102 protein-coding genes, 3 tRNA genes and 1 pseudogene (2 of these 106 cut by a window edge) are annotated in these 113,102 nt (G+C 70.3%); 54 read left to right on the plus strand and 52 right to left on the minus strand.

The features are described from left to right. On the minus strand, window positions 1-150 hold the 5' portion of the coding sequence (locus MTP10_RS04260) for a DUF4291 domain-containing protein (protein WP_310707665.1). It extends 528 nt beyond the left edge of the window; 150 of the gene's 678 nt are visible here — the first part of the coding sequence; the start codon lies at window positions 148-150; its stop codon lies off the left edge, out of view. Window positions 151-271: 121 nt separating this feature from the next. Between MTP10_RS04260 and MTP10_RS04265 the strand changes: the two genes are divergently transcribed. Then, window positions 272-1,006, plus strand: coding sequence for a TetR/AcrR family transcriptional regulator C-terminal domain-containing protein (locus tag MTP10_RS04265; RefSeq protein ID WP_310707666.1), 735 nt, complete (start codon window positions 272-274; stop codon window positions 1,004-1,006). A gap of 63 nt (window positions 1,007-1,069) precedes the next feature. On the opposite strand, the gene MTP10_RS04270 is transcribed toward MTP10_RS04265, so the two are convergent. Then, entirely contained in the window at window positions 1,070-4,684 is a 3,615-nt protein-coding gene (locus tag MTP10_RS04270; protein WP_310707667.1) for a S8 family serine peptidase, read from the minus strand. 310 nt (window positions 4,685-4,994) lie between these two features. Here MTP10_RS04270 and MTP10_RS04275 point away from each other — a divergent pair, with 310 nt between their 5' ends. Then, window positions 4,995-7,865 (plus strand): AAA family ATPase, encoded by a 2,871-nt coding sequence (locus MTP10_RS04275; protein WP_310707668.1) that lies wholly within the window; start codon window positions 4,995-4,997, stop codon window positions 7,863-7,865. A gap of 11 nt (window positions 7,866-7,876) precedes the next feature. Here MTP10_RS04275 and MTP10_RS04280 read toward each other — a convergent pair whose 3' ends face one another. Next, on the minus strand, window positions 7,877-8,443 hold the full coding sequence (locus MTP10_RS04280) for a TetR/AcrR family transcriptional regulator (RefSeq protein WP_310707669.1): 567 nt from the start codon (window positions 8,441-8,443) through the stop codon (window positions 7,877-7,879). Between the two features lie 266 nt (window positions 8,444-8,709). Between MTP10_RS04280 and MTP10_RS04285 the strand changes: the two genes are divergently transcribed. The 5 genes from MTP10_RS04285 to MTP10_RS04305 all read left to right on the plus strand — a co-directional run bounded on the left by MTP10_RS04285 (window position 8,710) and on the right by MTP10_RS04305 (window position 13,530). Then, window positions 8,710-9,339: an XRE family transcriptional regulator gene (locus MTP10_RS04285; protein ID WP_310707670.1), complete on the plus strand. Its 630-nt coding sequence runs from the start codon at window positions 8,710-8,712 to the stop codon at window positions 9,337-9,339. Next, window positions 9,332-10,750, plus strand: coding sequence for a pyridoxal-dependent decarboxylase (locus tag MTP10_RS04290; RefSeq protein WP_310707671.1), 1,419 nt, complete (start codon window positions 9,332-9,334; stop codon window positions 10,748-10,750). Before MTP10_RS04285 ends, MTP10_RS04290 begins: the two co-directional genes overlap by 8 nt. Further along, on the plus strand, window positions 10,747-11,352 hold the full coding sequence (locus tag MTP10_RS04295; RefSeq protein ID WP_310707672.1) for an HAD-IA family hydrolase: 606 nt from the start codon (window positions 10,747-10,749) through the stop codon (window positions 11,350-11,352). The genes MTP10_RS04290 and MTP10_RS04295 overlap by 4 nt, the downstream gene beginning before the upstream one ends. Before the next feature lie 349 nt (window positions 11,353-11,701). Next, window positions 11,702-12,352 carry an anthrone oxygenase family protein gene (locus MTP10_RS04300; RefSeq protein ID WP_310707673.1) on the plus strand — a complete coding sequence of 217 codons (651 nt, stop codon included), beginning with the start codon at window positions 11,702-11,704 and terminating at the stop codon, window positions 12,350-12,352. 512 nt (window positions 12,353-12,864) lie between these two features. Next, entirely contained in the window at window positions 12,865-13,530 is a 666-nt protein-coding gene (locus tag MTP10_RS04305) for a maleylpyruvate isomerase family mycothiol-dependent enzyme (RefSeq protein WP_310708154.1), read from the plus strand. Window positions 13,531-13,553: 23 nt separating this feature from the next. On the opposite strand, the gene MTP10_RS04310 is transcribed toward MTP10_RS04305, so the two are convergent. From MTP10_RS04310 to MTP10_RS04320, 3 genes are all read right to left on the minus strand, one after another. After that, window positions 13,554-14,228, minus strand: coding sequence for a hypothetical protein (locus MTP10_RS04310; protein ID WP_310707674.1), 675 nt, complete (start codon window positions 14,226-14,228; stop codon window positions 13,554-13,556). Between the two features lie 251 nt (window positions 14,229-14,479). Next, a tRNA-Met gene (locus MTP10_RS04315) sits at window positions 14,480-14,553 on the minus strand. A 128-nt stretch (window positions 14,554-14,681) separates the two neighbouring features. Next, window positions 14,682-15,338 (minus strand): HNH endonuclease family protein, encoded by a 657-nt coding sequence (locus tag MTP10_RS04320; protein ID WP_310707675.1) that lies wholly within the window; start codon window positions 15,336-15,338, stop codon window positions 14,682-14,684. 113 nt (window positions 15,339-15,451) lie between these two features. Here MTP10_RS04320 and MTP10_RS04325 point away from each other — a divergent pair, with 113 nt between their 5' ends. From MTP10_RS04325 to MTP10_RS04345, 5 genes are all read left to right on the plus strand, one after another. After that, window positions 15,452-15,943 (plus strand): hypothetical protein, encoded by a 492-nt coding sequence (locus MTP10_RS04325; protein ID WP_310707676.1) that lies wholly within the window; start codon window positions 15,452-15,454, stop codon window positions 15,941-15,943. A gap of 312 nt (window positions 15,944-16,255) precedes the next feature. Then, window positions 16,256-17,167 carry a M23 family metallopeptidase gene (locus MTP10_RS04330; RefSeq protein ID WP_310707677.1) on the plus strand — a complete coding sequence of 304 codons (912 nt, stop codon included), beginning with the start codon at window positions 16,256-16,258 and terminating at the stop codon, window positions 17,165-17,167. A gap of 145 nt (window positions 17,168-17,312) precedes the next feature. Then, window positions 17,313-17,837, plus strand: a complete 525-nt coding sequence (locus tag MTP10_RS04335) for a PadR family transcriptional regulator (protein WP_310707678.1) — start codon at window positions 17,313-17,315, stop codon at window positions 17,835-17,837. After that, window positions 17,837-18,529: an ABC transporter ATP-binding protein gene (locus tag MTP10_RS04340; RefSeq protein ID WP_310707679.1), complete on the plus strand. Its 693-nt coding sequence runs from the start codon at window positions 17,837-17,839 to the stop codon at window positions 18,527-18,529. The genes MTP10_RS04335 and MTP10_RS04340 overlap by 1 nt, the downstream gene beginning before the upstream one ends. Next, a complete protein-coding gene (locus MTP10_RS04345; protein WP_310707680.1) occupies window positions 18,526-20,739 on the plus strand; it encodes an FtsX-like permease family protein in 2,214 nt (737 codons plus the stop codon). Before MTP10_RS04340 ends, MTP10_RS04345 begins: the two co-directional genes overlap by 4 nt. Before the next feature lie 86 nt (window positions 20,740-20,825). On the opposite strand, the gene rpoB is transcribed toward MTP10_RS04345, so the two are convergent. Beyond that, window positions 20,826-24,293: a DNA-directed RNA polymerase subunit beta gene (rpoB, locus tag MTP10_RS04350; RefSeq protein ID WP_310707681.1), complete on the minus strand. Its 3,468-nt coding sequence runs from the start codon at window positions 24,291-24,293 to the stop codon at window positions 20,826-20,828. 422 nt (window positions 24,294-24,715) lie between these two features. Here rpoB and MTP10_RS04355 point away from each other — a divergent pair, with 422 nt between their 5' ends. Beyond that, window positions 24,716-25,927, plus strand: a complete 1,212-nt coding sequence (locus tag MTP10_RS04355) for a glycosyltransferase (protein ID WP_310707682.1) — start codon at window positions 24,716-24,718, stop codon at window positions 25,925-25,927. Between the two features lie 5 nt (window positions 25,928-25,932). After that, window positions 25,933-28,086: an RNA polymerase recycling motor ATPase HelR gene (gene helR, locus MTP10_RS04360; protein WP_310707683.1), complete on the plus strand. Its 2,154-nt coding sequence runs from the start codon at window positions 25,933-25,935 to the stop codon at window positions 28,084-28,086. Window positions 28,087-28,207: 121 nt separating this feature from the next. Here helR and MTP10_RS04365 read toward each other — a convergent pair whose 3' ends face one another. Then, window positions 28,208-29,422, minus strand: a complete 1,215-nt coding sequence (locus MTP10_RS04365; protein ID WP_310707684.1) for a cytochrome P450 — start codon at window positions 29,420-29,422, stop codon at window positions 28,208-28,210. 271 nt (window positions 29,423-29,693) lie between these two features. Between MTP10_RS04365 and MTP10_RS04370 the strand changes: the two genes are divergently transcribed. Continuing rightward, the gene (locus MTP10_RS04370; RefSeq protein WP_310707685.1) at window positions 29,694-30,965 is read left to right on the plus strand and encodes a histidine kinase; all 1,272 of its coding nucleotides are present in this window, start codon (window positions 29,694-29,696) and stop codon (window positions 30,963-30,965) included. Next, window positions 30,950-31,597, plus strand: coding sequence for a response regulator transcription factor (locus MTP10_RS04375; protein ID WP_310707686.1), 648 nt, complete (start codon window positions 30,950-30,952; stop codon window positions 31,595-31,597). The genes MTP10_RS04370 and MTP10_RS04375 overlap by 16 nt, the downstream gene beginning before the upstream one ends. On the opposite strand, the gene MTP10_RS04380 is transcribed toward MTP10_RS04375, so the two are convergent. Genes MTP10_RS04380 through MTP10_RS04400 form a run of 5 tightly spaced genes read right to left on the minus strand, consistent with a single transcriptional unit; the run spans window position 31,579 to window position 36,413 of the window. After that, a complete protein-coding gene (locus tag MTP10_RS04380; protein WP_310707687.1) occupies window positions 31,579-32,559 on the minus strand; it encodes an NAD-dependent epimerase/dehydratase family protein in 981 nt (326 codons plus the stop codon). The genes MTP10_RS04375 and MTP10_RS04380 overlap by 19 nt on opposite strands. A gap of 45 nt (window positions 32,560-32,604) precedes the next feature. Continuing rightward, on the minus strand, window positions 32,605-33,204 hold the full coding sequence (locus MTP10_RS04385; protein WP_310707688.1) for an ATP/GTP-binding protein: 600 nt from the start codon (window positions 33,202-33,204) through the stop codon (window positions 32,605-32,607). Continuing rightward, window positions 33,185-33,583 (minus strand): DUF742 domain-containing protein, encoded by a 399-nt coding sequence (locus MTP10_RS04390; RefSeq protein WP_310707689.1) that lies wholly within the window; start codon window positions 33,581-33,583, stop codon window positions 33,185-33,187. Before MTP10_RS04390 ends, MTP10_RS04385 begins: the two co-directional genes overlap by 20 nt. After that, on the minus strand, window positions 33,580-34,014 hold the full coding sequence (locus tag MTP10_RS04395) for a roadblock/LC7 domain-containing protein (protein ID WP_397201703.1): 435 nt from the start codon (window positions 34,012-34,014) through the stop codon (window positions 33,580-33,582). Before MTP10_RS04395 ends, MTP10_RS04390 begins: the two co-directional genes overlap by 4 nt. Beyond that, the gene (locus MTP10_RS04400; RefSeq protein WP_310707690.1) at window positions 34,011-36,413 is read right to left on the minus strand and encodes a nitrate- and nitrite sensing domain-containing protein; all 2,403 of its coding nucleotides are present in this window, start codon (window positions 36,411-36,413) and stop codon (window positions 34,011-34,013) included. The genes MTP10_RS04395 and MTP10_RS04400 overlap by 4 nt, the downstream gene beginning before the upstream one ends. Before the next feature lie 914 nt (window positions 36,414-37,327). Here MTP10_RS04400 and MTP10_RS04405 point away from each other — a divergent pair. Beyond that, window positions 37,328-37,795: a DUF6463 family protein gene (locus MTP10_RS04405; protein WP_310707691.1), complete on the plus strand. Its 468-nt coding sequence runs from the start codon at window positions 37,328-37,330 to the stop codon at window positions 37,793-37,795. 107 nt (window positions 37,796-37,902) lie between these two features. Here MTP10_RS04405 and lanL read toward each other — a convergent pair whose 3' ends face one another. The 3 genes from lanL to MTP10_RS04420 all read right to left on the minus strand — a co-directional run bounded on the left by lanL (window position 37,903) and on the right by MTP10_RS04420 (window position 43,099). Beyond that, window positions 37,903-40,434: a class IV lanthionine synthetase LanL gene (lanL, locus tag MTP10_RS04410; RefSeq protein ID WP_310707692.1), complete on the minus strand. Its 2,532-nt coding sequence runs from the start codon at window positions 40,432-40,434 to the stop codon at window positions 37,903-37,905. 557 nt (window positions 40,435-40,991) lie between these two features. Continuing rightward, on the minus strand, window positions 40,992-42,029 hold the full coding sequence (locus MTP10_RS04415; RefSeq protein ID WP_310707693.1) for a cellulose-binding domain-containing protein: 1,038 nt from the start codon (window positions 42,027-42,029) through the stop codon (window positions 40,992-40,994). 308 nt (window positions 42,030-42,337) lie between these two features. Then, a complete protein-coding gene (locus MTP10_RS04420) occupies window positions 42,338-43,099 on the minus strand; it encodes an antibiotic biosynthesis monooxygenase (protein ID WP_310707694.1) in 762 nt (253 codons plus the stop codon). 355 nt (window positions 43,100-43,454) lie between these two features. On the opposite strand from MTP10_RS04420, the gene MTP10_RS04425 reads away from it, so the two are divergent. Beyond that, on the plus strand, window positions 43,455-44,921 hold the full coding sequence (locus MTP10_RS04425) for a sialidase family protein (RefSeq protein WP_310707695.1): 1,467 nt from the start codon (window positions 43,455-43,457) through the stop codon (window positions 44,919-44,921). Window positions 44,922-44,968: 47 nt separating this feature from the next. On the opposite strand, the gene MTP10_RS04430 is transcribed toward MTP10_RS04425, so the two are convergent. Further along, complete coding sequence (locus tag MTP10_RS04430; protein ID WP_310707696.1) at window positions 44,969-45,418, minus strand: hypothetical protein; 450 nt, start codon at window positions 45,416-45,418, stop codon at window positions 44,969-44,971. Between the two features lie 133 nt (window positions 45,419-45,551). Further along, the gene (locus MTP10_RS04435) at window positions 45,552-46,202 is read right to left on the minus strand and encodes a class I SAM-dependent methyltransferase (RefSeq protein ID WP_310707697.1); all 651 of its coding nucleotides are present in this window, start codon (window positions 46,200-46,202) and stop codon (window positions 45,552-45,554) included. A gap of 117 nt (window positions 46,203-46,319) precedes the next feature. Between MTP10_RS04435 and MTP10_RS04440 the strand changes: the two genes are divergently transcribed. Together MTP10_RS04440 and MTP10_RS04445 are read left to right on the plus strand one after the other, a co-directional pair. Beyond that, a complete protein-coding gene (locus tag MTP10_RS04440) occupies window positions 46,320-48,470 on the plus strand; it encodes a glycoside hydrolase family 6 protein (RefSeq protein ID WP_310707698.1) in 2,151 nt (716 codons plus the stop codon). A 25-nt stretch (window positions 48,471-48,495) separates the two neighbouring features. Next, window positions 48,496-51,066 (plus strand): BTAD domain-containing putative transcriptional regulator, encoded by a 2,571-nt coding sequence (locus MTP10_RS04445; RefSeq protein WP_310707699.1) that lies wholly within the window; start codon window positions 48,496-48,498, stop codon window positions 51,064-51,066. A gap of 5 nt (window positions 51,067-51,071) precedes the next feature. Here the strand turns inward: MTP10_RS04445 and MTP10_RS04450 are convergent, their stop codons facing one another. Beyond that, window positions 51,072-52,604 carry an FAD-dependent monooxygenase gene (locus MTP10_RS04450; protein ID WP_310707700.1) on the minus strand — a complete coding sequence of 511 codons (1,533 nt, stop codon included), beginning with the start codon at window positions 52,602-52,604 and terminating at the stop codon, window positions 51,072-51,074. A gap of 46 nt (window positions 52,605-52,650) precedes the next feature. Between MTP10_RS04450 and MTP10_RS04455 the strand changes: the two genes are divergently transcribed. The 8 genes and pseudogenes from MTP10_RS04455 (at window position 52,651) to MTP10_RS41910 (ending at window position 56,950) form a co-directional block, all read left to right on the plus strand. Then, complete coding sequence (locus tag MTP10_RS04455; RefSeq protein WP_310707701.1) at window positions 52,651-53,292, plus strand: TetR/AcrR family transcriptional regulator; 642 nt, start codon at window positions 52,651-52,653, stop codon at window positions 53,290-53,292. A 146-nt stretch (window positions 53,293-53,438) separates the two neighbouring features. Further along, complete coding sequence (locus tag MTP10_RS41900; protein ID WP_397334414.1) at window positions 53,439-53,753, plus strand: barstar family protein; 315 nt, start codon at window positions 53,439-53,441, stop codon at window positions 53,751-53,753. A 120-nt stretch (window positions 53,754-53,873) separates the two neighbouring features. Next, window positions 53,874-54,269, plus strand: coding sequence for a hypothetical protein (locus MTP10_RS04460; protein ID WP_310707702.1), 396 nt, complete (start codon window positions 53,874-53,876; stop codon window positions 54,267-54,269). Window positions 54,270-54,278: 9 nt separating this feature from the next. Continuing rightward, a pseudogene (locus MTP10_RS04465) lies at window positions 54,279-54,489 on the plus strand (IS1380 family transposase); the annotation flags it as partial. A 223-nt stretch (window positions 54,490-54,712) separates the two neighbouring features. Then, window positions 54,713-55,123, plus strand: coding sequence for a Rid family hydrolase (locus MTP10_RS04470; RefSeq protein WP_310707703.1), 411 nt, complete (start codon window positions 54,713-54,715; stop codon window positions 55,121-55,123). Window positions 55,124-55,723: 600 nt separating this feature from the next. Then, entirely contained in the window at window positions 55,724-56,182 is a 459-nt protein-coding gene (locus tag MTP10_RS04475; protein WP_310707704.1) for a hypothetical protein, read from the plus strand. 127 nt (window positions 56,183-56,309) lie between these two features. After that, window positions 56,310-56,573: a helix-turn-helix domain-containing protein gene (locus MTP10_RS41905; RefSeq protein ID WP_397334415.1), complete on the plus strand. Its 264-nt coding sequence runs from the start codon at window positions 56,310-56,312 to the stop codon at window positions 56,571-56,573. Window positions 56,574-56,722: 149 nt separating this feature from the next. Next, a complete protein-coding gene (locus MTP10_RS41910; RefSeq protein ID WP_397334416.1) occupies window positions 56,723-56,950 on the plus strand; it encodes a hypothetical protein in 228 nt (75 codons plus the stop codon). Window positions 56,951-57,401: 451 nt separating this feature from the next. Here MTP10_RS41910 and MTP10_RS04485 read toward each other — a convergent pair whose 3' ends face one another. Beyond that, entirely contained in the window at window positions 57,402-57,908 is a 507-nt protein-coding gene (locus MTP10_RS04485) for a hypothetical protein (protein WP_310707705.1), read from the minus strand. Window positions 57,909-58,941: 1,033 nt separating this feature from the next. Here MTP10_RS04485 and MTP10_RS04490 point away from each other — a divergent pair. Both MTP10_RS04490 and MTP10_RS04495 read left to right on the plus strand, forming a co-directional pair. After that, complete coding sequence (locus tag MTP10_RS04490) at window positions 58,942-59,907, plus strand: TIR domain-containing protein (RefSeq protein ID WP_310707706.1); 966 nt, start codon at window positions 58,942-58,944, stop codon at window positions 59,905-59,907. Between the two features lie 35 nt (window positions 59,908-59,942). Beyond that, window positions 59,943-60,350, plus strand: a complete 408-nt coding sequence (locus tag MTP10_RS04495; protein ID WP_310707707.1) for a DUF4231 domain-containing protein — start codon at window positions 59,943-59,945, stop codon at window positions 60,348-60,350. Window positions 60,351-60,455: 105 nt separating this feature from the next. Here MTP10_RS04495 and MTP10_RS04500 read toward each other — a convergent pair whose 3' ends face one another. Continuing rightward, the gene (locus MTP10_RS04500) at window positions 60,456-61,385 is read right to left on the minus strand and encodes a toll/interleukin-1 receptor domain-containing protein (protein ID WP_310707708.1); all 930 of its coding nucleotides are present in this window, start codon (window positions 61,383-61,385) and stop codon (window positions 60,456-60,458) included. Between the two features lie 331 nt (window positions 61,386-61,716). On the opposite strand from MTP10_RS04500, the gene MTP10_RS04505 reads away from it, so the two are divergent. Next, window positions 61,717-62,589 (plus strand): site-specific integrase, encoded by an 873-nt coding sequence (locus tag MTP10_RS04505; RefSeq protein WP_310707709.1) that lies wholly within the window; start codon window positions 61,717-61,719, stop codon window positions 62,587-62,589. 59 nt (window positions 62,590-62,648) lie between these two features. On the opposite strand, the gene MTP10_RS04510 is transcribed toward MTP10_RS04505, so the two are convergent. The 5 genes from MTP10_RS04510 to MTP10_RS04530 all read right to left on the minus strand — a co-directional run bounded on the left by MTP10_RS04510 (window position 62,649) and on the right by MTP10_RS04530 (window position 65,483). After that, window positions 62,649-62,721: transfer RNA gene (locus MTP10_RS04510), tRNA-Ala, on the minus strand. A gap of 16 nt (window positions 62,722-62,737) precedes the next feature. Further along, window positions 62,738-63,466, minus strand: a complete 729-nt coding sequence (locus tag MTP10_RS04515; protein WP_310707710.1) for an HAD-IA family hydrolase — start codon at window positions 63,464-63,466, stop codon at window positions 62,738-62,740. Window positions 63,467-63,482: 16 nt separating this feature from the next. After that, complete coding sequence (locus tag MTP10_RS04520) at window positions 63,483-63,602, minus strand: DLW-39 family protein (protein ID WP_013130296.1); 120 nt, start codon at window positions 63,600-63,602, stop codon at window positions 63,483-63,485. Between the two features lie 216 nt (window positions 63,603-63,818). Next, window positions 63,819-65,030, minus strand: coding sequence for an MFS transporter (locus tag MTP10_RS04525; RefSeq protein ID WP_310707711.1), 1,212 nt, complete (start codon window positions 65,028-65,030; stop codon window positions 63,819-63,821). A 3-nt stretch (window positions 65,031-65,033) separates the two neighbouring features. Further along, entirely contained in the window at window positions 65,034-65,483 is a 450-nt protein-coding gene (locus MTP10_RS04530; protein WP_310707712.1) for a carboxymuconolactone decarboxylase family protein, read from the minus strand. A gap of 69 nt (window positions 65,484-65,552) precedes the next feature. On the opposite strand from MTP10_RS04530, the gene MTP10_RS04535 reads away from it, so the two are divergent. Beyond that, window positions 65,553-66,929: a PLP-dependent aminotransferase family protein gene (locus MTP10_RS04535; RefSeq protein ID WP_310707713.1), complete on the plus strand. Its 1,377-nt coding sequence runs from the start codon at window positions 65,553-65,555 to the stop codon at window positions 66,927-66,929. A 9-nt stretch (window positions 66,930-66,938) separates the two neighbouring features. On the opposite strand, the gene MTP10_RS04540 is transcribed toward MTP10_RS04535, so the two are convergent. Both MTP10_RS04540 and MTP10_RS04545 read right to left on the minus strand, forming a co-directional pair. Further along, entirely contained in the window at window positions 66,939-67,487 is a 549-nt protein-coding gene (locus tag MTP10_RS04540; protein WP_310707714.1) for a universal stress protein, read from the minus strand. A 114-nt stretch (window positions 67,488-67,601) separates the two neighbouring features. After that, on the minus strand, window positions 67,602-68,303 hold the full coding sequence (locus MTP10_RS04545; protein ID WP_310707715.1) for a hypothetical protein: 702 nt from the start codon (window positions 68,301-68,303) through the stop codon (window positions 67,602-67,604). A gap of 206 nt (window positions 68,304-68,509) precedes the next feature. On the opposite strand from MTP10_RS04545, the gene MTP10_RS04550 reads away from it, so the two are divergent. The 3 genes from MTP10_RS04550 (at window position 68,510) to MTP10_RS04560 (ending at window position 70,822) form a co-directional block, all read left to right on the plus strand. Next, on the plus strand, window positions 68,510-69,055 hold the full coding sequence (locus MTP10_RS04550) for an MFS transporter (RefSeq protein ID WP_310707716.1): 546 nt from the start codon (window positions 68,510-68,512) through the stop codon (window positions 69,053-69,055). Between the two features lie 82 nt (window positions 69,056-69,137). Then, a complete protein-coding gene (locus MTP10_RS04555) occupies window positions 69,138-69,656 on the plus strand; it encodes a copper chaperone PCu(A)C (RefSeq protein ID WP_310707717.1) in 519 nt (172 codons plus the stop codon). Continuing rightward, the gene (locus tag MTP10_RS04560) at window positions 69,656-70,822 is read left to right on the plus strand and encodes a Dyp-type peroxidase (RefSeq protein WP_310707718.1); all 1,167 of its coding nucleotides are present in this window, start codon (window positions 69,656-69,658) and stop codon (window positions 70,820-70,822) included. Before MTP10_RS04555 ends, MTP10_RS04560 begins: the two co-directional genes overlap by 1 nt. 48 nt (window positions 70,823-70,870) lie before the next feature. Here MTP10_RS04560 and MTP10_RS04565 read toward each other — a convergent pair whose 3' ends face one another. From MTP10_RS04565 to MTP10_RS04595, 7 genes are all read right to left on the minus strand, one after another. Next, window positions 70,871-71,365: an MSMEG_6728 family protein gene (locus MTP10_RS04565; RefSeq protein ID WP_310707719.1), complete on the minus strand. Its 495-nt coding sequence runs from the start codon at window positions 71,363-71,365 to the stop codon at window positions 70,871-70,873. Window positions 71,366-71,409: 44 nt separating this feature from the next. Further along, window positions 71,410-74,217, minus strand: a complete 2,808-nt coding sequence (locus MTP10_RS04570; RefSeq protein ID WP_310707720.1) for a DUF5682 family protein — start codon at window positions 74,215-74,217, stop codon at window positions 71,410-71,412. Then, complete coding sequence (locus tag MTP10_RS04575; protein ID WP_310707721.1) at window positions 74,214-75,329, minus strand: AAA family ATPase; 1,116 nt, start codon at window positions 75,327-75,329, stop codon at window positions 74,214-74,216. The genes MTP10_RS04570 and MTP10_RS04575 overlap by 4 nt, the downstream gene beginning before the upstream one ends. Window positions 75,330-75,342: 13 nt before the next feature. Then, the gene (locus MTP10_RS04580; protein WP_310707722.1) at window positions 75,343-76,710 is read right to left on the minus strand and encodes a VWA domain-containing protein; all 1,368 of its coding nucleotides are present in this window, start codon (window positions 76,708-76,710) and stop codon (window positions 75,343-75,345) included. Next, window positions 76,707-78,110 (minus strand): hypothetical protein, encoded by a 1,404-nt coding sequence (locus MTP10_RS04585; RefSeq protein WP_310707723.1) that lies wholly within the window; start codon window positions 78,108-78,110, stop codon window positions 76,707-76,709. The genes MTP10_RS04580 and MTP10_RS04585 overlap by 4 nt, the downstream gene beginning before the upstream one ends. Further along, window positions 78,110-78,601, minus strand: a complete 492-nt coding sequence (locus tag MTP10_RS04590) for a hypothetical protein (RefSeq protein WP_310707724.1) — start codon at window positions 78,599-78,601, stop codon at window positions 78,110-78,112. The genes MTP10_RS04585 and MTP10_RS04590 overlap by 1 nt, the downstream gene beginning before the upstream one ends. 141 nt (window positions 78,602-78,742) lie before the next feature. Further along, window positions 78,743-80,866 carry a prolyl oligopeptidase family serine peptidase gene (locus MTP10_RS04595; protein ID WP_310707725.1) on the minus strand — a complete coding sequence of 708 codons (2,124 nt, stop codon included), beginning with the start codon at window positions 80,864-80,866 and terminating at the stop codon, window positions 78,743-78,745. Window positions 80,867-81,066: 200 nt separating this feature from the next. Here MTP10_RS04595 and MTP10_RS04600 point away from each other — a divergent pair, with 200 nt between their 5' ends. Next, window positions 81,067-82,743, plus strand: a complete 1,677-nt coding sequence (locus MTP10_RS04600) for a RecQ family ATP-dependent DNA helicase (protein WP_310707726.1) — start codon at window positions 81,067-81,069, stop codon at window positions 82,741-82,743. A gap of 27 nt (window positions 82,744-82,770) precedes the next feature. Here the strand turns inward: MTP10_RS04600 and MTP10_RS04605 are convergent, their stop codons facing one another. The 5 genes from MTP10_RS04605 to MTP10_RS04625 all read right to left on the minus strand — a co-directional run bounded on the left by MTP10_RS04605 (window position 82,771) and on the right by MTP10_RS04625 (window position 88,881). After that, entirely contained in the window at window positions 82,771-84,714 is a 1,944-nt protein-coding gene (locus tag MTP10_RS04605; RefSeq protein WP_310707727.1) for a prolyl oligopeptidase family serine peptidase, read from the minus strand. Then, window positions 84,714-86,501, minus strand: a complete 1,788-nt coding sequence (locus MTP10_RS04610; protein ID WP_310707728.1) for an N-acetylglutaminylglutamine amidotransferase — start codon at window positions 86,499-86,501, stop codon at window positions 84,714-84,716. The genes MTP10_RS04605 and MTP10_RS04610 overlap by 1 nt, the downstream gene beginning before the upstream one ends. A 96-nt stretch (window positions 86,502-86,597) precedes the next feature. Continuing rightward, window positions 86,598-87,740 (minus strand): glutamate--cysteine ligase, encoded by a 1,143-nt coding sequence (locus MTP10_RS04615; protein WP_310707729.1) that lies wholly within the window; start codon window positions 87,738-87,740, stop codon window positions 86,598-86,600. Window positions 87,741-87,898: 158 nt separating this feature from the next. Beyond that, entirely contained in the window at window positions 87,899-88,654 is a 756-nt protein-coding gene (locus tag MTP10_RS04620; RefSeq protein ID WP_310707730.1) for a ZIP family zinc transporter, read from the minus strand. A 74-nt stretch (window positions 88,655-88,728) separates the two neighbouring features. Further along, window positions 88,729-88,881 (minus strand): hypothetical protein, encoded by a 153-nt coding sequence (locus MTP10_RS04625; RefSeq protein WP_310707731.1) that lies wholly within the window; start codon window positions 88,879-88,881, stop codon window positions 88,729-88,731. A gap of 276 nt (window positions 88,882-89,157) precedes the next feature. On the opposite strand from MTP10_RS04625, the gene MTP10_RS04630 reads away from it, so the two are divergent. Then, on the plus strand, window positions 89,158-89,646 hold the full coding sequence (locus tag MTP10_RS04630) for a MarR family transcriptional regulator (protein WP_310707732.1): 489 nt from the start codon (window positions 89,158-89,160) through the stop codon (window positions 89,644-89,646). Between the two features lie 73 nt (window positions 89,647-89,719). Next, on the plus strand, window positions 89,720-91,171 hold the full coding sequence (locus MTP10_RS04635) for an MFS transporter (protein ID WP_310707733.1): 1,452 nt from the start codon (window positions 89,720-89,722) through the stop codon (window positions 91,169-91,171). A gap of 130 nt (window positions 91,172-91,301) precedes the next feature. Here MTP10_RS04635 and MTP10_RS04640 read toward each other — a convergent pair whose 3' ends face one another. Beyond that, complete coding sequence (locus tag MTP10_RS04640; protein ID WP_310707734.1) at window positions 91,302-91,604, minus strand: helix-turn-helix transcriptional regulator; 303 nt, start codon at window positions 91,602-91,604, stop codon at window positions 91,302-91,304. A gap of 66 nt (window positions 91,605-91,670) precedes the next feature. On the opposite strand from MTP10_RS04640, the gene map reads away from it, so the two are divergent. Next, window positions 91,671-92,453, plus strand: coding sequence for a type I methionyl aminopeptidase (gene map, locus MTP10_RS04645; protein WP_310707735.1), 783 nt, complete (start codon window positions 91,671-91,673; stop codon window positions 92,451-92,453). A gap of 29 nt (window positions 92,454-92,482) precedes the next feature. On the opposite strand, the gene MTP10_RS04650 is transcribed toward map, so the two are convergent. Then, on the minus strand, window positions 92,483-93,448 hold the full coding sequence (locus MTP10_RS04650; RefSeq protein WP_310707736.1) for a TetR/AcrR family transcriptional regulator C-terminal domain-containing protein: 966 nt from the start codon (window positions 93,446-93,448) through the stop codon (window positions 92,483-92,485). 120 nt (window positions 93,449-93,568) lie between these two features. Here MTP10_RS04650 and MTP10_RS04655 point away from each other — a divergent pair, with 120 nt between their 5' ends. Both MTP10_RS04655 and MTP10_RS04660 read left to right on the plus strand, forming a co-directional pair. After that, window positions 93,569-94,171 (plus strand): GNAT family N-acetyltransferase, encoded by a 603-nt coding sequence (locus MTP10_RS04655; RefSeq protein WP_310707737.1) that lies wholly within the window; start codon window positions 93,569-93,571, stop codon window positions 94,169-94,171. A gap of 58 nt (window positions 94,172-94,229) precedes the next feature. Further along, on the plus strand, window positions 94,230-95,120 hold the full coding sequence (locus tag MTP10_RS04660; RefSeq protein ID WP_310707738.1) for an alpha/beta hydrolase: 891 nt from the start codon (window positions 94,230-94,232) through the stop codon (window positions 95,118-95,120). Window positions 95,121-95,241: 121 nt separating this feature from the next. Here the strand turns inward: MTP10_RS04660 and MTP10_RS04665 are convergent, their stop codons facing one another. Beyond that, the gene (locus MTP10_RS04665; protein ID WP_310707739.1) at window positions 95,242-95,649 is read right to left on the minus strand and encodes a hypothetical protein; all 408 of its coding nucleotides are present in this window, start codon (window positions 95,647-95,649) and stop codon (window positions 95,242-95,244) included. 260 nt (window positions 95,650-95,909) lie between these two features. On the opposite strand from MTP10_RS04665, the gene fgd reads away from it, so the two are divergent. From fgd to MTP10_RS04680, 3 genes are all read left to right on the plus strand, one after another. Continuing rightward, window positions 95,910-96,911, plus strand: coding sequence for a glucose-6-phosphate dehydrogenase (coenzyme-F420) (fgd, locus tag MTP10_RS04670; protein WP_310707740.1), 1,002 nt, complete (start codon window positions 95,910-95,912; stop codon window positions 96,909-96,911). Between the two features lie 76 nt (window positions 96,912-96,987). Further along, window positions 96,988-97,425 (plus strand): SgcJ/EcaC family oxidoreductase, encoded by a 438-nt coding sequence (locus MTP10_RS04675; RefSeq protein WP_310707741.1) that lies wholly within the window; start codon window positions 96,988-96,990, stop codon window positions 97,423-97,425. A gap of 110 nt (window positions 97,426-97,535) precedes the next feature. After that, window positions 97,536-97,937 carry a VOC family protein gene (locus MTP10_RS04680; protein ID WP_310707742.1) on the plus strand — a complete coding sequence of 134 codons (402 nt, stop codon included), beginning with the start codon at window positions 97,536-97,538 and terminating at the stop codon, window positions 97,935-97,937. Window positions 97,938-98,012: 75 nt separating this feature from the next. Here the strand turns inward: MTP10_RS04680 and MTP10_RS04685 are convergent, their stop codons facing one another. The 3 genes from MTP10_RS04685 to MTP10_RS04695 all read right to left on the minus strand — a co-directional run bounded on the left by MTP10_RS04685 (window position 98,013) and on the right by MTP10_RS04695 (window position 100,435). Further along, window positions 98,013-98,708: a winged helix-turn-helix transcriptional regulator gene (locus MTP10_RS04685; protein ID WP_310707743.1), complete on the minus strand. Its 696-nt coding sequence runs from the start codon at window positions 98,706-98,708 to the stop codon at window positions 98,013-98,015. A 114-nt stretch (window positions 98,709-98,822) separates the two neighbouring features. Beyond that, window positions 98,823-99,521 carry an alpha/beta fold hydrolase gene (locus MTP10_RS04690; protein ID WP_310707744.1) on the minus strand — a complete coding sequence of 233 codons (699 nt, stop codon included), beginning with the start codon at window positions 99,519-99,521 and terminating at the stop codon, window positions 98,823-98,825. A 17-nt stretch (window positions 99,522-99,538) separates the two neighbouring features. Then, the gene (locus MTP10_RS04695; RefSeq protein ID WP_310707745.1) at window positions 99,539-100,435 is read right to left on the minus strand and encodes an SDR family oxidoreductase; all 897 of its coding nucleotides are present in this window, start codon (window positions 100,433-100,435) and stop codon (window positions 99,539-99,541) included. Between the two features lie 113 nt (window positions 100,436-100,548). On the opposite strand from MTP10_RS04695, the gene MTP10_RS04700 reads away from it, so the two are divergent. From MTP10_RS04700 to MTP10_RS04710, 3 genes are all read left to right on the plus strand, one after another. Then, a complete protein-coding gene (locus MTP10_RS04700; RefSeq protein WP_310707746.1) occupies window positions 100,549-101,220 on the plus strand; it encodes a winged helix-turn-helix transcriptional regulator in 672 nt (223 codons plus the stop codon). Between the two features lie 391 nt (window positions 101,221-101,611). Then, on the plus strand, window positions 101,612-102,484 hold the full coding sequence (locus MTP10_RS04705; protein WP_310707747.1) for an SDR family NAD(P)-dependent oxidoreductase: 873 nt from the start codon (window positions 101,612-101,614) through the stop codon (window positions 102,482-102,484). A 19-nt stretch (window positions 102,485-102,503) separates the two neighbouring features. Further along, window positions 102,504-102,977, plus strand: a complete 474-nt coding sequence (locus tag MTP10_RS04710) for a MerR family transcriptional regulator (RefSeq protein ID WP_310707748.1) — start codon at window positions 102,504-102,506, stop codon at window positions 102,975-102,977. Between the two features lie 100 nt (window positions 102,978-103,077). On the opposite strand, the gene MTP10_RS04715 is transcribed toward MTP10_RS04710, so the two are convergent. Next, the gene (locus MTP10_RS04715; protein ID WP_310707749.1) at window positions 103,078-104,079 is read right to left on the minus strand and encodes a zinc-binding alcohol dehydrogenase family protein; all 1,002 of its coding nucleotides are present in this window, start codon (window positions 104,077-104,079) and stop codon (window positions 103,078-103,080) included. Then, a complete protein-coding gene (locus MTP10_RS04720) occupies window positions 104,076-104,927 on the minus strand; it encodes an MBL fold metallo-hydrolase (RefSeq protein ID WP_310707750.1) in 852 nt (283 codons plus the stop codon). Before MTP10_RS04720 ends, MTP10_RS04715 begins: the two co-directional genes overlap by 4 nt. A 75-nt stretch (window positions 104,928-105,002) precedes the next feature. Here MTP10_RS04720 and MTP10_RS04725 point away from each other — a divergent pair, with 75 nt between their 5' ends. Continuing rightward, on the plus strand, window positions 105,003-105,365 hold the full coding sequence (locus MTP10_RS04725; protein ID WP_310707751.1) for a helix-turn-helix domain-containing protein: 363 nt from the start codon (window positions 105,003-105,005) through the stop codon (window positions 105,363-105,365). Between the two features lie 177 nt (window positions 105,366-105,542). Continuing rightward, on the plus strand, window positions 105,543-105,980 hold the full coding sequence (locus tag MTP10_RS04730) for a dienelactone hydrolase family protein (RefSeq protein WP_310707752.1): 438 nt from the start codon (window positions 105,543-105,545) through the stop codon (window positions 105,978-105,980). A gap of 81 nt (window positions 105,981-106,061) precedes the next feature. Here the strand turns inward: MTP10_RS04730 and MTP10_RS04735 are convergent, their stop codons facing one another. Then, window positions 106,062-107,012, minus strand: a complete 951-nt coding sequence (locus MTP10_RS04735; RefSeq protein ID WP_310707753.1) for a helix-turn-helix domain-containing protein — start codon at window positions 107,010-107,012, stop codon at window positions 106,062-106,064. A gap of 71 nt (window positions 107,013-107,083) precedes the next feature. Between MTP10_RS04735 and MTP10_RS04740 the strand changes: the two genes are divergently transcribed. The 5 genes from MTP10_RS04740 (at window position 107,084) to MTP10_RS04760 (ending at window position 110,801) form a co-directional block, all read left to right on the plus strand. After that, entirely contained in the window at window positions 107,084-107,416 is a 333-nt protein-coding gene (locus MTP10_RS04740; protein WP_310707754.1) for a cupin domain-containing protein, read from the plus strand. A 119-nt stretch (window positions 107,417-107,535) separates the two neighbouring features. After that, on the plus strand, window positions 107,536-108,027 hold the full coding sequence (locus MTP10_RS04745) for a GNAT family N-acetyltransferase (RefSeq protein ID WP_310707755.1): 492 nt from the start codon (window positions 107,536-107,538) through the stop codon (window positions 108,025-108,027). A 259-nt stretch (window positions 108,028-108,286) separates the two neighbouring features. Beyond that, window positions 108,287-109,402: an aminotransferase class I/II-fold pyridoxal phosphate-dependent enzyme gene (locus MTP10_RS04750; RefSeq protein WP_310707756.1), complete on the plus strand. Its 1,116-nt coding sequence runs from the start codon at window positions 108,287-108,289 to the stop codon at window positions 109,400-109,402. Between the two features lie 236 nt (window positions 109,403-109,638). Then, on the plus strand, window positions 109,639-110,238 hold the full coding sequence (locus MTP10_RS04755) for a helix-turn-helix domain-containing protein (RefSeq protein WP_310707757.1): 600 nt from the start codon (window positions 109,639-109,641) through the stop codon (window positions 110,236-110,238). Further along, complete coding sequence (locus MTP10_RS04760; protein ID WP_310707758.1) at window positions 110,235-110,801, plus strand: carboxymuconolactone decarboxylase family protein; 567 nt, start codon at window positions 110,235-110,237, stop codon at window positions 110,799-110,801. The genes MTP10_RS04755 and MTP10_RS04760 overlap by 4 nt, the downstream gene beginning before the upstream one ends. A 227-nt stretch (window positions 110,802-111,028) precedes the next feature. On the opposite strand, the gene MTP10_RS04765 is transcribed toward MTP10_RS04760, so the two are convergent. The 3 genes from MTP10_RS04765 to gyrA form a co-directional block, all read right to left on the minus strand. Then, a tRNA-Ile gene (locus MTP10_RS04765) sits at window positions 111,029-111,102 on the minus strand. A gap of 129 nt (window positions 111,103-111,231) precedes the next feature. Continuing rightward, the gene (locus MTP10_RS04770) at window positions 111,232-111,942 is read right to left on the minus strand and encodes a DUF3566 domain-containing protein (RefSeq protein ID WP_310707759.1); all 711 of its coding nucleotides are present in this window, start codon (window positions 111,940-111,942) and stop codon (window positions 111,232-111,234) included. A 3-nt stretch (window positions 111,943-111,945) separates the two neighbouring features. Beyond that, on the minus strand, window positions 111,946-113,102 hold the end of the coding sequence (gene gyrA, locus MTP10_RS04775; protein WP_310707760.1) for a DNA gyrase subunit A. 1,351 nt of this gene lie beyond the right edge of the window; the window shows 1,157 of its 2,508 coding nt (coding positions 1,352-2,508); its start codon lies off the right edge, out of view; its stop codon occupies window positions 111,946-111,948.

Below are 113,102 nucleotides of genomic sequence, written 5' to 3' on the forward strand. Positions count from 1 at the left end.
CTTGATCCAGGTCATCCGCTCACGCTTGAACGGGGGCACGAAGCGCTGCGCGGCGACGGCCGGGTCGGCGATGGCGGGGTCGTATGCCTGGTAGACGGTGATGGACTCGTCGGTGAAGGCGGCACGGATCTGCCGGTACGGAACGTTCATCCAGGCGATGGTGCAGAACCGCCCACCTGCCCGGCAACCGATTTCCGCTCCGCGATACAACGTATGTTGTCGATACAGTGTCCCGTACGGACAGGCCTGCGCAAGGGGAGGAGGCGCGAAGGTGGCGCGACGAGAGGCCGGAGAGGGCGAGCCGACGCTGGTGTGGGAGCGGCCCGAGCCACCGGCCAGGCCCGCCCCGACCCCCCTGAGCAGGGACGGGATCGTGCGGGCCGCGATCGAGCTGGCCGACGCGGACGGGCTGGACGCGGTGTCGCTGCGCAAGGTCGCCGCCGCGCTCGACGCGGGCCCGATGCGGCTGTACGGCTACCTGTCCACCAAGGAAGAACTGCTGGACCTCATGGTGGACGCCGTGTACGGCGAGATGCCCCGGCCGGCCCGCACCGGCGACGACTGGCGAAGCGCCCTGCGCTCCCTCGCCCACGGCACCAGAGAGGCCGCCCTGCGGCACGAGTGGTTCGCCGACCTGCTCGGCGGACGGCCGCACCTCGGCCCCAACGCGCTGGCCCGCCTGGAGGCGTCCCTGGCCGCCCTCGACGGCGCGCCCGGCTTCGACCACATCGACACGGTGCAGCACGCCGTCCAGACAGTGAACGTCTACCTGGTCGGGGCGATCAGGACCCAGGTCGCCGGGCTGCGCGCCGAGCGGGACACCGGCCTGGACGAGCGGCAGTGGCAGATCGCCTCCGGCCCGTACCTCACCCGGATGCTGGCCACCGGCCGCTACCCCACGCTGGCCCGCTGGGTCCACGACGCCACCCACATCGACGCGGACGCGACCTTCGAGGCCGGCCTCGCATGCGTCCTGGACGGCATCGCCGCCCGCCTCCGCCGCTGAGATCCCCCGTGGAACGCGGATGCCCCCGGCTCCGGAGAGCCGGGGGCACCTGGTGTCAGGCCGTCATGGGCGCTTCCACGGTTCGAAGTAGGCGACCGTGGCGAAGTCCATCTCCAGGGCGTCGGGCGGGGTGCCGCCCGTGGCGCTCACCCCGGTGACGAAGAGGCGGACCCCCGTGCCGGCCGCCGTGTCCACCGCCAGCGCGTGCGCGCTGTCGCGGGCCGCGACCTGGCCGTCGTAGCGGCCGGTCCAGACGGGCGCACCGGTCCCGGCGTCGTAGGCGATCGTCACGTAGTCGTCGCCCGCCGACCCGTCGTCGGAGCTCTCACCGGTGACGACGACCTTGCCGCCGTCCGGCGTCACCGCGACGTCCCAGGCGTAGTCGTCGCGGTTGGCCTGGCCGTTGTGGCGCTGCACCCACGACCGCTGTCCCGTGGCCGGGTCGTAGGCGACGGTGGTGTAGTCGGCCTCGGTGCCCTCGCCCGTGGTGTTGCCCGTGACGTACAGCTTGCCGCCGCCGGGGGCGAGGGTGATGTCGTGGGGGTTGTCGCTGAGGTGGGCCGGGCCGTCGAAGCGGTCGGCCCACAGCTCCTTTCCGGTCGTGGTGTCGTAGGCGATGGTGGTCATGTCGGTCTGCGTGTCACGGTTCTCGGCGGAGCCGGTGATGAAGACGGCCTTGCCGTCCGCGGCGACCGTCGCGGCGACGGGGATGTCGATGGCGTTGGCCGAGCCGTTGTGGGCGGCGGTCCAGAGCTGCCGGCCCGTGCCCGCCTCGTACGCCACGGTGCCCCAGTCGGCCAGGCCCGTGCCCGACGGCCCCGAGCTCTGGCCGGTGACGAAGACCGTGGACCCGTCCGGGCTGACCTCGACCACCCGCGCGTCGTCCGTGCCCCCTCCGGGCCCGTCGAAGTACGACGTCCACCTGGGTGTTCCGTTGTCCGCGTCGTACGCGACGGTGACGTAGTCCTCCTTGCCCGCCTCGCCCATCGTGCTCATGCCGGTGAGGTACACGGTCTTCCCGTCGGGGCTGACCGTGAGCGCGTTGGCGAAGTCGGAGCCGTTGCCCGCCCCGTTGTGCCGGGCGACCCACAGCTCCTTGCCCGTGGCGGCGTCGTACGCGATGGCGACCGCGTCGCTGCTGGTGTCCTTCCCGGTGCTGAGCCCGGCGAGGAACACCTTGGAGCCGTCGGGGCTCACCGCGAGCGACTCGACCTCGTCCCAGCCGGCGGGGCCGGTGTAGCCCGCGTTCCAGACCTCGGCGCCGGTGGCCGGGTCGTAGGCGACGGTGGCGATGCGCGGCTTGAGCACGCCCGGGGCCGGGTCGTAGCTGACGTCCGACACGTAGAGCCGCTTGCCGCCGGGGTCGAGGACGGTCTGCTCGGCCGAGTCGACGCCGCCCGCGGCGCCGAAGGTGGCCGCCCACTTCTCGGGCACCGGGCGGACGAGGACGGGGACGTTCACCGTGTGACGGCCGTCCTTCCAGGTGAGCCGGCCACCCCGGTAGACGTTCATCGGGGCGGTGGCCTGCGTGAACGTGACCGTGAACGACTTGGTCTCACCCGCGCGCAGCGTGAGCCGGCGCGGGGAGACCTTGGCCGTGATCCCGGCCAGCCCCGAGGTGGACGCCGTGTAGGTGGCGGTGGAGCGGCCGACGTTGGTGACCCTGCGGGTGACCGTCTGGGTGCCGGCCAGCCGCCCGACCGCGATGGAGGGGACGTTCATGTCGCTCGGGTCGAGCGAGTGGCCGGCCTTGGACAGCGCCTGGCAGACCTTGTCCTCGACGCCCTTGGTGGTCGCGCAGAGGAACGCGGACCAGTCGTCGACGCCGCTGTCGTAGGCGAGGCCCGGGTCGGCGGCGCTGTTCGGGGTGACGTGCCCGGCTCCCTCGCCGAAGATGACCGCCGGCTCCGTGCCGGGTCCGTCGCGGACGTCGGAGCCCGTCGTCATCAGCGCCGACTTGATCGTCATGGGCGACCAGTCCGGGTGCAGGTCCTTCAGCAGCGCGGCCAGCCCGGCGACGTGGGGCGAGGCCATGGAGGTGCCGCTGAGGACGTTGAACTCCTGCCCGTTGTTGCCCGGCGGCGCCACCGCCGCCAGCACGTCCTGCCCGGGGGCGATGAGGTCCGGCTTCAGCAGGTCCCCGCCGCCCGCGCTGAGCGGGCCGCGCGAGGAGAACGAGGCGATGTACGGCGCCGGGACGTCGGTGCTGATCTTCGCCTGGTCGATCGTCGCCGTCGCGCCGGGGGTGGCGGCGTAGTCCTTGACCGCCTGCCTGTCCTTGACGCCGAGGTGCACCGTGGGGATCGTGTGCAGGTCGGCGTTGAGGGAGTTCTCGTCCACGTTGGTCAGAACCATGCCGACGCCGCCCGCCTCGGCGACGGCGGCGCTCTTGTTGAACCGGGGCGTCACCCCGCGGTCACAGATGACGATCTTGCCCTTGACCTTGGCCGGGTCGAGGACCGGCTTGCCGTCGTTGTCCTTGGTGGTGTAGCACTGCGCGGCGCGTGTCGGGTCGGCCCCGGGCAGCGCCGCGGCGGTCGCGTCGACGAGGGGCGCGGGGCCGGCCTTCGCCGCCAGCGAGACGCCGCTGTACGTGGCGCCGTTCCCGAGCGTCACCGAGCCCTGGGCGCCGCGGTTGTGCGTGCCCGCCGCGACCGTGGTGATCCAGGGGGACGGGTGCGCGACGGTCGACGCGGCCGGGCCGCTGTTCCCGCCCGCCGCGGCGACGAAGACGCCCGCCTCCGCGGCCGACAGGAACGCCATCTCCACCGGGTCGAGGAAGTCCGTGCTGGTCCCGGAGACGGAATAGTTGATGACGTCCACGCCGTCGGCCACCGCCTGGTCGATGGCGGCGACCAGGTCGGAGGTGTACCCGTTGGCCGTGGACGCGTCCTGCGTCGACCAGAGCGCCTTGTAGGCGGCGATCCGGGCGCGCGGCGCGATGCCGCTCACCTTGCCGAACGTCGCGGCGGCGCCGGTCGCGGGCACGTCGTGGTTGCCGCCGGCCGTCGAGGCCACGTGCGTGCCGTGGCCGTTGTAGTCACGCGGGGACAGGTACTCCCAGGGGAAGTACTCCTTCACCGCCGCGTCGCCGCCCCACGCGGCGGTGAAGTGCCGCGCCGCGACGAGCTTGCCGTTGCACGCCTTGGGGTCCCAGGAATCGTCGCCGGCCTGCTCGCACTCGCCGTGGAAGCCCTTGACCGGAGGGTACGGCTTGCCCTTGCCGTCGGTGCCGGCGAAGCTCTTGGCGTCCGGCCAGATGCCGCTGTCGATGACGCCGATGACCAGGCCCTCGCCCGCGCCCTTCTTGCCGTCCGGGCCGCCGAGCCGGTCCCAGAGGCCGCCCCGCGCGTCGAGGCCCAGGAACGAAGGCGTCGAGGACGTCGCCACCGACACCTTCCTGTCCTCGGTCACGGCCACGACCTCCGGTAACGCTCTCAGCTGCGCCGCCTGGTCCTTGGTCAGCTTCGCGGCGAAGCCCTCGAACGCGTACACGTACTCGTACAGCTTCTCGCCGCCGCCCGCCTTGCGCAGCGTGGCGTCGTGCCGGCCGCGCAGGTGGTCGACGTACGTGGTGACTTCGGCGGAGCGCGGGTCGATCTTCTCGCCGCGCTGAGGCTTGGTCGTGGCCAGCCCGGCCCTGTCCCCCTCGTACGTCACGACGGGGTCCTCGGCCATGTGAACTATGTAAATTTTCTGCTCTTCCGGGCCGGCTTCGGCGAAGGCCGGGCCACCGGGCCAGGCGGCTCCGGCCAGCATCAGCCCGGTCAACGCCAGCGTCGCCGGCAGCCGTCTACGACCATGGCCAGCGGATTTGGACAGTTCCATCGTTGCCCTCCGTGCATCGCCGCCGATCAAAGCGGACGATCGCTGAGGTTAACGAGATCCGGCCATACGGGTGATCCGTACCGTATACGGATTTTTGCCACCTAACCCGGACGGAGAGATCCGCTAACCTGCTGGTGGTGAGCGAGAGGGGGTTGGCCGGATGCCCTTGGCGCCGCCCCGCCGCCCCTCGGGCTCGCTGTCGGACGTCCTCGTCGGACGGCAGTCCGAGCTGGCGCTCCTGCGTACGGCCGTCGCCTCCCCGCCCTCGCTCGTCCTCGTCGAAGGCGAGGCGGGCATCGGCAAGAGCCGCCTGGTGGGAGAGCTCCTCGCCACCCCGGAGCTGGCCGGCGTCCGCACACTTGTGGGCCAGTGCGAGCAGCTCCAGGAGCCCCTGCCGCTGTCTCCCGTGCTGGACGCCATCCGGCTGACCGGCGCCGAGCTGGCACGGTCCCGGCCGCTGAACCCGGTGACCGGGGCCCTCGCGCCGCTGCTGCCGGAGATCGCCGGGCAGCTCCCGCCGCCCCCGCCCGCGCTGCACGACCAGCGGGCCGAGCGGCACCGGGTGTTCCGGGCGGCCGTCGCGCTGCTCGACCATCTGAGCCCGCTGGTCCTCGTCCTGGAGGACGTGCACTGGGCCGACGGCGGCACCCACGATTTCCTCTCCTTCCTGGCCTCCCACCAGCCGCGCGACCTGTCGGTCATCGTCACGATCCGCCCCGCGGCTGGGCCCCTGCCGCTGCGGGAGGCGTTCGCCCGGGCGCCGTCCGGCCCGGCGCTGACGGTCGGCCTCGCCCCGCTGAGCGGCTCCGAGGTGGAGGAGCTGGCGGCCGGCATCCTCAAGGCGGACCTCCCCCGCACGTTCACCGCGCCGCTGTACGAGAAGACGGGCGGCATCCCGTTCGTGGTGGAGGAGGTGCTCCGCACGCTCCTCGAACGGCTGCCCGCCGGCGAGATCCCCGGCCGGGCCGACGTCCTCGCCGGTCTAGCGGTGCCGACCGTGCTGCGTGACGTGGTGCTCCAGCGCCTGGCCTCGCTCGACGACACGGCACAGGAGATCATCGGCGCCGCGGCGGTCGTCGGCATGACGCCCGACGAGCATGTCCTCGCGGACGTCACCGAGCACGGCCCGGCGGAGGTCGCCCGGGCGCTCGCCAAGGCACAGGCCGTCGGGCTCCTGCACGAGCAGGACGGCGGGTGCCGCTTCCGGCACGCGCTGGCGCGGCAGATCGTCTACGAGGCCCGGCCCGTGTCGGGCCGCCGCTGGCTGCACCTCAGAACGGCCCGCGCCCTGGAGTCCCGCCCGGGCCCCAAGCCGGTGGCCGGGCTGGCCCACCACTACCGGCACGCCGGCCGTACGACGGAGTTCGTGGAGAACGCGGAGGCCGCCGCCGGCACGGCGATGTCCCACGGCGACGACGCCACGGCCGCGCGGTTCCTGCTCCAGGCGCTGGAGACCGGCGAGCTGCCCGGCGACGTGCGGGTACGGCTGGCCGTCAAGCTCGGCCGGGCGGCCGTGGACGGGCTGGCCCACGCCGAGGCCGTGCCCATCCTCGAACGCCTGCTGGCCACCGAGCCCCTGCCCGCCCACCTCCGGGGCGAGCTGCGCTTCGCCCTGGGCCGTCTGCTGCGCCAGCAGGGCGAGGCCCGCGCCGGCCACCTGCGGATCGAGGAGGCGCTGGACGACCTCGCCGACCGGCCCGCCCTGCTCGGCCGCGCCCTCGCCGTCCTGGCCGCGCCCGAGACCGTCGTGGACCGGCACATCAGCGAGCACACCGCCCGGTGCGACGAGGCGGAGGAGGCCGCGCGCCGCAGCGGCGACCCCGACGTCGGCGTCGCGGTGCGCATCACCCGCGCCTCGCTGCTGCTGGAGCAGGGCGACCCGGCGAGCCGGCGGCTGATCGACGAGCTGCGGCACGACGACCGCCTCCGGGCCGCGCCGCGCGAGCACGCCCGCGCCTGCCTCAACTGGGCGCAGGGCGCCCTGCACATCGGTCACCTGGACTGGGCCGAGGCGCTGCTGGCCGAGGGACGCCAGGTGGTGGACCAGGCGGAGTACCTGCGACTGGCGGAGATCGTCGAGCTGGTTACGGCCGCCGCCGACCACGCGGCGGGCCGCTGGGACGGGCTCGCCGGCCGCGTCCGCCATCTCGGGGACAGCGCTCCGGCCACCTTCGCCGCCGCGACCCTGGACGTACGGCTCCTGCACGGCACGCTGCTCGCGGCCACGGGCCCGGCAGAGGAGGCGGTGGCGGCCCTGACCGAGGTCATCGCGATCGCCGAACGCGTCGGGGCGGTGTGGCCGCTCATCCCCGCGCGGACGGCGCTGTCCCGGCTCCTCCTCACGCTGGACGACGCGGCCGGCGCGGCCGAGCAGGCGACGGCCGCGCTGGTACGGGTACGGGCGAAGGGCAACTGGGTGTGGGGCGCGCAGAGCGTGCTGTGCCTGGCGGACTCCCTCGACGCGCTGGGCAGGGCGGGTGAGGCGGTGGAGCTGGTGGACGAGCTGGCCGCGGGGATCGCCGGCGCCGACGCGCCCCTCGCCCAGGCGGCCCTCCTGACCGCCCGCGCCGTCCTCGCGCGTGCTTCGGAGCCCTCTGCGGCCGACCGGCTGCTGGACGGGGCCCGTACCGTGCTGAAGGACGCCGGCCTGCGCTACGAGGAGGCACTGACCGGCGAGCGCCTCGGCCGATGGCGCTGCGAGCAGGGGGCGGCTGATGGCGGGGGGCTGCTGGAGGGCGCGTTGCGCCTGTACGGCGCGATGGGCGCCGACCGCGACATCGCCCGGATCTGCCGCGTCATGCGCCGGAACGGCGTGCCCATCCCGTACCCCTGGCGCGGCGGCCGCCCGTCCCACGGCCAGATCCTTTCGTCGAGGGAGCGTGAGGTGGCGCTGCTGGCGGCGGCGGGGAAGACGAACCAGGAGATCGCCGCCGAGCTGTTCCTGTCCAGGCGCACGGTCGAGAGCCACGTCTCCAGCGCCCTGCGCAAGCTCGGCCTCCCGTCACGCAAGGAGCTCAGGACCCTGCTCTGACGCCCCCGGCTTCAACGGGCGGGCGACTGGGGGCGCAGGCCGTCCATGACGACCGTGATGAAGCCGTCGATCAGCTCGGGCGACGCGGGTTGCGAGCGTGCGAACGCGTAGACGACCTCGCCGAGCATGACCATCGTGACGGCCGGGTCGATGTCGGTCCGGATGCCGCCGTTCGCCCGGACCCCGGCGATCATCTCTTCCATGACCCGCACGAGCTCCGCCCGCCGAGCCGTGGTGGCGGGCAGGTCCATGCCGGTCAGCTGGTCGTTGATGGCGTGGTGGGCGGACTGGAAGGCGATCAGCTCGGCGAGGAACGCCCGCAGTGCCTGCTCCGGACCGTTCTGCTCCAGCAGGTCCCTGGCGCGCCGCACCACCGGTTCGAGCAGCGCGGAAACGGCCGCGTCGATGAGCGCCTCCTTGCCGCCGAAGCTGCGCACCACGGTGGCCGTCCCCACGCCGGCCTCCTTGGCGATGGACTCGACGGTGAGGGTGACGCCGGGCCTGGCCAGCAGCGTCTTGGTCGCCTCCAGTGCGAGCCCCCTGTTGCGTACGGCGTCGGCCCTGCGACCTGTTGACATCTGGAATGTGCCTTCTGTTTATCTGGAATATGTATTTCATTTATCGTAGCGCAGAGAAGACATCAATCTCCATGAACGACCGGATCCTGGTCTCCGGGGCGAGCATCGCGCCGCTTCGACCCGGTCGCCGGCGCCGACGGCATGCCCGCCAGGGGCGTCCCCGACCTCACGGGTCACTACACCTGGCCAGGCCTGCGTTGCACCGCAGCGCGGCCCCGGCCGGGGCGTCTTTCCTATAGTGGAATTCCTTCTCTATAGTGGAGGACATGAGTGACGGCACTACTTTGACCAGTGGACTGTCCATGTCCGAACTGGGGGCCAGGATCCGGGGCGAGCGCCGCGCCCGGGGTGTCAGCCTGGAACGGCTCGCCGAGCTCAGCGGTGTGAGCCGCAGCATGGTGTCCGAGGTGGAACGCGGCGCGAAGACACCGAGCGTGCTGGTTCTCGACCGCCTGGCAACCGCCCTGGGCACCTCGATCGCGCGGCTCCTGGACGAACCGGTGCGCCCTGACGTCGTGGTACTCGCCAGTGACCGGCAGCAGGTGGTACGTGACCCCGCCGGGTGGGAACGGCGGATCCTCTCCCCGGTCCTGCCGGACATCGAATTCGAGTTCATGCGCACCACCCTGGAACCGGGCGTGGACGCCGGAGAATTCTCTCCGCACGCGCCGGGCTCGCACGAGTACGTGGCGGTGGAACAGGGGTGTCTGCGCCTGGTCGTCGACGGTGTGACCCACCGTCTCGAGGCTGGGGACGCGGCCTATTTCCCCGGCACCCGCCGGCACGCCTTCGCCAACGACTCCACGGGCGCGTGCGTGTACTACCTGGCCATGGCACTGGCCCCGGCAGCCGACCCCACGCGCCACCACACATCGGGAGGAAGACACAGTGCATGACCTGCGGAAAGCAGCCCGGTCGGCGGCGGATCTCGCAACCGATCACCTGGCGTGCGTGGCAGAAGGACCGGTGTGGCGGCCGGTACCCGAGGCGGACCGCACATGGCTCACCCGGCAGCCGCTGCCCGCCGGCGGCCGCCCGCTGACGGACCTGCTGGACGAGGTGCGCGACCGCATCCTGCCGTATCCGATGGGCAACGGGCACCCCCGGTTCTTCGGCTGGGTCAACTCCCCGCCCTCGCCTGCCGGTGTCTTGACGGCTCCCCTGGCCGCGGCCATGAATCCCAGTTGCGCGGGCGGAGACCACGCCGGCGTTCTGCTGGAACGCACCGCTGTGCGGTGGCTGGCGGAACTGGTGGGATTCCCCCACCGCACGGGGGGCGGGCTGTTGACCAGCGGAGCTTCCATGGCCACCGTCGTGGCACTGGCCACCGCCCGCCACCAGGCGCTCCGCGACCAGGGCCACGATGTGCGCGAGACCGGACTGTACGGGCAGCGTCCGCTGGCGCTCTACGTGTCCGCCGAGGCCCACAGTTGCCTGCGCAAGGCGGCCGAACTCCTCGGCCTGGGCACCCGACACCTGCGCACCGTCCCGGTCGATGCGGCATTCCGTATGGACACCGGCGAGCTGCGCCGTCTGATCGCGGCCGACCGGCGGGCCGGGGTGCGGCCGTTCTTTGTCGCCGCGAGCGCGGGAACGGTCAATACCGGAGCCGTCGACCCGCTGGACGACATCGCCGTGATCGCCGCCGAGCACGGGCTGTGGTACCACATCGACGGCGCTTACGGCGCGCTCGGCATCCTCGCCCAGGATGCCGCCCTCCGGTACGCCGGGCTGGAACGGGCGAACTCTCTGGCCCTGGACCCGCACAAGTGGCTCGGCGTCCCCGTCGACGCCGGCTGCGTCCTCTTCCGCGAGCCGGCCGGTGCACGCGACGCCTTCAGCCTGGTCCCGCCCTACCTGCGTGACGACGATGCCGGGGAGCTCGGCTGGTTTTCCGAGTACGGCACCGAACAGACCCGCCCGTTCCGCGCGCTGCGCGTGTGGGCCACGATCGCCCACCTCGGACGGGACGGCATCGTTCGCCTCGTGCAGCACACCTCGGCGCTCGCGCGCACCCTCGCCGAACTGGTCGAAGCCTCGTACGACTTCGAACTCCTCGCCCCGACCGTCACGTCCATCGTCGCATTCCGCCACCGGCCGCCGAACCTCGACACAGACCGGGTGGAAGCACTGAACAAGGCGATCCCGGCCGCCGTTCAGCGCCGTGGGCGCACTTTCCTGACCGGCACGCAGCTCTCCGGTGCCGCGGCCCTGCGCGCCTGCATCCTGCACCCGGACACCACCGAGGACGACCTCGCCCTCCTGCTCCGTGAAATCCGGGTCGCCGCGCGCGAGGTCACCGCATGAGCCCCCGGATTCTGGTTCTCGATCTCGGCGGCGTCCTGTTCCACTTCGACCACGCCCATCGCCTGCAACACATGGCCGACATCTTCGCGCTTCCCGCGGACAGCCTGGACGAGCTGCTGTGGCGGTCCGGGTTCAGCGCCGAGTGTGACTCGGGCACGTACCCGCACACGGCGGATATCCGGGTCCGTATCCGTGCCGCCACCGGCTTCACCGGCAGCGACGACGACCTCGACACTGCCTGGTGCAGCGCCTTCCGGCCCGACCATGCCGTCCGGGAGATGCTGGAACGCCACCGCGGCGCACGGCAGTTGGCGCTGTTCACCAATAACGGCCCGCTGGAGCAGGAGACGCTGCTGCGGCTGTACCCCACGATGTTCGACTGCTTCGACCACCTACTGTTCAGCCACCGCCTCGGACACCGGAAGCCCGCCCTGCCCGCCTTCGACGCCGCTGCGAAACAACTGGGCGCGCACCCGGACGACATCCTCTTCGTCGATGACAGCGCCGCCAACACCGACGCAGCCCGCGCCGCGGGCTGGACCGCCCTCCACTTCCACAGCAGAGAGACCCTCGAACAAATCCTGCAGTCCCGAATCCGGTGATGCCACGGCACGCACGCACGCCGTTGGTCGACCGCACCCCTGAACCTGTCCGGCCGCCACCGAGCAGCCCGGCTTGGGCTCCAGCCGGTCGATAGAACCGCGGGGGGTCTCGCCAGGAGCCGCCGTCGTCCGTACACCTGGAGGCCGCCATCGCCAGGAACGTCGCGAACTCCTGGCGCATCGTCGGTGAACAGCACTTACTCGGACACCTGCTCACCTCCGTCCTCGACGGCTGCAACGCCCACCTCGCGGACGGCGTCCGGCGCGCTTTGGGCCGCGCTCCGCGCGACTTCGCCGACTACGCCCGCCGCACCACCGCCACCGGCATCTGGCACGAAAGACAGCACGCATGAAAACCCTGCAGCAGACCACCCTGATACTCACCGCCCTCGCCACCGGCCTGATGGCCGGCCTGTTCGCGGCCTTCGCCTACTCCGTCATGCCGGGCCTGGCGCGCTCCTCCGACCGCACTTTCGTCGAGGCGATGCAGAACATCAACAAGGCCATCCTCAACCCCGTCTTCATGCTGCCCTTCATGGCCACGGTCCCCCTGCTCGGCCTTGCCGTCGTCCTGGCCTGGCGCGGCCACGGACGGCCCGCGCTGCCGTGGCTCATCGCCGCGCTGGCGCTCTACCTGCTCGCCTTCATGGTCACCAGCGGTCTCAACGTCCCCCTCAACGACCAGCTCGCCAAGGCCGGCAGCCCCGACCACGTCAAGAACCTGGCCGCCGCACGCGAAGACTTCGAGAGCAGCTGGGTCGCCTGGAACATCGTCCGCGCCCTGCTCCACACCGCCGCCTTCGGCTGCCTGCTGTGGGCACTGATCGTCTTCGGCGCGCACCGGACCCAGCAGACCGCGGCCACCGCGCCCCCGGCCCAACGACCGCTCGTCGCGCAGCACCACGGCAGCAGCGCGCACGCTGCCACTGGGCGGACGGCGCAGGCAGGACCGATGCCGCAGGGACCACAGGCCCGTTGGACCGGTGGCCCACGCCGATAGCCCACCGGCAACACCGCCTTCGCCGGTCCGTCCTCTTACGCCGTACTTCCGGTCCATTCACCACAGGCAGGTGCATGCACCGCCCGCGCCCACAGCCGACCGCCCCCACAAAGCCGAGGAGTTCGCCATGTTGATTTTGCTGGTGAGTAGCAGCAGCGTTTGTCGGTCAGTTTGGACAGCACTTGGGGGCTGATCGGGCCCGGAATGTCGGTGAGAAGTAGCAGCACCCGGAGGCTCGGCAGCTCATCTAGCGTGTTCGTGTGATTGTCGATCGTGACGTGCGGGCCAGCGTGCCAGGCGCACGAACTCTGGGCGCAAGCACCTGTCGACTCCCGGACGCCCATGCACTGCCTGCCCACCGGGGTGTCGTTTCCGCCAGCGGGTTGCCGACTACGGCTGGCATGCCCTCAGGCCAGCGATGATTTCGCCCCCTGGCGGAAGTCTTCACCTTCGACCGTACTTACCGGCCTGACGCGAGGACCACTGTGACTGACGAGAAAAGGCCGTCTGACATGACCAATCCGGCGCCGAAAGCGAGGAGCGGTCGCGTGGCTGACCTCTGGCCGCTGGTGCATGCCGAGCGAGCGGCTCTGGCGGGCGACCTGGTGGATCTGACCGACGAGCAGTGGGCGACGCCGTCGCTGTGTGCCGGGTTGACCGTGCGCGAGGTGCTGGCGCACCTCACCGCAGGGGCGAGTCTGAACGGTGTGCGGTGGCTGGCGGGGGTGATCCGCTGCCGGTTCGACTTCGACAAGCAGGTCGCCATGCGGCTGGCCGAGCAGTTGGGCACGACCGCGGCCGAGACGCATGACAGGTTCCGCCGCATCATCACGAGCACCACCAAACCGCCTCTCCCGGTCATCGCGATGCTGGGTGAGACGATCGTGCATGCCGAGGACATCCGGCGACCGCTGGGCATCCACTATGACTACCCGATCGAGACCCTCACCCGGGTAGCCGACTACTACCAGAGCTCGGACCTGGTCGTCGCCGCCAAGAGACGGATCGCCGGCCTGCGACTCGTCGCCACCGACGGCCCTTTCACCACGGGCTCCGGCCCGCTGGTGTCCGGCACCACCCTGGCACTGGTGATGGCCACGACCGGACGCTCGGTGTACTGCGATGAACTTGACGGCGACGGCGTCGAAATCCTGCGCGATCGGCGCGACATGACATGACCCGGGGACTCGAAGCCGGTTAGTCAGGCGTTCCTGTCGCCGCAGGCGTCCGGCGCGCGGCGGCACAGGACAGGAAGCCTGCTTGTCGCATCCAGCACCACGCGTTCGCCCAGCGGCTCATCGAACCGGATGACGTTCTGGCCGGACCTGCCGGTGCCCGCGCAAAAGCCGTCGCCCTGATCGGGGACGTCGACCCCCAGGACCACCACGTCCGGCTTCTCACTGATACGCAGGCTGACGTCGAGCGGCCTGCCGGTGCAGGAGCCGTAGTCGTAGTCCACCAGCAGCGTGCGCTCGTCCAGCACCTCGAAGTCGCTGACATGCTGGTCACCGGACATGTGTCTGCCGATGGCCTCTTTGAGGGTGTCGATCGCGTTCCGATCGACCGCGACCTGGTCGATCGGGCCAGGCAGGTCAGAGAAGTACAGTCGCCATGCAGGCACGGTGGCCATCCCCCGGACGGTGTTGAGCCGCATCGTGGTGTAGGCGGCTCCGGTCAGGTGGTACGCCTCGTCGTCGGGGAAAGTGTCTTCCTCGGACCAGGGAGACAGGGCCATCAGCGCCTTCCGCGGCTCGATCACGGGGAACCGCATCGAGGATCCGTCGTCCCAGCGGACCTGTGCCTCGGCCGGCCCGGCGGGAAGCGGGCCGTCCACGACCCAGCCGTACTCCTCATCGTGCTGGATCTTCTTGAGCACGTCCGGAGGTATCGCGCCCAGGTCGTCGACCGGGACGAAACCATTGCGCCAGATCTCCGCCGCACCGCTGATGCGCCAGGTCCAGACGGCTTGCGCGGCGTGATCTTCGAACGCGGGACGTCGATCAGGAACTGCCCTCCGCTGAGGAGCAGCACCACGGCCAGAAGTGTCGTGATCAATCGCAGCATCTGGTGATCTTGGCAGCTCATGGACGACGACGCTGAGCGCGGTTCGCGACGGGGCGACCTGAGTACCTGCACCAGGACTCGAACCTGGGACCTCCGCATTATGAGTGCGGCGCTCTCGCCGACTGAGCTATGCAGGCTTCGGCGAGATCAACTGTCCCAGGAACGGACCACCGGAAGCCACCCGTTTTCGGAGACGGGCTACCACCTCACCGAGCCCGAGCCCGAACCCGATCAGAGCCCGCCTGACCGGGCCCGGCTCCCGGTGTCAGCGGCAGGTGCGGAGCATGTTGAGCAGGGCCACCTTCTCGCTCCGGGTCACGAACAGCCGGTAGTGGTGCTTCACGGTGATCCACGAGGTCGCGTAGCGGCACCAGTAGGCGCGACGCGGCGGCCGCCAGCTCTGCGGCCCCTGCCCGCCCTTGGCGATGTTGGCGGAGTGGCTGACCGTGACGAGCTCCGGCCGGGTGAGGTCGTTCGCGAAGGCCCGCCGCCGCGCCTCGCTCCACCTGCGGGCCCCGGAGCGCCAGGCGTACGCGAGCGGCACGACGTGGTCGACGTCGACCTGCCGCTCGCTCTTCAGCCGCTTCCCGTCGTACGGGCTGTACCAGACGCCCTTGACCGGGTGGCAGGCCGCGTTCTTGCGCACCCGGCGCCCGTCGCGTGCCAGGACCACCTCGCGCACGTCGCACCTGCCCTTGTGGTGGGCCCAGCGCGGCTGGAACCGCCGGTGGCTGTAGCCGCGGATGGATAACGGCCGGGCGACCCTCAGCTGGGCCAGCATGCCGCGGGCCAGCGCACCGGCCTCGGCCTGCGATCGCTTACGCGGGGCGGCCGCCGCCGGCGGGGTGGCGATGACGGCGGCGATCGGCAGGGCCACGAGGGTGAGCACGGCGACTTGGACTGCCCGGCGCGAGTAGATCATGTTCCACCCATACCAGGGATCCGTCGCCTGCGGCAGCGATACTCGACGCACGAAAGGGTGAGGTGAGCGTCTCCCGCCCACGCGCTTGTGATCGTTTCGGATACGCTCCGGACATGAGGGTCCGCCGCTCCCGGTTCGGGAAGATCGCCGCCGGAGCAGCAGGAACGGCCCTTCTCCTGGGCGGCCTCGCGTACGCGACCATGGGGACGTCCACCGGTCCGGAGTGCGGCGCCACGGAGGCAGGCGTCGTCCCGGTGCTGGCGGCGCAGAAGATCCTCGCCGCTCATCCGGACGGCGCCGTCGTCCGGGACCGCCACGCCGGGTGCTTCGCAGACGACCCGTTCCCGTACGCGGGCAGGTTCTACGAGTTCACGGGGACCCGCGAGGAGTACACCTCCTTCTACGAGACCGCCGTCAGGACGGACGGATGGCGGCCCGTCGTGCGTGATGAGCCCTCCCAGGACGTCTGCTACACCAAGAGGATCGGCGAGGTCACGGCTTTCCTCTCGCTGGGAGGGCACAGCGTCGACGGCGTCCGGGGATACGGCATCGACATCTCCGCCTCCTACGGCGAGACCCCGGAGAACGGCGGCCTCCTGTGCTGACGGTCTGCCCGCGTTGAGGTGCTTCCGGGGAGGAGCGGCTCGGGCAGCACTTCGAGGATCTGCCGTACCGGGACGTGCGCCCGAATAAGGCACGACCAGATCCATGATTTTTGGCGTGCCTGACGGCATACTTGTTCATCGGCTCATGATCGCTCGGCGCCGACGGCCGGCCCGGCAACCGGCGGTAAAAGCCGCAAAATTTCATTTCGACAAAGATTGATGAAGAGAACTTTCAACGGTAGCTTCTTGATCGACCTTCTGGGCGCCCAACCGTATCCACGAAATACGAAGCACCTGTTCAGAGAGGTGAGCATGCCCACACCCCCCAGGCCGGCATGGCCCAAGACCCTCATATCCGCCATCCCGGTCCTGCTCGTCGGCCTCACGGCCGTCCTGCTTCCCCACGCCGCGTCAGCGCAGAGCAGCAGCGCCCTGGCCGTCTCCCACAAGAGCCCGTTCAACTGCGGGAAGACCTTCTACGCCAACAACTGGACCGGGACCCCCGCGCACAACCCTTCCGGCTCCATCGACTGGCAGGACTACGGCAGCGACGACATCAACGGCGAGACGGTGCGTGCCACCGCCGCCGGCACCGCCTACTTCTACAACGCCGGAAGCACGAGTTACGGCCAGTGGGTGGAGATCCGTCACAGTGACGGCACCAGGACCCGCTACGCCCACCTCGCGAGCATGGTGAAGTCGGCCGGCGGCTCGATGAGCGTCAGCCAGGGCACCGTGATCGGCACGGTCGGCTCGACCGGCGGCTCCAACGCCCCGCACCTGCACTACGAGCAGCGGACCTCCGGCGGCGCGATGGACACCAGCCCGACCGTCGAGGGCGTGACCGTGTCCCTGGGCCAGAAGAAGGCCATCACCAGCACCAACTCCTGCGGCGGCAGCGGCAACCCGCACACCCCCGAGGAGGTCTGCGGCAGCGGTTACTCGGTCATCGACTCGGCGGCTCTCACCGGTGGCCGCGTGTACCTGCTCTACAACTCGGGCAACGGCTACAACTGCGTCGCGACGCTGAAGACGACGAACCTCAGCTCGTCGACGTCGATGTCGGCGTTCCTGGAGCCGCAGGGGTCGAGCAGGACCACCGACTCCGGCAGCTACCAGTACTACGCGGGTCCCGTGAAGCGCTCCGCGTCGGGGCAGTGCGTCAAGTGGGGCGGCTCGATCGGCAGCAGCACCTACACGAGCGGCTTCGAGCACTGCGGCTGACCGGCCGGCCGGCATGAGGTGATCGGTCGCCGGCGGAGCCTCGCGAGGGCTCCGCCGGCGACCGATCCCGTACGAGAGCTGTCGCCGCCCAGAACGGGAGCAGGGCGTATCACTGGCGGATATACACTCAGAGTATATTCGTTCCATGAGCGTCCCTCTTGCGCTGCTCGGCCTCCTGGAGCGGGAACCGAGCCACGGTTACGACCTGAAGCGCGACTACGACACCTACTTCGGCAGGGGCAAGCCCCTGCCCTTCGGGCAGGTCTACTCCACGCTCGCCCGTCTGGCCAGGGACGGCAAGGTCACCGCCGGGCAGAACGAGCCGGGCGACGGCCCGGACCGCAAGCAGTACGTCATCACCCCGATCGGCAAGGACGAGGTCGAGGCGTGGCTGGCCGAGCCGGTCGCGGCGGAGCCGTACCTGCAGACGGTGCTGTTCACGAAGGTCGTGCTGGCGCTGATGCTGGGCCGCGACGCGGCAGGCTACCTGGACACCCAGCGCGCGACGCATCTGCGGCGGATGCGGGAGCTGACCGAGCTGAAGCGCGACGCCGCGCTGGTCGACATGCTCCTCGCCGACCATGCCCTGTTCCGCCTGGAGGCCGACCTGCGGTGGATCGACGTCACGCAGGCCCGGTTGGGGGCGCTGGCGGAGACGGTGCGCCGCTGATGATCGTCAACGCGCTCCTGCGCGCCGAGGGGATCAGCCGCTCCTACGGCAACACGCCCGCGCTGCGGGAGGCCAGCCTGTCGGTGACCGCGGGCGAGACCCTGGCCATCATGGGTCCCAGCGGCTCCGGCAAGTCGACGCTCCTGCACTGCCTGGCCGGGATCTTCACCCCGGACAGCGGCGAGGTGTGGTTCGACGGGCGGCGGCTCGACACGCTGGACGACGGCCGCCGCAGCGAGCTGCGGCGCACCGCCTTCGGCTTCGTCTTCCAGTTCGGTCAGCTCGTGCCCGAGCTGACCGTGGCCGACAACGTGGCGCTGCCGCTCCTGCTCGGCCGGACCAGGCGCAGGGCCGCCTACGCCCTGGCCGCCTCCTGGCTGGAGCGGCTGGAGCTGGACGGCCTGGGCGGCCGGCGTACCGGGGAGCTGTCGGGCGGGCAGGCACAGCGCGTGGCGATCGCCAGAGCGCTGGTGACCCGCCCGCGGGTGATCTTCGCCGACGAGCCGACCGGCGCGCTCGACTCACTCACCGGCGAGCACGTGATGGAGCTGCTGGTGGGCCTGGCCCGCGAGGAAGGCGCCACCGTGATCGTGGTGACGCACGACGCCCGGGTCGCCGCCTGCGCCGACCGGGAGGTCGTCGTGCGCGACGGCAAGGTGACCGACCCGTACGCGAGCGGGATCGTCCGATGATCCTGCTGGGACTGCGGTTGTCGCTGAGCAGCGGCAGGGAGACGGCGGCCCGGTTGTCGCTGATCGCGGCCGGGGTGGCGGTCGGCGTCGCGGTGCTGCTGGCCACGCTGTCGCTCTTCAACGCCTTCCAGGCCACCAACGAGCGCCCCTGCTGGGAGTGCACGCAGGGCACGGCGCCCAGCGGCCGGGCCCTGGACGCCACCGCCGGCGGCGCGCTGTGGAACCTGCGCGAGGACTACTACGCCGGCCGGCGGATCAGGAGGCTGGACGCGGCGGCGCTCGGCGGCCGGGCACCGGTCATCCCCGGGCTGTCCCGCATGCCCGCCCCCGGCCAGTACTACGCCTCGCCCGCCCTGGCCGGGCTGCTGGACTCCGCGCCACGGGAGGAGCTCGCCGGCCGCTTCCCGGGAACGCGGGCGGGCCTGATCGGCCAGGCCGCGCTGTCGGGGCCCGACGAGCTCGTCGTCGTGGTGGGGCGGACGCCGCAGCAGGTCGCCGCCGTGCTCGGCACCCGGCAGGTGGACACGGTCTCCACCGAGCCCGCGGCGGACGGCAACACGGACGCCTATCAGGTCGGGTTCGGCATCGCCGCCGTCGGGCTGATCGTCCCGCTGCTGGTGCTCGTGGGCACCGCCACCCGCCTGGCCGCCGCCCGCCGCGAAACGCGCTTCGCCGCGATCAGGCTGGCCGGCGCCACCTCCCGGCAGATCAACACGCTCGCCGCGGTGGACGCCGCGCTGGGCGCGCTGCTCGGCGCACTGGCCGGCGTCGTGCTCTTCCAGCTCGTACGGCCGGCGGTGGCCGCGGTGCGGGTCACCGGGTCGCGCTTCTTCCCCGAGCTGGCCGTCCCGGCCCCCTGGCAGTACGCGGCCGTGCTCGCCTGCGTGCCGCTCGTCGCGGCCGGCGCCGCGCTGTGGTCGCTGCGCCGGGTGCGGATCTCACCGCTCGGCGTGGCCAGGAAGGCCGCCCCGCCGTCGCCGAGGGCCTGGCGGATGATCCCGCTCCTGGCCGGGCTGGGGCTGTTCGCGGGCCCCGCGTTCCAGGGAGGCAAGCTCCACGCCCTGCCCACCGACGCCGGGATCGCCCTCGTCATGATCGGCCTCGTGCTGGCCGGGCCATGGCTCACGATGCTGGCCGCGCGCCTGACCGCCCGGCTGACCCGCGGCGCGGCGACGCTGCTGGCCGCCCAGCGCCTGGCCGCCGACCCGAAGGGGGCCTTCAGGTCGGTGAGCGGGCTGGTGCTGGCGGTGTTCATCGGGACGACGATCGCGGCGCTCGTACCCGCGGTGGTCACGGGCCAGCAGGCCGTGGCCGGCGGCACGCTCAACGGCGTGCTGGGCGCCACGTTCTCCCGGCCCGGCATGGACGGCCTGCCACCGCGGGCGGGGGCGGACCTGCTCGCCCGGTTACGCGCCCACCCCGGCGTGGTCGTCCTGCCCATCTACGCCAGGGCGGACCTGGAGAGCCTCGGCCCGCCCCCTCACGACGCGCCGCCCGCGACCTCCGTCGTCGAGTGCTCGTACATGGCCCGCTTCCCCGTGCTCGGCCGCTGCCCCGCGGGCGCGCAGGCCGTGCTGGGCCGTTTCGACCGTCTCGTCGGTGCCGACAACCCTCTCTTCATCGACAAGCTGCTCCCCCTGGCGGGCCCCACCAGCCAGTCCGTTTCCGCCACCGGGCTCGACCTGACGGCTGTCATGGTCCGCACGGACGACACGGCGACGCTGGAGCGGCTGCGCACCCTGCTGGCCGCCCACACCGCCCAGGCACCGATGACCTTCGCCGAGGTCGCCCAGGTCAGGACGGACCTGTACACCCGGGCGGAAAGCGTCGCGCTGGCCATGGTGGCGCTCACCCTGATCGCCGGCGGCTGCAGCCTCGTGGTGGCGGTCGGCGGCGGCCTGGTGGAGCGCAGGCAGCCGTTCACTCTGCTGCGGCTGGCCGGGACGCCCACGCGCACCCTGGCCACGGTCGTGCTGCTGGAATCGGCGCTGCCGCTCGTCCTGGCCGCCGTGCTCGCCGCCGGGGCCGGCTTCGGCGTGGCCGAACCGCTCATCGACCAGCTCGCGATGAGGGGCGCCTCCCTGGCGATGCCGGGACCGGTCTACTTCGCGTCCGTCGGCGGCGGCCTGGCCGCCTCCCTCCTGGTGATCCTCACGGCCCTGCCGCTGCTCAGGCGCATGACCGCGCCCGACAACGCGCGCTTCGAATAGGAGCCCGTCAAGCTCGGGCCGCCCGTCGTCGGGCAGGCCGTCCCGGCCGGTCTCGGGGACCGGCGGGACGGCCTGCCGTGACGTGGTCAGATCTCTTCCACGCTGCTCGGCTCACGCCGGGACAGGTCGATACCGAGCTCCTCCGCGGCGCGGAAGACGTCCTCGTCGGTGTCGCGCATCTCGATCGACATGCCGTCGCTGGACAGCACCTCGACGTTGAGACAGAGCGACTGCATCTCCTTGATGAGCACCTTGAAGGACTCGGGGATGCCCGGTTCCGGGATGTTCTCGCCCTTGACGATGGCCTCGTAGACCTTCACGCGGCCCAGCACGTCGTCCGACTTGATGGTCAGCAGCTCCTGCAGCGCGTACGCCGAGCCGTACGCCTCCAGCGCCCACACCTCCATCTCACCGAAGCGCTGCCCGCCGAACTGGGCCTTACCGCCGAGCGGTTGCTGGGTGATCATGGAGTACGGACCGGTCGAACGGGCGTGGATCTTGTCGTCGACCAGGTGGAGCAGCTTCAGGATGTAGATGTAGCCCACGGCGATGGGATACGGGAACGGCTCGCCACTGCGGCCGTCGAACAGCCGGGCCTTGCCGCTCCCCTGCACCAGCCGATCACCGTCACGGTTCGGGACGGTGGCGCCGAGCAGGCCGACGATCTCCTCCTCGTGGGCGCCGTCGAAGACCGGGGTGGCCATGTTGGTGCCCGGCTCGATCGTCTCCAGGCCCCGGTCACGCAGCCGCTCGGCCCACGCCTCCTGGATGCCCGAGATGTCATACCCTCTGGCGGCGATCCAGCCCAGATGGAACTCCAGCACCTGGCCGACGTTCATCCGGCCGGGCACGCCCAGCGGGTTGAGGATGATGTCGACGGGGGTGCCGTCCTCCAGGAACGGCATGTCCTCGACCGGCAGGATCTTGGAGATGACGCCCTTGTTGCCGTGCCGGCCGGCGAGCTTGTCGCCTACGGTGATCTTGCGCTTGTGCGCCATGTAGACGCGCACCAGCTCGTTGACCCCCGGCGGCAGCTCGTCGCCCTCCTCGCGGGAGAACACCCGCACCCCGATGACCTTGCCCTCCTCGCCGTGGGGCACCTTCAGGGAGGTGTCACGGACCTCGCGGGCCTTCTCACCGAAGATCGCGCGCAGCAGCCGCTCCTCCGGGGTCAGCTCGGTCTCGCCCTTCGGCGTGACCTTGCCGACCAGGATGTCCCCGGGGACGACCTCGGCGCCGATGCGGATGATGCCGCGCTCGTCGAGGTCGGCCAGGACCTCCTCGGAGACGTTCGGGATGTCCCGGGTGATCTCCTCCGGACCCAGCTTGGTGTCACGGGCGTCGACCTCGTGCTCCTCGATGTGGATCGAGGACAGGACGTCGTCCTGCACCAGCCGCTGCGACAGGATGATCGCGTCTTCGTAGTTGTGACCCTCCCACGGCATGAACGCCACGAGCAGGTTCTTGCCCAGCGCCATCTCGCCGTTGTCGGTGCAGGGACCGTCGGCGATGACCTGGTTGACCTCGACCCGGTCACCCTCGGCGACGATGGGCCGCTGGTTGAACGAGGTGCCCTGGTTGGAGCGCCTGAACTTCGCCACGCGGTACGTCGTCCGCGTGCCGTCGTCGTTCATGACGGTGATGTAGTCGGCGGAGATCTCCTCGACCACGCCTGCCTTCTCGGCGCTGACCATGTCGCCCGTGTCGGTGGCCGCCCGGTACTCCATACCGGTGCCCACCAGCGGCGCCTCGCTCCTGAGCAGCGGCACCGACTGGCGCATCATGTTCGCGCCCATGAGCGCCCGGTTGGCGTCGTCGTGCTCCAGGAACGGGATCATCGCCGTCGCCACCGACACCATCTGGCGCGGCGACACGTCGATGTAGTCGACCTCCTCGGCGCGGGCCAGCTCGGTCTCACCGCCCTTGGTGCGGACCAGGACGCGCGTCTCGGCGAAGGACCCGTCGGCGTTGAGCACCGTGTTGGCCTGCGCCTTGACGAAGCGGTCCTCCTCGTCGGCGGTGAGGTAGTCGATCTGCTCGGTCACCTTGCCGTCGACGACCTTGCGGTACGGCGTCTCCACGAAGCCGAAGGCGTTCAGCCGCGCGTAGGAGGCCAGCGAGCCGATCAGCCCGATGTTCGGGCCTTCAGGGGTCTCGATCGGGCACATCCGGCCGTAGTGGGACGGGTGCACGTCACGGACCTCGAAGCCGGCCCGCTCGCGCGACAGACCACCGGGGCCCAGCGCGTTCATACGCCGCTTGTGCGTCAGACCGGCCAGCGGGTTGATCTGGTCCATGAACTGCGACAGCTGCGAGGTGCCGAAGAACTCCCTGATCGACGCCACGACCGGGCGAATGTTGATCAGGGTCTGCGGCGTGATGGCCTCGACGTCCTGCGTGGTCATGCGCTCGCGAACGACGCGCTCCATGCGGGCCAGGCCCAGGCGGACCTGGTTCTGGATCTGCTCGCCGACGCTGCGCAGACGGCGGTTGCCGAAGTGGTCGATGTCGTCCACCTCGACGATGACCTCGCCATTGGCGCCCGGCATCGAGTCCTCGCCCGCGTGCAGGCGGACGATGTACTCGATCGTGGCGACGACGTCGTCCTCGGTCAGGGTGCCCTGGGTGATCTCCGAGTCCACCCCGAGCTTCTTGTTGACCTTGTATCGGCCCACCTTGGCGAGGTCGTAGCGCTTGGGGTTGAAGTAGAGGTTCTCCAGCAGGGTCTGCGCCGACTCCTTGGTCGGCGGCTCGCCCGGACGGAGCTTGCGGTAGATGTCGAGCAGCGCGTCGTCCTGGCCGGCCGTGTGGTCCTTCTCCAGGGTGGCGCGCATCGACTCGAACTGGCCGAAGCGCTCGAGGATCTGGTCGTTGGTCCAGCCGAGCGCCTTGAGCAGCACGGTGACCGGCTGCTTGCGCTTGCGGTCGACGCGCACACCGACGCTGTCTCGCTTGTCGATCTCGAACTCCAGCCAGGCGCCCCGCGACGGGATCACCTTGCACCCGTACAGGTCCTTGTCCGAGCCCTTGTCGACATTGCGCTCGAAGTACACGCCCGGAGAGCGCACGAGCTGGGAGACCACGACACGCTCGGTGCCGTTGACGACGAACGTGCCCTTCGGGGTCATGAGCGGGAAATCGCCCATGAACACCGTCTGGCTCTTGATCTCACCGGTGGTGTTGTTGATGAACTCCGCCGTCACGAACATCGGCGCGGAGAAGGTCATGTCCTTGTCTTTGCACTCATCCACTGAGTACTTGGGCGGTTCGAACCGGTGGTCGCGGAACGACAAGGACATGGTCCCCGAGAAGTCCTCGATGGGACTGATCTCTTCGAAGATCTCTTCGAGGCCCGACTGGGTCGGGACGTCCTTGCGCCCGGCCTGGCGAGCCGCCTCAACCCGGGCCTTCCACTTCTCGTTGCCGAGCAGCCAGTCGAACGACTCGGTCTGCAGGGCGAGAAGGTCAGGAACTTCGAGGGGCTCCTGGATGCGCGAAAAAGAGACGCGACGGGGACCGGCGGGTACGGCGGAGGCGTTGCGCGAGGCTGCCAACAGATGTCCTTCCGAGGGCTCGCGGCGGACTGACTACACGCACGCCAGACAACCTCGCAACGTGAGCAAGCGGAGCGGGTCGCCAAAAAGGGAGCGTGGAGGCATGAGCGTACCCGCCCAAATAGAATTTGTCCACGCTCACGCAGACCCATCATTCCGGTCGCATTTCCAGGATGCCGTACGCCGTCGCCTTTGTCAATCGCCAAGCTCGCTCGTCAGAAGTCCCAGGGAGCACCGCCGGGGCCTGGGCCAGCACGAACGCCCACATCAGCCAGGTGAGGAAAACTCCGGAAGAAGGAAAGGGGAATGCCCGCGCCTTTCCACTCTCAACGTATAGCGCACCGAGGGGCTTGCGGCAAGACCCCGGTCATGCCGCACAATCGCTGACCGAGGCCACAGCCTGCGGAAATGGGGGACGCGGAATGCGGGTGTTGTTGTCGACGTACGGATCGCGCGGAGACGTCGAACCGGTGGTGGGACTCGCGGTGCGGTTGCGCGAACTCGGCGCGGAGGTGCGGGTGTGCGCGCCGCCGGACGAGGAGTTCGCGCAGCGGTTGGCCGGCGTCGACGTTCCCTTGGTGCCGGTCGGCCGGTCGGCGCGCACGCTGACGACCGCGGCGACGCCCCCGTCGGCGGCGAGCCTGCCCGCGCGCGCGGCCGAGTTGATCGCCGACCTGTTCCCGGCGGTCACCGCGGCGGCCGAGGGATGCGACGCGTTGGTGGCGACCGGCCTGATGCCGGCCGCGGCCGGCGCGCTGTCGGTGGCCGAGAAACTAGGCATCCGCTCCGTCTCCGTGACCTTCCAGCAGCTCACCCTGCCGTCACCGCACCACCCGCCGCTGGCGTATCCGGGCCGGCCGTTCCCGCCGGGCGTGACCGACAACCGGGTGCTGTGGGAGCTGGACGCCCAGAGCATCAACACACTGTTCGGGGCGGCGCTCAACACGAACCGGGCCTCGATCGGCCTGCCACCGGTGGACGACGTCCGCGACTACGTGATCGGCGACCGGCCGTGGCTGGCGACGGACCCGGTCCTGGACCCGTGGCTGGAGACGCCGGACCTCGACGTCGTCCAGACCGGCGCGTGGATCCTGCCCGACGCCAACCCGCTCCCGGACGAGCTGCTGGCGTTCCTGGAGGCCGGCGCGCCACCGGTGTACGTGGGCTTCGGCAGCATGCCCATGCGCGCGTCGACGGACGTCGCCCGGGTGGCGATCGAGGCGGTCCGCGCGCAGGGCCGCCGCGCGGTCGTGGCCCGCGGCTGGGCCGACCTGTCCCTGATCGACGACCGGGACGCCTGCTTCGTCGTCGGCGAGGTCAACCAGCAGGCGCTGTTCGGCCGGGTGGCCGCCGTCGTGCATCATGGCGGCGCGGGCACGACGACGACGGCCGCGAGAGCCGGCGCGCCGCAGGTGGTGGTGCCCCAGGCGGCGGACCAGCCGTACTGGGCCGGCCGGGTGGCCGCGCTGGGCATCGGCGCGGCACACGACGGCCCGACGCCGACCACCGAGTCCCTGTCAGCCGCGCTCAGAACGGCCCTGACCCCCGAGACCCACGCACGAGCGAGCGCCGTGGCCGGCACGATCCGCACCGACGGAACGACGATGGCCGCCAAGCTGCTGCATCAGAGCTGAAGAAAGTGAATTCCGTGACCACCAGCGCGTTCGACCTTCCCGACCATCTCTCCCCCAAGGCCGACCCGGCCTTGATCGCCGGCGATGAGCAGCATTTCGCTGCCATCGCCGAGAGCCTCGAACAGTCGATCGCCGACCTGTCCGGCCGCCTCGACGCCGAGCGCAGGGCGCCCGGCGGCCTGGGCCGGCAGGCGTTGGACCGGGACCTGGAGATCCACCGGCTGACCGCTCGCCTGCGCGCCCTGCGTCGCTTCGGTCTGGACCTGTGCCTCGGACACATGGTCGGCGCGGACGACCCCGAGCCGGTCTACATCGGACGGCTCGGCCTCACGGACAGCGCGGGTCGCCGGCTGCTGCTCGACTGGCGCTCCCCCGCGGCTGAGCCGTTCTTCGGAGCCACCCACGCCAACCCGATGGGTCTGACCAGCCGCCGCAGGTATCGCTGGACCCGCGGCCGGATCAGCGACTACTGGGACGAGGTGTTCACCGCGGACGGGTTCGAGGGCCACGCCGCGCTCGACGACCAGTCCGCCTTCATCGCCAGCCTGGGCGGCAACCGGTCCGCCCGGATGCGGGACGTGCTCGGCACCATCCAGGCCGACCAGGACGCCATCATCCGCGCGGGCTCCCGCGGCGCCCTCGTCGTCGACGGCGGCCCGGGTACGGGCAAGACGGTCGTCGCCCTGCACCGCTCCGCCTACCTCCTCTACTCCGACCCTCGCCTCGGTCACCACCGGGGCGGCGTGCTCTTCGTCGGCCCGCACCAGCCCTACCTGAACTACGTCTCCGACGTCCTGCCCAGCCTCGGCGAGGAGGGCGTGCAGACCTGCACCCTGCGGGACCTCGTCGCCGAGGGCGCCGCGGCGGGGATCGAGAGCGACCCGGACGTGGCCCGGCTGAAGTCGTCCGCGGACCTGGTGAAGGCGATCGAGCCGGCCGTCAGGTTCTACGAGAATCCGCCCACCAAGGGGATGACGGTCACGACCCCCTGGTCCGACATCTGGCTGAGCGTCGACGACTGGGCCGAGGCGTTCGAGGCGCCGGACCCTGGTACACCGCACAACGACGCGCGCGACCAGATCTGGGAGGAACTGCTCACGATCCTGATGGACAAGCACGAGAGCGACGAGGAAGTCCCGGCCGCTCTGCTCCGCAAGTCGCTGCTGCGGAACAGGGAGCTGCTCACGATTTTCAACCGCGCGTGGCCGCTGATCGAAGCGGCCGACCTCGTCGGAGACCTCTGGTCGGTGCCCGCCTACCTGCGGATGTGCGCTCCCTGGCTCAGCCCTGACGAGGTCCGGGCGCTGCAGCGCGAGGACGCCCAGGCCTGGACGGTGTCCGACCTGCCGATCCTGGACGCGGCACGGCAGCGGCTCGGCGACCCGGAGGCGTCGCGACGCAAGCGCCGGCATGCCGCCTCCGTCGCCGCCGAGCGCGAGGAGAGAGCCAAGGTCATCGACAACCTGCTCGCGGCCGATGACGACGGTGAGGGCGCGGTGACGATGCTGCGCCAACAAGACATGCAGGACGCCCTGGTCGACGAGGCCGCGCCGCTCCGCACCGAACCGGACCTGCTCGCCGGCCCGTTCGCGCACATCGTCGTGGACGAGGCTCAGGAACTGACGGACGCGGAGTGGCAGATGTTGCTGCTCCGCTGCCCGTCCCGGAGCTTCACCATCGTCGGGGACCGCGCCCAGGCCAGGCACGGGTTCACGGAATCGTGGCAGGAACGGCTCAAGCGGATCGGGCTGGACCGGATCGACCTGGCCTCCCTGACGATCAACTACCGGACCCCGGAAGAGATCATGACGGAGGCGGAGCCGGTCATCCGGGCCGTGCTCCCGGACGCCAACGTGCCGACCTCCATCCGCGTCAGCGGCGTCCCCGTCGTACACGGATCCGCCTCGGAGCTGAGCTCGATCCTCGACACCTGGCTCGCCGCCCATGCCGAAGGCATCGCCTGCGTCATCGGCGATCCCACGTTCCGGTCGACGTCCCGCGTCCGGTCGCTGACCCCGGAGCTGTCGAAGGGGCTGGAGTTCGACCTGGTCGTCCTCGTCGACCCGGAGGCGTTCGGCGAAGGCATCGAAGGGGCGGTCGACCGTTATGTCGCGATGACCAGAGCCACCCAGCGACTCGTCATCCTCACGACCTCCTGACGCCCCGCCGTACAAGGACACTCGTTCGTGAGTGGGCTGTCGCCGTGCTGTCAGCGCTGCCGACGAGGCTGAGGCCCGTCAACGACACCCACTCACCCGAGCAGGCGACCGAGGCCGTGTCTCAGCCGCCCTTGACCGGGAGCCGGCGGGGGCGATGGATCAGTCCGTCGTCGGTCCACCGGAGCGTCGGCAGGTCCTCCTGGGCGCGGAGGGTGGGCAGCCGCGTCACCAGGGCGCGGAAGGCTTCCTGCAGCTCCATCCTGGCCAGGTTCGCCCCCAGGCAGTAATGGGGACCATGGCCGAACGCCAGGTGCGGGTGGGGAGCCGTCCCGGCGAACCTCTGGATGTCGAACCGCAGCGAGTCCTCGAAGGCCGACGGGTCGTGGTTCGCGCCCGTGGGGTTGGGCAGGACGACGGAGCCCTTCGGGATCACGCCGCTGGGCAGCTCGACGTCCTCGGTGAGCACTCGGAGCAGGCCGTTCCCCCCGGGACCCTCGCAGCGCAGGATCTCCTCCACCGCCGGCTCCACGAGCTCGGGCCGGGCCGCCAGGCGCGCGTACTGCTCGGGATGGCACAGCAGCCGGAACGTGCCCCGGATGATGATCGACGCGGTGGTCTCGTGACCGGCCATGATCAGCGTGAAGACCATGTGGGTCAGCTCCGCCTCGCTCAGCCTGTCGCCCGCGTCGCGGGCCTCGATGAGCAGGTCGATGAGATCGTCGCCCGGCCTGGCCCGATGCTCCGCGATCAGCTCGCCGGCGTACGCCATGAACGCGGCGAACCCCTCTCCCCGGGCCTCGGCGCTCGCCTCTGAGGTGGACAGGAACGTCTCCGTCCAGCCGCGGAACTGCTCGAACCGGTCCATCGGGACGCCGAGCATCTCGCAGATCACCCGCGCGGGCAGCGGCAGGGCGAAATCGGTGACCACGTCGAACTCCTGGCCGGCCGCGTCGAGCAGCTCGTCGGCGATCGCCGCCGCGCGAGGCCGCCAGCGCTCGATGTGCCGGGGCGTGAAGGTGCCCTGCAGGATGCGGCGGTAGCGGGTGTGCTCCGGCGGGTCCTGGTTGATCAGCGCCGAGGAGTCGTCCTCCAGGGCGGTGCCGCTGACCATCCGGGGAAGGCCGGGCGCCCGCAGGTTGCGGCTGCCGGCCGGCGAGGCCAGAACGGCACGGACGTCCTCGTACCTGACGATCATGGGCACCCGGTCCCCGCTCGGCATGGTGATGAGCTCCATCGGAGCCTCGGCGAGCCTGCGGGCCAGTTCGGGAGAGGGGGTGCCGAGCGGGCCGGGCGGAAGCTCCGGCCAGGGCGATGTGGTGCTGGACCGTGCAGTCATGACCGCCTCCTGGCGATGCCGGCCGACGAGCCCCCTGAACGTACGTAACGGCGCGTAGCCGGTCAATGTCTCAGCGGCCACATCTCCCCTCGAACGCCGCGACGCTTCACTGTCGCCGGCGTCGCCGGGATCGGGATGTGGATGGAGCGGTGTCGGCCTGGCCACACGGAAGGGTGGGGCCGGACCCACTTCGGAGCCGATCTGGCTGGGGCTAGGCTCCCCGCGGTGCACAGTGGACACATCACGCCATACCGGACGGCAAGGGAAGATCATGAGACAGCTGGTGTCGTGGGTGACGAGTGCCTGCGTGGGGTTCGTGCGCGCATGCGCCGTCGTGGGCGTCGCCATGCTGGTGCCGGCCGTGTGGGCCGTCGCCGTGGCGCTGTGGATGTGGTGGTGGGGCGGAGACCCGTGGTCGTCGATCGTGCCGCTCCTGTGGGCGTGCATCGGCACGCTCGCCCTGTCCCGCCCGGTGTGCCGGATGGTCCGCTCCCTTGTCGGGAAGTGGACGGGCACCGTCATTCCCGCCGGATACCGGCAGGCCGGGCCGGTGACCCGGATGTCCACCGGGTACTGGTGGAACGGGCATTCCTACGAGCGCACCGACCGGGACGCCCGCCAGGATCAGCGGATGCGGCTCTGGTGGAGCGATCCGGCCACCTGGCGCGACCTGAGGTTCACGGCGATCGCACCCCTCACCATGGGCCTGATCGCGGCTGTCCCGCCGGCCGGAGCCGTCGCGGCGGTCCTCGGGTTGTCCCAGCCGACGCTTCCCGCACGTCTTGCCGGGGTGCTCGGCCTGGTCGTGGCCATCGCCGGAGCCCCGTACGCGTGGCGGGCCGCCGAGCCGGTAGCCGTCCGCTTCCTGGGCGCGTCGCCCGCGATGACGCTGGCCGGCCGGGTCGACGAGCTGACGGCCCAGCGCGCGGACACGACGGTCGCCCAGGCCGCCGAGATCCGCCGGATCGAGCGGGACCTGCACGACGGGGCGCAGGCACGCCTGGTCGCGCTCGGGCTGGCTCTGGCGACCGCGGAGAAGCTGATGAGAACCGACCCCGACCAGGCCATGGCGCTGATGCGGGACGCCCGGGTCACCGCCTCCACGTCACTGACCGAGCTGCGCGAGCTGGTCAAGGGAATCAACCCGCCGGTGCTGAACGAGCGAGGACTCGTCGACGCCGTTCGCGCCCTCGCCCTGGACAGCCCGCTGGAGGCCACCGTCAGCGCCGACGTCCGGCTACGCCTGGACGCGCCGATCGAGTCCGCCCTGTACTTCGGCGTCGCCGAGCTGCTGACCAACGCGCTCAAGCACGCCCATGCGTCCCGGGCGCGCGTCTCCATCGCCCAGGACGGCACCGGAGCCGGCACCGGGATCGTCGTCGAGGTCGAGGACGACGGCCGGGGTGGGGCCGGTGTACGGGCCGGCGGCGGACTCGCGGGGCTGCACCGCCGCCTCGCGGTGTTCGACGGCACCCTGGAGATCATCAGTCCGGCGGGCGGCCCGACCCGCGTGAGAATGGTGGTGCCATGCGAATCGTTGTAGCCGAAGACCTCTACCTCCTGCGCGACGGGATGGTCCGCCTCCTCCAGGCGTACGGACACGAGGTGGTGGCGACGGCCACCACCGGGCCCGAGACGCTCGACGCCCTGCGGAGGTGGCGGCCGGACGTGTCCATCATCGACGTCCGCATGCCGCCGACCCAGTCGGACGAGGGCCTGCGGGCGGCTCTCGCCGCCCGCGGCGAGCTGCCCGGGCTGCCGGTCCTGATCCTCTCCCAGCACGTCGAGCAGCTGTATGCCCGCGAACTCCTGGCCGACGGCGCCGGCGGCGTCGGCTATCTCCTCAAGGAGAGCGTGTTCGACGCCGACCAGTTCATCGACGCCCTGGAACGCGTCGCCGACGGCGGGACCGCCATGGACCCGGCCGTCATCGCCAAGCTGCTGTCCAGCGGGTCCTCGACCCGGCGACTCGACCGGCTCACCGAGCGCGAACACTCCGTGCTCGGCCTCATGGCGGAGGGACTGTCCAACCAGGCCATCGGGCGGCGGCTCTTCCTCAGCGAGAGCGCCATCAGCAAGTACACCACCTCCCTGTTCGGCAAACTCGGCATCGTCGACGACGACAGCAGCAACCGCCGCGTTCTCGCCGTGCTCACCTACCTCAACGAGCCGTGACCTTCGGCCTCGAACATGCGGACGAGCTCGGACTCCTCGGCGGCGGTGAGGCCGGAACGGCTCACGGTGTGGCCGGACGCGCGCTGCCACGCGAGCGTGTCGCGGGCCGTGTCGGCGACCGGACGGATCCGCAGGCCGGCGACCAGCGTGGCGGAGGTGTCACGGGTCATGAAGCCCGCGTACTCGGGCAACGGCAGCCACAACGGCAGCGACCGCGGCCCCATCCACGGCTCCACCTTGTGAGCGAGGAGGAAGTCCTGGCCGGCCCAGATCAGCTCAGGCCGCACCTCCAGACCCTCGGCGATCTCCGCCAGCAGGTCGCCCCTGCTGAAGGGCATGGAGATCGCATCGTACGGCCCGGCAAGCCCCTTCTCCGCCGCCTCGATCGTCCAGGCGGCCAGGTCGCGCACGTCGACGAGCTGGACGAGCTCGTCGGGCGACCCAGGGGCCAGCACCGGCCCGCCGCGCGCCAACCGGTCGACCCAGTAGGTGAACCGGTCGGACTGGTCCTCCGGGCCCACGATCAGCCCGGCCCGCACCAGCAGCGCCCCGTCGCCAGCGATCCGCTCGCACGCGACCTTGGCCGGCCCGTAGTTCTCCGGGTCGTTCTCGTCCGCATCGGCGGGCAGCGGCTCGTGCAGAGCCTGGTTGGCCTCTCCGGTGTCGGAGTAGACGCTGCACGACGACACGAACGTCCAATGACCGGCGCGGCCCGCGAGCTCCGCGACGGCCCGCCGTAGCACGCTCGGATGCCGGGCGACGTCTATGACCAGGTCGAACGTTCCCTCCAGCGGCGCCAGCCCACCGTCCTCGCTCCGGTCGACCCGGACGAGCTCGACACCCGGCGGCGGCTCGCCCGAGAGTCCGCGCGCCGCGCAGACCACCTCGTGCCCGCGATCGCGCGCCTGCCGTGCGATCTGCCTCGACAGGAACCTCGTACCGCCCAGAACCAGTGTCCGCATCCCCTCATCCTCGCGGGCCGCGGGCTCGTTCGCGACCGTGCCCGGTCAGGACACCGGGTGCGGCGCGGTGCGGGAGTGAGCGGCCATCAGATGGTCGATGAGCGCCAGCAGCACGTCTCGGCCGGCCATCCGGTCGCGGGCGTCGCAGAGCACCAGCGGCACCTGTGGATCGAGATCGAGCGCCTTGCGGATCTCCTCCTGTGTCCGGTCCCTGACACCGTGGAAGCAGTTGACCCCGACGACGAAGGGGATGCCGCGGCTCTCGAAGAAGTCGATCGACGCGAAGCTCACGTCCAGCCGGCGGGTGTCGACCAGGACGACCGCGCCCATGGCGCCGTTGACGAGGTCGTTCCACATGAACCAGAAGCGTTCCTGCCCGGGGGTGCCGAACAGGTAGAGGACGAGGTCCCGGTTGATCGTGATGCGCCCGAAGTCGAGGGCGACGGTGGTGGTGGTCTTGCCGCTCACCCCTTCGAGGTCGTCCACGCCGACGCTGGCGTGGGTCAGGTACTCCTCGGTACGCAGCGGGGCGACCTCGCTCACCGCGCCGACCAGGGTCGTCTTCCCGACGCCGAAACCACCGGCGATCAGGATCTTCACCGCCAGGGGAGCCGCGTCCCCGTGGTCAGAGGTTGCGTAACCCATCCCTCACCGCCTCAAGGATCGTCATACCGGGAAGGCCGCCTGCCTGCGCGAACGCCAGCGGTGGCCGGGACCGCAGCTGACCGGCCTCGATCAGGTCACCGATGAGGATCTTGGTCACCGACACCGGGAGGTTCAGCGCGGAGGCGACCTCGGCCACCGCCAGGGGCCGCCCGCACAGAGCGAGAATGGTGCGGTGCTCCGGCTGCATCCCCCGCAGCTCCTGCCCGGCCTCCGAGGACACCGCGGAGATCGCCGTCACCAGGGTGATCAGCGTGAGGTCGTCCCGCTCGGGCGTGGTTCGTCCGCCGGTGATCGTATAGGGACGGACAAGGGGCTCGTCGGCGTCTTCGTCGTCGAAGCCCTCAGTCCAGTGCCTCATCCGCGTCTCCTCGCGTCATCGGCCTGCGGGGCGCGCGCGTCGGCTCCCAGCTTCTGGCCGACCTGCTGGATCAGGGTGTGCATCGCGACGGACATCAGCTCGGCGTCGACCTCCTGGGACGCGACCACGGCCAGATGGGTGCCGCGGCCCGCGGCCGTGATGAACAGCCACAGGTCGGCCATCTCGATGATGACCTGGTGCACGGGGCCGCCGTTGAAGAGCTGCCCGACACCGCGAGCCAGGCTCTGCTGCCCGGTGGCGATCGCGGCGAGGCGTTCGGCGTCCGAGCGTTCGATGGTCCGGGACCGGCTGATCACCAGGCCGTCGTCGGACAGCACGATGGCGTGCCGGGTGCCCGCGACCTGATCGACCAGGCCGTCCAGGAGCCAGTCCAGGTCTGCGTCGGTGGCGGTGGTTCGCTGCGTCATCATCGATCTTCCGTCGTAGGGGAACTGGGCTCGGCGGACCCGTCCGGCCGGGGCTGGGAGGCGTCGTCGTCACCTGTCCGGCGCCTGCGGGACTGCCTCTGGAACGCACCGATCATGGCACTGGATCGGCCGGGCTGCTCGCGCGCGGGCCAGGTTCCCTGGTCGGCCTGTTCCTCCCTGTCCACCGGGACTTTCAGCTCGGTGACCAGGCTGGCCTGGCGCACCCGCTGGGGCAGCGGCCGGGGGCCGGGCGGCGGGGGCTCTTCGCCCCGATCCGGTGCTCCGGCGCCGGGCGCCGTCACGTACGCCATCGCGCGTCCCCTGGAGCGGGTCGGCAACTGCGCGCCCTCGCGGGGCGGGCGGGGACCGGGCGCGGCTTCCCTGGGGTGGGGCTGCGGTCCGGCGGGCTCCCGGGGAGCCTCCTCGCGCGGCGTGGCGACCGGCTCGGGTACCGCGCGGGGGCGGTCCACGACCAGCGATTCGGGGAGCAGCACGATGACGCGGGTGCCGCCGAAGGCCGACGGCCGCAGTTCCACCTGGAGGCCCAGTCCCGCGGAGAGCCGGGCGACCACGTACAGGCCGAGACGCACATCGTCGGCGTGGGTCATCACATCGAGCTGCGGCGGCGACTGCATCAGGTCGTTGGCGGCGGCGTACTGCTCGGGCTCCATGCCGAGGCCGCGGTCCTCGATCTCCACGGCGAGGCCCCGGCTGACCAGCGCGGCCCGCACCTCGACGGGGGTCGGCGGCTTGGAGAAGGCGGTGGCGTTCTCCATGAGCTCGGCCAGGACGTGGACCAGCGGTCCCACCGCCCGCTCGGCCACCCAGGGCTCACCCGCGACCTCGATCGAGATCCGCCGGTAGTCCTGGACCTCACCCTGCGCGGCGCGCAGGACGTCGAGCAGGCGTACCGGCTTGCGCCAGCGACGCTGCGGCTGACCGCCGCCGAGGATGACCAGGTTCTCCTCGTAGCGACGCAGCCGCGCGGTGAGATGGTCGAGGTCGAACAGGCCCTCCAGCACCTCGGGGTCCTCGTGCCTGCGCTCCAGCTCGTCCAGCTTCTTCAGCTGAAGGCCGATGAGGATCTGGGTACGCCGCGCGATGCGCTGGAGCATGCGCTGGAAGCCGCGGTGCTGCTCGGCCTGCCGCACGGCGGTGAGGACAGCGCTGCGGCTGGCCAGGTTGAGGGCCTGCCCGAGCTCGCCGAGCTCGTCCGGGGTGGGCTCGACCATGTGGACTTCCGCGTCCACGTCGACGTCCTCGCCGCGCTCCAGCCGGGCGACCACGTCGGGCAGGCGCTCCTGGAGCTCCTGGGCTTCCTCGCGCAGGTGGAGGATGCGCCGGCGAAGAACGGCGGTGAGGCGCCAGCTGGTGAAGACGACCAGGAAGAAGGCGAGCAGGCTCACGGCGCTGACACTGACGAAGATCACGAAGAGCGTACGGGCGTGGCTGTTGCCGATCGTGGCGACGTTGTCGAGCCGGAGGCTGAGGAGTTGCAGCAGTTGCGGGTTGATGATGTCCACCGAGGCGCGCCACGCGGGACCGACGTCGCGGAGTATCACCTGATTGCTCTCGGTACCGGTCCCGGAGGTGACCAGCCGCTTCTCCAGACCGGTCATGGTGTCCCATGCCTTACTGGTCGTCAGCGTTCGGTACTGGCTCTCGTTGCCCAGGAGGCTGGGGAGCACCTGCGACTGCAGGATGTGCTTCCTGGTGCCGATGGCGTCGGTGACCAGGGCGTACTCGTCCTTCGTCAGGCGCCCGCTCTTCCAGCCACGGGCCAGAACGGCGTCCTCGCGGCCGATCATGTCGACGACCCAGAAGAGGTCGACCAGGGTCTGCGCCTTGCTGCCCACCTCACCGTGATGCGTGTGGCTGAGCGCGGTCAGGACGCTGAGGTCCGCCTCGATGACGCCGCTGTAGTAGTCGAACGCCAGCTGCTCACTGGCCCAACCGGCGTCCACCGCCCCGCGCTGCTGGTCGAGAAGGCCGAGGCCGCGCTGGAACCGGGTGATCGCGCCGGTGAGCCCCTCCTGCGCGTTGGTGGTGTCCAGGGCCGCCGGCGACGGGAAGGCTTTCACGGCCTGATCGGTCACCGCGCGCTGCTTGGCCAGCTTGTCACGGGCGCCGCCACGCGGCTCGGCCTGCGCCTCCGCGGTGAGCCGTCGCTCCTCCTGAAGGCTGAAGAACAGGTTGGCCGCGGGCCTGCCGACGGTCGTGGTGGCCAGCTCCATCTGGGCCTTCTCCGTCTGCCACTGACTGGACAGCTGGAACATGCCCGAGGCCAGCAGCGGAGCAAAAGTCACGCTCGGCACGAACACGACGATGAGCAGCACGGTACGCAAGGGCAGCCGCCGCGACCTGCCGTCGGTCGGCCCCGATAACCCGTTGCTGTCGCCCATGTTTGCCGTTCGTCGCCGCCCGACCCTGCCCCATCCAGCCACGTGCAGGACACTCTCCTCACCAGTCGGTGCGTCCATGACGAAAATCGCCAAAGTAGGCGATTGGTGCCTGATAGTAGCCATACGGCAGTTGACCCGAAAGCCCCCGCCTCACCGACTCTCCCCAGGGGTGTCATGCGCTCTCTTGAAGCGGCATGCAGAACATCGAGCGGAACGTCCTCGCTCGTGAGCCGGACCTGGTCTCCCTCTTCCTCGGCGCCACGACAATTCGATGCGCGGCGGCCAGGCGCCCTGCTGAGGTCACGTCCCGACGGGGCCCGCGGTAGGAGATCATCTGCCGAGCTACCGCCTGGAGGTGGCGCTCCAGGTATGCGATCATCGCGCTCATGACATCGACCAGAAAGGGCCATGCCGCGTAGGCGCCCCTCCGAGGCCCGTACGCGAGGATCGGCGTGCGGCGCCCACAGAGCCTTGATCCATCATGTCCCCGGGCTCAGCCGTCGTCCCATGGCCGCGGTCATCGCTCTCGAACACACCCGTATGTGGCCGGGTGCGGTGGCGACTGCCCTGGTGGCTTGGCAGGGCGCGGCCCTCGTCGGGACCGCTGACCGCCTCTTCAGGCGATGCGAGTGCGATGAGTGCAGCGGAGACGCGCCCCGCCGACGGCTGCACCAGGCCCTCGTCGCCTTACCGCCATGGGCCAGGCCGTATCTGTACGCCCTGGTTCTGCCCGTCGACCAGTATTACCTCCGCCGGACTTCACCTGCTTCGCACAGGTCGCCGGATTCTCATCGGGCTTGGTGGCAAGGACGGTCCGTCCCGCCTGACCAGGGCGTCGAGCTCCCCGGTGCGAGGGAGCCGCGTCCCTCCTGCGGGGGAGCACATCTGGTCGCGGTCCGGAGAAGCTGGGAACCATGACCACCGCACCCGCGACCCACCAGCCCGTATTGTCCGCGCCTCCGAGTCGGCTCACCATCTGGGCCGGCCGGACCATGGTCCTGATCGCCGTGGCGCACACCGCCGTGTTCGCCCGTCTCGCCCCCTGGTCCAGTTGGCTCGCCGGGGACCTCCGTAACGGTGCCGCGGACAGTGACTCGGTGGCGACGTTCTGGGCGCTGCCCGGTGGATTCGTCGTGGTGCTGGCACTGCTGGGGCTGCTGGTGGCGCGGATGGGGCGGCAGGGCCACCATGTTCCCGGGTATGTCGGCTGGGTGACCCTCGCCTGGGGAGCGCTGGCCGTCACCCTGATCGGGCCGAGCGGTTTCCTGCTCGCAGCGATCCCCGCCGGCCTGCTCATCGCGGCGAACATCACCACCAGGCGGCACTCCCGCGGTCGATCCAGCGCACGGTCCGGCTTCCGAGCGGATCACCAAGGTTCTTGACCGCGACGTCGCCGCTGCAGCCGCGGTCCACTGCGAGCCGATGATGTACGTGACGTGACAGCCGTCCTGCTTCCCCGCCGTCCGGGACGAGAAGGTTCCAAGCCGCCTTACGTGACCGGGAGGCAGTCGGGACCGCCGTGCGCCAATCGGCGGAAGAAGGTGAGAACGCCGGTCAGTCCTTGCGCCCACGAGAGCGAGCGGGCGGGAGGGTCGTCGGGCGCGAAGAACCGGGGGTGGGTGGGCGAGCCGGCGCTTCGGAGCAGAAGATGCGCAGCCAGGTCGAAGGCCGCGTCCCGGTAACGCTCGGACTGCTCCAGGTCGGCCAGGTTCAACAGGTGGTTGCCGACACCGGCGGCCCCGCAGCACTGGCCGAGCGCGCTCAGTCGCTGCATCCGGGCGACGCAGACGTCCGCTCCCCGGAGGGCGAGGTCGGTCAGGGACGGGTCGCCCAGCACCTTGCCGGCGTGCAGCAGGGTCTGACCCATCCCGGTAAGGCCGCGGCACCACGACATGGTCATCGGCTCGGCCGCCGGGTCCTCCGCTTCGCGGACGAGGATTCGGGCGCGTTCCGCGAGGTGGCGCACCCGGTTCGCGGCTGCTTCGAGTGCCCACGAATCGCCGGTCTCCTCGGCGAGGCCGAGCAGCAGCTCGGCGGCGCCGGCCAGGCCGTGCGCGCGTCCGGCCGTCACATCGGCCTGGCCCGGCATGGAGGTACGAGGAAGCGGTTGTTCCGCGGCGACGGTTCGCGCGCAGCGCCGTGCCACCTCGAGGTCGGCCGCGTCACCGTGGACGCGGTAGAAGTACAGGTGCCCCAGGCCCACTCCCGCCTCTCCGTCGGTCAGGTCGGCGCTTTCGTGTCTCCACTCCGGCGGCGGCAGGCTCCGGCCCGGCCAGTTCGTCAGCTCGATGCCGCAGGCAACCGCTTCCTGAAGGAACATGTCCGTTCCGGTCATGCCGGTGAACAGCCCCGGCTGCGGCCTCAGCGGTGCCGTGACGCGTTCGGTGAAGGCCACCAGCTCGCGCAGCTTTTGATCCGCGGCCGGCCGGTGCCGGTGGTGGAGCAGTTCCAGGCCGATGCCCGCGCCGCCGCTGTAGACGCTCGCGTCGTTGGCGGCCTTCGTGTTGGCTGCGGCCTCCAGGACGTCGTCCACCAGACGGAGCAGGTCGCCCACGAGGTTGTCCATTACCTCGGCGGCCATGTCCGCGGTGACAACAGGCGACGACGGCAGGGACGCCGTCCGGCGGCCGCCCTTTCCTGACGCGAGCCGCCGTACGACGGCGCGCGCACGCTCCTCGTCGCCGAGCAGGTCCACGATGGCGGACATCGTGCCCGACGGCGTACGGCCGTGGTAGCGCGAGACCGTCTGCAGCGCCCGCGTCCTCGCCAGCTCCGGATCGTCGCCCAGGGTCACCGGGTGCAGGCCAGTGGCGGCGTACAGCAGGACCATGCCGAGCGTGTGAAGGTCGTCGGCCTCTCGCGGCGGCTCGCCGCGTACCTGCCGGGCGGCCGCGTAGCCCGGTGTCATCCCGGACAGGTGCAGCCCGTCGTAGGAGGCGAGGCCGAAGTCGATGATGCTGGCGCCGTCACCGATCACGACGTTGGCGGGGGACAGATCCCGGACCATGACGCCACGTTCGTGCACCGCGGTGAGGATCCGGGCCAGCTCGCCCGCCAGCCGGTCGAGGCTCCGCGCGCCGCTGTCGGGCCCCGTCCGGTACGGACCGTTCTGCCGCACGTCTTCGGCCAGGGTCAGAGGGCCGCGGTCGCTCGTGACCAGGAACTCGTCGTCGCCGTACCGGAAGTGGTCGAGAAATCGCGGCACACCGGTGACTCCGTCGAGAGCTTCCAGGATGCGACGCTCGTTGCGCAGCCGCAGCCGGCCGTCGTTGCCGTCGCCGTGTTCGGCGACGAAGGCGCGCGCCTGCTTGACGACCACCCCGTGGCCGGTCCGCTCGTCGATCGCGCGGTAGACGTTGCCCTGGGCGGCCTCCCGGATCCCGACGACGACGCGGTAACGTCCGCTGAGCAGTAGGTCGTCGCGGGAGCGGCCGGGTTCGGGCTGAGCGCCGGCGAACGGGTCCTCGACCCACGACGGTTGCCGGTAGCTGAGCCCGGCGGCCTCGTCGAACTCCTCGCCGGCGGGCCCGCGCAGCAGTGTGATCGACTGTCCGCGCACGTCGGTACTCCGCCGGGTGACGAACCCCCCGTACCGGTAGTACACCGGAGCGTCCGCGGACACTCTCCGGTCGCTGAGTACGCGCGGCCCTTGGTGGCCGCGCAGCGTCCGGGCGAGTCGTAGTCCGACTTCACGGACGAGATTTTGGTCCGGATAGACGGTGAATGCTTTACCGACGCTCTCCGGGACCGTCCGGCCGTCGTTCAACTCGTGAAGCACCTGTCGCGAACGAGCCAGCTTGAAAACACAGCCCTCGGCCACCAGGAAGGGGACGAGTTTTTCCACCAGTTCGGGAAAGTCCGAGGCGCGAGAAGATACGTGTAACTTCCATCCGTGGTCCGGCAGAACGGCTCTGTCCGGCCTCACAACCAGCCAGACAGAGCCGCCTGTCACCGTGTGGTCAGCACCGACGCATTGCCTGACGACTTGTTCCACCCAGTCCTGGGAACCCGTCTCGCACATCTTTTGCCAGCCCCCGTCTGGGTGAATTCCGGTACGTCCGGGCCGCGCCCGCACCGGCGGTCAGCAGATTTTCGAGATACCAGGTCGCGTCACGGGGCAGCGATCCTGGTCGACCTGGCTCTCCCACCGCTGCTCGAACTCGACGACCGGCTCCATTACGTCGGTCCCGGCCACTCGGGGTTCCATCCTCAGAAGTGCAGACATTACCTGTCCTTTCTACCGATTATAGCCCGTCCGATATCCAGCGTAATGGTAACAGTCGAGGGTGTTGTGTCAAGATTTCTTGCAAAGCGTGCGGTCTGACCTCGGCCGATTACCAAGCGTGCAACGAAACGTTCCGGGCGGTCTTGGATTTCAAATGCACTGCTCAGCTTCCAGCCGACAGGTCACCGGCACACCCGGCCGGCCGGGTTGCGTCCGCGGGAGCGGTGCAAGAGTTCGACCTGGTGACAGACGTGGCGTCGTGAGATGAAGACGGCCATCGCGTGATCCTTCGAGTGGCGAAGATCAAGTTCGAAGGAGAACCAGGCGATGGCCGTCCGTGGACGTGACCCGCTTCAGGAGAGGAAGCTTCCGTAGCTGCCGCGCAGGATGCTGTCCTTCTGCGCCTGGCTGAAGTGGCAGTTCGGGTAGTCGTAGAGGGATGCCGACATGCACGTGCCGTCGGTGGACGTAGCGTCCGGCAGGCCGAAGGCGTGCCCCAGTTCGTGCACCATGCCGCCGTACCAACGATTCATCGCGCCGTTGAGCCCGGCGGCGCCGTCAGCGTCGTGGCCGCTGAGGATCACCCAGCCGTTGCCGCCGCCACCGCCCGCGCCGTCGCCCTCGGCGCTGACCTCGCCGACGTTGAGCCAACGGCTGTCCGGTGCGCCGAGGCCGAACTTGCGGCGCAGCTCCGCCTGCATGTTGCACACCGCCCACCAGTACTTCTCACCGCAGTTCGGCGTGTTCTCGTACCAGCTTCGCGGCTTGTCCCCGTTGATCACCTCGACGACCGGGCTGTTCAGGGTGAACGTCTTACCCAGCTCCTGCTTGAAGAAGCGCTGCGCCTCCTGCATGACCTTGGTCATGCCGTCCGGGTACCGCTGGTCGTACGCCACGTCCGACGGCTTGAGCCAGAAGACCCGCACCGTCCGCGACGGCGGGGTGCTCGGCGCCGGTGACGGCGTCGTTGACGGGGTCACGCTGGGAGAAGGGGTCACGCTCGGCGAAGGAGTCGCGCTGCCCGTGCAGGTGACGCCGTTGAGCGTGAAGCCGGCCGGCACGGGATTGCTGGAGTTGTTCCAGGTGCCGTTGAACCCGAAGGAGGCGCCGGCGCCCGTTGCCAGAGAGCCGTTCCAGCCCGTGTTGGAGGCGGTCACCGCACTGCCGCTCTGCGCCACGTCGGCGTTCCACGCCTGACTGATCGTCTGCCCGGCGCCGAACGTCCAGCGCAGGGCCCAGCTGGTGAGCGGATCGCCGAGGTTCTTGACAGCGACGTCGGCGCTGAAGCCGCCGGCCCACTGCGAGCCGACGGTGTAGGTGACCTGACAGCCGGCCGAGGCGGCGTGCGCCGTGATCGTGTTCGCCACCGCTGCGCCGGCCAGACAGGCCACGGCTAAGACCCAGGCGACAAGACCCCGGCGTAGTCCTCGTTGGTTCATCTGACTCCTCCGTTGCGGCTCGAACCCGTCTTCAGGTCCGCGTCGCCCACCATGGGCGGGCGTCGTGGGCGCCGGCGCTGCAGGCGGTCCCGCCGCCCTGACGACCCCCGATGACGGCGAACCCGAGGAATATGAACGCCAACGAGGGGCACGGTTCCGAACCCCCGCACCGGTGTCAATCAGCGTGGGCGAGAGCCACGGCCGGCCTGGGAAAACGCTGTCCAGAAGCGGAAAGTTTCAGAGAGGGCTGCCGAGGACGTTCAGCCCTGGTACGGCGGGGCGACGCCCCAGCCCCAGTGGGGCATGGGAGCTTCCAGGGGCGGCGTCGCGGCGGGCTGGGAGTTGGACAGCGCGATGCGGGTCCCCCACTCGATGTAGGACGCGAACGCGGCGCGGAACTCCGGATCGGCGGGCAGGCCGACCTCGTCGGCGGCGTCCATGAGCAGGCCCACCCAGCGGCGGCGCTGCGCCTCGGTGATCGCCTTGCCCAGGTGCTGCCGGACCATGTGGTGGTAGCCGCCGCGTTCCTGGCTGTAGCGCTCCGGGCCGCGGAACACCTCGCCCAGCCAGATGGCGACCCACTTGGGGTGGTCGGGGGACATGTGCTCGAACAGCGGGCGGAGCAGGTCGTCCTTCAGGACATTGGTGTAGAAGACTTCCGTGAGGCGCTCCAGGGCCTCGGTGCCGCCCGCCCAGTCGTACATCGTCGGGACGGACGAGCCGACGCCGCGTATGGGCGTGCGCTCGTAGTGCCGCATCTCCTCGATCATGCCGACGTAGGGGCGGATCGCCGCCAGGAACCCGGGGAACAGTTCACTGTTCCGGAATCCCTGCGTGTGGTCCTCGGCCGAGGACCACGTGATCCGCAGTATGTAGCAGGCAGGCTCATCCACGCATCGGCTGAGCTCGTAGTCCACACACTGCGGGGCCTTCGCGAGGAAGACGGCGGCTTTGCCGTAGGCCTCCTCGAAGTCGACCGACCGCTCATCAGGGATGCGGTAACGGATGTACTCCACGATCATGACGGCGTTCCTCTCAGCGGGTCGCGCAAGCGAGCTAGAACATAGCCGCAAGCCAGTCGTAGTGTAATCGTGTAATCAACGCAAAGGATCAAACTCCTCCTCGTCCACCCGCGGCCGGTCTGCCGACGCTGTTCACCTGGTACGTCATCCGCCGGACCGGCTCCCTCGCCGAGAAGTCGGCCGGCAGCGAAAGTGCAGGTCAGGGGCGACTTCGGCTTTGCGATCATTCGGCGGACGAAACTGATCTTGCGCCGGTAATCTTCCCTGCGTCGTTCGCCGGACGCCCGGGAGACACCGCATTGCCCCGGGCGAACCGGAAACGTCTTCATCAACACGATCAAGATGAGGAATGCTCGTGATCCGACGCTCCAGGGCGCTGTTACCCGCAGCGGCCATCCTGCTGGCCTGCGCCGTCGCGCAGCCCGCCGCCGCGGACGGCGCCTCCACCGGCGGGCCCGTCATCATACGGCCGGTCTCGGGGACCAGCCCGCTGCCCGCAGACTGCGGGCCTCCCCCGGCCGACGGCTACACCCTGAACCCCAACACCGAGGTCCTGCCCATGCTGGGGCGGGACCCGAACCGTCCGCAACACCTCGTCACGGTGTACCAGCAGGATCGCTGGAACCGGTACGGCAGCAACGGCGCGGTCACCGCCGTGTCGGACGACTACGGCCTGACCTGGCAGCAGTCCAAGAACCTGCCCGCCTTCTCCCGGTGCAACGGCGGCACGAGCGCCAACGGCGGGGACTACGACGTCACGACGGACAACTGGGTCACGGTCACGCCATCAGGTGCCGCGGTGGCCGCGTCCTTGTCGATGTCCCGCGCCGGGGACGTGACCGCCATCCTGGTGGCCCGCTCCGGCGACGGCGGCCGGACCTGGGACGCGCCGACCACCTTGCAGCGGGACGACAACCCGCGCTTCTTCAACGACCGCCCGTCGGTGACCGCGGACCCGTACCGCCCGGGCGTGGTCTACGCGGTGTGGGACCGCATCGACGACCAGTCGACCAGCACCACGCCGAACTGGGTACAGCCGGTCTACCTGGCCAAGTCGACCGACGACGGGCGCACCTGGACCACGAGCAAGGTGTACGACGTGCCCACCAACAGCGGCGTCATCGGCACCCAGCTGGTGCCGCTCCCGGACGGGACGCTGCTGATCGGCATGCACCACGAGACGATCGACGCCGGCTCCACCCAGGTCATCCGTTCGACCGACGGCGGCAGGACCTGGTCGGCGCCGACGCTGAACGTCCCGGCCCCGCTCGCGGTGGGCCCCCGCATCCCGGACCCGGACAACTCGGGTGACCCGGTACGCAACGCCGCCCTGCCTCAGCTGGCCGCCCAACCGGGCACCCAGGTGGTCAACGCCGTCTGGCAGAGCCAGGAGGCCGACGGCAGCTTCCACGTGGCCTACTCGCGCTCGGCGAACGGCGGGCAGACGTGGTCCACCCCGATCCGCCTGGACAGGACGCCCACCGGTTCCGCCGCCGTACCGGTCGTCGCCATGTCCAGGACGGGCACCGTGGCGGTCACGTACTACGACTTCCGCAACAACACGCCCGACCCGGCCACCCTGCCCACCGACCTGTGGGCCGTCACCTGCTCGACCGCCTGCGCGAAGCCGGGGGCGTGGCGCGAGCAGCACATCGAGGGGCCCTTCGACACGCGGAAGGTCCCGTTGACGAGCGTGGGGCGCCTGCTCGGTGACTACACCGGCCTCGTCTCGGCCGGCAACGCCTTCACGGCCATGTACGGCGTCACCACCGGTGACGCCGCCAACCCGGTGGACCTGCACAGCGCCCGCTTCTCCGGCTGAGCGGTCGTACGCCGCCGGCGGGGCCCGGCCGGGCCGGGCCCCGCCCGTCAGAAGGAGACCGTCTTCTTGGGGAAGGCGGCGCTCAGCGCGGAACCGCGGGTGATGAAGGCGACGCCGATCAGGGCCGGCGCGGACAGGCCCTGGAGCACGGCGTACCACGCTGGGCAGAGGCCGGGGATCAGGTCGACGCCGATGATCGCGACCGGCATGACGGTGGCCAGGGTGCGCACGCGGTCGAAAGCCTTGTACGACCCCTCCGCAGCGCGGACCGTCATCCGGTAGATCAGCGGGGTGACCGCGAGCAGGATGGCGCCCCGGATCCACATGAACGAGGTCGCCTCGTGGCCGGTGAACGCCATCACGCCGACCACCCCGAGAGTGATGGCGCTGACGGCGCCGAAGAGCATGACGCACTTCTTCACCGTGGTGAAGGCTTCCTGGGTGCGAGCGTCGCCGATGCGCTCCGTCGCGGTCGTGATGTCGCCGGCGTTCGCCATGATCCTGCTCCTTCGTGTCGCTGTGGTAGCGATGTTAGGGAGCGCCTGGCCAGGCCCATATGGGCCTGGCCGTACGGGTGGGTGGGGCCAGACCCACTCCTGGGCCGGTGACGGCCGCTTCGCAGCGTCGGCGTCAGCCGGTCTTGCCGGCCAGCAGGAACACTCTCGGGAAGCCGCGCTTCGGGTCCTGATCCCCGGGGAAGATCAGGCGGCCGGTCTCGATGACGTCCCGCTCGCGGAGCATGGCGGAGATCATGTCGGTGGACCATCGGTAGGCCAGCGAGACGACGTGGTCGTACGGCTCGGCCGGTTGCGACGGGTCGTCGGTCGCCGAGAAGGAGAGCAGCAGGTGCCCGCCGGGTGCGAGGACACGGGCGAACTCGTCGAACAGCTCGTGCACCCGTTCCGGTGGGGTGTGGATGATCGAGTAGTGGCTGAAGACGCCACCGACGCCGGCGTCCGCCAGGTCCAGCGAGAACATGGACCCCACCTCGAACCGGAGGCCGGGATGCTCCTGACGGGCCTGTTCGATCATCCCCGGCGACAGGTCGATCCCGAACGCGGTGACTCCCCTCGTATGGAGGTAGGCCGTGTAGTGTCCTGGCCCGCACCCCAGGTCGGCGATCGGCCCGGCGCCCGTCGCCTTCACCAGGTCGGCGAAGGTGTCGATGAGGGCCCGGTCCAGCGGCTGGTCCGCGAGAGGATCCCGGAACAGCTCGCTGTACTCGGCCGCCCTCGCGGTGTAGGCGTCACGGGTCGTTTCGACGAAGCCGGCTTGGGTCATGGTGGATCAAAATAGCCCACCCCGGTTGGGATTCAGCCGATGTACGGCAGGCCGGTGCCGCGCGGGCGGAGCGCGAGACCTGGAAGGCCCAACGGCCGCAGGCTAACCTGATGATCTATGACCTTGGAGGCGTTGCGCGACGGGGATCCACGCCTGGCCGGGCCGTACGTCCTGCTGGCCCGACTGGGCGAGGGCGGGATGGGTGCCGTCTACCTGGGTCAGGGACCGGACGGCACGCGGGTGGCCGTCAAGCTCATCCACCACAGGATGAGCGCGGATGCCGACTTCCGCCGCCGCTTCGCCCGCGAGGTCGCCGCCGCCCGGCGAGTCGCCCGCTTCTGCACGGCCCCGGTGTTGGACGCCGACGTCGAGGGCGAGATGGCCTACCTGGTCACCGAGTACGTCGAGGGGCCGAACCTCGAGGACGCCGTGCGCCGGTCGGGGCCGCTGAAGGGCTCGGCGCTGGACGGGCTGGCGGTGTCCATGGCGGTGGCGCTGCGGGCCATCCACGGGGCAGGGGTGGTGCACCGCGACCTCAAACCGGCCAACGTGCTGCTGTCCCAGGTGGGGCCCAAGGTCATCGACTTCGGCATCGCGCGCCTCGCCGACGCGGAGATGAGCAGCGCGATCGTGGGGACGCCGGCGTACATGTCCCCCGAGCAGGTCTCGGGTTCGCAGGTTGGTCCCGCGTCGGACATCTTCTCGTGGGGCTCCACGCTGGCCTTCGCCGCGGCCGGGGCGTCGCCCTTCGGTTCCGGCTCGGTGCCCACGATCCTCCTCCGCATCGTCAACGAGCCCCCCGCCCTGGACGGGCTCTCCGGCCAGTTGCACGACCTGGTCGCGGCCGCCCTGGTCAAGAAGCCCGCCGACCGCCCCACCGCCCAGGACATCCTGGACCACCTCAGCACGTCCATCCCGTTGCCCGCCGCTCCCGCGAGCGAGACGGAGGGGGGCGCCGAGCGGGTCCACCTGACACAGCCACCCCGGTTCTCCTCCCCCGGAACCGCGCCGGCGCAAGCGGCGGGCGGCGTGGACGCGGGGACGGACCCGGTGGCGGATGGAGGCGGCCGGGGCGTCGGCCGGTCGCGCAAGTGGGTGGCCGGGGCGGCCGCCGTGGTCGTCGCGGCGGCCGGGGTGGTGGCGTTCGCGTCGCAGGGGAAGGGCTCTCCCACCGGCGTCCGGGACCCGGCGGCCAGAGGGACCTCTGGGACGGGGGCCGCGGCATCGCCGGCGACCTCTCGGCCCACCGCCGCACGCAACCCGCTGCGCGCCGGGCAGGACGTCCGGTTCTACGCCCCGCCCGAGCCGGCGGCCAGCCGCCAGGCGAGGCTCTGGGCCGAGGACCGACCGCGGGACGCCGAGCTCATGACGAAACTGGCCGCCATCCCCTACGCCATCCGCCTCGGCGATTCCGAGGTCCGGGCCAAGGTGGACAACGCCGTCACGGGCGCGGGGCAGCAGGACGCGGTGCCCGTGTTCCTGATCAACCACCTGCCGGGCAGCGAGTGCCGCCCGGCCGCCACCGCGGAACTCACCGCCTACCACGACTGGATCAACGGCATAGCCGACCAGATCGGCGACGCGCGGGCAGCGGTCATCCTGGAACCCGGCAGCCTGGCCAAGATGCCCGGCACACCGGACTGCGACCCCCAGGGCTCCCCTGATCAGCGCTACAAAGACCTGCGCCAGGCCGTCCAGACCCTCAAGTCCCACCCGAACACCGCCGTCTACCTCGACGGCAGCCAGGACCTCTGGCCCGGCACCGAGCTCATGGCCGACCGCCTGATCGGCGCGAGCATCGACCGGGCGGACGGCTTCTTCGTCAACACGGCCGGCTACCAGAGCACCGAGAAGTCGGTCGCGTACGGCAAGAAGCTGTCGAGCTGCATCGCCGTCCGGCTCGCCACCGGCCGCAAGGGCTGCCCCATGGATGTGAAGGCGGACCCGGCCACCATGCCGCACTTCGTCGTCGACACCGGCAGGAACGGCCAGGGCTCCTGGGCTCCGACCAGGCACTACTCCGACCCACAGACGTGGTGCAACCCGCCGGGCAGGGGCGTCGGCGACCGGCCGACCACGGCGACGGGCGAGGAGCTGGTGGACGCCTACCTGTGGATCGCGCGGGCGGGCACGTCCGGAGGCCGGTGCCGGCGTGGCACTGACGGCGAGAAGGACCCGGAGCGCGGCGTCGTGTCGCCGGAGGCGGGCGAGTGGTGGCCCGAGCTGGCCCTCGAACGGGCGAAACTGGCCAACCCGCCATTACGGTGATGTTTTTTCCTGATAGGGAGGAGGCGTGGAGTTCCGCATCATGGGCCCGCTGGAGGTCCGCGACACCGACGGCAAGGACTGCACCCCGACCGTGCGCAAGCATCGCGATCTGTTGGCGATGTTCCTGCTCAACGCGGGCCGGCCGCTGACGGCCGAGCGGCTGCGCCGGCTGCTGTGGCCGCACGAGGACGGCGACCGGTCCGACTCCCTCGTCCGCGGGTATGTGGGACAGCTCAGGCGGCTGATCGGGCACGGGACGATCACGACCGTGTCCGGCGCGTACCTGCTGAACCTCGGCGACGGGCAGCTCGACGTCGACCGGTTCCGGCTGCTGGTGGACCGGGGCGCGTACGAGGAGGCGCTGACCCTGTGGCGCGGCGAGGCGCTGGACGACGTGGATCCCGAGGGCGAGCGGTGGGTGGAGACCCGGCGGCTGCGAGAGGAGCTGGAGGAGCTGCGGCTGCTCGCGCTGGAGCGCCGGGTGCAGGCCGACCTGGACGCCGGGCGCCATCGCGAGCTCCTGGCCGAGCTGCGCGGGCTGACAAGGCAACACCCGATGTGGCAGCGCTTTCGCGGCCAGTACATGCTGGCGCTCTACCGCAGCGGGCGCCGGGTGGACGCGCTGGCCGCGTACGCGGTGCTGCGCGACCAGCTCGACGGCGGCCACGCCATCGAGCCGGACCCGGAGCTGCAACTGCTCTACCACCGCATGTTGCACGACGACGCCTCGCTGCACGTGTCGGCCGGTCCGCCGGTGCTGCTGCCGCCCGACGTGGCCGACTTCACCGGCCGGGCCGAGCTGCTGAAGGAGGTGACCGGCGGCCTCGTCGTGGTGCACGGGCAGGCGGGGGCGGGCAAGTCGGCGCTGGCCGTGCACGCGGCATGGCGGCGGCGCCCCGACTTCCCCGACGGCATCCTGTACGCCGACCTGCGCGAGACCACGGCCCCGGCGGCCGTGCTGGAGGACTTCCTGCGCTGGCTCGGCTGCCCGGCCCAGGCGATCCCGGCTGCGCCGGAGCAGCGCGAGCGGCTGTTTCGCACCTACACCGCCAACCGCACGCTCCTGGTGGTGCTGGACAACGCCGCCGGCGAGGCGCAGGTGCGGCCGCTGTTGACCTCGTGCCCGACCATCGTCACCAGCCGTTCCCCGCTGGGCGGCCTGCTCGGCGCGCGGCGGCTGCCGGTGGGCGTGCTGGACGACGGGGAGGCGCTGGAGCTGCTGGTCAAGAGCTCGGGCCAGGCGGCGGACGGCGCCCTGCGGCGGTTAGCGCGCTTCTGCGGCGGCCTGCCGATCGCCTTGCGCATCGCGGGTTCCCGGCTGGCGGCCCGCCCCGAGTGGACCGCCGACTATCTGGTGGGTCTGCTGGAGGACGAGCACCAGCGGCTCGACCGGCTGCACGCGGGCGACCTGACGGTGCGGAGCGTGTTCGCGATCGGCTTCGACGGGCTGCCGGAGGCGGCGAGGCTGACGTTGCGCGGGCTGGGCGCGCTGTCCGCGCCGGACTTCGCCGACTGGGTGACCGAGCTGTTCGGCGGGCAGGCGGAGACGCTGGTGGACGCGGGGCTGCTGGAGACGCACGGCGTGGACGTGGCCGGGCAGGTGCGCTACCGGCTGCACGACCTGACCCGGCTGTTCGCGCGCGAGCAGCCGGTGCCGGGGGCGTTGGCGAAGCTGGCGGACAAGGCGCTGTCGCGCGTGCAGGCGTCGCGGTTCTCACTGGTGTCGGGAGATCCGGCCACGGCCGTGGCGACCAGGGACATCAGGGAGTCGGTCGAGTGGCTGGCGGCCGAGCGGGCGTTCCTGGTGAGCCTGGTCGCCGACCTGAGCGCCGCCGGGCTGGACGGCGCCTGCTGGCGGCTGGCACACCTGCTGGCCCCCTACCTGGAACGGCACCGGTTCCTGGACGACTGGCGGGCCCTGGCGGGCCCCGCGATGGAGGCGGCGCGGCGGGCCGGCGACAGCCTGGGCGAGGCGCTCATCCTGCTGGACCAGGGCGACCTGCACCTGGCTCAGCGGGACTGGCAGGGGGCGGAGGAGCGGCTTCGGCTGGCGCTGGAGATGTTCGAGAGCCGGGGAAGCGCCCGCGAGGTCGCGCACGTCATGCGCCGGCTGGGCCGCGTGCACCTGGAGCTGGGCCGCCTGGAGGAGGCTGAGCGGGCGCTGCTGGCCTGCCTGGAGAGGGCGGAGAACCAGCGTGACGCCGCCGACGCCGAGCAGGTGCTCGGCGTCATGTTGCGCCGCTCGGGCCGGCTGGACGAGGCCGCCGACCGGCTGCTGGCCGCCGTCGGTCGCCTGGCCGAGCTCGGCGACCGGCACCGGCAGGCCGACACGCTGCTGGAGCTGTCGGCGGTACACCTGGCGCAGGGCGCGAAGCCGGACGCGCGTGCCGCCGCCGAGCGGGCCCGGGGCATCGCCGTACGGCTCGGCGACCGGCTGCTCGACGCACATGCCCTGCTGGCCCTGGCGAAGGTCAACCGGGCGGAGGGCGCGGCCGTACGCTCGCGCGAGCTGGCCCGGGCGGCGCTGGAGGTCTTCGAGGAGACCGGCGACCGCCAGGGCAACGCGAACGCCCGGTCCCTGCTGGCGCTGCTCTGAACGGCTCAGGCAGGCGAGAGTTCGGAAGGTGCTCCGAACCACCGGGTCAGCGCGTTGTCCAGCGTCTTCGAGGTGTCCGGGTCGCCTGACGCCCAGGCGACGATCCCGTCGGGCCGGACCAGGAGGCCCGTGAGGTCGGGACGGTCAGGACACGTCGTCGCGGCGACGCGGATCCGGTCGCCGTAGCCTTCGGCGTGCCGGCCGAGTGCCGCGTCGCCGCCTGTCAGGTCGAGGAGCAGGGCCTGGCCGCCGTGGAGGAGGTCGGCCAGCTTGCCGACGCCGGTGAGTTCGAGGTCAGGCACCGTACGGCCGGCCAACGGGTGGTCGCCGTCGAGGTCGTAGTGCTGCCATACGCCGGAGAGCTTCTTGGCGAAGTAGGTGGTTCCGGTCACCGTCCTGGCCAGGTCGGTCACGATGTCACGCATGGCCTGTGCGTGCGGTTCGGGACGCATCAGCGCGATCTGGGCCCGGGTCCAGTCCAGGACCCACGCGCCGATGGGATGCCGCTCGGCGCTGTAGGAGTCGAGCAACCCCACGGGCGCCCAGCCGCGAATCGCGGCGGCGAGCTTCCAGCCGAGGTTCATCGCGTCCCCGATGCCAAGGTTGAGCCCCTGGCCACCGAAGGGCGAGTGGACGTGCGCCGCGTCGCCCGCCAGCAGCACCCGCCCCATCCGGTAGGTGGTGGCTTGGCGGGCGTTGTCGGTGAACCGGGTGGCCGTGTGGACGGCGGTGATCGTGACATCGACCCCGGAAACCCGGCGCAGGGCCGCCTGGAGCTCCCCTGTGGTGATCGGCGCGTCCCGGTCGGCGGGTGGCCCGCCGAACTGCACGGTGAGGATACGGCCTGGTATCGGGCCGTGGACGTAGACGCCGGTGTCGGTGCGGTTCCAGCCCATGCCCAGGTCTTCGGCGCCCTCCATCTCGACCAGCGCCTGGTGGCCGGTGATCTCCGGGTCCGTGCCGGGGAACTGGAACCCGGCCAGTCTGCGGACCGTGCTGCGGCCGCCGTCGCAGCCCGCGAGCCAGGCGGCGCGGATCGGACCCTTGCCGGTGTGGACGGTGATCCCCTCGGCGTCCTGGTCGAACCCGGTGAGCTCCACACCGCGCCGCACCTCGACGCCGAGGGCCGACGCACGGTCGCCGAGCAGGCGCTCCAGCTCGGATTGGGGCACCAGCGAAACGTCCGCCGCGGGGCCGTGGCCGGCGAAGTCGGGATCGGACGTGTCGAGCATGTCGTTGTGCAGCATGATGCCGGCGAAGTGGCCGAGAACCTTCGGGCCGGATTTCCCGAACTTTCCGCCCGCACCCGGCCGCATGAACCGCGCGAAGACCTCCCGCTGCATCTCCGCCGCCGCGGGCAGCAGCCCGCGGCGGTAGAGCGCCTCGGCGGTCGGCAGGGTGATCGAGCCCGCCTTGATCGTCGTGTCCACCTCGGTCAGCCGCTCGACGACGACCACCGACACTCCCGCCAGCCGAAGCTCGCAGGCGAGCATCAGTCCGACGGGACCTGCCCCTGCCACCACCACATCGAAGTCCATGACTTCACTATAGTCACTAAAATCTTTTACTCGCTACACTGGAATCGTGAACCACGATCCCGCCCCCCTAACGCTGCGCGAGCGCAAGAAGCGCCAGACACGGCAGCGGATCTCCGATGTGGCGTCGATGCTCTTCTTCGAGCGCGGCTTCGACAACGTCACGGTCGCCGAGGTCGCGGAAGCCGCTGACGTCTCCGCTATGACGGTCTTCAACCACTTCCCCCGCAAGGAGGACCTCTTCCTCGACCGGCTTCCCGAGGCCGCGGAGCTGATCACGCGAGCCGTCCGGGAACGTCGGGAGGGCGAGTCCCCGCTCGTCCCGCTGCGCCGCATGCTGCTGGAGCTCATGGACCAGCGGCATCCGCTGTCGGGCCTGCACGACGACTTCCCGCACTTCTGGCGGGTCGTGCTGGCGGCGCCGTCGCTGCGGGCGCGGGCCAGGGAGGCCGTGGAGGAGATGGAGGACACCATGGCCTCTCTCCTCGCGGAGGCCGCCGGGGTCGAGCCCGGCGACTCGCGGGCCAGGTTGGGGGCGGCGCTGACCGTCGCGGCCTGTCGCACGATCTACGTCACCACGGCCGCGCGGCTGCTGGCGGGCGAGCGCGCCGACGACATCGCCGACGAGCAGCGAGCACTGGCCGTGCGCGCCTTCGACGGCCTGGAACGGGCGCTTCCCGACGGCCTGTGACGGCATCCCGATCGGGGTCGGCCGAGAGAGGGCCGGTCAGGAGCCGCTGATTAGCGGACCGTGCCCGGCACGTCCTTGGGGCGGGCGCGCCATCGCCAGGACGCTACCTACGCCTAGGACGGCCCGCGAGTGACCGTGATCGACCGGTGATTGGCCGCCCGCAATGGCACGCTAACGGCCGGGCGATCAAGCTCTGGACTGCGGCGGTTGCTGGCGGACCTTTGGACTTCGGCCCGTACTACGGCAACAACCTCGCCGTGCTCCGGGACCGGCTGAGTACCGATGTGAAGCGACCCGTGAAGTTGGCATGGACTCATTGGCAGAAAAGAAAGGGCAACCTGGGCGCCGATCTCTTCGACAAGGTCCGCCGACTCCTCGACGAACTCAGGCACAAGACGTGGCATGGGCCTGTGCGATCACTGCACCTTCGAATTACGCACCGCCCACACCTGCCCAACTGAGCGTCCCCAGAGCCGGAGGCTGGTCTTGCGGTGCGGAGGTACTCCCGTCACAATTCTGGAATGCTGTCGAGAATGCCCGCTTCGCACAAGGTTCTCTTAGGCGTATGTGGACTACTGGGAGTGCTCTATCTCGCAAGGTGGCTCAGCGGCGCCGAGGTGTACGTGCGTGGGCCGTTCTTCTGGCTCCTTCTGGCGGTCAAGGTGACCGCGGTTGCTCTGGCAGTAAAAGCCTCATTCGAGGGGATTCGCCGGTCTCGTCGAGGCGATTATTCTGAGCCACCCATCTCGGCAGAGCCGGTTGATGGTCCTCGGCGGCGGCAGCTTCAGAGCTCCGTGGGTATCGGCTTCTTGGCTTTTCCGCTCTTCTCCTCCATTGTCTACATGTTCGCAGCGACTGATGGCGGTGATCCCCACACCACCGGTCCGCTTGACCTGGCTGCGTATGCCTCCACCGGTGTCATGTTCGCCGCGCTTGTCGCGATGCTCGTCTGGATGCACTTCATGGGTATGCGGTAGGACAGAGCTCCACCGGGATGGCTGGAGATATCCCGGCGGCTACCGCCGCATCCCCGGCGCCCAACTGCGCTTCACCGACCTCGACGGACACCGCTTCACGTGTCTGGCCACCAACACCAAGCGCGGCCAACTCGCCGACCTGGAGCTACGCCACAGCCGCCGCAACAGATACGAGGACCGCATCCGCTCTGCCAAGGACACCGGCCTGGCCAACGTGCCCCCCTGCACGACACCCACGCCCACCGCTACGAACCCAAACGCCTACGGCACAGTCAAAGTTGACCACCAATTGATCCAGATCACCGGCAAGGGTCTGATTTTCACCGATCCCAGGTCCGCGGGCCGCAAGGTACGGGCGGCTTGGCTGCGAAAAGAGGAGGCGGCAGAAGGAGGCCGATGTCAGGATGGTCGCCCTGTGCCCGATACGAAGGGAACTGAGGGCCATGCCTAGCGCCATCACTTTGATCCGCTCCGCTTCTCTGTCCGACGTCGCCGAGTATGCTTACGCAGCCACGGCGCCTGCCGAGTCACGACTCATCTTCCTCGCCGGAGCGTGTCCCCTGAACGAGGACGGCTCGACGGCAGCGATTGGGGACTACGCGGGCCAAGCAGCGAAAGCCATTGAGAACATGCAGGCGGCTCTCACTGCCGCTGGCGCATCATTGCACGACGTCATCAGCACAAGGGTTCTCGTCGCGTCCACCCGGCAGAAGGATTTGGGGGCTGCCTGGAAGGTGGTCCGGGACTCATTCGGTGACCACGACGTACCGAGCACCTTGATGGGCGTCACCGTGCTTGGTTACGACGACCAGCTCGTTGAGATCGAAGCCGTCGCCGCCGTACTCGATTCCTAAGCGGCAAGGCTGGGCGGAGGCGTGACCATGGGCGGGCCTCATGGTCCGCCCGGCGGAGCATTCCGACCTCGCGGCCATCGCTGGCCGCGAGGAAAGACCCGCGATGACGCCACGGCCTGCTACCTCGCTTGGTAGAGCCCCCATAGCCCTGTACCTGTGAAGGCGTACGAATGGTTCGACTGCGATGGCGACGACTTACCCGACGACCAACGCTTGTTCGTCAATGAGCTCCGTGCACACTCGACGACCCATTGGGCACGCGACCAGACCTAGGGCAATAAAGATCAAAAGCCCAGGCCGATGACCTGGGCTTTCATGTGTGGAGCCTAGGAGATTCGAACTCCTGACATTCTGCTTGCAAACGGAAGCCGGGTACCACCCGAAGTCGGCGTTGCCCAGCTCAGAGAGCAGTTCCCGACTGACAGAGTGTGTCGTGTAAGGCCTCGTTGCCGTACTTCTCTGCTGTACGCGCTGAGCACACGATAGGACGCAGACAACTGATCCGCATCCTGGTCCGCGGGGAGGCGCACCTGCTGCGCTCCACTTGAATCGTGATCAATGCGTATGCCTCGCGAGACAGCCGGATCAGATTCTCACGGTGTGGATACATGCAACGCGAATGCCTCACCCACCGCCGAGAAGCGGCTTGCCGAGCGAGTGGTCGCCGCCGGGCTCGCCGGCATCATCCTGCCCTTTATCCAGTTCGGCTGGTTGCTGCTCGTGGCCGCCTTGTCCGACGACTCACGCTGCGGCCACTTCGGCTGTATCGGCCAGTTGGCCGAGGCGTGGACTGTGGGGAACTGGGCGGCGGTCGTGCTCGCCTGGCCGCTGCTGCACCTCCTCCGGGTGCGCCCGGCATGGATCGTCGCCGTGCTCGCGCCCTTCTTCCTGGTGCCAATCTGGGAGCTAGCCGACGTGCCGGTCAGCGTGGTCGCCGGAGTGTTCGCCTACCCACTGGCTGCCCTGGTGAGCGCGCCGCACCTGTCGTGGCGGGGTCGTGGTCTGGTGCTTGCCCTCTTCCTTCTGCTCTGCGCTGTCCTTGCGGCTTCTTCCGGATAGTCCAGGGCAGTCCCGGGCCGCCTCGCCGTGGGTCAGGATCAGGGAGTCTGGCATTTGATCCCTAGCCAGGCGACGCACCGTGCTCAGGACATGTGTGACACTTCGCTGAGCGCTGGTGGAGTTGAGCGTGGTCGAGCAGCGGTATCAAGCCGTGCTGCAGGTGTTGTCCGGGGCGAGTGTCACCGAGATCGTCCGCCGATTCGGTGTCTCCCGTCAGACCGTTCATCGACGGCTGGGCCGATACCGCGATCAGGGGCTGGCCGGGCTGTCGGATCGCTCCTCGCGCCCGCGTAGTTCGCCGGCCCGGACACCGGCCGCGGTGGAGGCGCTGATCTGCGAACTGCGGCGTAACCACCCCCGTTGGGGTGCCCGCGCCTGGTGTGGGAATTGACCCGCCGAGGCTGCTCCGGGCCGGTGCCGTCGAAGGCGACGGTGCACCGTGTGCTGGTGCGCCATGGGCTGGTACAGGTCAACCCCAGAGGCCGGCGACGGGAGGACTACACGCGCTGGCAACGATCCGAGTCGATGCAGTTATGGCAGATGGACATCGTCGGAGGGATCATGCTGGCCGACGGCACCGAGTGCAAGGTCGCCACCGGCATCGACGACCATTCCCGCTGCTGCGTCGCCGCGACCGTGGTGGCGTGCCCTACCGGCCGGGCCGTCTGCCTGGCCCTGGCGGAGGCGTTGAGCCGCTACGGCATCACCCACCGGCTGACCCGCCCGCATTCACCCACCACCACCGGCAAGGTTGAGCGCTTCCACTAGACACTGCGCCGGGAACTGCTAGACGAGCACGGCCCGTTCGCCAGTATCGAGCATGCCCAGCAGGTGACCTGGATGGTTGACGAGAGCGACGCGACATGTGATTCTCGGGCTCAGCGTTCTGGACGCTGGATTCTGTTTTGTGGGTGCGCGGTCGCCGTGCATGATGCGTTGCAGGCTCCAGCGACAGACACCGATCCCGAGAGGTGGCTCTGTCGTGTCGTTGCCCTTTGCTGTCCTGATCACAGTTCTCCCCTGCCTGGTGCTCGGACTTGTCGCACTCATGCGTGCGCGCCGAGAGGACATCCCTACCGTCATTCGCGCTCTCGCCCGATGGGGGCGGCGTTAACGGTACGGGGAATGCCGCGGACTCTATCGGGCCAGTCTTCTCGCCGCTGCCGTTCCACCTGTTGGGGAGCGAGCGAGGGCCAGAGAGCATGGCGAAGTTGCGTGGTCACCGACGTGACGGATTGGCCGATGCGCGGGCCAGCCAGGTCAGGCCCATGGCCTGTACCAACGCAGCCGCCATCAGAAGATAATGCGTAGCCGACTGCCACCAGGGAAGCCCTGCTTCGTAGTCGGGCAAGTCGAAGATGCCGGCCCGCACGGGGTTGAGCAAGGCCAGGAAGAGGATGGGCAGATAGGGCACGGCGATGACCCAGGCCGCTGTCAAGAGGCCGGTCCGGCCACGGCCGCGCAGCCGGAGGAGAAGGGCGCCGATGACGATCAGCGCGACGCCCACCAAGCCCGCCCCGAGGGCGACCCAGCAGGTCCACATCCACGCGTACGCGGCCACAGGACTCATCGCATCGTTCAGCGGGACACCCCCCTCCCACTCCGGCCCTCGACGCAGCGCTTCATCACCCATCTGGATGGCCACGTAATTGAGTGCCGCGTACACCGGCACCAGCGCCGTCCCCATCGTCAGCAGGACAAGGCCCTTCCTGACATTGATCACCACCAAAGCATCCCGTTCTCCCTTCTCGCCGACAACCCGGCGACGGCCCTGGGCCTGAACCGCCTTCGTTGGAGGCTCCGATCCGCTGGCGCTCCAGCAGCGACAGATAACGGCTGGAGCGAGCCTCCTCCGCCACACGCGCCGGTGAGAGACCGCCGTTCTCCGCCCGCCACCCGTCTTCCGGCCGACGTGGCCGACGGGTCGATGCCGCAGCTCGCAGAAACGACCGCAGCATGGTTCGAGAGGATTCTGAGGCGCCCCATCGCCCGTCATGAGTGGACCCGGTTCGGCAGGGTGTACACCTACGAATACCTGTTCTCCGACACGCTTGAAGGCTTGTGTCAGATGTACGACGACAGCCTTGCACCGCGGGGGCTACGCAAGTCTCTGATCCGGTCCGGACATGTCTACGGGAAGGGCTGAGTGCAGGTCAGAGGCATAGAGCAGCCTGATCGGATCATCCACGTGCGTGGCGAACTCTCCTGATCCTCCTTCAGTTCGCGAGATTATGTTCATGGCACGTTAACGGCACGAACGCCCCGTTCCAAGATCCGGAACGGGGCGTTTCATGAGGTGGAGCCTAGGAGATTCGAACTCCTGACATCCTGCTTGCAAAACGGCCTGATCTTCAGGCACAGCGGCCTCGACCTGGGCGAGGGACAGTCCGCGAGTGACCGTGGCTGACCGGTGTTGACCGCCCTTAATGGCACGCTAATGGCACGACGATCATGCCCGTCACCTGGTTGCTTCTGCGGGAAGCGCACACCCTACCCTCCAATCATCCCGTCTGCCGTCGTCCTCGCCCGAAGGGAAGCGCCAAAGCCACGGGGTCAAGGTGGAGCGCCCTACTGAAGGAATGACCCTTACCCGTGGCTCTGGTCTGCTCGGCATTGCCCGGGGCGACGGCAGACGGGATGATCAGGTTTCCACCTCGACCACTTGGGAACCTCTGGCCCGACACGACGACCATCCCGGAGCCGGAGGACCTTGCCCGATGTTGCTTCACCCGAGGAGCTGGGAAAGCTAGACTCACGCTGTGGCATCACACACCTCCCGATATGATGTTGCTCTTTCATTTGCCGGCGAGGAGCGGGATTACGTAGAACAAGTTGCCGCAACTCTCAAGGCGGTCGGCGTTCGCGTTTTCTATGACGAATACGAGAAGGCCTCACTGTGGGGCAAGGATCTTTATGAACACCTTGACTCCATATACAGGAATGCGTCTCGTTATTGCATTCTGTTTGTTTCCGAAAACTATGCTCGCAAGGTGTGGACAAATCACGAACGCAAGAGCGCTCAGGCGAGAGCGCTACAGGAGAACGAGGAGTATGTTCTTCCCGTAAGGTTCGACGATACAGAATTGCCTGGCCTGCGCCCTACCGTTAGTTATGTCGATGCAAGAACGCATGGGGCTCAAGAACTCGGGGCTCTGGTCCTGCAGAAGTTGGACCACTGGCGACCCAAAGAGAGCTATCCAGTAAGCCCTGATCGACTCTGGCGTAGAATGAAGGCGAGATCCAAGAGAGAGAAGCGCCGAACAAAGGCGGTTAGCCGAGACTTCTACGAAGCGCTTCGGAGGATGTCCCCTCGTGAGCGTCGAGCGGTCTCAGCCGTGTTGGCATTCGGTTGTCGCTATGAGCTGCCCCTACATGTTCACATCTCGCTCGACTATCTGCGCCGAATGACGGGTATACCGCAATCAGAGCTAATGGCAGATCTAGCGACTGTCAGATCTTTAGATATTCGCGTCCAAGCTAGACCGATCACCGACAGCCACCTGCCAGGTGACCTAATTCCGGACGATCAGGACATAAGGCTTACCTATTGGTCTCGTGAAGCCATTAGAGATGACGCAACTACTATCGCATATTGGACAATCAACGAAGTTGCTGATCATTTCTGCGCGGACCATGGACTTGAGATGATTGAAGCACTTGACTTTAGCCGGCTTTCCAGCGCGTGCTCTGATAGCGGCGCGCCCTCTCAAACGACTTCGACGTGACTTCATCTGATCAACCTGCTGAATACGCTATACGGGTGGCCAATGAATCTTATAGATGGTATCAACGAGCCGCAATTAAGGCTAGGCGCTATTACCGGCTGTCCGAAGTAATGCAACTACTTATCTCAGCAGCTATCCCGGCCTCGGCGGCGTTAATCCCAGACAATGCGAAAACGCCTGCAATACTGGGGGCTATACTCGTTATCTTGACTGGGCTGAAATCTATTTTTCACTGGCATGATGACTATCTGAGATTCAGCGCTGCACGCGAGGCGGTAGAGGCGCAGCGTCGTCTATATCTCACTGGCGGCGCGCCTTATGATAATCTCGCCACGAAGGATTCCCTGCTGGCCAGCACTATTACCAGTATCGAGCGTCAGGAAATGGAAGTTTGGGCGAAGATTGCCGCCAAGCAGCCTAAGACGAAGAAGGAAGTTCAATGAAGCCGATACGGCGTTGACCACAGATTCGTCGGCACTTAAAAGCTGTGCACACTCTGATGGCAAACGCGGAAAGCTCTTGCGGTGCTCTCTGAATAGCGCTTTCTATCACTGCTCCAACCGTTCCACGATCCGCTCCCACAACGCCATGAATAGCTCCTCCTTGGTGAACTCGCGGTCGCCACTGCTTCCGAGGCTGCCCAACACAGAAAAATCCATCATCTTTAGCATTGGCTTCTGGGCCTGTCGGTTGAAGTATGGTTCGGCCCAGCCGTTAATCCCGCGGCTAAGCCCACGGTGATGGTCGAGACCAAAATGGAGCTTGTCATCGCCCATGTCCCCGCCCTTGTAGATATCCAAGGCGTACACGACCTGCCCCTGTTGCTCAATACGGATGGATATCCGGTCTTGTATCCGATTAACGGTAGTGACGAAGCCCAGCGGTTCAAGCTGCGGTTCAGCACCCTGGAACTGGACGCCGAGATACTCAAAGACAGCCTCTAGCTCGCGGTACTTGCTGAAATGGGCGGGGACCACCTTCGGAAGACGGAGCTCCATCGCTTCTTGTACTACTGTGCCGACATCCCGGGGCAGATGTCCTCTGGCCTGCGCCCCCCGAACTTTCGTGCGGAGTTGCTCCGCGAGCTGATCAGGTGTGTGATCTTCTGCCCTCAGGTAGTGGATATGCGGGTGTAGAAGCTCGGCAGGCACCTGCACGTCACCGATCAGGACTGGCAGAATGTAGCCATCACCTTGCTTGACGGCCGTCATCATGGCCGAGGAGAACTCGTCCATAGGAATTGGCTTGGCTAGATACTCCGTTGAGAGGAACGGCACAAAGAACCGCGTCTGTGAGCCGTACACTGTTCGTTGCTCCTTGATGAAGCTCTTGCCCCACCAGTCGTTGCCCATGTCGTGGGAGTAAAAGACAATCAGCCCCAAGGCCTTGCAGGCTTGGACCGTCTCCTCGACATAGGTGCGGTGCTCGCCAGCGAAGGAGACTGCGAGGTCATAGATAGCTTGGGGGGTGGTGTTCATTCTTCCGCCATATGTCAGCTTTGTCCGTTTACTTGCAGATCTGAACTGTGCAGCCACTCTGCACCTGGTAGCCCTTGCCGAGTCCGATCAGCCAAACTCTACGTTGAAATGAGCGAGCACCCACAGTCCGAACGTACCTCTGCTTCTTCGTTCTCGCAGGTGAGATCACAGCAGCCCTGGTCACAGACTATGGCGAGGAGAGCGAAGGCTAACTTAAGCGATTGACTTGGGTATGAGCTCACCTGTGCGGCTCCCTCGTGATCGCGGTAACCATGAGCATCTACAGCGACGTGCCTGGATCAAGGAACGCCCCGGCCTGCGTCCCGAGACAGTGGAGCTGTACACGTGGCTGCTCGAACGCCACATCGTTCCCACCCTCGGTGGCGTAGCGGTCGGGAAGCTCTCGGCCCAGATGATCCGCACCTGGCGCTCGGACCTGCTCAACAAAGGCGTCTCGGTCTCGACCGCGGCCAAGGCGTACCGCGTGCTGCGGGCCGTGCTGATGACGGCCGTCGAAGAGGACAAGCTCATCGCGCGGAACCCCTGCCGGATCAAGGGCGCCGACAACGAGCACACGCCCGAGCGGCCGGTCCTCACCGTGACCCAGGTCTTCGAGCTGGCCGACCGGATGGCCGACAAGCGCTTCAAAGCCCTGGTGCTATTGACCACCTTCGCCAGCCTGCGCTGGGGCGAGGTGATCGCGCTTCGCCGTAGCAGCATCGACCTCGACGCGCGTACGGTCCAGGTCCGCGAACAACTCGTCGAACTCGACGGCGGCGAGATGCGCCTCAGCCCTCCGAAGTCCCGGGCCGGCAAGCGGACAATCAGCATCCCCTCGGTCATCATCCCGGCCCTCACCGAACACCTCGCCGCTTACGTCGACCAGGTCGACGACGCCTTCGTGTTCCTCGGCAAGCGCCGGGGCGTTCCTGCGGGGCGGCAACTTCCGACGCGAGGCCAAGTGGGCGGAAGCGCTCAAGGAGATGGGATTGCAGGCCTGCACTTCCACGATCTCCGGCACACCGGCAACACCCTCGCCGCCCAATCAGGCGCGAGCCTGGCCGACCTCAAGGCCCGGATGGGGCACGACAGCGACCGGGCCGCACTCATCTACCAGCACGCCACCCGCGACGCGTACCAGCGCATCGTCGACGCACTCACCGCGCGCGTCGACGCCGAGCAACAGAAGATCGCCAAAGGCTAATGGCACGTTAATGGCACGAACGCCCCGTTCCAAGATCCGGAACGGGGCGTTTTCGCAGGTGGAGCCTAGGAGATTCGAACTCCTGACATCCTGCTTGCAAAGCAGGCGCTCTGCCAGCTGAGCTAAGGCCCCTTCAGACGAAGATAGCTTACCGGCCCGGCGTGCCCATCTGGTGCGGGGGCAGGTCGTCGCTGAGCACCAGGCTGGGGAAGTCGGCGATCGTGTCGAGGATGTGGGTGGCACCGCCCTTGAGGAGGCGTTCGCGGCTGTGGACGCCCGTCATGACGCCCGCCACGATCGAGGCGCCCGCGCGGCGGCCCGAGAGCATGTCGCTTTCGGAGTCGCCGATGACGGCGACCGCGCGTACGTCCTCGATGCCGAGCCGGAGCACGGCGTGCAGGATCATGTCGGGCCAGGGGCGGCCGCGGCCGCCGGCGTCCTCGGGGGAGATGGCGAGGTCGATCTTGTCGTCCCAGCCGAGCACGCTGAGGACGCGGCTCAGGGTGGTGCGGCTGAAGCCCGTGATGAGGGCGAGCCGGAGGCCGGAGCCGCGCAGCTTGTCCAGGACCTCGATGACTCCGGGCATGGGGACGAGGCCGGCCCGTTCCAGGGCGCCCTCGTAGGAGCGCTCGAAGGTCAGGTTGGCGGCCTGCGCCTGGGCTTCGTTGTCGGGGAAGATCCCACGGAAGACATCGATCTTGGGGCAGCCCCGGGACCGGTGCACGTGCACCATGGCACGCGCGTACGCTCCGGTCCCGGGGACGATGCCCTGTGTGGCTATCGCCTCGGCGAAGGCGCGCTCCACCATGGCGATGTCACCGACTGTTGTGCCTGCCAGGTCGAGGCACGCCAGCTGGATGGGGACGACGTCACTCATCGCCTCGCCAGGTCGGTTAGTTCTCGCTGCCGGTGGCCTCGGTCCAGAGATCGAGCTCGGCGCGGTCAGCCTGCACCTTGCGCCAGATCAGCAACCCCCCAAGGGCGACCAGCGCCAGAACAAGCAGCTTCTTCACGGTGTGACCCCACTTCTTCGACGGCCTCACCTGCCGGGGTGAGACCCAACGGTTGACATGCAGCCTAGCAAGGGTTCGCTGCGGTCCTTGTTTCGCGCACGAACCAGATGTACGGAATGTGCAAAGCATGGCAAGGCTGGCGCAGGTGAGACCCGCCTTACCCGTCCATCTTGGACAACGATCTGATCATGCGGGGCAAGGCGCGCGGGGTTGTTCTCACGATTCAACAGCCTGGGACGACACCGGAGTGACGGCCATGCCGCGCCGAGCCCATCGTACGGCCGGCGGCATCGCTACGCCCGCCCCCAGGAACATCAGCCCCAGCACCAGCCACCCCACCGTCCCCCATCCCATGACCAGCGTGGTCAGCAGCGCGGGCCCCAGCATGCGGGCCACGGCCGTCCCCGTGCCGAAGAACCCCTGGTACTGCCCCTGCTTGTCGTCCGGAGCCAGCGTGAAGCTGATCTCCCAGGCTCCCGAGGCCAGGAGCAGCTCGCCCACCACCTGGAGCACCACCCCGGCCAGCAGCACGGCGCCGGCCAGCCAGGGCGACGAGCCGGCCGACGACAGCGCGAACACCGCGCAGGCCACCAGCATGACCAGCCCCGCCCGCCGCACCGAGGAGGAGGCGTCGGCGAGGCCGCGGACCCGGCGGGCGACGCGGACCTGGAACAGCACGACCCCCGCCGTGTTGAGCAGCAGGAGCACGGACACCGTCCAGGTGGGGGCCGCGGTGCGCTGGGCGATCCACAGCGGGACGATCAGGCTGAGCATCGGCATGTACAGCAGCATGACCGTGTTGATCAGCGTGACCAGCGCGTACGGCCGGTCGCGCAGCACCGCCAGCCGCGGACCGGCGGTCACCGGCGCGGGCGGCACGGCGGGCAGCCGGAGCAGCACCAGGGCGGCGCCCAGGAAGCAGGCCGCGTCCACGGCCAGCACCGCCAGGTACGCCTCGCGGGAGTTCAGGTGCAGGGCCAGGCCGCCCAGCGCGGCTCCGACGGCGAGTCCCCCGTTCTGCGCCGACTGGAGCGCGGCCCGGACGCGGGTCCGGTTCGCGGGCTCGACCAGCCCGGCGAGCAGGGCCTGACGGGCGGCGGACAGGCCGGTCTGCGCGGTCCCGTAGGCGCAGGCGACGAGGACGAACGGCGGGAACGACCGGACCAGGACGTACGAGGCGACCGCCGCGGCGGTGGCGAGGGCGAGCAGCACGGCGACGCCGCGCGGGCCGCGCCGGTCGGCCAGGTGGCCGAGCGGAACCCCGGCGAGCGCGCCGACGGCCCAGCCGAGCGTCAGCCCGACGCCGACCTGCGCGGGCGACATGCCGACGACGCCGGTGAAGTACAGCGCCGAGGTGACGAGGTACGCACCGTCGCCGGTCGAGGCCACGAGCTGGGCGGCGGTCAGGGTCCTGAGGTCGTTTCCCACCGGTCAGCCCTTGTACGACTCGGGGGTCATGCGGGTGGCCACGCCCATGCGGTTCCAGGCGTTGATCGTGGCCACGGCCACCACCAGGGCCGCGAGCTGCCGCTCGTCGAAGTGCCTGGCCGCCTCGTCCCAGACCTCGTCGGTGACGTCGTGCGTGGACAGGCGGGTGGCGGCCTCGGTGAGGGCGAGCGCGGCCCGTTCCTGGTCGGTGAAGAAGGGCGCCTCGCGCCACACGGCGACGGCGTGCAGCCGGGCGTCGCTCTCCCCCGCCTGCTTGGCGTCGGAGCTGTGCATGTCCACGCAGTACACGCATCCGTTGATCTGGCTGGCCCGCAGCCGGACGAGCTCCAGCAGCGGCGCGGGCAGGGTGCTGTCCTTGACGAATCGGTCGAGTCCGGCCATCGCGCGGTACGCCTCTCCGGCGAGGGCACCGAGGTCCATGCGTTCTGTCATGACACCGAGCCTAGGGAGCGGCTTGTCCCGGTGTAAGCTCCAATTTCCGGCGAATTGATTGGGCCAAGCATGGACGTCCACGTGACGCTGACCGGCCGGGGTGACCTGGCCGCACAGGTCTACCGGCAGCTGCTGGAGGCGATCCTCGACGGCCGGCTGCGGTCGGGTGAGCGGCTGCCGCCGACGCGGGAGCTGGCGCGGCGCCTGGAGATCTCGCGCAACACCGTCGCGGTGGCCTACGACCGGCTCGTCGCCGACGGGTTCCTGGTGGGGCGGGCGGGGGCGGGCACGTTCGTGTCGGCGGAGCCGGTGCGGGGGCGGGCCGCGCCGCGGGGCGTGGTGCGGCCGCGGGCCTTGTGGCGGTCGATGCCGCCCGCCGCGGCACCCGTGTCCCCGGCCCGGTACGACTTCCGGGCCGGTGTGCCGGATCACCGGCTGTTCCCGATGGAGAGCTGGCGCAGGCTGGTGGCCAGGGAGCTGCGGGTGAGCGCCTTCACGACCGGCTACGGCGACCCGGCGGGGCATGAGGGGCTCAGGGAGGCGATCTCCCGGCACATCGGCGTCAGCCGTTCCGTACGGGCCGGCGCGGACGACGTGCTCATCACCAGCGGCGCGCAGCAGGCGCTCGACCTCGTCGGGCGGGTCCTGATCGAGCCGGGCGCGTGCGTGGCGGTGGAGGAGCCGGGGTATCCGCCGGCCCGGCTGCTGTTCCGCTCGCTCGGCGCGCGGGTCGTGGGGGTGCCGGTGGACGGCGAGGGCATCGACGTGTCCGCCATCCCGGGCGGGGTCCGGCTCGTGTACGTGACGCCGTCCCACCAGTTCCCGCTGGGCACGCCGATGTCGCTGGCGCGGCGGGCGGCGCTGCTGGCGTGGGCGGAGCGGCGCCGGGCCGTGGTGATCGAGGACGACTACGACAGCGAGTTCCGCTTCGGGGATCGCCCTCTGGAGCCGCTGCAGAGCCTGGACCGTGCCGGCCGGGTGGTGTACGTGGGCTCGTTCTCCAAGACGCTGCTCCCGGCGCTGCGGCTGGGCTTCCTGGTGGCGCCGGCTTCACTGGCGCCCGCGCTGCGCGCGGCCAAGCAGCTCACCGACTGGCACGGCTCGCTGCCGACGCAGGCCGCGCTGGCCCAGTTCATCGACGAGGGGCTGCTGGCGCGGCACATCAGGAAGGCGACCCGCGAGTACGCGGCCCGGCGCGCGCTGATCACCGCCGCGCTGGAGCGCGACGAGCGGCTGCGCGTGGTGCCGTCGGTCGCGGGCCTGCACCTCTGCGCCCGGCTGGCCCCGGGCGTGTCCGTACGGCCGGCGCCCGGGCTGGCCGTGGAGCGGCTCGACGCGTACTGCGGCGAGACCCCGGCGCTGCCCGGGCTGGTGCTCGGCTACGGCGCGATCCGGCAGCCGGACCTCCCCGCGGGTCTTCGCCTCCTCGACGAGTCCCTGCGCTAGAACTCAGGGCTAGAAGTGCTTGCGGGTCCAGAAGCGTCTGGCCCGCTCCCCCGTCAGCTCCGGGTCGTCCGGCGGCGACGGCTGCTGCACGATGACGACCGTCGTCCTGGCGTGCCGCGCGCAGTACATGCTGGTGGACGGCAGGAGCATGCGGCTGAGCAGGCCGCGCCGGCTGCGCCCGAGCACCAGCAGGTCGCCCTCGCGGGCCAGGTCCACGAGGTGGTAGCCGGGGTCGCCGACCCGGCCGACGACGGCCGTGGTGAGGTCCTCGGGCATCCCGCCCGCCACGTCCTCGAACACCCCCCCGACGACCTCGGCGCAGCGCGCCTCCTCCCCGGACCGCAGCGCCTGCTGCACCGGCAGCGCCTCGGGGAACGGGTGGACCGGCGCCCGGCTGACGTGCACGGCGACCAGGGTCATCCGGTGCAGCCGGGCGGCCCCGATGGCCCAGGCCAGGGCCCAGCGCGAGGCCGGGGTCTCGTCGATCCCCACGATCAGCCTCGGCCCACCGGGCAGGTCATGATCCACGGCACCCTCCTCGAAGGGGTACTCGACCATATTGCTCCTTGCCGCTGGTTACCTGAAGGTGGCACTTTGCGAACTCTGGAGTCCCTCGCTACTCCGGGGCGTGGCGTGCGGGGGCGGAACGACGGCAGGTCCCTTCCCGAGAGGTCAGATGAGCGCGAGCAGCCCTTCGAACAGGGTCTCGCGCTCGTGGCCGGTGAGCGCGGCGTACGGCTGGGCGGCGCGCCGGTTGGTGTCCTCCTCGATCCGGTCACGCAGCGGACCGCAGCCCAGCTCGACGACCGTGTCCGCCGTCAGCCCGGCGGCGTGCCAGGCGGCGGCGTGGGCGTCGGCCCGGTGGTAGCGCAGCGCGGCGACGCGGTTGAACAGCAGCAGGCCGGGCGGCGTCCCCTCGGGCTCGTACGGCGGCGCCATCACCGCGAACGCGCCACCCGGCTCGGCCGCGGCCCGCGCCAGGACCTCGCCCAGCAGGGCGGCCACGGCCGGCACGTCGTAGGCGTCCCAGAGGCGGCGGGTGGCGGCGGCGTGGACCTCGTACAGGCCGCGGAGGTAGGACCGACCGGCGTCCGTGAGCCGCAGGAGGCCGTCGGCGTCCTCGGCCAGCGTGCCCTGGCGGAGCTGGGCCGCGATCTCGGCGTCCAGCTCGGCGGCGGTGCCGTACCGGTAGACGACGGACAGGTCGCGGCGGGTGAGCGGGCGCGCGGGGAGCACGTACCGCAGGTCGATGAGGAGGCCGGGGGTGAGGCCGCACGCCTCGGCGTGGTCGTCGCGCTGCCGGCGGGCCGCGGCGTGGACGTTGACGTGGACCGCGTTGACGACGGGGGCCATGGTGGCCGCGAAAGCCGACAAGTCCGCATTTATCGGCTCATGATGCATGTGCTCATGATTTGTCAGCTCATGGAGCATCGGCTCTTCGCGCATCGGCTCATGATGTATCGGCATCGGCCGCCATTATGCCCGGGTAGGTCCTCGTGTAGGAGGGTCTTGACCGGGCAATGTCGCCCCTTGAACGTGCGGATCACCGGGCGTGGGGTGCGCGTGGGATGATCCCGTCTGTGTCTCCCGCCTCGGTTCCGTTCCGGCTCGTGCGTGCCGCGGTGTTCGCCGTGGTGTGCGTCGGGCTGGGCTGGGGGGCGCACGCGTTCGGCGGGGGAAGCGTGGCTCCGGGCATGGTGGCCGGGGCGCTGGGCGCGGTGTTCGCGGCGGCGTGTCCGCTGTCCGGGCGTGAGCGGACGGCGCGGGCGATCCTGCCGCTGCTCGGCGGGGCGCAGGCCGTGCTGCACGTGGTGTTCTCGCTGGCCCATGCCGCCTCGCCGGTCGAGATGCCGGCGGACGCCCACGCGGGGCTGGTGCCGGGGCTCGGCATGCTCGTCGCGCACGGGTGGGCGACGCTGCTGACGGGGTTGTGGCTGGCCCGGGGCGAGGCGTTGTTCTGGGCGTTGCTGCGCCGGTTGGCGGTGCGGCTGCTGCTCGTGCGGCTGCCCGTGTTCTGGACGCCGTTCGTCATGGTTCGTACGGCCCGGCCGGTGGTGTTGCGCGGGGCCGTGCTGCGGTACGCGGTGAGCCGGCGGGGTCCGCCGATGGTTGTCGATTTGTTCTGACATCTCCCCTCTTTTCGACAACCGCATCTGGGACGTGCGCATGTTCGGCATGCCCGTACCCGGGTGGAGAAAGGCGTTTCCCATGTTCTCCCGTCATGTTCTGGTGCTCGTCGCCGCCGTCTGCGTGCTGACCGCGTGTGGTGGCCAGGAGGCCACCGAGTCCGCCGCCCGGGTGAGCCCTTCTGCCGCCGCCGGAAAGGCTGCCGTTCTCACCATCACCGACCCGTGGGTCAAGACCACGAAGAAGGGGATGACGGCCGCGTTCGGCACCCTGGTCAACCCGACCGGCGCCGACATCACCATCGTCGCCGGCAGCACGCCCCTGTCGAAGAAGGTGGAGCTGCACGAGGTCGTGGAGTCCGGCGGCAAGATGATCATGCGGCCGAAGGAGGGCGGCATCGTGGTGCCCGCGGGCGGCACGCACGAGCTTCGGCCCGGCGGTGACCACATCATGCTCATGGACGTCACCGAAGAGGTGAAGCCGGGCGTGCGGGTGCCGTTCACGCTCACGGTGAAGGGCGGCTCGCCGCTGGAGTTCACGGCCGTCGGCAAGGACTTCGCCGGCGGCAAGGAGGACTACCAGCCGGGGACGGGGCACTGATGGGCGCCGCGATCAGCCGCCGGAGGCTGCTGGCGGGCGGGGTCGCGCTCCCGGTGGTGGCCGGGGGAGCCACGGCCGTACCTGTGAGAGCCGCACCAGCCGTTCCGGGAGCGGGCGACGGGGTGGAGCCGTTCCACGGCGAGCACCAGGCCGGCGTCGCGACGACCCCGCAGGCGCACGCCGTCTTCCTCGGGCTCGACCTGCTGCCCGGCACCGGCAAGGAGGCGATCGTCCGGCTGATGCAGCTCCTCACCGACGACGCCCGCCGGCTCACCCAGGGACGGCCGGCCCTCGCCGACACCGAGCCCGAACTGGCCGTCGCCCCCGCCCGGATGACGATCACGTTCGGGTTCGGGCCGGGCCTGTTCGCGGCGGCGGGCGTGCCGTCGCCGGTGCGGGAGCTGCCCGCGTTCGAGACCGACGAGCTGGAGGACCGGTGGAGCGGCGGCGACCTGCTCGTGCAGGTCTGCGCCGACGATCCGATGACGGTGGCGCACGCGCTGCGGATGATCGTCAAGGACGCGCGGGCCTTCGCGCGGGTGCGGTGGAGCCAGCGCGGCTTCCGGCGCGCCGCGGGCACGCAGGCGGCCGGCACGACGCAGCGCAACCTCATGGGCCAGCTCGACGGCACGGTCAACCCCTCGGACCTCGACCGGTCCGTGTGGATCGGCGACGGGCCCGAGGGGATGCGCGGCGGTACGACGATGGTGCTGCGCCGGATCCGGATGAGGCTTGAGAAGTGGGACGCGGCGGACCGGTCGGCGCGGGAGTTCGCGATCGGCCGCCGGCTCGACACGGGCGCCCCGCTCACCGGCCGGGCCGAGCGGGACGAGCCCGACTTCAACCGGCTCAACCAGCTCGGGTTCCCGGTCATCCCGGAGTTCGCGCACATCAGGCGGGCCCGGGCCACCGAGCCGGGGCGGCGGATCCTGCGGCGGCCCTACAACTACGACGAGGCGGTGGGTCGCGACGGGGCCTCGGAGTCGGGGTTGATCTTCGTGTCGTACCAGGCGGACATCGACCGGCAGTTCGTGCCCGTGCAGCGGCGGGTGGCGGAGGGCGACCTGCTGAACGCGTGGGTCACGCCGATCGGCTCGGCGGTCTTCGCGATCCCGCCCGGCTGCGCGCCGGACGGGTGGGTCGGCGACCGCCTGCTCGCCGCCTGACCTGCCATGCCCGCCCGGGTCCCGGCTGCTCGCGGCCGCGGACCCGGGTCAGGCGAACGTGCTGCCCGGCAGGCACGACGGCGGCCGGTCGGACGGCGGCCAGACGTAGGGCAGGTCGTCCGGCTCGGGGCCGAAGAGGGGGACGTAGAAGGCGGGATCCTTGCGCAGCAGCGCCGAGCGGTGGCTGAGGTGCAGGGCGGCGTCGCCGAGCCACGGCGGCAGCTCGCCGTGCGTCTCCAGGTCCGGCTGGGCGCGCACCACGCGGTGGCCGCAGTGCTGGGCCACCTCACGGGTGATCGTGCCGGCGCAGGTGTCCTGGCGGCCGAGGTCGCACCACCGGCCGCACACCTCCAGGCCGTACCTGGCCAGAGCCTCCTCGTAGCCGGCCCACATGCGCACCGCCGGGTGGTGACGCCAGCCGTACCCGGGGACGGTGAGGGCGCGCAGGATCTGCAGGGCCTCGACCCGCTGCTTCCCGAGGCGCCGGGGGTCGAGGACCTCGGCGCACCTCGCGAAGTCGGGATAAGGGAGGAATGTCTGCACGGGCCGTCCTCCTTCTCGGGCACCCCCACCTTTCTCCGGCACCCCTACCCCGTGGACGCCACCAGACCGGCCACCGCGAGCGCCGTCTCCGGGTGGCGGGCCAGGAGGGCGACGGCCTCGGCGTGCGCGGCCGGCTCCTCCGTCAGCCAGCCGCCCTCGCAGCCGAGGAGCGACGCCACCGCGTCGCACGTGCCCGGCTGGGCGCGCAGGAGCTCGGCGACCGGCCCGCCGGCCACGGCCACCGGCCCGCCCGCCGCCGCGGGGACCGCCGTGCGCCCGCTCCACGGCGGCACCCAGGCGTCCAGCTCCGCCAGCCCGGCGGGGAACGTCCGGCCCGCCTCCCTCACCAGCACCGGTACGAGCTCCCGCGCCTGCTCCCGCAGCGTCGTGATCAGCCTGGGCAGCCACGGCAGCAGCACCGCGTCCGGCAACCGCGCGAACGCCTTGGAGATCAGCTCCACCACGAACGGCGTCAGCGACGGCACCGACTCCAGCGCCTGCACGAACCCGCTGATGTAGAGCGGGAACGACGGCAGCACGAGCGGGTTGGCGAGCAGCTCGTCGCACCGCTCCCGCAGCGCGGCGATCGACAGCAGCCCGAGCTGCGTGTGCGCCGCCCACAGCAGCGCCACCTTGGCCGGCGTCCGCGGATGCGACTGCTGGACGGCCAGCTCCAGCTGGGCCCGCTCGCAGCCGAGCGACAGCGCCAGCCCCTCCATGGAGAACAGGAAGCCCAGCATGGCGCCGACCTGCCGGACCCCGGTGTCCTCGGCCACGAACGCGGTGGGCAGCAGCGTGCAGTACTGCGCGTAGCCGGTGGTGACGAACGCCTCGCACCAGGCGGGCAGCTCCGGCTCCGCCGCCCGGTAGTGGGCGAGCAGGCGGCGGATGCGGCGCAGCACCTCGGGCGCGTCGTCCACGGTGCGCTCGGCGGACAGCAGCTCGACGGCCCGCGCCCCCAGCTCGTCGGTGAAGCGGCGGCTGCCGAGGAACACGATCGAGTCCTCGACCGCCTCCAGCGCGGTCGCGGCCGTGGCCCGGGGGTGCCGCACCGCGTCGCGCAGGCGCCGCTCCAGCACCTGCTCGACGGTGACGCCCTGGTAGCCCAGCTCGATGACGGAGCGCTGGTGCTGGCCGAGGGACAGGTCCCAGCTCTCCTGGATGGACCGCTCGCCGAGCCGCCGCGTGCCCATGATGGGGCGCACCGCGCCCTCGGGCAGCAGGTAGCGCAGCATCCACAGCAGGTGCGAGCAGGGCGCGAGGTGGGGGTCGGCGTCGAGGTTCATCAGCGCCCGCTGGACCGTGCGCTTGTGCAGGTCGAGCCCGAGGGGCTCCAGCCGGTCGTAGACGTCGCGGGCCAGCGGCGGCATCGCGTCGTAGCCGACCTGGCCGATGCGGTCGCCGCCGAGCAGGATCTCGCACAGGTGCCGGACGTCGCGCCGGCCGGGCACCACGTCCTTCTCGATGCAGGTGACCGCCGCGTCCTGGAAGTCGTACGGCGTCGGCCGGGCACGGTCGCGCATGCTCGCGAGCAGGATCGACGTCTCGTACACGGCGATGGCGTCGGCGGTGCTGGCCAGGTAGCCGTTGCGGCGTGCCAGCCGGACCAGGTCCACGCACCAGCCGAGCAGCTCGGCCTCGTCGAGCCCGCCCAGCTCCGGCGGCTTGGACAGGAACCCGCTCAGCCGGTCCGCGACCGGCCGCGGCGTCTCGGGTCCCGGCTCCTTCGCGCGGGTCCGCTTGGTCGTAGCCTGCCCCGGCTGTCCCTCCAGCCGGTACGGCTGGACGCCGCCGCGCGAGACGGCCTTGGCCCAGGTCGCCGCCGCGATCGACACCGAGCCGGAGGCCAGGCCGAACTGCGCCTCGATGGCCGAGTGGCTGGACGGGATGAGGCCGTACAGCCACCGCGTGCCCGTGCGGGGCGTGATGGCGTATGTGCCGGAGCCCGCGAGCCCGAACTCCTCGACCCGGCTGGCCGCGTGGAAGGCGCCGCACACGTACAGGCAGCGCTCCGGGTCGGCGCCGGAGGTGGACAGGTGCTCGCGGATGCGCGTCCACATGTGGCGCTCGCGCTCCTCGTCCCGCGCGAGCCGGTCGCCCCGCTCCGGGGCCAGCCGCCGGAACAGGCTGCCGATCAGCACCATGACCTGCCGGTAGGTGTCGTGGTCGGCGTCGAGCAGGGGGCGCTCCACGTACTGGTCCCACCACTCGGACCAGTGGCGCACCTTGCCGTGGTGCAGCAGGTGGGCCTCCAGCTCGGCGAAGCGGGGGCGCAGGTCGCCGATCTCGATGCCCACGGCGTCGCCGTGCAGCGCCGCGTCCTCACCGTGCTCCGGCTGCTCTTCCTCGGCGGCGTCCTCGTCCTTGGGCAGCCACTGGAAGACGTGGTCGGCCGAGCGGTCCACGAGGACCAGCTCGACGCCGGGCGTCTCCAGCGCGTACGCGATGACCTGGTACTCCGCCGACGCCTCGGTGATGGGCGCCACCACGCTGAGCGGCCCGGAGCCGGGCGGGAAGCCGTCGAGCTCCGTCGCGAACGCCTGCAGGGCCACCGGCAGGCGGCAGTTGCGCAGCTCGCCGAGCAGCGGGCGCAGGTCCTCGCACAGCTCCAGGTAGACGACCTGGGGCCGCTTCTCGCGCAGCCGGCGCGCCATGGCCAGCGCGGACGCGGGCGAGTGGTGGCACACCGGGAAGATCTCGAGCTCCTCACGCAGCGCCCGGTCGACGTCGTCCACCAGGCCCGCGAGGATCTCGGACAGGGAGGCCGGAGCGCCGGCGAAGGCCGCGGCGGCGTCCAGCAGCTGCTCGCGCAGGGCTCCGAACGGACCCGCGACCGCGCCGGGCGAGCTCATGACAGGGTGGCGATCGCCTGGCGGCCGCCTTCGAGGAAGTCCGGCCATTCCCCGCCGTCCTTCTTGCTGCGGGGCTCGACGACGCCGTGCCAGTACTTGTTGAGGATGGCCAGGTCCTCCGGGTTGCGGCGGGCCAGCGAGCCGACCAGGGAGCCGGCGAGGGTCTGCGCGCGCAGCGTCTGGTCGCCGAAGAACTGGCTGTGCAGGATGGCGTCCTCCAGCACGCCGATCTGCTCGGCCGTGGACAGCGCCGACTCCAGCCTCTCGTCGTCGCTGCTCGCCGACTCGGACGCGGCCCGCAGGTCGGCGAAGCTCTGCAGCAGGATGTCGAGGAGCGTGGGCGGCACGTCCAGCTCGATCCGGTGGCGGCGCAGCAGCTCGGTGGTGCGGAAGCGGACGATCTCCGCCTCGCTGCGCTTGTTCGTCACGACGGGGATGCGGACGAAGTTGAAGCGCCGCTTCAGGGCTGAGGACAGGTCGTTGACGCCCCGGTCGCGGCTGTTGGCGGTCGCGATGATGGAGAAGCCGGGCTTGGCGAAGACGATGTTGTCGTCGTCCAGCTCGGGGATGGACACGTACTTCTCGGACAGGATCGAGATGAGCGCGTCCTGCACGTCACTGGTGGAGCGGGTCAGCTCCTCGAAGCGGCCGATCACGCCCTGCTCCATCGCCGTCATGATGGGCGAGGGGATCATGGAGTCGCGCGACTGCCCCTTGGCGATCACCATGGAGACGTTCCACGAGTACTTGATGTGGTCCTCGGTGGTGCCGGCCGTGCCCTGGACGACCAGCGTCGAGTTGCGGCTGATCGCGGCGGACAGCAGCTCGGCCAGCCAGCTCTTGCCCGTGCCCGGGTCGCCGATCAGCAGCAGGCCGCGGTCGGAGGCGAGGGTCACGATGGCGCGCTCGACGAAGCTCCGGTCGCCGAACCACTTCTGCTTGATCTCCCGGTCGAGCCCGTCGGAGCGATCGGAGCCGAGCACGAACAGCCGCACCATCCGGGGGCTCAGCCGCCACGAGAACGGCTTGGGCCCGTCGTCCACGGACTCCAGCCAGTCGAGCTCGTCGGCGTACTTCACCTCGGCGGGGGCACGCAGCATCTCGTCGGTCATGCGGGGGACTCTCCTAGGTGAGGAAGCTCTTGAGCTCGAACACGAGTTTGCGGATGTGGCCGGAGATCACCGGAGTGCCGAGGTCCTTGAACTTCTGGCGGAACCACGGGTTGACGCTCTGCTGGCCGGAGCTGTTCACCGAGCCGACGGGGATGAACCGCACGCCGGAGCGGTGGACGGCCTGGATCCCGTCGAACAGCGGCTGCGACCGGTCGAACTCGTAGAAGTCCGAGATCCACACCATCACGGTGTTGCGCGGCTCGGCGATCTTCGGCCGGGCCATCGCCATCGCGACGGGCCCGTCGTTGCCGCCGCCGAGGTCGGTGCGCAGCAGCACCTCGAACGGGTCGTGCACCCAGGGCGTCAGGTCGATCGCCCTGGTGTCGTACGCGATGAGGTGGACGTCCACCTTCGGCAGCCCGGCGAAGATCGACGCGAGGATGGTGCAGTTGACCATGGAGTCGACCATGGAGCCCGACTGGTCCACCACCACGATCAGCCGGGACGGCGTGTTCTTGCGGGCCGTGTGCCGGTAGAAGAGGCGGTCGACGTAGAGCCGCTGGTCCTCGGGGCTCCAGTTGGTGAGGTTCTTCCAGATGGTCCGGTCGAGGTCGAGGTTGCGGAACACCCGTTTGGGCGGCACCGATCGGTCGATCTTCCCGGCGCTGGTCTGCTCGACCTGCGTACGGAGCACCTCGGCGACCTCGTCGACGAACCGGCGGATCAGCGCCTTGGCGTTGGCCAGCGCGATGCCCGACAGGTTGGCCTTGTCGCGCAGGAGCTGCTCGATGAGCGACATGCTGGGCGTGAGCTGCCGGGCCAGGGTGGGGTCGGCCAGCACCTCGCGCAGGCGCATCCGGCTGACCAGATCGCCTTCGAGGCCGGCCAGGACGCCGCCGAGCTCGTCGCTCGCGGGGTTGGCGCGCAGCCCGCCGGGCTCGTGGCCGAGGGCGCGCTCGAACCAGCCGGCGTCCTGCTGCCAGCGGGCCAGGCCGCTCGCGGAGACACTGCCCGAGCCGGTCGCGAACACGTTGAGCAGCAGCTTCGACACCAGCGCGGCCCGGCGCACCTCCTCGGGGCCGATCTCCTCGGACTCCGGCAGGCCGGGCGCCATCAGGCCGTCGAACTCGGCGGCCAGCTCGGGGAAGCGCTGCACGACGTTGTCGACCGAGATGCCGGGGTCGAGCAGGGCGGCGGGCAGGCCGAGGTCGCCGACGACGGCCATGCTGCCCGCTTCGAGGGCGGGCTGCTCGTCGGCCTCGAAGACGCGGGACAGCAGCCGCCAGTAGAGGAGCTGCCGCCGGTTCGCGTCAGCGCTCGAAGACCCGCGCGGGGACTCGCTCGGGGATTCGGCAGGGGACTCGCTCGGGGTTTCGCTCATCGCCGCAGCAGCCGTCCCGCCCGCTCCTGGAGTACGGCGACGACGTCGCCGGCCTTCGCCACGGCCTTGACCACCTTGGGGTCGGTGGGACCGAGCGCCCAGTCGCCGTTGCCGGCCTCGACCGGCTTGCGCTTGACCATCGCCTGCACCGCCAGCGGCTGGACGGACCATCGTCCGCCGTCCCAGCGCATGAGCCCGACGCAGGCGGTGGAGGCCGCCACGAGCTGGGGGGTCAGCGGGCCGCATGAGGGCAGCCGGTCGGTGTCGAGGGCGATCGGGTGGCCGTCGACGTCGAGCGTGCCGTCGCCGGTCACCGTGTAGCCCTCCAGCAGGACGGGCTCGGCGATCCGCACGGGATGGCGGTCGAGGGGCGGCGCCGGCGGGGCGAGCGCGCCGGCGAGCTGCACGCGGGCCACGGCGAACGGGTCGGCGGGCTCGCCCGCGCGGGCCCGGTCGTCGTGCCACACGAGGTCGCCGCCGGGCAGCAGCGGCATGCCCGTGAGGTCGAGGGCGCGGTGCTCGGCCAGCGCCGTCAGCAGCGCCGGGTGGCCTCCCAGCAGCCGCCACACGGCGGGGCCGGTGATCGTGTCGACCTTCATGGCGCTGACGCTCGCGCGCACCAGCCGCTTCGGCTCGTCGCCCGCGGGCTCCAGCACGCCGTGCACCTGGACCTGGACGGCGGTGCCGTGCTCGTGGACGTCCACGCCCAGGGGCAGCAGCCGCCCGGAGACCGTGACCGGCTCCGGACGGGCGGGCAGGCCGCCGGGCTGGGCGAGCAGGAGGGCCCGCGCCCACAGGTCGCCCCACCGGCGGGCGGGCAGGTGCGGCATCAGGCCGATCGGGCCGGAGGCGGCCAGCTCGGCCGCCAGCCCGTCGAGCAGCACCGCGAGGCGGCGCGCGGCGGGCTGGGCGAGCAGGGCCTCGACGGCCTGCCCGGAGCCGGAGACCAGGTCGTGGTCGACGCCGCGCCAGCCGGTGATGGCCAGCTCGTGCAGCCAGGAGCGACCGGCGGCGAGCAGGTTCGCGGGGACGCCCGGCTCGTCCGGCGTCCCGCCGGTGGCCGGCCAGGGCTCGCGGTCGCGGCCGAGCGCGGCGTCGAGCCGGTCGAGCAGGGCGTCGTGGACCGCGCCGAGCAGCGCGGTGCGGGCCCCGGCGAGCGCCGCCAGGTGCTCCTCGCCGACCGAGCCCGCGGCGATCTTGGCCGCCGCCTCGGCCGCCCGGTCGCCCAGGGGCGTGCCGGCCATGGCCCCGGCCAGGGCGGCCAGCGCCCCGGCCCGCTCCTCGCCGAGCCGGGCGAACCCGTTGGCGAGCGCGTCGTCGAACCCCGTCACCAGCTCCAGGGCCTGCCCGGTCCCGGGCACGTCGCCGTCGAGCAGCGCGGCGAGCTGCACTCCGCGCATCAGGCACCCGCCCCGGTCGCCGGGAACCACTGCAACTCGGGCACAGGCTCACCCGTGCCCGGCAGCTCCAGGTACGCCAGGTGGCGCAGGAACCGGCTGAACACCATGGACGCCTGCGTCCGCTCCACCGAGCCGTCGAGGGCGCCGATCAGGTCGCCGTCCTCGCCGACCTCGGCCCGCAGGTAGCCCGCCACGCGGTCCAGGCCGTACTGGAGCACGGCCTCGGCGGCCAGCGCTTGGAGGTGCTTGCACGGCGAGCCGTACAGGCCGCCGCAGGGCCGGTTGTTGTTGGTGCTGCAGCTGTAGGCGTGGGTGCCGGCGGCGATCGAGGAGACGTACACCCGCTCGATGTCGGAGCCGCTCGACACGACGCCCTGCAACCGTCCGTCGGCCAGCTCGACGAACGGCACCTTGGCCAGCTTGCGGGGCCGGACAGGCGGCACCACCGGCACCACGCTGCGCTGCTCCCACGCGGCCATGTCCGCGGTCACGACCTTTCGACCTCCCAGCCCGTACGGCTCGCGGACGCCTGATCGTGCGACGGCACTACGCGAACGGCCGATTGATGATCCGAAAATGTACCCCAACCGACCGACAATCCTGGACCGGAAAAGATCACCGGAGGTGGGGGCTCAGGAGGGCAGGGCGCGGCGCAGGAAGCCGAGCTGGTGCAGCAGCAGGTTCTCGGCCACGGACTCCTCGACGGGCAGGTGGGTGGTGCGCGGCAGCGGCAGCACCTCGTGCGCCTTCCCGGCCGCGAGCAGCGCCGCGGACAGCCTCAGGGTGTGCGCCGGCGCGACGTTGTCGTCGGCCAGGCCGTGGATGAGCAGCAGCGGCCGGGTGAGCGACGCGGCCTCCAGGACGGGGGAGCAGCGGTCGTACGCCTCCGGGTGCTCGTCCGGGTGTCCGAGGTGGCGCTCGCGCCAGTGCGTGTCGTACAGCCGCTGGTCCGTGACGGGCGCGCCCGCGATGGCGGCGTGGAAGACGTCGGGCCGGCGCAGCACCGCGAGCGCGGCCAGGAACCCGCCGAACGACCAGCCCCGGATCGCCACCCGTGACAGGTCCAGCTCGGGCCGGCGGGCCGCCGCCTCACGCAGCCCCTCGATCTGGTCGTCGAGCACCGGCCCGGCGAGGTCGAGGTGGATCTCCCGCTCCCAGGCGGGCCCGCGTCCGGGCGTGCCCCGGCCGTCCACCGCGAGGACCGCGAAGCCCTGCTCGGCGAACCACTGCGAGACGTACGTCCACCACGCCTGCTCGGCGGTCACCTTGCGCAGGGCCGGGCCGCCGTACGGGTCCATGAGGACGGGCAGCGGGGCGTCGCCGGGCCGGTGCCAGGAGGGCAGGAACAGGGCGGCGCGCAGCCCGCGGGGGCCGAGGCTCAGCAGCTCGGGCCGGGGCTCCAGCACGGGCCGCTGCGCGTGCGAGGCGATCTCCCGTTCCACGGCTTCCCCCGCACCGGCTGCTCCCGCCCTGGCTGCTCCTGCGCTGTGGACTGTGACGCGGGTGCCGGGACGGTCGAGGGTGCGGGAGAGGAGCACGGTGGTGCCGCCCCGCCGCACGGCGCTGTGGACGCCCGGCTCGGTGGTCAGCGGCCGCGCCCCGGCGTCCGGGTCGTACGCCCACACGTGGGTCTGCGTCGGCTCGTCCGTCGCCGCGAACAGCACGGTACGGCCGTCCACGGCGAGCACGCCGAGGACCTGGAGGCCGGGCGGGGTCACGGGCACGCCGTCGGCCATCAGCCGGCGCGTGCCGTCCACGTCGCCGGCGGTGAACAGCGCGCCGGCCGAGTCGCGGGCGGGCAGGCCGGGCAGGAGCTCCACCCAGGCGTCGTCGCGCTGCTCGGCCAGCACCCGGGCCGCCCCGGTGGCCGGGTCGATCCCCAGCACCTGGACGTGGCGCTGGTCGCGGCTCTGCACGGACGCGTACGGCCCTGCGGCGTCCCAGCCGGCGTCGGTCAGGTACTCGAACCCCTTGGTGTCCCAGGCGACCGGGGTGAGCGGCCTGCGTCCTCCGGCGTCGGCGATCCACAGGCTGACCTCGGCGTTGGCCGTGCCCGCCGACGGGTAGGGAAAGCTGACCGGAGGCCGGGAGGGGTCGGAGGGGTCGGCCAGGTGCCAGCGCCGCACGGGCGCGGTGTCCACCCGGGCGACGAGCAGCCGGGTGCCGTCGGGCGACCACCAGTAGGCGCGGTGGCGGCCCATGGACTCGCTCGCGACGTGCTCGGGAAGGCCGAAGGTGACCTCCGGCCCGTCCGGCACCGCCACCGCCCGATCCAGGGCGTCTCCTGTGTCGGCCACGCGGAGGGCGCCGCCGCTGACGTACGCGACGCGGCGGCCCGTGGGGTCCGGGCGGGGGTCGAGGGCCGGCTCGGCCGCGGCGACCGGCCGTACCAGGCCGTCGGAGACGCGGACCGTCCACAGCCGGCCGGACAGCGCGAAGGCCAGCAGCTCGCAGGCGGCGTCGGCGGCGTAGGCGACGATGCCGGAGGACAGCTCGCCCGCCCGCTGACGCCGGGTGAGCTCCTCGGCGGAGAGCTCCTCGCCCGCGCCCACGAGCAGCGCCCGGGGGTCGGCGAGGAGGCGTTCGCGGCCGGTGGCGACGTCGAGCGCCCACAGGCAGCTCACCGGGTCGTCCCCGGCACGGCTGCGCAGGAAGACGACGGTGCCGCCGTCGGGCGAGACGCTGACCTTGCCGGGCGCGCCGAGCGTGAACCGCCGCGTGCGGGCGAGCTGACGCGGCAGGGAGGGGGCGGACATGCTGCTCCTTCGGGTAGCGCGTGCGGCGGGGCGAGGCCCCGGCACGCGACGGACATCCGAAAAGCAGCGTGGCCGCCTCCTCGGGAGACGGCCTGTCAGTTCATCCACAGTTTATCACCGGCGCCGAGCCTGGGCCCCGTCACGTACCGCCGCTCCGCCTGACCGGGCATAGCCCCGCCCACGAGGGTAGGGGCGCGGCCATGCGAGCTCATCTCTCCAGCGACGCCCCGCAGGCCGGGGACGGCGGGACCGTACGCGACAGGTGCGAGCGGGCGGCCCGCGAATCCCTCGGCCTGGCCGAGCTGCGGCCCGGCCAGCTCGAGGCCATGACGTCGCTGGCTGAGGGCCGCGACACGCTCGTCGTCATGCCCACCGGCAGCGGCAAGTCGGCCATCTACCAGGTGCCCGCGCTGCTGCTGCCCGGACCGACCCTGATCGTGTCGCCGCTCATCGCCCTCCAGCGCGACCAGGTGGAGGCGCTGCGCCGCCAGCGGCACGACGAGAAGGCGACCAGCGTGGACGCCGGCACGTCCGCGAGCAGGCGGGCGGCCACCTTCGAGTCGCTGCGCGCGGGGGAGACCGAGTTCCTGTTCTGCGCGCCCGAGCAGCTCACCCGGCCCGACGTGGTGCGCGAGCTGGCCGAGGCGAACATCTCGCTCATGGTCGTCGACGAGGCCCACTGCGTGTCGGCCTGGGGGCACGACTTCCGGCCCGACTACCTGCGGCTGGGCTCGGCCGCCGAGGCGATCGGCCGCCCGGTGATCGCGGCGCTCACGGCGACGGCCGCCCCGCCCGTCCGCGAGGAGATCGTCGAACGGCTCGGCATGCGGGACCCGCTACAGATCGTGCGCGGGTTCGACCGTCCCAACATCACCCTGTCGGTGCGCCGGGAGCTGGCCGACGCCACCGACGCGCTGGTCGCGGCGGTGCTGGAGCAGCCGCAGCCCGGCATCGTCTACACGGCGACGCGCCGGCGGACCTCCGAGCTGGCCGGCCGGCTGGCCGAGGCGGGCCTGCGGGCGGAGGCGTACCACGCGGGGCTGCGCCGGGGCGAGCGCGACGCGGTGCACGGCAGGTTCATGGCGGGCGAGCTGGACGTCGTGGTGTCGACCAGCGCGTTCGGCATGGGGATCGACAAGCCGGACGTCCGCTACGTCTTCCACAGCGAGATCCCCGGCTCCCTGGACGCCTACTACCAGGAGATCGGCCGCTCGGGCAGGGACGGCGACCCGGCGCGGGCGCTGCTGTTCTACCGGCCCGAGGACCTGGGCCTCCAGCGGTTCTTCACCGGCGCCCTCCCGGACGTCGAGGCGCTGGAACGCGTCGCCGAGGCCGTCGCGAAGTCCGATGCCGGATCCGGCGGGATCGAGCGCAAGGAGCTGCGCGAGCGGACCGAGCTGTCGCCCCGTCGCCTGACCACGCTGCTCGACCTGCTGCAACGCGCCGGGGCCGTCCGGCTGGGCACGCGCGGCATCATGCCGGTGCCCGGCGGGCCCGACCCCGGTCCCGCCGCCGCGCGGGCGCGGGAGCTGGCCGAGCGGCACCGCGAGATCGAGCGCACCCGGCACGAGATGATGCGCCGCTACGCCGAGACCCTGGACTGCCGCCGGCGGTTCCTGCTCGCGTACTTCGGCGAGGACCTGGGGGAGCCGTGCGGCAACTGCGACACCTGCCACGCGGGGACCGCCGGTGAGCCGGCGCGCGGCGACGGGCCGTTCCCGGTCCACGCGCAGGTGGAGCACGAGACGTGGGGGCCGGGGGAGGTCATCCGGCGCGACGAGGACCGGCTGACGGTGCTGTTCGAGGAGGCCGGGTACCGGGAGCTGCTGCTGGACGCCGTCGTGGACCAGGGCATCCTGCGCGAGACCGGCGCCTGATTCCGGGAGGCGGTGCGCGGCCGCCCGTCAGCCCACCGGGGCCAGGAGGTGGCGGCCGAGCCACTCGACGACCTTGCCGACGAAGGCCGCCCGGTTGGGCGGCCGCCGGATCTCGTGCCCCTCGTCCGGGAACAGCAGCTCCTCGCACACCACCCCGCGCGCCCGCGCCGCCTGGACGGCCTGCTGGGCCTGGTGCAGGGGCACGTTCGTGTCGTGGACCCCGTGGACGACGAGGAGCGGCGCCTCCAGCCGGTCGAAGTGCCGCAGCGGCGACAGGGCGCGCAGCAGGTCGCGGTCGGTCTCCGGGTGCCCGTACTCGCCGACCGCGGCGGCGGCGATCCACGGCTCGGTACGCGCATAGAAGCTCTCGAAGTCCGACATGCCGCACACGTCGATGCCCGTCCGGAAGAGTCCGGGATGGGTGACCAGCGCGGCCAGGGTCAGGTAGCCGCCGTACGACCATCCCATGCAGGCGATCCGGCGCGGGTCGGCGGCGCCCAGCCGGACGAGCTCGGTGGCGCAGTCGGCCACGTCGTCGATCGCGTGGAAGCGCAGCTCGCGGTCGTCGGCCTCGCGGAAGGCCCGGCCGTAGCCGGACGAGCCGCGCACGTTGGGGGCGAGCACGCCGATGCCCGAGGCGACGAGGTTGTGGTAGAGCGGGTTGAAGGCCGGCCGCTCCTGGTCCTCGGGGCCGCCGTGCAGGTGGACCAGGTACGGCGCGGGACCGTGGCCGTTCGGGGGACGGTACAGCCAGGCGGCCAGCTCCAGGCCGTCGCGGGCCCTGAGGCGGACCAGCTCGGCGTGCGGCGCCCCGGTCAGCCGCCCCGCGCCCGCCACCTGGTCGTACCGGCCGGTGGCGAGGTCGCACAGCAGCACGTGGGAGGGCTGGTCCGGCCCCTCGGCGGCCAGGACGGCCGTGCCGCCGTCGAGGCTGATCCGGATCGAGGTGACCACGTCGGCGGGCGGGGGAGGGAGCGGGCTCACGGCCCCTGTGCCGGTGTCCAGGACCTCCAGGGCGGAGCGGCCGTGCTCGTTCCACACGAGGACCGCGCGCCGCCCGTCGGCGCTCAGCGCGAACTGGTCCAGCTCGGCGTCCTCCCGCTGGGCCAGCACGTCGTGCGACCGCGCCTCAAGCTCGTCCCCCCGTACGAGCACCCGTTCGCCCCCACGCACCGCCAGCAGGGCGGCGCGGTCGCGGCCCGCGTCGGACAGCAGGTAGGCCGTCTCCCCGTCCGGTGACAGTATGCCGTAGTCGGTCGAGCCGGGCAGGCCGGCCAGCAGCGGCAGCTCGTCTCCCGCGCCGGGACCGCAGGCGGCCACCGACATGCGCCGCGCGCCCCTCGGCCCCCGGCGCAGCAGCAGCGTGGCATGGTCGCGGCTGACGGCGGCGGGCCGGAGCAACGGGCCGGCCGCGACGACCTGGCGGCCTCCGGTGGCGGCGTCCACGAGCACGGCCTCGGTCGACCCCGAGGCAGAGGTCTCGGTGACGAGCAGCACCTCGCCGCGTCCCGTCCACCGGACGAACGACGCCGATCCGCCGGGCGGCGCCGCCAGCGGGCGCAGGTCGCCGCCGTCCGGCCGTACGGTCCACACCTCGGTGTGCTCTCCGCCGCCGGGCGCGACGAGGACGGCCAGCCGCTCACCGGTCGGCGCCCAGGACACGTCGGCGACCGGCTCGGGGCCGGTGTCGACGGGCCGGGCGGGCGCGCCGTCCGGCGGGCCGGCGCCCGTGTCCTCCTCGCCGGCGGGCCACCCGTGCTCCGCGGCCGGCATGGCGTGCTCGGCGGGGCGCCCCGCGTCGGGCAGCGGCTGGATCCACACGCGGGGACGGCCGTCCCGGTCGCTGACGTACGCGACGGCCCCGTGGTCGGGGGACAGCGCCGGGGTCCGGCAGTTCCATGCGGTCAGGCTCTCGGGTGCGGGCAGCGGAACGGACAGAGCGGGGACGGACGGAGCGGGGGACGGGGCCATCAGACTCCCTGGGCCTGCAGCCACAGCTCCAGCAGCCCGAGCTGCCACAGGGTGTTGACGCCGGTCGTGGCGCGGTCGCGGTCGGGGTCGTCGAGCAGCGCCTTGACGTAGGCGGGCTGGAACAGGCCGCGCGAGCGGGCGGCCCGGCCGGTGAGCGCGTCGCGGACCATGTCCAGCACGGGCCCGTCGAGGTGGCGCACGGCGGGGACGGGGAAGTAGCCCTTCGGCCGGTCGATGATCTCGCTCGGCAGGAGCTTGCGGGCGGCGTCCTTGAGCACGCCCTTGCCGCCGTCGGCGAGCTTGAGCTCGGTGGGGCAGGCCGCGGCCAGCTCGACCAGCTCGTGGTCGAGGAACGGCGTGCGCGCCTCCAGGCCGTGGGCCATGGTCATGTTGTCCACCCGTTTGACGGGGTCGTCGACGAGCATGGCGGTCGTCTCCAGGCGCAGGACGGCGTCCAGCGCGGTGTCGGCGCCCGGCCTGGCCGTGTGGGCGTGCACGTACGCGCTGCTGGCGTCGTGGTCGAGCAGGTAGTCGGGGCTCACGATACCGGCGAGCGCCTCGTGCGGCCGGTCCGCGAACTCGGCGAGGTAGACCTCGGCGGCCCGCTTCCTGGGCACCCCCGCCAGCGGCTGGAACCAGCTGTAGCCGCCGAACACCTCGTCGGCCCCCTGCCCGGACTGCACCACCCTGACGTGCTGGGCGACCTCCTGCGACAGCAGGTGGAAGGCGACGCAGTCGTGGCTGACCATCGGCTCGCTCATCGAGCGCACCGCCTGCTCCAGCCCGGTCAGGAGGCGACTGTCCGGGATGCGGATGCGGTGGTGGTCCGTGCCGAAACGGCGTGCCATCAGGTCGGAGTACGCGAACTCGTCGCCGCGCTGGCCGCCCGCCGACTCGAAGCCGATGCTGAACGTGGCCAGGTCCGCCTGGCCCTCCTCGGCCAGCAGCGCGAGGATCAGACTGGAGTCCAGGCCGCCCGACAGCAGTACGCCGACCGGCACGTCCGCGACCATCCGGCGGCGCACGGCCGCGCGCAGCGCCTCCAGGACGGCGTGCCGCCACTCGTCGTCGGAGAGGCCGGCCCGCTCGGGCAGGGCCGACCGGGTGTGGGCGGGGTCCCAGTAGTGGCGGTCGGTGCTGGTGCCGTCGGCCTCGAAGGTGCGCACGGTGGCGGCGGGCAGCCTGCTGACGCCGTTGAGGATGGTCCGCTCGCCGGGCACCAGGGAGTGGAAGGTCATGTAGTGGTGCAGGGCGACCCGGTCGATCGTGGTGTCCACGTCGCCGCCGGCCAGCAGGGCGGGCAGGGTGGAGGCGAAGCGCAGGCGGTCGCCGGACCGGGAGAGGTACATCGGCTTGATGCCGAGCCGGTCGCGGCCCAGCGTGAGCCGTCCGGTGTCACGCTCGGCCACCGCGAAGGCGAACATGCCCTTGAAGTGGTCGACGCACTCGACGCCCCACCGGTGGAACGCCTTGACCAGCACCTCGGTGTCGGAGGTGGAGAAGAATCGGTACCCGGCGGCACGCAGCTCCTCGCGCAGCTCGCGGTAGTTGTACAGGCAGCCGTTGAACACCGCGGCGAGACCCAGCTCGCCGTCCACCATGGGCTGGGCGGCCTTGTCGGACAGGTCGATGATCTTGAGGCGGCGATGGCCGAGGGCGACGGGGCCGGTCGACCACAGTCCGGCTCCGTCGGGCCCCCGCTCGCGCATCGCCTCGGTCATCCGGTCCACGGCGCCCATGTCCGCCGCTTTCCCGTCGAAGCGTATTTCGCCGCTCAGCCCACACATGTGTCAGTCGCCTTCCGCATCTCGCACAGTCCCTCACGCGGCCCGTTTCTCCACGCGGCCGGCCTTCTCAGGCTTTTCCTGCCTTTTCAGGCTTTCTCAGGCGGCCGGTCGGTACGACGACGAGGCGTCGCCGCCCAGGGGCTCCCACCCGCCGGACCGCGTCTCGGCGAGGAGCATGTCCACCACGTCGCCCAGCAGCCCCCGCCGGGCGAACGCCTCCCGCTGCCGCGCGGCCGAGCTGCCCCTGGCCAGCGCGTCGCCGGCGAGTCCGGAGATCAGCTCCCAGTCGCCCGCCTCCTCCAGGTACGGCCGCAGGTCGTTCACCATCCGGGTGATCACCTCGGCGGCGGGCCGCGGGACGCCCTCCACCGGATCCACCAGCTCCCCTTCGAGCCCGGAGCGCGCCGCCTGCCACGTCGCCGCCCGCACGCCCTCCAGCGGCACCTCCAGGCCGGGGGAGCGCCGCACGGCCTCCAGCTCACGCGCCACCAGCGCCCGGAACAGCCCGGCGATCAGCACGATGTCGTCCACGCGCGGGCAGGAGTCGCAGACGCGCAGCTCCACGGTCGGGACGTGCGCCGACGGCCGGATGTCGAAGTAGATCATCCCGGGGTCGCTGATCACGCCGGACTGGATGAGGTCCTGGATCATCCGCTCGTAGTCGGCCACGGAGTCGTAGCGGGCCATCGGCCCGGCCGTGGGCCAGCGCTGCCACACCATGGTGCGGTAGCTGCCGTACCCCGTGTCGGCGCCCAGCCAGTACGGCGAGCTGGAGCTGAGCGCCAGCAGCGGCGGCGCCCACGGGGCCAGCCGGTGCGCGACCGCGAGGGCCAGCTCCCGGTCGGTGATCTCGGCGTGGACCTGGGTCCCGCAGATGAGCTGCTCGCGCGTGAGGAGCTGGTAGTCGTCCAGCATCTGCTCGTAGCGCGGGTCGGGCGAGACCTTCATCCGGTCGATGTCGGCCAGCGGCACGCTGCCGGCCGCCACGATGCCGAGCCCCAGGCTCTCCGCCCGCCGGACCACCATCGCGCGCATGCCGCCCAGGTCGCGCGCCAGGTCCTCCAGCCCCCGGAACGGCCTGCTGTTGGCCTCCAGCGTGGAGGACTGGAGCTCCTTGGTGAAGCAGTCGTCCGGCAGCATGTCGAGGAGCATCCCCGCCCTCGGCACCAGGTGACGGGTCCGCGTGTCGACGATGTGGAACTCCTCCTCGACGCCCAGCGTGATCGCGGAGCCGGTCACCAGGAACACCCCCAAGTCTCAGCGCTCGTCCGCATTGCGGTCACCTGCCCCAAAAATCGCCTTTAGCACCTCATGGGACTGATGCGATCTTTGTTGCGACCGTTACGGCGCGCCTCCAGGCCCGTCCGCAGCAGCGGCGCGTACGGGGATCGGACGCCTCAGCCGCCCGCCTTCGACACCGCGAACGCGAGCAGGAATCCGGCCAGGGTGATGAGCCCGGTCATCAGGTGCGCGTTGTCGAACGCCTCGGGGATCATGGTGTCGGCGATCATGGTGAGGATCGCGCCGCCGGCCAGGGCGATGATGCCCGCCAGAACGGCCACCGGCGCCTGCCCCAGCAGCGCGTACCCGGCCAGCGACGACAGGCCGCTGATGACGGCGATCCCGCTCCACAGCCCGAACACGTACGTCTTGGACCGCCCCGCGCCGCGCATGCCGGCCGCGCTGGACAGCCCCTCCGGCACGTTGCTGATGAAGACCGCCGCCACGGTCACCGCGCTCACCGCGCCCCCGCCGAGCAGGCTCGCGCCGATCACCACGGACTCCGGCACCCCGTCGAGCACCGCGCCGAGCGCGATCGCCGTCCCGGAGCCGCTCTGCTCCTGCTCGGAGGGTTGCCGGCCACCGGAGCGCTTGCGATGCCTGGCTCCGCGGCGGGCCAGCAGCACGTTGCAGGCGGTGTAGAGGACGGCGCCGATCACGGCGCCCACGACCGTGGGCGCCAGGCCCGCGCGCGCGTGCGCCTCGTCGATCAGCTCGAACGACACGGCGGACATCAGCACGCCGGCGCCGAACGCCATCACCGACGCGATCACCCGCTGCGGCAGCCGCACCGCGTAACCCACCAGCGCGCCCAGCACGAGCGCGAACCCCGCCAGCAGCCCCCACCCACCCGCCTGCAACCACTCCGGCATGACCAGGCGGGTTCCCGCACGACACCGCCCGCAAACGCCCGCCCGGGGGTCCTCCGGTCAGCCCGTGCATCCGCTCAGAAGCCGGCCTCCCACCGATCGGCGTGGCTCATCTCCGACAGGGCTCTGCCCACATGGCGCACGGTCCAGCCGCTTCCCGCCGTCTTCATGCCCTGCTCGACGTACCTGCGCACGTCCCACCCGTCCAGGGCGGCCAGTGAGTCCGTCATCCAGGTCGGCGAACACGTCGTCCCACCCGGTGACCTCGCCGATCGCGTCGGCGTAGGAGCGCGCGGCCGATCTGACGCGAGCGACCGACTCCGCGACGGCCTCGCTCGACGAGCCGTTCGGGGACGACAGGGCGGCGAGATCACGAAGCGCCTTCACCAACTCCTCGCAGGCGAGGCCGACATCAGCATGTTCCGGCACGGCACGAACCTACCGAGACTCCCGGACCGTTTCTTCGTAGATAATCCGCACCGGGACTGTTTAGGTAGGCTGGCGGCATGACAGCGATGGCTCCCACGCGCACCGAAACCGACCTGTCCTTCCTGCTCGACCACACGAGCCACGTGCTGCGGACCCGGATGGCCGCGGCCCTCGCCGAGATCGGCCTGACGGCGCGCATGCACTGCGTACTGGTGCACGCCCTGGAAGAGGAGCGGACCCAGATCCAGCTCGCCGAGCTGGGCGACATGGACAAGACCACGATGGTGGTGACCGTGGACGCGCTGGAGAAGGCCGGGTACGCCGAGCGCCGCCCGTCCAGCACGGACCGGCGGGCGCGCATCATCGCGGTCACGGAAGCGGGTGCCGCCATCGCCCGGCGCAGCCAGGAGCTCGTGGACGGCGTCCACCGGGCGAGCCTCCAATCGCTGCCCGACGACGAGCGCGAGGTCCTGGTACGCGCCCTGAACCGGCTGGTCAGCGGGCATCTCGCCACCCCCGCCGAAGGCCCCCAGCCGACGCGCCGGGCTCGGGAGCGCGCAGTTTAGATCCGAAGAGGATCGTCTATTACGAAACCATCTGTTATGGTCTCTCCTGTCGAGCTCAACGACGGGAGAGAACATGTCGTACGTGGGAAACTCGCGCTGGACAGCACTGGGCGTGCTGTCCGCGACGGGACTGATGACGATCCTTGACGGCAGCATCGTGACGGTCGCGATGCCGGTCATCCAGGAGGACCTGGGCTTCTCGCCCGCCGGGCTGAGCTGGATCATCAATGCCTACCTGATCCCCTTCGGCGGATTGCTGCTCCTGGCGGGCAGGCTGGGTGACCTGATCGGGCGCCGGACGATGTTCCTCGCCGGGAACGCGATCTTCACGGCCGCCTCCCTGCTGGCGGGCGCGGCCACCGGTCCCGGCCTGCTGATCGCCGCCCGGTTCCTCCAGGGCGTCGGGAGCGCGCTGGCCTCCGCCGTGGTCCTGGGCATCCTGGTGACGCTGTTCACCGATCCCGGCGAACGGGGCAAGGCGATCGCGATCTTCAGCTTCACCGGGGCGGCGGGCGCGTCGATCGGCCAGGTCCTGGGCGGCGTACTCACCGACGCCCTGAGCTGGCCCTGGATCTTCTTCATCAACGTGCCGATCGGAGTGGCCACCGTCGGGCTCGCGCTGCGGGCCCTGCCCGCCGATCGCGGGATCGGCCTGGCCGCCGGCGCGGACGTGGCCGGCGCCGTGCTCGTGACCACCGGACTCATGCTCGGCATCTACACGGTGGTCAAGGTCGAGGAGTACGGCTGGCTGGCCGCCCACACGCTCGGCCTCGGCGCGGTGTCGCTGGCCCTGCTGGCCGGCTTCGTCGTACGGCAGGCCACCGCCAAGGCGCCGCTCATGCCGCTGCGAATCCTGCGCTCGCGCAACGTGGCCGGCGCGAACCTCGCCCAGATGCTGGCCCTGTCCGGCATGTTCGCCTTCCAGGTCCTCGTCGCCCTCTACATGCAGCGGGTCCTCGGCTACGGCGCGCTGGACACCGGCCTCGCCATGCTCCCGGCCGCGGTCGGCATCGGCTCGATCTCCCTGTTCGTCTCGGCCCGGCTCAACGCCCGCTTCGGCGCCCGCGCCGTCCTGCTGGCCGGCCTGGTGCTGCTCTTCGCGGCGATGCTCGTGCTCACCCGGGTCACGGTGGACGCCGGGTACGTCACGCACCTGCTCCCTCCGATGCTGCTGATCTCGGGCGGCGGCCTGGTGCTACCGGCCCTGGCCACGCTGGCCATGTCGGGGGCGCGGGAGAGCGACGCGGGCCTCGCCTCCGGGCTGTTCAACACCACCCAGCAGGTCGGCATGGCCATCGGCGTCGCCCTGCTGTCCACGATGGCCGCCTCCCGGACCGGGGAGCTCCTGGCCACCGGCGCCGGCCAGGCCGCCGCGCTGACCGGCGGTTACCGGCTCGCGTTCACCATCTCCGCCGGGCTGCTGCTCGCGGCGTTCGCCGTGGCACTCCTGGTCATGCGCCGGCCCACCCCGGCCACCGCCGACCGGCCGGCTCCGGAGGCGGCGGCGGCCCCTGTGGCCTCCTGAAACGTCGGCCTTCCGCCCGGCGCGCCCGAAGCGCGCGCCGGGCGTTTCGGCGTGAGGCCATGAGGCTCTACGAGATCGCCTGCCGCTCAGGAGTGCTGGGCGTACTCACCGGGGACGCTCCTGTCGCGGCTTACGAGGTCAGCTGCTCACGTGCGTTGTGATCAGAGTTGGTCGGTCCAACGCCATGGTCGGGGCGGCTGATCTCGGCCCACACCGCATCGAGGGAGAGGCCGAGGACATCGGCGATCGCCGCGATCGTCGGGAAGGCGGGGGTCGCCACGCGGCCCGACTCGATCTTCCGGAGGGTCTCCGGTGAGACATGTGCGTCGAGCGCGGTCTCCAGCATCGAGCGCTCTCCCCTGGCCCGACGTAGGAGGGCGCCGAGGCGCTGTCCGCGCTCGACCTCTGCGGGCGTGAGGGGCAACCTGACCATGACTCTGATGATAGTACCGGTATAGTTTGGCCGGGATAGTTATTGGTCGCGTGAGGAAGGCGCCGAATGATCGAGATTTTGAACCCCACCGAGCTGCCTCGAGCAAGAGAGGCGGGCGCCCTGGTCGCCGACATCCTGCAGACGCTGAAGAGCCGTAGCACGATCGGCACGAACCTCCTGGACATCGACCGGTGGGCCGAAAACATGATCGTCGAGGCGGGAGCGCTGTCCTGTTACGTCGACTACGAGCCGTCCTTCGGACGCGGCCCGTTCGGCCACTACATCTGCACGGCCGTCAACGACGCCGTGCTCCACGGACGGCCGTACGACTACCCGCTTGCCGACGGCGATCTGCTGACACTCGACCTCGCCGTCTCCAAGGGCGGAGTCGCCGCGGACGCTGCCATCAGCTTCATCGTGGGCGACGCGAAGCCCCAGGAGAGCGTCGCGCTGATCAGTGCGACCGAACGCGCGCTGGCCGCGGGGATCGCCGCCGCCGGGCCAGGGGCCCGGACCGGCGACATCTCCCATGCCATCGGCACGGTCCTCAGCGAGGCGGGGTACTCGATCAACACCGAGTTCGGAGGTCACGGCATCGGATCAACGATGCACCAGGACCCGCACGTTTCGAACACCGGACGGCCCGGCCGTGGATACAAACTGCGCCCTGGGCTGCTGCTGGCACTGGAGCCGTGGGTCATGGCGGACACCGCCGAGCTCGTCACCGATGCCGACGGGTGGACGCTCCGGAGTGCGACAGGCTGCCGGACGGCACACAGCGAGCACACGATCGCCATCACCGACGACGGAGCCGAGATCCTCACCTTGCCCAAGCAGGCGCAGCCGTGAAGTGGGAGCCCCCGCTTCCGGGCAACCCCTCATGACCGCGTTCGCGCTTGCCCCTCCACCAGGGCGGCGAACCCGTCGAGATGGCATGCCAGGCCGTACTCGAACAGCCCGTCCAGGTCCGACACCGTTTCCCCGGAGATCGTAGCCAGCAGCGGAAATCGTCCGCTTTCGAGGAGCTCGTCGGCCCGGTTCCGCTGTGCCAGCCACCACCCGTCGAGCGTCACCCCGGTCTCCTGCTCCGCCTCGACCTCGTCCGCCATGGACAGCGCCACGGTGAGGACCAGTGCGTGCAACGTGAGTGCCTCGCGAATCCGGGTCGCCATGGGCAGCCCCAGCCCGTCGAGTGCGCGCAGGGTCCACTCGGTGTGCGCCATCATGCTGGGCACGAGCGACGGGCGGGTGAACGAGACGGCCCTGGGCAGCCAGAGGTGTCGCCGGCACAACTCCCATTGCCGGCGGGAGATCAGTTCGAGCTTGGCCCGCCACCCCTCCGGTCCCGGAACGGGCAGCTCCGCCGCGCCGAAGGCTTCGTCGACCATCTGCGTCACCAGCTCGTCCTTGTTCGCCACATGCCGGTACAACGACATGGGAGCGACGCCGAGCTCGGCCGACAGGCGCCGCATGGACACGGCGTCGAGCCCCTCGACGTCGGCGATCGCGATGGCGGCGCGGAGAACCTGCTCCCGGTTCAGCGCCTGCTTGGGGACGCCGGCCGGCCGCGGTCTCGGCGACGTGGCCGCGCCGGGCGGCTGCTCCTGACCCGCGCGGGCGCTGACCACGGTGCCGGAACCGACCTTCGCCTCGATCAGGCCCTCGTCGCGGAGAGTCGCCATCACCCTGGTCGCGGTGGCGACCGCCACCCCCCATCGCTGGGCGATCTGCCGGATGGAAGGCATCCGATCGCCGGGCCGCAGGTCGCCGGACAGGATCCGGGCACGTATCTCCGCGACGATCCGCCGGTACGGCGGATCCGGTCGCTGCGTTGACGACGGCATGGGCCCCCGATCCTTGGGCTGCTGAAGTGTACTAGTTCATTTCTATCGCACTAGTGCACTTCTTCTGCCTGAATGGCGCAAGAAAGCCCACGTGGAGCCAGCTCTCTATACCCTGTACCCATGACAGTGAATACGCCGTACGCACCCGTACGGCAGGCGGATGGGACAGAGCGGCAGGCGGTGGTGGACGTCCTCACCGAGGCGTTCATGAGCGATCCGGTCGTCTGCTGGATCTTCCCCGAGGCCGGTGAACGAGGTCGTCTCCAGCCGTTCTTCTACGGGTCCCTGGTCACCCGTCCCGCCGGGGAGGCGTACCTGGTCGGCCGTCCCGAAGGTGCGTCGGTGTGGCTGACGCTGGCCGCCGGCCAGACGCCCTATGAACAGCTTCCGGAGGCGGCCCTGGGCGCGGTCTTCGGTGAGAACGGCGCCCGGTTGGCCGCTCTCGGTCAGGCGCTGGCACAGCGGCACCCCGACCGCGAACCGCACGTCTACCTCCCCTGCATGGGAGTGGTCAGCGGGCGGCAGGGCGCCGGACTCGGCTCGGCCATGCTGCGGCACCGGCTGGCGCGAGCGGACGCCGACGGGCTCCCGGCGTATCTGGAGGCGAGTTCGCCGCGGAGCCGTGCCCTCTACCTGCGGCACGGGTTCGAGGACCTCGGCGAACCGGTCCGCGTGGCAGACAGCCCGCTCCTGTGGCCGATGTGGCGCCCACCGCACCGCTGACCACCGACTCCCACCACCCGTCCCACCCGTCCGACGGACACAAGGAAAGCGAACGTCAATGACAACGAACCATGAAGCCGACGCCCGCGACGCCGACCGGCGCCCGCCGACCCTGGTGTTCATCCACGGCACCAACTCCTCCTCCGCCTGGGCATCGGGGCTGACCAGCGAGCTCACCCTGCGCGGGCACCGGTGCGTGGCCGTCGACCTACCCGGACACGGCCGCGAGGCGTTCTACCCCCGTTCGTACCAGGCCCCGCAGGACCTCGACGCGCTGGCCACCGAGCCGTCGCCGCTCGCCAAGATCACCATCGACGACTACGTCGAGCGCGTCGTGGAGGTGGTTCGCCGCGCCCGCCGCCACGGGCCGGTGATCCTGGTCGGCATGAGCCAGGGCGGCGTCACCGTGAGCAGAGTCGGCAACGCCATCCCCGAGTTGCTCGACCGGGTGGTCTACGTCGCGGCGTACTGCTGCGTCGACCTGCCGAACATGGTCGCCTACCTCGAAACCCCGGAGAACAGCGAGAGCCTGATTCCCCAGATCAGCGCCGCGATGGTCGCCGATCCAGCGGTGCTGGGGGTGACCCGGGTCAACTGGCGCTCGGCCGACCCGGCGGTGTTCGGAGCCGTCAAGAACGCCCTTGCCGCAGACTTCACCGACGAAGGGGTGAGCCGCCTGCTCAACCTGCTGGAGCCGGACGAGACCGCCGGCATTCCCCTGGCCGAAGCCCGCGGCGAAGCGCACACCTGGGGGCGGATCCCGCGGACGTACGTGCGCTTCACCCTTGACCGGTTGATCCCACCGGCGCTGCAGGACCGATTCATCGCAGAGGCCGACCGCCTCACCCCGGACAACCTGACGGACGTCCGCAGCGTCGCGGCACCTCATGTGGGCCCGTTCGACCGGCCCGAACTGGTGGACATCTTCGCCGAACTCGCGACCCGCTGACCCGACGGGGGCGCGCTGACGTCGGTTGTGGTGCCGGCCCCGTGACGGCGCACGTGCACCGCCCGGGACCGTCCACGCCCGGGATCGCCGGCACACCCCCTGAAGATCCGCGGCCTGCCGGCTACTGGTTCAGCGCCGCCACCACTTCGACGATCTCAGGATTGTCGGACTGGAGCCGGCCGGCCCAGCCCGCGTTCTCCAGCGGGTAGTGATTCATCAGCAGCAGTGTCTCGTCGGTGTTGGCGATGCCCTGGTAGGCAACCGCGATCGCGGCGAGGACCTTCTCCGCCATGGTCCTCTTGACGTCGAGGTCGGAGAGCTCGGGGGCCTCCAGGAAGCAGAGCGGCTTGATGGGCTCCGCATTGATACGCCCGTCCTGGGCGACATTCTCCGGCGAGTATTCGCGTAGCCAGATCCGGACGTCAGGAATGGGATAAGCAGCCTCGATGGCCGAGTTGATCTCTGTCATCATCTTCCGCTTGGCGTGGTCGCTGATGCCGATGGGAGCTTCGATCAGGAGCTGCGGCACGGTGGGTCTCCTCTTCGTACATCGCTGGATGGTGTCCCGATGAGCACGCTAGCAGCACTGGTTGTTTTTTCCTACCGTTAAGTTGCAATGTCCAACGTAGCGATCGATCGGGGTCGGTGCGGACGACGCGCCGCGCCGATCCCGAGGAGGCCGGTCCCCCCTCTGTGCCCGCGCGCCGATTCCTCCGGCGTATCCCTGTGGTCTGCATTGGCGCCGGCTCGCGTCGGCAGCCAGCTGTTCACAATGAAGGGAGTGTTGACGTGGCCAAGGTCAGGCTGGGGTACAAGGCCTCCGCCGAGCAGTTCGGGCCCCGGGAACTGCTCGATTACGCCGTGCTCGCCGAGCAGCAGGGGTTCGACTCGGTGTTCGTCTCCGACCACTTCCAGCCATGGCGCCACGATGACGGCCATTCCCCGTTCGCGCTGAGCTGGCTGGCGGCGCTCGGCGCCCGCACCGACTCCATCACGATCGGCACCTCAGTGCTGACTCCCACGTTCCGCTACCACCCGGCGGTCGTGGCGCAGGCGTTCGGCACGCTGGGTCTGCTCTTCCCCGGCCGGGTCGTACTCGGCCTCGGGAGCGGGGAGGCGCTCAACGAAGCGCCGCTGGGCATGGACTGGCCCGAACCCAAGGAGCGGTTCGCTCGCCTTCGTGAGGCCGTTCAGCTGATCCGGCAGCTGTGGGTGCGTGAACGGGTGACGTTCGAGGGCGACTACTTCACCACGAAGCGAGCCACCATCTACGACCAGCCCGAGGAGCCGGTGCCGATCTGGCTCGCCGCCTCGGGCCCGGCCGCCACTCGTTTCGCCGGCCGCATCGGTGACGGATGGATCACCACGTCCGGCAAGGACGGCGCGCTGTACACCGACACGCTGGTCCCTGCCGTAGCCGAGGGCGCCGCCTCCGTGGGCCGGTCTCTCGACGACATCGAGCGCATGATCGAGGTCAAGGTCTCCTTCGCCACCAGCCTCGAAGAGGCGATGCAGGCCACCCGCTTCTGGGGCGCCCTGGGGCTGTCTCCGGAGCAGAAGACCGGCGTCGAGGATCCCCAGGTGATGCAACGCCTTGCCGACGGTCTCGATGTGCGGCAGACGGCCAGGCGGTTCATCGTCTCGACCGACCCCGAGGAGCATGTCGAGAAGATCAGGGCCTATCTCGACCTCGGGTTCACCCACCTGGTCTTCCACGCCCCCGGCCCAGACCAGGCCCGATTCCTCAAGCTGTACGGCGAGGAGATCCTTCCCCGCCTGCGAGCGGCCTGATCTCGTCGCGGCACGCCAGGACCTCGCGCGGCATCCGTACCTGAGACGTATCTCGCAATGACCTTTGGAGGATGAGATGAGTTCAGATCTTCACGAGCACGTGACACCGGGCGACGGCGCCTCGTCGGCGCAGGACGGGGAACGGGCCGTGCTCGCCTTGTTCGACGCGACGTCGAGTGCGTGGAGCGACGGTGACGGCGGCGCGTTCGCCGACCGGTATGCCGAGGACGCCACGGTGATCCTGCCCGGAGTCCACCTGCGGGGCAGAGCCGAGATCCGGACGAGCATGGGCGGGGCATTCGCCGGACCGCTGAAGGGCTCACGGCGCATCCACCTGCCGCAGAGCGTGCGGTTCCTCGCCGAGGACGTCGCGGTCGTGGTCACCCGGAGCGCCACCGCGTTCCCGGGCGAGGCCGAGCCTCCGTCCGACCGGTGGGAGCTGGCGACCTGGGCCCTCACACGACGCGATGGCAGATGGCTCGTCGAGACCTACCACAGTTGCCCCGCAGGCTGACTGAGGACGACGTTCCAAGCCCCCGACGGCAGTACTCGTCGCCCCACCAGGCCGCGTCGGCGCTGCCGCCGGCGGCGGCCGCCATCCGCCCGCCGAGGAGGCGCCTGACCATGGACATCTGGGCGAACGCCATCACCGCGATCACGCTCTTCGTCGAAGACCTCGCAGCCGCCAAGACGTTCTACATGGACGTGTTCCGACTGCCCGTCCACTATGAGGACCCCGACAGCGTGGTGTTCCGCATCGGATCCACGCTCGTCAACCTGCTGTCCGTCGCAGAGGCTCCGGGCCTGGTCACACCGGCCGGAGTGGGCACATCGGGCGGCGGCGCCCGGGCCGTCCTCACGATCACCGTCGATGACGTCGACGCCGTGGCCGCGGATGTCGTCTCACGTGGCGCCGTGCTGCTGAACGGCCCCGTCAACCGCCCATGGGGAGTCCGTACGGCGAGCTTCAGGGACCCTGCCGGCCACGTCTGGGAGATCGCCGGCGAACTCACCGCCGCCGACTGAACGCCCGTCTATCTGAACGCCCGTCTATCTGAACGCCCGTCTGTCGACGTCACCCTTCCAGGTGGGCAGGCGCGCTCAATCGCGATCGGCGAGCGGGGCCGGCTCGGGCAGCGGGAACAGTCCGAGGAACCGCTCGACCAAGTGCACCGGGCCGTCGACCACGAGGCCACCCGTCTTCAGCGCGTCGGCGACGGGGAGGCCCCCGTGCAGCAGCGCGGCCAGTGTGCCGGGATCGGTCTCCATGGTCACGTCCGCGTTGTCCGCCTCTCCGCGGGCGAGGTCAAGCCGACCATCGGCGATCTCGATGCGGAACTGCTGCTCATCGAGCCTGAGGACGAAGACCGCAGTCAATCCCGTGGCGGCCTGGGGGTCGAACAACGCCCTGAAGGACACGACCAGGGAGTCGATCCCGATCTCGGCATCGTGCGGCAGCGTCGGCGAACGGCTGGCCCAGCGGCCGAGCTGGATGACGATCGACTCGAGCTGCATGCCCCATGCGGTCAGCTCGTACACCCACGAACTCGCCGGGGCGGGAAGCTTGCGCCGCTGCACGACGCCGGACGCGGTCAGGTCACGCAGCCGCTGCGTCAGAACGTCCGCGCTGACGCCCGGTATGCCGGCACGGAGGTCGGTGAAGCGTTTGGGGCCAAGGAGCAGCTCGCGTACGACGAGCAGCATCCACCGCTCCCCGACCAGGTCGAGGCCGTGCGCCACCGCACATCCGTCGTCGTACTTGCGCTTGCCCACCATGCCGGAGAGCCTAGCAGGCATGGTAGGAAAGCACATTTTAATAGTTGTTATTACTGACTATCAAGTTCTGTTTCTCTACTGAACCGACAGGGCGGAGGTGATTGCCGGTCTTCCCGGTGAAGACCGACGGGCCACTCAGAGCTCCAGCAGGATCTCCGCGAGCCTCGCCGACTGCGAGACGAAGGGTGAGTGGCTGGTCGGCAATGTTCGCACGTCGGTCGGATTGTCGGGGACGTACTCGTCGGCGGCGAAGGTCGCCTTGACGCGGGCGCGGTACTCCGGGTCGCCGGACCGGAAGTCCATGCGCAGTGCGCCGGTGACGGCCGGGTCGGCGAGCAGGACAGACGGGATCAATCCGGTGGAGAACTCCGGCGCGTCCATGTAGTCACCGAACGACGTACCGTCGGCCGTCATCCAGGCGGACAGGTAGACCAGACGACCGATGAGTTCGGGGACAGCCTCGCCCACCTGGTTGAGCACGAGCCCGGCCATGCTGTGCCCGAGCAGGATGATCCGGCGGTCGGGCATGCGTTCGGCGAGCCGCCGGACGGTGCCGGTGACCTGGTCGCGGTAGTCCCGCAGGGTCATGTGCGCGACGGGGGAAGGCTCGGTCGCGAACGCCTGCGGGTTCAGGGGTCTTGTGGTGTACGAGCGGGGAAGTCGTGCCCCCAACCCGTGTCCGGGCAGGTCCCGGGCGATGACACGATGGCCCTCCTGGACCAGGAGCGATGCCAGCCGCTCGAACGCCCAGGCACCGTGCGCGCCACCGTGGACGAGCACGAATATCTTCCTGTCCGGGTCTGCGAGAGCTGTCCGCTCTGTACGGAGATTCACTGATGTCTCCGGGTTGCTCAGGCGGGGGTGACGGCGTAGTCGGTGGCGCCACGGAAGACGTCGGCGTATCGACGGGCGAACTGCGCGAAGGTGGTCGGTTCGACTCCGAAGCGCTCATGGGTGGTCAGGTCGACGCTCGAGCGGCCCAGCCGGCTGCGCTCCTGGAAGAGCTGCGCGAACGCGCCGGCACGCGGCGGCGGATACCCGGCCGCCAGCCAGGCCCGCTGCTTCTCCTCCGAGGTCACGTCGCGGTAGCGGACCGGCTTGCCGATGGCCTCGGAGATATGGCCGGCGATGTCGGTCATGGTCAAGGCCTCGGGACCGGTCATGGGATAGGTCGTGCCTTCGTGGCCGGGCGTGGTGAGCACGGCGTAGGAGATCTTGGCGATGTCGTCGATGTCGATCGGTGCCATCGTCGTGTCCCCGAGCGGCAGGCGAAGCTCGCCGGAACCGGCGATGTCCGGCACCTCCTCGAAGTACACGTGCATGAACTGGCTCGGCCGCAGCAGTGTCCACGGCATGCCGGAGGCGACAAGGTAGCGCAGGATCTGCTCGTGGCTCCGGGTGGAACGGAACTTCTCATTGTCGAACCCGTCGACCGAGTCCTTGCCGGAGAACTTCACGATGTGACCGACACCCGCCTTGATCGCGGCGTCGATGAACGTGCACTGCGTCTCCAGCAGCTCCGGGCCGGCGCCGCTGATCATCAGCACCCGGTCCACCCCGGCCAGCGCGGACTCCAGCGTCTCGGGCCAGAGCATGTCACCGTGCACCACGTCGACGCCCGGCAGTGCCCGCAGATCCTTCGCCTTCTTCGGGTCCCGCACAAGTGCGCGGACCGGTGTGCCGCGTCGTGCGAACTCACGGACGGTGGCCGATCCGGGACGTCCGTTCGCTCCTGTGATGAGAATCATCGTTCCTTCTTCCGTTCGGGGAATGCCAAAAGGTTACACATAAGTACTTCTTAGTACAATAACGATACTAACAATGCCCGTATCGGAACGAGCCCTCGGTTAGACTCGGTGGTGTGTCAAGCACGCGAACCTACGGCGACGCCTGCGCCGCCGCACACGCCCTCGACCTGGTCGGCGAGCGTTGGGCGCTCCTGGTCGTACGCGAGCTGCTTCTCGGTCCGAAGCGCTTCAGCGACCTGCGGAGCGGACTGCCGAACGTCGGCCCGAACCGCCTGTCGCAGCGGTTGAGCGAGCTCGAACAGTCCGGCATCGTGCGTCGGCGCAAGCTCGGACCACCCGCCCGGTCCTGGGTGTACGAGCTGACCGACTGGGGGCGACAGCTTCAACCGGTTCTCGTCCACCTCGGCCGTTGGGGCCGGCTCTCACCGTTTCGCGACCTCGACGCGGACATCAGCGTCGACGCCCTCATGCTGGCGCTCCAGGGGGACTTCGACCCGGAGGCGAGCCGCGGCCTGTCAGCGACCTACACACTGATCTTCGGCGACGACCACGTCACCGTACGTGTCACCGCGGACGCCATCGCCATCACCCGCGGCGACCTCGACGCCCCCGACGCCACCATCGCCACCGACCCCAGGACGTTCGCCACCGTACTGACCCGGAAGCGTGACCTGCAGGACGCCGTACACGCCGGAGACATCGCCGTGTCCGGCGACGTCAGCGCGATCGAACGTCTGCTCGAGGTCTTTCCCCGCCCGGAGACGGCCGAGAAGCCACCGGAATAGCCGAGGCCACCAGCCTGCCCACGCGGCTCCTCGTCGCGCGCGGGACGGACGGCTTCTCTCATGTCAGCACGCCACCAATGCTGGGCCGGCTCGACCACCACGCCGACCTGCCGGCGCACGATGCCGAGTGACGCCCGCTGTTCATGACCGCGTCTCGGCCTCCGCGTCGGGCTTGTCCTCGGCTCGTGGCACACCGGCGATCAGGACGAGCGCAGCGACAACGCCGTAGAGCGGGAGCACGAGCCCAGGCCCCTGCGAACCGTCAGGGCAATAGGCCGATCCGGCCACGCCGCCTCCCACGATCCCCGGCCATCTCAGACTGACGATCATCGTTGCGCCGCCGGAAAGCCTGCTTGCCTTCGAGCGCGCTCGAATGTCTATCTTCGGCGTCATGACGACGACAAACGGGACCAAGACCTGGATCATCACCGGTGCGAGCTCCGGGCTCGGCCTGGCGTTGGCCGAGGCGGCGCTGGCCGCGGGCGAGCAGGTGCTGGGCACGGCGCGGGGGATCGGCCGGTTCGACGCGCTCCGGGCTCAGTACGGTGACCGGCTGCTGCCGGTCGAGCACGACGTGCGCGACACGGACGCGGCCGCGGCGGTCGTACGGCGCGCGCTCGACGCATTCGGGCACGTCGACGTACTCGTCAACAATGCCGGAGCCGGGCAGGTGGGCGCCGCGGAGGAGGTCACGGACGCGCAGTTGCGCGACATGCTCGCGCAGCACCTCTTTGGACCGGCCGCCTACGTGCGCGCGGTGCTGCCGCACATGCGTGCGCGTCGTTCCGGTGCGATCGTGCAGATGAGCAGCCAGGGCGGGCGGATGTCCTTCCCCGCCGTCGGCAGCTACTCGGCCGGCAAGTTCGCGCTCGAAGGCTGGTCGGAGGCGCTGGCGGGCGAGGTCGCGCCGTTCGGCGTCCGCGTCCTCATCGCCGAGCCCAGCCGCTTCCGCACCGCCTTCAATTCCGCCGAGGTACTCAACACCGTGGACCAGAGCCCGATCTACGACGAGGTGCTCGGCGCCGTCCGCGCGAACATGGCCGAGGCCGACGGCATCCAGGAGGGCGACCCGGCGCGCGCCGCCTCGGTCATCCGGGACATGCTCGACACGCCCGACGCGCCGCTCAGACTTCCGCTCGGCGCCGAGGCCGTGCGCAATCTCACCCGCAGCTACAGGAACGCGCTCAGCGACGTCGAGAAGTGGGCGTCTGTAAGCCAGACGGCCGACTTTCCCGGCATGCCGCCGGCGCTACGCGCGTTCTGAGCTCCGTACCCTGTCGAACATGGCCACCGAAGACCTGATCGAGCGCATCCTCGCCGCCGGCGACGAACCGTCCGCGTCGGTCATCGATACGCTGCACGAACTCCTCGACGACACCACGATCGAGACCTCGGCGGCACCCAAGAGTGTCGCCGAGGCCGCCCGCCTGATCGGCCTGTCTCCCCACACCCTGCGCTACTACGAGCAGGAGGGACTCGTACGGCCGGCACGCAACGCCTCCGGTTACCGCGAATACTCGGCGTTCGACCTGCGCCGCCTCATCTTCCTCACCCGGATGCGGCTGTCGGGAATGACCATGCAGGATCTCAAGCGCTACATCGCCCTCGTCGAGGAGGGCCCGAGCACCATCCCGGAACGCCGGCGCATCATGCTCGACCAGCGCGACCGCATCGTGCGGCAGATCCGCGAGCTCACTCTCGCCCTGGAGACGACCGAATACAAGATCCGCGTCTACGGTGGGCACCCAGAAGGCTGACCGGCGGCCGGGGTGACCGCGCCACAAGCCCTGACGAGAGTTCACAGGCGCTCCTGGACGAGTAAGTCCGCCGGCCGCGTTCGGCTCCGTCCGGAAGCTGCTACGCCCGCGGGTCGAGGAAGACCCTGCCGATCGGGCGGTCCTCGACGACCCGGCGCTGCGCCTCGGCGGCCTGCTCCAGCGGATAGACGCGGTCCGTCGCCGGCCGGAGGGTGCCTTCGGCCAGGTGCCCGAGCAAGGTGCCGTAGGTGTCGGCGAGTTCCTGCTGGGTGAACGCGGTGAACAGGAAGCCCTCAAGCCGCGCGGTTTTCCAGATCAGGTCGGTGACGTCGATGGCCGCCTTGGTGCCGGCGGTGTATCCGATGCTGACCACGACCCCGCCCTGGCGCAGCGCAGCGAGCGCCTGACCGGTGAGCTCGCCGCCGAGGCTGTCGAGGACCACGTCCACCCCCGCGCCGTCGGTCAGCCGGGCGACACCCGCGGCCAGGGTTTCGGTCTCGAGGTCGATGACGGCGAGACCGCTGGTCTGCGGGATCGCGGCGAGACGGTCGGCGCCGCGGGACGTGGAGATGACCCTGGAGGCGCCGAGGATCGGGGCCACCTGGGCTGCGGCCGAGGCCACCGCACCGTACATGCCGGGTGCCAATACGACCTGTCCCGGTTGGACGCGGGTGACCCTGGTGAGCGCCAGCCACGCGGTCAGATATCCGGCGCCGGCCGCCAGGGCCGCGGCGTCATCGTCACCGACGTGGTCGGGGATGGGCACGAGGTGGTCGGCCGGGACGGCCGCTTCTTCACGCCACATGCCGTCGAATTTCGTGCCATAGCCCCAGCCGCACAACAGGACGCGCGTCCCGGGCGCATGTTCGGAGGCGCCGGGGTCAATGACCCGGCCCACGGCGCTGGCGCCGGGAACCAGTGGCAGCGGTTTGCGCATCCGCGGGGGCAGCACGCCGTTGCGGACCTTGTCGTCGAGCGGGCTCACCCCGGCACGGGTGATCTGGATCAGCACCTCGGCGTCGTCGGGCACCGGCCGCGGCACCTGGTCGATCCGCAGGTTCCCGACGCCGCCGAACTGGTGGAAGCGTACGGCGCGCATCATGCCAGCCGCTGCGCGTTGAGCCAGACGGTGCCCGGGTTGACGCGCTCCGGATAGCGCCGGGTCATCTCGTCGAAGAACGTACGGGGAGTCGGCTTGGTAGCGATCACCTTGAGGGCGGTGCGCAGGTATTCGGCGGTCTCGTCGAGGATGCCCGGATCGTCCGGACGAGCGGGATCCTTGTGCCCGGCCACCACCGCTGCCGGCCGCAGGGCGCGCACCGTTTCGATGGCCTGGAGCCAGGCGTCGATGCCGCCGTCGAACCCGCCGTCGGCGAGGTACTGGTGCACGTTGTTGTACGCGACGTCGCCGGCGACGACGAGGCCGAGCGCCGGCACGTGCAGCACAGTGGAGTCGTCGCCGTCACTGTGGCCGACCTCGACCGGATGCAGCCGGTGCCCTTCGAGCACCAGCCCTCCGGCCGGCACCGGCTGGGCGGTCACACGCAGGTCGGGGAGCTGTCCGGGAAACAACGTCTCCCAGAACGATCGGCGCCGCCCGCTGACCGAGGCGTGCATCATCCGGATCGTGCCCTCGGTGGCGACGACCACCGCTCCGGGAAAGCGCTCGACCAGCAGGGACGCGCCGAACCAGTGATCGCCGTGGCCATGGGTGACATAGATGTGGGTCAACCGCTTGCCGGAGCGATCGATCCAGTCGCCGACCTGCCGGGTCTGCTCGACGGTGAACGGCGGGTCGACGAGGACCGCGTCGCTCGTGCCGTGGATGAGGGTCGTCGAAAGCGGCGACCACTGCTGGGGCGCACCGGTGGGAAGCGTCCCGCTCGTGGGGATCTGCCGGGAAACCCACACCTCGTACGATAGCTCGGCGGTTCTGCTCACGTCGGGCATGCTCGCTCCTTGTCGATGGACTACTATCAACAAGTAAGAAGCTATCGAAAAGATAGTTCGTGAGGAAGGTGAGTCATGTCACATCGCCTGGACCCGGACGACATCCGGCCGTACTGCCCGTACTACGCCACGGCGATGGACACCCTGAGTCGCCGCTGGGCCGCGACGGTGCTGCGGGCGCTGCTCGGCGGAGCCACGCGGTTCAGCGACATCGCGGCGGCCATTCCCGGCATGACCGACAAGTTGCTGTCGCAGCGCTTGAAGGATCTCGAGGCTGATGGGCTCATCGAGCGGCACGTCGGAAGCACCACTCCGGTACGGGTCGACTACCGGCTGACCGAGAAAGGCGCCGCGCTCGGCGCGGTGCTGCTCGATCTGAACCGGTGGGCGCTGGAGTGGATCACCCTTCCCGCCACGCCCCTTGACGGCCAAGGGTGACGGTAGTACGCCCGACATCGGCGGACCCTATGAGCCATCACCCCATTTCAGAGGCACACTCCGCGCTGCTCCGCCAGCGGTGAACACCGGCCTGACCGAGGCTCGACGATCACTACAGGCCAGTCTCATGACGACAGTGACAACGCGCACGGTCGAGTACCCGGCCGACGCCTGACGATGATCGGGCACCTTGCGCTGCCCTCCGGCACCGGGCGTCGCCCCGCGGTGTTGCTCGGACCAGAGGGTCCAGGGCTCAGCGACGTCGAGCGCCGCCGAGCCGATGCGCTCGCCGAGCTGGGATACGTGGCGCTGGCCTTCGACCTCCACGGTGGGCGCTTGCTCACCGACCCCGACCGGATCGCCGCCGTCGGCTACGGCACCGGGGGCGCCATCGGGCTGGAGCTCGGGCGCGACGGCGTCAACCTGCGCGCGATCGGGACAGTCAACGGACTGACCACGGGCCGACCGGGCGAGGCGGCGCACATTCGCTGCCCGGTGTGGGCCGGGGTCGGCTCGGAAGACCCGATCATGCCGGCCGCGCGACGGGACGCGTTCACCGCCGAGATGCAGGCCGCGGGCGTCGACGGCACCAAGGACGACGTATACGCCGTTTGATGCACGCCCGCTGGAGCCGCACAGGCCCCGCAGGCGTGCCGACGCAGGATGCGGGGCGGGCGTCGTTGGACCAGCGGGTGGTCATCGTGGCTTGGCCCGGAACGCCCGGCGGTAGGCGCCGGGCGTCGTGCCCAGGGCGTTGAGGAAGCGCCTGCGCAGGTTGGTGGCCGAGGAGAGGCCCACGCGGTGGGCGATGGCGTCCAACGGGAGGTCGGAGGACTCCAGCAGGTCCTGGGCCGCGGCGATCCGCTGGGCGAGCAGCCACTGCCCGGGGCTGGTGCCGAGCTGATCGGTGAACCGCCGGGTGAGGGTACGTGTTGAGACGCCTTCGTGCGCGGCCATGCTCTCGATGGTCACCGGTTCGCCGAGTCTGTCGGTGATCCACTCCAGCAGCGGCGCGAGGGTGCCGTCGATCTGTGCGGGGTGCGGCGGCGCCGAGTACTGCAACTGCCCGCCCTCGCGGTGGGGCGGCATGACCATGGTCCGTGCGATGTGTGCGGCATACCGGGCGCCCTGGTCGCCGCGGACCAGGTGCATGCACAGGTCGATGCCGGCCCCGGCGCCGGCGCTGGTGGCCACGTCGCCGTGGTCCACGTACAGCACGTCCGGATCGACCCGGATATGCGGGAAGCGCCCGGCGAGCTGGTCCGCCAGCGCCCAGTGGGTGGTCGCCTCTCGTCCGTCCAGCAGACCGGCGTGCGCCAGCGCGAAAGCGCCGGAGCAGATGCTGACCACCCGCGCTCCACGGGAGTGCGCGTGGCGCAGCGCCCGGACGACCGAGGGCGAGGGTGGTTCCTGTGCGGGCAGCCAGCCAGGGACGATCACGGTGTCGGCCCGGTCGAGCACGTCCAGCCCGCCGGTCACGAGCATGTCGTACCCGGCGTACGTCGAGACCGGGCCGGGACTCTCCGTGCACACGCTGAAGGCGTACCGCGTCGGGAGCCCCGCCCGCTCCACCCCGAACACCTGGGCCGCGCAGGCGAGCTCGAAGGTCGACTGCGGTGGGCGGACGAGTGCCACCACTCGATGCATGGCCGAAAAATACCGCAGGATGTCTTTCCAGACACTCGGCGGGGCTGGCCGGGGCTCGCCAGGCTGGCCCCATGACGACAGAACACAACACGTCCGGCTATGTGTGGTCCGCCGTCCAGGATGCCCCGGTCCACGAGGTCTTCCCGGGCATCCGGGCGCGTCCGCTGTGGCACGGGGACAACGGCGCGAAGGCGTACGTGCTGGAGATGGACGCGAACACCCGCTGGCAGGGAGTCGACGTCCACGAACCGGGTCCCGAGGAGGTCTTCGTGGTCTCCGGCGTCTTCAACGACGGAGACCGGGACTACCCGGCCGGCTCCTTCATCCACGCCCCCGCAGGTTCCTCGCACGTCCCGCAGACGACCACGGGCTGCACGCTGTTCCTCTTCTATCCGGAAGGTTAGACCTGGCCAATGCAGGCGTCTCACCGCGCGTCCGGCGCGCCTACCGCGGAAACCGATCGCCGTCGCCGAGGTCGGTCGAAGCTTCGATGAGTCAAGCCGGCTACACCCATGGTGACATCGTGCTCCACAAGGGAGCGGCTGAGTTCATCGATCGCCTGGAGCCACTGTGGCTGGCGCTGCACGAGCACCACCGGTCCGTCCAACCGGGATTCGCGTACTTCTCGGACGAGCGTTCCTGGGAGCTGCGCCGTTCCTGTTATCGGCGTTGGATTCTGGAGGAGGACTCGTTCATCCTGCTTGCCGAACGTCACAGCCGGGCGGTCGCTTACGCCTTCGTGGAGATCCGGTCCGGGCCCGACGACACCTGGGTGACGGGTAGCCGTATGGCGGAGCTTCAGACGCTCTCCGTTGCTCCGGCCGAGCGAGGCAACGGCATCGGCACGCTGCTGTTGGACCAAGTGGACGAGGAGCTGAGAAGGCTCGGCATCGGCGATCTGATCATCGGGACTCTGGCAGCCAACGCCGATGCCCAGCGCCTCTACAGGCGCAGGGGGCTGCGCCCGGTCCTCGTGCAGTACGCCCGCTTCGCCGCCGACACGGAGAAACACTAGGCTCACTGGAAGGTTTCGCCTGTCCCGCGCCCGCCCCGTAGCCCTTCGGGCGCGGGAGGCGGCCTCCACTGCGTTGAGGGGATCGCCCGAGTGTGCCCAGCGCGAGGGCGACCCTCCGCCGGCGATCGTACGCACCAGACGCCGCGGACCCTGCCCCTGCGGCAGACAGCGCTGCTGCCTTCACACCCGGCCCAGGACCAGCCGCCCAGTCGACACGCCTACCAGCAGACGGGATCACGACGTGCAACTGCCTCCGTTCTTGATCGAGCGCATGTTCGCCGAGCATGAGTTCACGTGCCGGGTGAACCTGACCGGATCAGACACCGAAGGACTGTCGCTGGATGCGCTGTGGGAGGTCGCCCCCGAGGACACGCGTCGGTGGTACGAGTCCCTGACGCTGGGCTACACCGAATCCCCGGGCCACCCGTTGCTGAGGGAGCTGGCCGCCCGGTCCTCCGGTCTCCCGTCGGGGTCGGCGGTGCAGGTCTTCGCCGGCGCCACCGAGGCGGTGTTCGTCCTCCTCAACGTCATCCTCAGCCCCGACGACCACGTGGTGGTCATCGGCCCCACGTACCAGCTGCTGATCGACGTACCACGCGCGATCGGGGCGGAGGTGACCGAGATCCGCCTCCGGCGGGAGGACGGTTGGCGCCTGGACGTGGACGAGATCAGGCGCGCCCTGCGGCCGGACACCCGGCTGATCGTGGCGAACTTTCCCCACAATCCCACGGGAGCATTGCCGGAAGCGCCGGTCTTCGAGGAGCTTCTGGGCCTGGTGGACGGCACCGAGACCCTCCTGCTGAGCGACGAGATCTACCGAGGCATCGAACTGGAGCCGCGGCGCCGGCTTCCGTCCGCGGCGGCGCTGACGTCCAACGCGATCTCGGTCACGGGTGTGTCCAAGGTACTGGGCATGGCCGGGGTCCGTATCGGCTGGACGGTCACGCAGAACGCAGCGGTGACGGCGCGGCTGCTGGACTACCGCTACTGGACGACGCTGGCCACCAGCGCGCCGAGCGAAGTCCTCGCCATCGCCGGCCTGCAGGCGGCTCCCGCGCTTCTGGATCGCGCCAACGGCCTGGTCCGCGCCAACGCGGCCGCGCTGGCCTCGTTCGTGGAATCCACGCCTGGGTGGGACTGGGTGCCCCCGGTCGGCGGGACCTGCGCGTATCCGTGGCTGACGGCGACGGAGGCGCGGGCGTTCTCCGAGTGGCTGGTCGACCGTCACGGTGTGCTGCTGGCCCCTGATGTGATGTTCCAGCATGCTGGACAGCACCTGCGGTTCGGCATGGGCAGGGCCCTGTTCCCCGAGGGGATGGCCACGCTCGCCCGAGCCTGGCCGGAGTGGCAGGGCGCAGGCTCCTGTGTCCTTTGACGCACTCCACAAACGCCGGTTTTCGGCGTGCTGCGGCGTTGGAAGTGGATGCGCACCCCGGCTCCCCTCCCGACCAGACGGCCAACTGCCGCCCAACCTTTGTCTGAGTGGCGCCCTCCCATGCCCTCGTGCGCTGCCATGTCCGGCGTGACACCGGGAGAACCGCTACAAGGGATTGCGCCGACCTTCGCCACCTTCTATCTTGGACTAGTCGTTCCAAGATGGAAGATGGCGAGATGCCCGACATCAAGCACTTCGATACGGACGTGGTTCTGGACCAGGTGGTGAGCCTGTTCTGGCAGCGCGGGGCCGACACCACCGGCATCGCCGAGATCGTGGAGAAGACCGGGCTCAGCCGCTCCAGCCTGTATGCGACCTTCGGCGGCAAAGCGCAGTTGCACGCGGCTGCGCTGGGCCGCTATCTGGAACGGCAGTCACGGCCGGTGTTCGACGCCCTGACCGCCGACACCCGCGGCGTGCCGGCCATCGCCGCGTTCTTCGAACGGCTGGTGGCGGCCCGGTGCTCGGGCGAGCACGCCCGGTGGGGATGTCTGGTCACCAACACTCATGCGACGACCGGCGGTGATCTTCCCGAGATCCGCGAAATTCTGAACCGCCACCACGACGCACTCCAGGCGGCAATGCGGACCGCGCTGGAGACCGCCCGAGCCGACGGCCAGCTCCGCACCGACCTGGACGTGGATGCGGCCGCCGAGGCACTGGCCCTGCAGGCCTACGCGGTCAACCTGCGCTCGCGAGCCGGCGCCGAGGCGGCCGTCCTGCTGGCGGGCGTGCGCGCCGTACTTGATGGTTTCACCACTACCGAGGAGAGATGATGAACGGTTTCCGCACCTACGACGAGAGCAATGCCCCCGAGGCAGCCCGGCCGATGCTGGAGGCGGCCAAGAAGCGGATGGGGTTCGTGACCACGCTGAACGGCGTGATGGCCGAGTCGCCGGAACTGCTGGCGGGCTACAACGCGCTGGCCGAGCAGTTCGGCAAGTCGTCACTGTCCCTGGCGGCCAAGCAGGTGGTGCTGATCACGGCCAGCGTGGAGAACGGCTGCGAGTACTGCGTGGCCGCGCACTCCACCCTCGCGCTGCGTGCGCGGGTACCGGCCGAGGTCGTCGAGGCCCTGCGAACGTGCAAGCCCGTCGCCGACGAGGCGCTGGAGGCGGTCCGCCGGCTCACCCGCGCGGTGGTGGCCCAGCGTGGCTGGGTGGACGAGGCCGAGATCGAGGCATTCCTGGCCGCCGGCCACACCCGCCGGAACGTGCTGGACATCGTGCTCGGCGTCGGCATGAAGACGCTGTCGAACTACACCAACCACATCGCCCATACCCCACTCGACCCCGCCTGGCAGGACCAGGAATGGACCCGAGAGCAGGCGGCAGTCTGACAGTTCCCATGCTGGCCCGGCGTCGTCCCGGCGAACCCGGCGACGCCAGAGCGCGGAGTGTTCCGTGCCACAGGCCAGGCCCCCAGCAGTGCCCTTGATCAAGAGAACTATCTTGAACGCCTTGAACCGGACGACGAGGCCAGCAGCCACGGTCAAATGACGGGCAAACGATCAAAAAGGCTAGATCCACAATCATGGGATCTAGCCTCTGAGCTGCTCTAACTAGGTGGGGCTACCAGGACTTGAACCTGGGACCTCTTCCTTATCAGGGAAGCGCTCTAACCGACTGAGCTATAGCCCCGCGCACACCGCACCGTATCGCATCGGCCTTACCGACGCGAACCGGTTGCTCGAACGAGGAAAAGCTTACCGTGTCCGCGCCCGTGCTCGCGCCGCACCCGTTGGCCCGGGGCGGCGCGAGCGGCACGGCCTACTCGGCCTCGCTGAAGGTCACCTCGACGCCGCCCACCAGGTCGGAGGCGACGTTGTAGATGACGGACCCCAGCGTGGCGAGGGCGGTGATGAGCACGACGTTGACCGCTCCGATCAGGGCGGTGTAGCCCAGGATGCGGACCGGCTCGAACCATGAGGCGATGTCGATGGGCAGCGCCGTCTGGCCCTGCTCGCCCTGGCCGAGCTGGTTGACCAGGTCGACGATCGAGTCGAAGACGCCCAGCGCGGACAGCACGCCGTACAGCACGGCGACTGCCACGAACAGGACCACGAAGCAGACGAGCGAGACCACGAAGCTGAACTTCATGGCCGACCACGGCTCGATGCGGCGCAGCACCAGGTGGGCCTTGCGGGGGAGCCGGGCTCCCGACGAGGAGGACTTCTTCTTCGACGACGACAGCTCCAGCTGCGGCGGCGCCTCCGACGTCAGTGACGGCCGGATGCCCGAAGACGCCCCCCTGCCGTCATGCTGGTCCGCGGGCGCGGGCTTGGGGCCGGCCGGTGCCGGCTTGGCCCCCGCGGGCGGGGCCGAGGAGGACGGCGGTGCGGTCGGCATCGGGTGCACGGCCGTCGCGTTGTCCTCCTCAGGCTTGTCGAAGGTCTCGGATTCGGCGGACTTCTTCGGCTTCTGCCCGTTGTCCCGAGCCGCCTTCGTCCTCGCGCTGGGGCTACCACCCTGGGCGCTCATGACTTACTCTCCTCCCCCGTCTTCCTCGATGTCCACCGCAGCCTCCATAGACTCGGCGTTGCGGGCGAGGGCAACCACACTGTCGCCTTCGGCGAGGTTCATCAAACGCACTCCCATGGTCTGGCGGCCGGACTGCTTGATCTCGCCGGCACTCGTCCGGATCACCCCACCGGCGGACGTGATCGCGAAGACCTCGTCCTCTGGGTTGACCATGACGGCTCCGACCAGCTTGCCACGGGAGCTTACGATTTTCGCAGTCAGCACACCTCTACCGCCACGACCTTGAACCGGATACTGCTCAACTGGGGTCCGCTTGGCGTACCCAGCCTTGGTCGCGATAAGCACGTGCTGGCCGTCGGCCATGCGATTCATGGCGAGCAACTCGTCGCCATCGAGGAACCGCATGCCGATGACGCCGCTGGTCGCGCGGCCCATCGGGCGCAGCGCGTCGTCGGAGGCGGTGAAGCGGATCGCCTGCGCGCCCTTGGAGACGAGCAGCAGGTCGTCCTCCTCGGAGACCAGCCGGGCGCCGATGACCTCGTCGTCCTCACGCAGGTTGATGGCGATGAGGCCACCGGACCTGGGGGAGTCGTACTCGGACAGGCGGGTCTTCTTGACCAGGCCGCTGCGGGTGGCGAGCACGAGGTACGGGGCGACGTCGTAGTCACGCAGGTCGAGGACCTCCATGACGGTCTCGTCGGGCTGCATGGCCAGCAGGTTGGCCAGGTGCATGCCACGCGCGTCACGTCCGGAGTCGGGCAGTTCGTACGCCTTGACCCGGTAGACGCGGCCCTTGTTGGTGAAGAACAGCAGCCAGTGGTGGGTCGTGGTGACGAAGAAGTGGTCGACGATGTCGTCCTGCCGCAGCTGTGCCCCGCGCACGCCCTTGCCGCCGCGCTTCTGCGCGCGGTAGAGGTCGGTGCGGGTGCGCTTGGCGTAGCCGCCGCGGGTGATGGTGACGACGATGTCCTCTTCGGCGATCAGGTCCTCGATGGACATGTCGCCGTCGTAGGCGGTGATCTCGGTACGCCGGTCCTCGCCGAAGCGGGCCACGACCTCGCTGAGCTCGTCGCCGACGATCTGCCGCTGCCGCGACTCGGAGCCCAGGATGTCCTGGTAGTCGGCGATCTGCGCCATGAGGTGGTCGTACTCGTCCTGGA

The sequence above is a fragment of the Nonomuraea sp. 3-1Str genome, from assembly GCF_031570565.1.
Taxonomy (GTDB): domain Bacteria; phylum Actinomycetota; class Actinomycetes; order Streptosporangiales; family Streptosporangiaceae; genus Nonomuraea.

Excerpts from the sequence above, each read along its gene's own strand:
- MTP10_RS04270 (WP_310707667.1), bottom strand. The coding sequence starts at position 4,684 with ATGGCCGAGGACCCCGTCGTGACGTACGAGGGGGACAGGGCCGGGCTG.
- MTP10_RS04275 (WP_310707668.1), top strand. The coding sequence starts at position 4,995 with ATGCCCTTGGCGCCGCCCCGCCGCCCCTCGGGCTCGCTGTCGGACGTC.
- MTP10_RS04280 (WP_310707669.1), bottom strand. The coding sequence starts at position 8,443 with ATGTCAACAGGTCGCAGGGCCGACGCCGTACGCAACAGGGGGCTCGCA.
- MTP10_RS04285 (WP_310707670.1), top strand. The coding sequence starts at position 8,710 with ATGAGTGACGGCACTACTTTGACCAGTGGACTGTCCATGTCCGAACTG.
- MTP10_RS04295 (WP_310707672.1), top strand. The coding sequence starts at position 10,747 with ATGAGCCCCCGGATTCTGGTTCTCGATCTCGGCGGCGTCCTGTTCCAC.
- MTP10_RS04300 (WP_310707673.1), top strand. The coding sequence starts at position 11,702 with ATGAAAACCCTGCAGCAGACCACCCTGATACTCACCGCCCTCGCCACC.
- MTP10_RS04305 (WP_310708154.1), top strand. The coding sequence starts at position 12,865 with ATGACCAATCCGGCGCCGAAAGCGAGGAGCGGTCGCGTGGCTGACCTC.
- MTP10_RS04320 (WP_310707675.1), bottom strand. The coding sequence starts at position 15,338 with ATGATCTACTCGCGCCGGGCAGTCCAAGTCGCCGTGCTCACCCTCGTG.
- MTP10_RS04325 (WP_310707676.1), top strand. The coding sequence starts at position 15,452 with ATGAGGGTCCGCCGCTCCCGGTTCGGGAAGATCGCCGCCGGAGCAGCA.
- MTP10_RS04330 (WP_310707677.1), top strand. The coding sequence starts at position 16,256 with ATGCCCACACCCCCCAGGCCGGCATGGCCCAAGACCCTCATATCCGCC.
- MTP10_RS04335 (WP_310707678.1), top strand. The coding sequence starts at position 17,313 with ATGAGCGTCCCTCTTGCGCTGCTCGGCCTCCTGGAGCGGGAACCGAGC.
- MTP10_RS04340 (WP_310707679.1), top strand. The coding sequence starts at position 17,837 with ATGATCGTCAACGCGCTCCTGCGCGCCGAGGGGATCAGCCGCTCCTAC.
- MTP10_RS04345 (WP_310707680.1), top strand. The coding sequence starts at position 18,526 with ATGATCCTGCTGGGACTGCGGTTGTCGCTGAGCAGCGGCAGGGAGACG.
- MTP10_RS04355 (WP_310707682.1), top strand. The coding sequence starts at position 24,716 with ATGCGGGTGTTGTTGTCGACGTACGGATCGCGCGGAGACGTCGAACCG.
- MTP10_RS04365 (WP_310707684.1), bottom strand. The coding sequence starts at position 29,422 with ATGACTGCACGGTCCAGCACCACATCGCCCTGGCCGGAGCTTCCGCCC.
- MTP10_RS04370 (WP_310707685.1), top strand. The coding sequence starts at position 29,694 with ATGAGACAGCTGGTGTCGTGGGTGACGAGTGCCTGCGTGGGGTTCGTG.
- MTP10_RS04375 (WP_310707686.1), top strand. The coding sequence starts at position 30,950 with ATGCGAATCGTTGTAGCCGAAGACCTCTACCTCCTGCGCGACGGGATG.
- MTP10_RS04380 (WP_310707687.1), bottom strand. The coding sequence starts at position 32,559 with ATGCGGACACTGGTTCTGGGCGGTACGAGGTTCCTGTCGAGGCAGATC.
- MTP10_RS04385 (WP_310707688.1), bottom strand. The coding sequence starts at position 33,204 with ATGGGTTACGCAACCTCTGACCACGGGGACGCGGCTCCCCTGGCGGTG.
- MTP10_RS04390 (WP_310707689.1), bottom strand. The coding sequence starts at position 33,583 with ATGAGGCACTGGACTGAGGGCTTCGACGACGAAGACGCCGACGAGCCC.
- MTP10_RS04395 (WP_397201703.1), bottom strand. The coding sequence starts at position 34,014 with ATGATGACGCAGCGAACCACCGCCACCGACGCAGACCTGGACTGGCTC.
- MTP10_RS04400 (WP_310707690.1), bottom strand. The coding sequence starts at position 36,413 with ATGGGCGACAGCAACGGGTTATCGGGGCCGACCGACGGCAGGTCGCGG.
- MTP10_RS04405 (WP_310707691.1), top strand. The coding sequence starts at position 37,328 with ATGACCACCGCACCCGCGACCCACCAGCCCGTATTGTCCGCGCCTCCG.
- lanL (WP_310707692.1), bottom strand. The coding sequence starts at position 40,434 with ATGTGCGAGACGGGTTCCCAGGACTGGGTGGAACAAGTCGTCAGGCAA.
- MTP10_RS04420 (WP_310707694.1), bottom strand. The coding sequence starts at position 43,099 with ATGATCGTGGAGTACATCCGTTACCGCATCCCTGATGAGCGGTCGGTC.
- MTP10_RS04430 (WP_310707696.1), bottom strand. The coding sequence starts at position 45,418 with ATGGCGAACGCCGGCGACATCACGACCGCGACGGAGCGCATCGGCGAC.
- MTP10_RS04435 (WP_310707697.1), bottom strand. The coding sequence starts at position 46,202 with ATGACCCAAGCCGGCTTCGTCGAAACGACCCGTGACGCCTACACCGCG.
- MTP10_RS04440 (WP_310707698.1), top strand. The coding sequence starts at position 46,320 with ATGACCTTGGAGGCGTTGCGCGACGGGGATCCACGCCTGGCCGGGCCG.
- MTP10_RS04450 (WP_310707700.1), bottom strand. The coding sequence starts at position 52,604 with ATGGACTTCGATGTGGTGGTGGCAGGGGCAGGTCCCGTCGGACTGATG.
- MTP10_RS04470 (WP_310707703.1), top strand. The coding sequence starts at position 54,713 with ATGCCTAGCGCCATCACTTTGATCCGCTCCGCTTCTCTGTCCGACGTC.
- MTP10_RS41910 (WP_397334416.1), top strand. The coding sequence starts at position 56,723 with ATGGACATCGTCGGAGGGATCATGCTGGCCGACGGCACCGAGTGCAAG.
- MTP10_RS04500 (WP_310707708.1), bottom strand. The coding sequence starts at position 61,385 with ATGAACACCACCCCCCAAGCTATCTATGACCTCGCAGTCTCCTTCGCT.
- MTP10_RS04515 (WP_310707710.1), bottom strand. The coding sequence starts at position 63,466 with ATGAGTGACGTCGTCCCCATCCAGCTGGCGTGCCTCGACCTGGCAGGC.
- MTP10_RS04530 (WP_310707712.1), bottom strand. The coding sequence starts at position 65,483 with ATGACAGAACGCATGGACCTCGGTGCCCTCGCCGGAGAGGCGTACCGC.
- MTP10_RS04535 (WP_310707713.1), top strand. The coding sequence starts at position 65,553 with ATGGACGTCCACGTGACGCTGACCGGCCGGGGTGACCTGGCCGCACAG.
- MTP10_RS04540 (WP_310707714.1), bottom strand. The coding sequence starts at position 67,487 with ATGGTCGAGTACCCCTTCGAGGAGGGTGCCGTGGATCATGACCTGCCC.
- MTP10_RS04555 (WP_310707717.1), top strand. The coding sequence starts at position 69,138 with ATGTTCTCCCGTCATGTTCTGGTGCTCGTCGCCGCCGTCTGCGTGCTG.
- MTP10_RS04560 (WP_310707718.1), top strand. The coding sequence starts at position 69,656 with ATGGGCGCCGCGATCAGCCGCCGGAGGCTGCTGGCGGGCGGGGTCGCG.
- MTP10_RS04570 (WP_310707720.1), bottom strand. The coding sequence starts at position 74,217 with ATGAGCTCGCCCGGCGCGGTCGCGGGTCCGTTCGGAGCCCTGCGCGAG.
- MTP10_RS04575 (WP_310707721.1), bottom strand. The coding sequence starts at position 75,329 with ATGACCGACGAGATGCTGCGTGCCCCCGCCGAGGTGAAGTACGCCGAC.
- MTP10_RS04580 (WP_310707722.1), bottom strand. The coding sequence starts at position 76,710 with ATGAGCGAAACCCCGAGCGAGTCCCCTGCCGAATCCCCGAGCGAGTCC.
- MTP10_RS04585 (WP_310707723.1), bottom strand. The coding sequence starts at position 78,110 with ATGCGCGGAGTGCAGCTCGCCGCGCTGCTCGACGGCGACGTGCCCGGG.
- MTP10_RS04595 (WP_310707725.1), bottom strand. The coding sequence starts at position 80,866 with ATGTCCGCCCCCTCCCTGCCGCGTCAGCTCGCCCGCACGCGGCGGTTC.
- MTP10_RS04600 (WP_310707726.1), top strand. The coding sequence starts at position 81,067 with ATGCGAGCTCATCTCTCCAGCGACGCCCCGCAGGCCGGGGACGGCGGG.
- MTP10_RS04605 (WP_310707727.1), bottom strand. The coding sequence starts at position 84,714 with ATGGCCCCGTCCCCCGCTCCGTCCGTCCCCGCTCTGTCCGTTCCGCTG.
- MTP10_RS04610 (WP_310707728.1), bottom strand. The coding sequence starts at position 86,501 with ATGTGTGGGCTGAGCGGCGAAATACGCTTCGACGGGAAAGCGGCGGAC.
- MTP10_RS04620 (WP_310707730.1), bottom strand. The coding sequence starts at position 88,654 with ATGCCGGAGTGGTTGCAGGCGGGTGGGTGGGGGCTGCTGGCGGGGTTC.
- MTP10_RS04625 (WP_310707731.1), bottom strand. The coding sequence starts at position 88,881 with ATGACGGACTCACTGGCCGCCCTGGACGGGTGGGACGTGCGCAGGTAC.
- MTP10_RS04630 (WP_310707732.1), top strand. The coding sequence starts at position 89,158 with ATGACAGCGATGGCTCCCACGCGCACCGAAACCGACCTGTCCTTCCTG.
- MTP10_RS04635 (WP_310707733.1), top strand. The coding sequence starts at position 89,720 with ATGTCGTACGTGGGAAACTCGCGCTGGACAGCACTGGGCGTGCTGTCC.
- MTP10_RS04640 (WP_310707734.1), bottom strand. The coding sequence starts at position 91,604 with ATGGTCAGGTTGCCCCTCACGCCCGCAGAGGTCGAGCGCGGACAGCGC.
- map (WP_310707735.1), top strand. The coding sequence starts at position 91,671 with ATGATCGAGATTTTGAACCCCACCGAGCTGCCTCGAGCAAGAGAGGCG.
- MTP10_RS04650 (WP_310707736.1), bottom strand. The coding sequence starts at position 93,448 with ATGCCGTCGTCAACGCAGCGACCGGATCCGCCGTACCGGCGGATCGTC.
- MTP10_RS04655 (WP_310707737.1), top strand. The coding sequence starts at position 93,569 with ATGACAGTGAATACGCCGTACGCACCCGTACGGCAGGCGGATGGGACA.
- MTP10_RS04660 (WP_310707738.1), top strand. The coding sequence starts at position 94,230 with ATGACAACGAACCATGAAGCCGACGCCCGCGACGCCGACCGGCGCCCG.
- MTP10_RS04675 (WP_310707741.1), top strand. The coding sequence starts at position 96,988 with ATGAGTTCAGATCTTCACGAGCACGTGACACCGGGCGACGGCGCCTCG.
- MTP10_RS04680 (WP_310707742.1), top strand. The coding sequence starts at position 97,536 with ATGGACATCTGGGCGAACGCCATCACCGCGATCACGCTCTTCGTCGAA.
- MTP10_RS04685 (WP_310707743.1), bottom strand. The coding sequence starts at position 98,708 with ATGCCTGCTAGGCTCTCCGGCATGGTGGGCAAGCGCAAGTACGACGAC.
- MTP10_RS04695 (WP_310707745.1), bottom strand. The coding sequence starts at position 100,435 with ATGATTCTCATCACAGGAGCGAACGGACGTCCCGGATCGGCCACCGTC.
- MTP10_RS04705 (WP_310707747.1), top strand. The coding sequence starts at position 101,612 with ATGACGACGACAAACGGGACCAAGACCTGGATCATCACCGGTGCGAGC.
- MTP10_RS04710 (WP_310707748.1), top strand. The coding sequence starts at position 102,504 with ATGGCCACCGAAGACCTGATCGAGCGCATCCTCGCCGCCGGCGACGAA.
- MTP10_RS04715 (WP_310707749.1), bottom strand. The coding sequence starts at position 104,079 with ATGATGCGCGCCGTACGCTTCCACCAGTTCGGCGGCGTCGGGAACCTG.
- MTP10_RS04720 (WP_310707750.1), bottom strand. The coding sequence starts at position 104,927 with ATGCCCGACGTGAGCAGAACCGCCGAGCTATCGTACGAGGTGTGGGTT.
- MTP10_RS04725 (WP_310707751.1), top strand. The coding sequence starts at position 105,003 with ATGTCACATCGCCTGGACCCGGACGACATCCGGCCGTACTGCCCGTAC.
- MTP10_RS04730 (WP_310707752.1), top strand. The coding sequence starts at position 105,543 with ATGATCGGGCACCTTGCGCTGCCCTCCGGCACCGGGCGTCGCCCCGCG.
- MTP10_RS04735 (WP_310707753.1), bottom strand. The coding sequence starts at position 107,012 with ATGCATCGAGTGGTGGCACTCGTCCGCCCACCGCAGTCGACCTTCGAG.
- MTP10_RS04740 (WP_310707754.1), top strand. The coding sequence starts at position 107,084 with ATGACGACAGAACACAACACGTCCGGCTATGTGTGGTCCGCCGTCCAG.
- MTP10_RS04755 (WP_310707757.1), top strand. The coding sequence starts at position 109,639 with ATGCCCGACATCAAGCACTTCGATACGGACGTGGTTCTGGACCAGGTG.
- MTP10_RS04760 (WP_310707758.1), top strand. The coding sequence starts at position 110,235 with ATGATGAACGGTTTCCGCACCTACGACGAGAGCAATGCCCCCGAGGCA.
- MTP10_RS04770 (WP_310707759.1), bottom strand. The coding sequence starts at position 111,942 with ATGAGCGCCCAGGGTGGTAGCCCCAGCGCGAGGACGAAGGCGGCTCGG.